This is a genomic window from Arthrobacter sp. NPDC058097 (assembly GCF_042884885.1).
GTDB lineage: Bacteria > Actinomycetota > Actinomycetes > Actinomycetales > Micrococcaceae > Arthrobacter.
Genome location: NZ_JBHVSZ010000014.1, coordinates 1 through 110,242 on the forward strand (window position 1 = coordinate 1; position 110,242 = coordinate 110,242).

Annotated in this window: 106 protein-coding genes, 2 tRNA genes and 4 pseudogenes; 61 read left to right on the forward strand and 51 right to left on the reverse strand. The window is 66.3% G+C overall.

What is annotated here, in order from left to right; genetic code table 11:
• The 8 genes and pseudogenes from ACFVTE_RS20535 to ACFVTE_RS20570 all read left to right on the forward strand — a co-directional run.
• A pseudogene (locus ACFVTE_RS20535) lies at nucleotides 1-482 on the forward strand (integrase); the annotation flags it as partial.
• 168 nt (nucleotides 483-650) lie between these two features.
• The gene (locus ACFVTE_RS20540) at nucleotides 651-3,137 is read left to right on the forward strand and encodes a PEP/pyruvate-binding domain-containing protein (RefSeq protein ID WP_387103700.1); all 2,487 of its coding nucleotides are present in this window, start codon (nucleotides 651-653) and stop codon (nucleotides 3,135-3,137) included.
• A 442-nt stretch (nucleotides 3,138-3,579) separates the two neighbouring features.
• Entirely contained in the window at nucleotides 3,580-3,717 is a 138-nt protein-coding gene (locus tag ACFVTE_RS20545; RefSeq protein WP_387103703.1) for a hypothetical protein, read from the forward strand.
• 226 nt (nucleotides 3,718-3,943) lie between these two features.
• Entirely contained in the window at nucleotides 3,944-5,017 is a 1,074-nt protein-coding gene (locus ACFVTE_RS20550) for a DNA polymerase IV (RefSeq protein WP_387103706.1), read from the forward strand.
• A gap of 87 nt (nucleotides 5,018-5,104) precedes the next feature.
• Complete coding sequence (locus tag ACFVTE_RS20555) at nucleotides 5,105-6,106, forward strand: Gfo/Idh/MocA family protein (RefSeq protein ID WP_387103709.1); 1,002 nt, start codon at nucleotides 5,105-5,107, stop codon at nucleotides 6,104-6,106.
• Between the two features lie 50 nt (nucleotides 6,107-6,156).
• A pseudogene (locus ACFVTE_RS20560) lies at nucleotides 6,157-6,290 on the forward strand (AraC family transcriptional regulator); the annotation flags it as partial.
• Nucleotides 6,291-6,396: 106 nt separating this feature from the next.
• Nucleotides 6,397-6,738, forward strand: coding sequence for a YciI family protein (locus ACFVTE_RS20565; protein WP_387103712.1), 342 nt, complete (start codon nucleotides 6,397-6,399; stop codon nucleotides 6,736-6,738).
• Nucleotides 6,739-6,800: 62 nt separating this feature from the next.
• The gene (locus ACFVTE_RS20570) at nucleotides 6,801-7,571 is read left to right on the forward strand and encodes an NAD(P)-binding domain-containing protein (protein ID WP_387103715.1); all 771 of its coding nucleotides are present in this window, start codon (nucleotides 6,801-6,803) and stop codon (nucleotides 7,569-7,571) included.
• 31 nt (nucleotides 7,572-7,602) lie between these two features.
• Here the strand turns inward: ACFVTE_RS20570 and ACFVTE_RS20575 are convergent, their stop codons facing one another.
• Complete coding sequence (locus tag ACFVTE_RS20575) at nucleotides 7,603-8,040, reverse strand: VOC family protein (RefSeq protein WP_387103717.1); 438 nt, start codon at nucleotides 8,038-8,040, stop codon at nucleotides 7,603-7,605.
• Nucleotides 8,041-8,193: 153 nt separating this feature from the next.
• Here ACFVTE_RS20575 and ACFVTE_RS20580 point away from each other — a divergent pair, with 153 nt between their 5' ends.
• The gene (locus ACFVTE_RS20580; protein WP_387103719.1) at nucleotides 8,194-8,829 is read left to right on the forward strand and encodes a hypothetical protein; all 636 of its coding nucleotides are present in this window, start codon (nucleotides 8,194-8,196) and stop codon (nucleotides 8,827-8,829) included.
• A 106-nt stretch (nucleotides 8,830-8,935) separates the two neighbouring features.
• Here the strand turns inward: ACFVTE_RS20580 and ACFVTE_RS20585 are convergent, their stop codons facing one another.
• A complete protein-coding gene (locus ACFVTE_RS20585) occupies nucleotides 8,936-9,457 on the reverse strand; it encodes a DM13 domain-containing protein (protein WP_387103722.1) in 522 nt (173 codons plus the stop codon).
• Between the two features lie 307 nt (nucleotides 9,458-9,764).
• Nucleotides 9,765-10,169: a VOC family protein gene (locus ACFVTE_RS20590; RefSeq protein WP_387103725.1), complete on the reverse strand. Its 405-nt coding sequence runs from the start codon at nucleotides 10,167-10,169 to the stop codon at nucleotides 9,765-9,767.
• 419 nt (nucleotides 10,170-10,588) lie between these two features.
• Here ACFVTE_RS20590 and ACFVTE_RS20595 point away from each other — a divergent pair, with 419 nt between their 5' ends.
• Nucleotides 10,589-10,870: a hypothetical protein gene (locus ACFVTE_RS20595; protein ID WP_387103727.1), complete on the forward strand. Its 282-nt coding sequence runs from the start codon at nucleotides 10,589-10,591 to the stop codon at nucleotides 10,868-10,870.
• Between the two features lie 117 nt (nucleotides 10,871-10,987).
• On the opposite strand, the gene ACFVTE_RS20600 is transcribed toward ACFVTE_RS20595, so the two are convergent.
• Nucleotides 10,988-11,461 (reverse strand): hypothetical protein, encoded by a 474-nt coding sequence (locus ACFVTE_RS20600; protein ID WP_387103729.1) that lies wholly within the window; start codon nucleotides 11,459-11,461, stop codon nucleotides 10,988-10,990.
• Between the two features lie 792 nt (nucleotides 11,462-12,253).
• A complete protein-coding gene (locus ACFVTE_RS20605) occupies nucleotides 12,254-12,604 on the reverse strand; it encodes a hypothetical protein (RefSeq protein WP_387103732.1) in 351 nt (116 codons plus the stop codon).
• Nucleotides 12,605-12,786: 182 nt separating this feature from the next.
• Between ACFVTE_RS20605 and ACFVTE_RS20610 the strand changes: the two genes are divergently transcribed.
• Together ACFVTE_RS20610 and ACFVTE_RS20615 are read left to right on the forward strand one after the other, a co-directional pair.
• Entirely contained in the window at nucleotides 12,787-13,356 is a 570-nt protein-coding gene (locus ACFVTE_RS20610) for a hypothetical protein (RefSeq protein ID WP_387103734.1), read from the forward strand.
• A 346-nt stretch (nucleotides 13,357-13,702) separates the two neighbouring features.
• Nucleotides 13,703-14,257, forward strand: coding sequence for a hypothetical protein (locus tag ACFVTE_RS20615; protein ID WP_387103737.1), 555 nt, complete (start codon nucleotides 13,703-13,705; stop codon nucleotides 14,255-14,257).
• Between the two features lie 135 nt (nucleotides 14,258-14,392).
• Here the strand turns inward: ACFVTE_RS20615 and ACFVTE_RS20620 are convergent, their stop codons facing one another.
• The 3 genes from ACFVTE_RS20620 to ACFVTE_RS20630 form a co-directional block, all read right to left on the reverse strand.
• On the reverse strand, nucleotides 14,393-14,941 hold the full coding sequence (locus ACFVTE_RS20620; protein ID WP_387103739.1) for a hypothetical protein: 549 nt from the start codon (nucleotides 14,939-14,941) through the stop codon (nucleotides 14,393-14,395).
• 1,027 nt (nucleotides 14,942-15,968) lie between these two features.
• On the reverse strand, nucleotides 15,969-16,352 hold the full coding sequence (locus ACFVTE_RS20625; RefSeq protein ID WP_387103742.1) for a cupredoxin domain-containing protein: 384 nt from the start codon (nucleotides 16,350-16,352) through the stop codon (nucleotides 15,969-15,971).
• Between the two features lie 954 nt (nucleotides 16,353-17,306).
• Entirely contained in the window at nucleotides 17,307-18,377 is a 1,071-nt protein-coding gene (locus tag ACFVTE_RS20630; RefSeq protein WP_387103745.1) for an FUSC family protein, read from the reverse strand.
• 108 nt (nucleotides 18,378-18,485) lie between these two features.
• On the opposite strand from ACFVTE_RS20630, the gene ACFVTE_RS20635 reads away from it, so the two are divergent.
• Nucleotides 18,486-19,061: a MarR family winged helix-turn-helix transcriptional regulator gene (locus ACFVTE_RS20635; RefSeq protein ID WP_387103748.1), complete on the forward strand. Its 576-nt coding sequence runs from the start codon at nucleotides 18,486-18,488 to the stop codon at nucleotides 19,059-19,061.
• Between the two features lie 504 nt (nucleotides 19,062-19,565).
• On the opposite strand, the gene ACFVTE_RS20640 is transcribed toward ACFVTE_RS20635, so the two are convergent.
• Nucleotides 19,566-20,777, reverse strand: a complete 1,212-nt coding sequence (locus ACFVTE_RS20640; protein ID WP_387103933.1) for a multidrug effflux MFS transporter — start codon at nucleotides 20,775-20,777, stop codon at nucleotides 19,566-19,568.
• A 117-nt stretch (nucleotides 20,778-20,894) separates the two neighbouring features.
• Nucleotides 20,895-21,122: a hypothetical protein gene (locus ACFVTE_RS20645; protein ID WP_387103750.1), complete on the reverse strand. Its 228-nt coding sequence runs from the start codon at nucleotides 21,120-21,122 to the stop codon at nucleotides 20,895-20,897.
• Here ACFVTE_RS20645 and ACFVTE_RS20650 point away from each other — a divergent pair.
• Nucleotides 21,122-21,289, forward strand: a complete 168-nt coding sequence (locus ACFVTE_RS20650; protein WP_387103753.1) for a hypothetical protein — start codon at nucleotides 21,122-21,124, stop codon at nucleotides 21,287-21,289. The genes ACFVTE_RS20645 and ACFVTE_RS20650 overlap by 1 nt on opposite strands.
• A 51-nt stretch (nucleotides 21,290-21,340) precedes the next feature.
• Nucleotides 21,341-21,865, forward strand: a pseudogene (locus ACFVTE_RS20655) (substrate-binding domain-containing protein); the annotation flags it as partial.
• A gap of 54 nt (nucleotides 21,866-21,919) precedes the next feature.
• On the opposite strand, the gene ACFVTE_RS20660 reads toward ACFVTE_RS20655, so the two are convergent.
• The 4 genes from ACFVTE_RS20660 to ACFVTE_RS20675 are packed head-to-tail and all read right to left on the reverse strand — an operon-like array spanning nucleotide 21,920 to nucleotide 25,051.
• Nucleotides 21,920-22,984 (reverse strand): spore photoproduct lyase family protein, encoded by a 1,065-nt coding sequence (locus ACFVTE_RS20660; RefSeq protein ID WP_387103756.1) that lies wholly within the window; start codon nucleotides 22,982-22,984, stop codon nucleotides 21,920-21,922.
• A 35-nt stretch (nucleotides 22,985-23,019) separates the two neighbouring features.
• Nucleotides 23,020-23,643, reverse strand: a complete 624-nt coding sequence (locus tag ACFVTE_RS20665; RefSeq protein WP_387103758.1) for an energy-coupling factor transporter transmembrane component T family protein — start codon at nucleotides 23,641-23,643, stop codon at nucleotides 23,020-23,022.
• A complete protein-coding gene (locus tag ACFVTE_RS20670; RefSeq protein WP_387103761.1) occupies nucleotides 23,640-24,365 on the reverse strand; it encodes an energy-coupling factor ABC transporter ATP-binding protein in 726 nt (241 codons plus the stop codon). Before ACFVTE_RS20670 ends, ACFVTE_RS20665 begins: the two co-directional genes overlap by 4 nt.
• Complete coding sequence (locus ACFVTE_RS20675; protein ID WP_387103764.1) at nucleotides 24,362-25,051, reverse strand: biotin transporter BioY; 690 nt, start codon at nucleotides 25,049-25,051, stop codon at nucleotides 24,362-24,364. Before ACFVTE_RS20675 ends, ACFVTE_RS20670 begins: the two co-directional genes overlap by 4 nt.
• Nucleotides 25,052-25,366: 315 nt before the next feature.
• Here ACFVTE_RS20675 and ACFVTE_RS20680 point away from each other — a divergent pair, with 315 nt between their 5' ends.
• Nucleotides 25,367-26,965, forward strand: a complete 1,599-nt coding sequence (locus ACFVTE_RS20680) for an ABC-F family ATP-binding cassette domain-containing protein (RefSeq protein ID WP_387103767.1) — start codon at nucleotides 25,367-25,369, stop codon at nucleotides 26,963-26,965.
• Here the strand turns inward: ACFVTE_RS20680 and ACFVTE_RS20685 are convergent.
• Entirely contained in the window at nucleotides 26,952-27,839 is an 888-nt protein-coding gene (locus tag ACFVTE_RS20685) for a pentapeptide repeat-containing protein (protein WP_387103769.1), read from the reverse strand. The genes ACFVTE_RS20680 and ACFVTE_RS20685 overlap by 14 nt on opposite strands.
• Between ACFVTE_RS20685 and ACFVTE_RS20690 the strand changes: the two genes are divergently transcribed.
• Nucleotides 27,823-28,107 (forward strand): hypothetical protein, encoded by a 285-nt coding sequence (locus tag ACFVTE_RS20690; protein WP_387103771.1) that lies wholly within the window; start codon nucleotides 27,823-27,825, stop codon nucleotides 28,105-28,107. The genes ACFVTE_RS20685 and ACFVTE_RS20690 overlap by 17 nt on opposite strands.
• A 101-nt stretch (nucleotides 28,108-28,208) precedes the next feature.
• Here ACFVTE_RS20690 and ACFVTE_RS20695 read toward each other — a convergent pair whose 3' ends face one another.
• Genes ACFVTE_RS20695 through ACFVTE_RS20710 form a run of 4 tightly spaced genes read right to left on the reverse strand, consistent with a single transcriptional unit; the run spans nucleotide 28,209 to nucleotide 30,290 of the window.
• Nucleotides 28,209-28,676 (reverse strand): YbaK/EbsC family protein, encoded by a 468-nt coding sequence (locus ACFVTE_RS20695; RefSeq protein ID WP_387103773.1) that lies wholly within the window; start codon nucleotides 28,674-28,676, stop codon nucleotides 28,209-28,211.
• A gap of 16 nt (nucleotides 28,677-28,692) precedes the next feature.
• Nucleotides 28,693-29,565 carry an SURF1 family protein gene (locus ACFVTE_RS20700; RefSeq protein ID WP_387103775.1) on the reverse strand — a complete coding sequence of 291 codons (873 nt, stop codon included), beginning with the start codon at nucleotides 29,563-29,565 and terminating at the stop codon, nucleotides 28,693-28,695.
• On the reverse strand, nucleotides 29,566-29,826 hold the full coding sequence (locus ACFVTE_RS20705) for a hypothetical protein (protein ID WP_387103778.1): 261 nt from the start codon (nucleotides 29,824-29,826) through the stop codon (nucleotides 29,566-29,568). It abuts the gene before it with no gap.
• The gene (locus ACFVTE_RS20710) at nucleotides 29,823-30,290 is read right to left on the reverse strand and encodes a DUF3099 domain-containing protein (RefSeq protein ID WP_387103780.1); all 468 of its coding nucleotides are present in this window, start codon (nucleotides 30,288-30,290) and stop codon (nucleotides 29,823-29,825) included. The genes ACFVTE_RS20705 and ACFVTE_RS20710 overlap by 4 nt, the downstream gene beginning before the upstream one ends.
• 118 nt (nucleotides 30,291-30,408) lie before the next feature.
• Between ACFVTE_RS20710 and fabG the strand changes: the two genes are divergently transcribed.
• From fabG to ACFVTE_RS20725, 3 genes are all read left to right on the forward strand, one after another.
• A complete protein-coding gene (gene fabG, locus ACFVTE_RS20715; protein ID WP_387103783.1) occupies nucleotides 30,409-31,134 on the forward strand; it encodes a 3-oxoacyl-ACP reductase FabG in 726 nt (241 codons plus the stop codon).
• A 177-nt stretch (nucleotides 31,135-31,311) separates the two neighbouring features.
• Nucleotides 31,312-32,061 carry an SDR family oxidoreductase gene (locus ACFVTE_RS20720; RefSeq protein WP_387103786.1) on the forward strand — a complete coding sequence of 250 codons (750 nt, stop codon included), beginning with the start codon at nucleotides 31,312-31,314 and terminating at the stop codon, nucleotides 32,059-32,061.
• Nucleotides 32,062-32,171: 110 nt separating this feature from the next.
• Entirely contained in the window at nucleotides 32,172-33,032 is an 861-nt protein-coding gene (locus tag ACFVTE_RS20725; protein WP_387103789.1) for a VOC family protein, read from the forward strand.
• A 37-nt stretch (nucleotides 33,033-33,069) separates the two neighbouring features.
• Here ACFVTE_RS20725 and serB read toward each other — a convergent pair whose 3' ends face one another.
• Nucleotides 33,070-33,975, reverse strand: a complete 906-nt coding sequence (serB, locus tag ACFVTE_RS20730) for a phosphoserine phosphatase SerB (RefSeq protein WP_387103791.1) — start codon at nucleotides 33,973-33,975, stop codon at nucleotides 33,070-33,072.
• 131 nt (nucleotides 33,976-34,106) lie between these two features.
• Here serB and ACFVTE_RS20735 point away from each other — a divergent pair, with 131 nt between their 5' ends.
• A complete protein-coding gene (locus ACFVTE_RS20735; protein WP_387103794.1) occupies nucleotides 34,107-34,895 on the forward strand; it encodes a phosphatase PAP2 family protein in 789 nt (262 codons plus the stop codon).
• On the opposite strand, the gene ACFVTE_RS20740 is transcribed toward ACFVTE_RS20735, so the two are convergent.
• Entirely contained in the window at nucleotides 34,872-36,134 is a 1,263-nt protein-coding gene (locus ACFVTE_RS20740; protein ID WP_387103797.1) for an MFS transporter, read from the reverse strand. The genes ACFVTE_RS20735 and ACFVTE_RS20740 overlap by 24 nt on opposite strands.
• Nucleotides 36,135-36,204: 70 nt before the next feature.
• On the opposite strand from ACFVTE_RS20740, the gene ACFVTE_RS20745 reads away from it, so the two are divergent.
• Complete coding sequence (locus ACFVTE_RS20745) at nucleotides 36,205-36,735, forward strand: CGNR zinc finger domain-containing protein (RefSeq protein WP_387103800.1); 531 nt, start codon at nucleotides 36,205-36,207, stop codon at nucleotides 36,733-36,735.
• A gap of 33 nt (nucleotides 36,736-36,768) precedes the next feature.
• Here the strand turns inward: ACFVTE_RS20745 and ACFVTE_RS20750 are convergent, their stop codons facing one another.
• Both ACFVTE_RS20750 and ACFVTE_RS20755 read right to left on the reverse strand, forming a co-directional pair.
• Nucleotides 36,769-37,830 (reverse strand): cation diffusion facilitator family transporter, encoded by a 1,062-nt coding sequence (locus ACFVTE_RS20750; RefSeq protein WP_387103802.1) that lies wholly within the window; start codon nucleotides 37,828-37,830, stop codon nucleotides 36,769-36,771.
• A complete protein-coding gene (locus tag ACFVTE_RS20755; protein ID WP_387103805.1) occupies nucleotides 37,827-38,189 on the reverse strand; it encodes an ArsR/SmtB family transcription factor in 363 nt (120 codons plus the stop codon). Before ACFVTE_RS20755 ends, ACFVTE_RS20750 begins: the two co-directional genes overlap by 4 nt.
• Before the next feature lie 91 nt (nucleotides 38,190-38,280).
• Here ACFVTE_RS20755 and ACFVTE_RS20760 point away from each other — a divergent pair, with 91 nt between their 5' ends.
• The 5 genes from ACFVTE_RS20760 to ACFVTE_RS20780 all read left to right on the forward strand — a co-directional run bounded on the left by ACFVTE_RS20760 (nucleotide 38,281) and on the right by ACFVTE_RS20780 (nucleotide 42,319).
• On the forward strand, nucleotides 38,281-39,066 hold the full coding sequence (locus ACFVTE_RS20760; protein WP_387103808.1) for an ABC transporter ATP-binding protein: 786 nt from the start codon (nucleotides 38,281-38,283) through the stop codon (nucleotides 39,064-39,066).
• An 18-nt stretch (nucleotides 39,067-39,084) separates the two neighbouring features.
• Nucleotides 39,085-39,870 (forward strand): sulfite exporter TauE/SafE family protein, encoded by a 786-nt coding sequence (locus tag ACFVTE_RS20765; RefSeq protein WP_387103811.1) that lies wholly within the window; start codon nucleotides 39,085-39,087, stop codon nucleotides 39,868-39,870.
• A 34-nt stretch (nucleotides 39,871-39,904) separates the two neighbouring features.
• Complete coding sequence (locus ACFVTE_RS20770) at nucleotides 39,905-40,714, forward strand: TrmH family RNA methyltransferase (protein ID WP_387103813.1); 810 nt, start codon at nucleotides 39,905-39,907, stop codon at nucleotides 40,712-40,714.
• 170 nt (nucleotides 40,715-40,884) lie between these two features.
• On the forward strand, nucleotides 40,885-41,142 hold the full coding sequence (locus ACFVTE_RS20775) for a type B 50S ribosomal protein L31 (RefSeq protein ID WP_003802336.1): 258 nt from the start codon (nucleotides 40,885-40,887) through the stop codon (nucleotides 41,140-41,142).
• A gap of 82 nt (nucleotides 41,143-41,224) precedes the next feature.
• Nucleotides 41,225-42,319: a biotin/lipoate A/B protein ligase family protein gene (locus ACFVTE_RS20780; RefSeq protein ID WP_387103817.1), complete on the forward strand. Its 1,095-nt coding sequence runs from the start codon at nucleotides 41,225-41,227 to the stop codon at nucleotides 42,317-42,319.
• Nucleotides 42,320-42,419: 100 nt separating this feature from the next.
• Here the strand turns inward: ACFVTE_RS20780 and ACFVTE_RS20785 are convergent, their stop codons facing one another.
• The 3 genes and pseudogenes from ACFVTE_RS20785 to ACFVTE_RS20795 form a co-directional block, all read right to left on the reverse strand.
• On the reverse strand, nucleotides 42,420-42,698 hold the full coding sequence (locus ACFVTE_RS20785; RefSeq protein WP_387103819.1) for a hypothetical protein: 279 nt from the start codon (nucleotides 42,696-42,698) through the stop codon (nucleotides 42,420-42,422).
• Between the two features lie 44 nt (nucleotides 42,699-42,742).
• A tRNA-Pro gene (locus tag ACFVTE_RS20790) sits at nucleotides 42,743-42,840 on the reverse strand.
• 869 nt (nucleotides 42,841-43,709) lie between these two features.
• Nucleotides 43,710-44,729: pseudogene (locus ACFVTE_RS20795) on the reverse strand (M1 family metallopeptidase); the annotation flags it as partial.
• Between ACFVTE_RS20795 and ACFVTE_RS20800 the strand changes: the two are divergent.
• Nucleotides 44,728-44,949: a hypothetical protein gene (locus tag ACFVTE_RS20800; protein ID WP_387103821.1), complete on the forward strand. Its 222-nt coding sequence runs from the start codon at nucleotides 44,728-44,730 to the stop codon at nucleotides 44,947-44,949. The pseudogene ACFVTE_RS20795 and the gene ACFVTE_RS20800 sit on opposite strands and share 2 nt — an antisense overlap.
• 167 nt (nucleotides 44,950-45,116) lie before the next feature.
• On the opposite strand, the gene ACFVTE_RS20805 is transcribed toward ACFVTE_RS20800, so the two are convergent.
• Complete coding sequence (locus ACFVTE_RS20805) at nucleotides 45,117-46,139, reverse strand: YeiH family protein (RefSeq protein ID WP_387103823.1); 1,023 nt, start codon at nucleotides 46,137-46,139, stop codon at nucleotides 45,117-45,119.
• A gap of 157 nt (nucleotides 46,140-46,296) precedes the next feature.
• On the opposite strand from ACFVTE_RS20805, the gene ACFVTE_RS20810 reads away from it, so the two are divergent.
• The 3 genes from ACFVTE_RS20810 to ACFVTE_RS20820 are packed head-to-tail and all read left to right on the forward strand — an operon-like array spanning nucleotide 46,297 to nucleotide 49,659.
• Entirely contained in the window at nucleotides 46,297-47,892 is a 1,596-nt protein-coding gene (locus ACFVTE_RS20810; RefSeq protein ID WP_387103936.1) for a circularly permuted type 2 ATP-grasp protein, read from the forward strand.
• Complete coding sequence (locus ACFVTE_RS20815; RefSeq protein ID WP_377951025.1) at nucleotides 47,885-48,811, forward strand: alpha-E domain-containing protein; 927 nt, start codon at nucleotides 47,885-47,887, stop codon at nucleotides 48,809-48,811. Before ACFVTE_RS20810 ends, ACFVTE_RS20815 begins: the two co-directional genes overlap by 8 nt.
• Nucleotides 48,808-49,659, forward strand: a complete 852-nt coding sequence (locus ACFVTE_RS20820; protein ID WP_387103825.1) for a transglutaminase N-terminal domain-containing protein — start codon at nucleotides 48,808-48,810, stop codon at nucleotides 49,657-49,659. Before ACFVTE_RS20815 ends, ACFVTE_RS20820 begins: the two co-directional genes overlap by 4 nt.
• Before the next feature lie 11 nt (nucleotides 49,660-49,670).
• On the opposite strand, the gene ACFVTE_RS20825 is transcribed toward ACFVTE_RS20820, so the two are convergent.
• From ACFVTE_RS20825 to glgC, 3 genes are all read right to left on the reverse strand, one after another.
• Nucleotides 49,671-50,153: a pyridoxamine 5'-phosphate oxidase family protein gene (locus tag ACFVTE_RS20825; RefSeq protein ID WP_387103828.1), complete on the reverse strand. Its 483-nt coding sequence runs from the start codon at nucleotides 50,151-50,153 to the stop codon at nucleotides 49,671-49,673.
• 45 nt (nucleotides 50,154-50,198) lie between these two features.
• Entirely contained in the window at nucleotides 50,199-51,650 is a 1,452-nt protein-coding gene (locus ACFVTE_RS20830) for an SDR family NAD(P)-dependent oxidoreductase (protein WP_387103831.1), read from the reverse strand.
• 63 nt (nucleotides 51,651-51,713) lie between these two features.
• Nucleotides 51,714-53,129, reverse strand: coding sequence for a glucose-1-phosphate adenylyltransferase (gene glgC, locus ACFVTE_RS20835; RefSeq protein ID WP_387103834.1), 1,416 nt, complete (start codon nucleotides 53,127-53,129; stop codon nucleotides 51,714-51,716).
• A gap of 99 nt (nucleotides 53,130-53,228) precedes the next feature.
• Between glgC and glgA the strand changes: the two genes are divergently transcribed.
• A complete protein-coding gene (gene glgA / locus ACFVTE_RS20840; protein ID WP_387103836.1) occupies nucleotides 53,229-54,425 on the forward strand; it encodes a glycogen synthase in 1,197 nt (398 codons plus the stop codon).
• A 78-nt stretch (nucleotides 54,426-54,503) separates the two neighbouring features.
• On the opposite strand, the gene ACFVTE_RS20845 is transcribed toward glgA, so the two are convergent.
• Nucleotides 54,504-56,639 carry an acyl-CoA dehydrogenase gene (locus ACFVTE_RS20845; protein WP_387103838.1) on the reverse strand — a complete coding sequence of 712 codons (2,136 nt, stop codon included), beginning with the start codon at nucleotides 56,637-56,639 and terminating at the stop codon, nucleotides 54,504-54,506.
• Between the two features lie 34 nt (nucleotides 56,640-56,673).
• A complete protein-coding gene (locus ACFVTE_RS20850; protein ID WP_387103840.1) occupies nucleotides 56,674-57,360 on the reverse strand; it encodes a TetR family transcriptional regulator in 687 nt (228 codons plus the stop codon).
• Nucleotides 57,361-57,421: 61 nt separating this feature from the next.
• Between ACFVTE_RS20850 and ACFVTE_RS20855 the strand changes: the two genes are divergently transcribed.
• The 3 genes from ACFVTE_RS20855 to ACFVTE_RS20865 are packed head-to-tail and all read left to right on the forward strand — an operon-like array spanning nucleotide 57,422 to nucleotide 61,009.
• The gene (locus ACFVTE_RS20855; RefSeq protein WP_387103843.1) at nucleotides 57,422-58,774 is read left to right on the forward strand and encodes an acetyl-CoA C-acetyltransferase; all 1,353 of its coding nucleotides are present in this window, start codon (nucleotides 57,422-57,424) and stop codon (nucleotides 58,772-58,774) included.
• Entirely contained in the window at nucleotides 58,767-60,101 is a 1,335-nt protein-coding gene (locus tag ACFVTE_RS20860) for a 3-oxoacyl-ACP reductase (protein WP_387103845.1), read from the forward strand. Before ACFVTE_RS20855 ends, ACFVTE_RS20860 begins: the two co-directional genes overlap by 8 nt.
• Nucleotides 60,098-61,009 (forward strand): MaoC family dehydratase, encoded by a 912-nt coding sequence (locus ACFVTE_RS20865; protein ID WP_387103848.1) that lies wholly within the window; start codon nucleotides 60,098-60,100, stop codon nucleotides 61,007-61,009. The genes ACFVTE_RS20860 and ACFVTE_RS20865 overlap by 4 nt, the downstream gene beginning before the upstream one ends.
• Before the next feature lie 56 nt (nucleotides 61,010-61,065).
• Here ACFVTE_RS20865 and ACFVTE_RS20870 read toward each other — a convergent pair whose 3' ends face one another.
• The 4 genes from ACFVTE_RS20870 to ACFVTE_RS20885 all read right to left on the reverse strand — a co-directional run bounded on the left by ACFVTE_RS20870 (nucleotide 61,066) and on the right by ACFVTE_RS20885 (nucleotide 64,356).
• On the reverse strand, nucleotides 61,066-62,121 hold the full coding sequence (locus ACFVTE_RS20870) for an aromatic acid exporter family protein (RefSeq protein WP_387103851.1): 1,056 nt from the start codon (nucleotides 62,119-62,121) through the stop codon (nucleotides 61,066-61,068).
• 65 nt (nucleotides 62,122-62,186) lie between these two features.
• On the reverse strand, nucleotides 62,187-63,272 hold the full coding sequence (locus tag ACFVTE_RS20875; RefSeq protein ID WP_387103937.1) for a glutathione S-transferase family protein: 1,086 nt from the start codon (nucleotides 63,270-63,272) through the stop codon (nucleotides 62,187-62,189).
• A 102-nt stretch (nucleotides 63,273-63,374) separates the two neighbouring features.
• Nucleotides 63,375-64,139 carry a M50 family metallopeptidase gene (locus tag ACFVTE_RS20880; protein ID WP_387103854.1) on the reverse strand — a complete coding sequence of 255 codons (765 nt, stop codon included), beginning with the start codon at nucleotides 64,137-64,139 and terminating at the stop codon, nucleotides 63,375-63,377.
• Between the two features lie 58 nt (nucleotides 64,140-64,197).
• Nucleotides 64,198-64,356, reverse strand: coding sequence for a hypothetical protein (locus ACFVTE_RS20885; protein ID WP_387103856.1), 159 nt, complete (start codon nucleotides 64,354-64,356; stop codon nucleotides 64,198-64,200).
• 175 nt (nucleotides 64,357-64,531) lie between these two features.
• Between ACFVTE_RS20885 and ACFVTE_RS20890 the strand changes: the two genes are divergently transcribed.
• Complete coding sequence (locus ACFVTE_RS20890; protein ID WP_387103858.1) at nucleotides 64,532-64,996, forward strand: GatB/YqeY domain-containing protein; 465 nt, start codon at nucleotides 64,532-64,534, stop codon at nucleotides 64,994-64,996.
• 113 nt (nucleotides 64,997-65,109) lie between these two features.
• Complete coding sequence (locus ACFVTE_RS20895) at nucleotides 65,110-65,307, forward strand: hypothetical protein (protein ID WP_306923678.1); 198 nt, start codon at nucleotides 65,110-65,112, stop codon at nucleotides 65,305-65,307.
• Nucleotides 65,308-65,405: 98 nt separating this feature from the next.
• On the opposite strand, the gene ACFVTE_RS20900 is transcribed toward ACFVTE_RS20895, so the two are convergent.
• The 4 genes from ACFVTE_RS20900 to ACFVTE_RS20915 form a co-directional block, all read right to left on the reverse strand.
• Nucleotides 65,406-66,566 (reverse strand): glycerate kinase, encoded by a 1,161-nt coding sequence (locus ACFVTE_RS20900; protein WP_387103861.1) that lies wholly within the window; start codon nucleotides 66,564-66,566, stop codon nucleotides 65,406-65,408.
• A gap of 1 nt (nucleotide 66,567) precedes the next feature.
• Nucleotides 66,568-68,028, reverse strand: coding sequence for a C4-dicarboxylate transporter DctA (gene dctA, locus ACFVTE_RS20905; RefSeq protein WP_387103863.1), 1,461 nt, complete (start codon nucleotides 68,026-68,028; stop codon nucleotides 66,568-66,570).
• Between the two features lie 94 nt (nucleotides 68,029-68,122).
• On the reverse strand, nucleotides 68,123-69,220 hold the full coding sequence (locus ACFVTE_RS20910; RefSeq protein WP_387103866.1) for a tartrate dehydrogenase: 1,098 nt from the start codon (nucleotides 69,218-69,220) through the stop codon (nucleotides 68,123-68,125).
• Nucleotides 69,221-69,335: 115 nt separating this feature from the next.
• Nucleotides 69,336-70,244 carry a LysR family transcriptional regulator gene (locus tag ACFVTE_RS20915; RefSeq protein WP_387103868.1) on the reverse strand — a complete coding sequence of 303 codons (909 nt, stop codon included), beginning with the start codon at nucleotides 70,242-70,244 and terminating at the stop codon, nucleotides 69,336-69,338.
• A gap of 134 nt (nucleotides 70,245-70,378) precedes the next feature.
• Between ACFVTE_RS20915 and ACFVTE_RS20920 the strand changes: the two genes are divergently transcribed.
• Nucleotides 70,379-70,834, forward strand: coding sequence for a cyclase (locus ACFVTE_RS20920; RefSeq protein ID WP_387103870.1), 456 nt, complete (start codon nucleotides 70,379-70,381; stop codon nucleotides 70,832-70,834).
• Nucleotides 70,835-70,909: 75 nt separating this feature from the next.
• On the opposite strand, the gene ACFVTE_RS20925 is transcribed toward ACFVTE_RS20920, so the two are convergent.
• The 8 genes from ACFVTE_RS20925 to ACFVTE_RS20960 all read right to left on the reverse strand — a co-directional run bounded on the left by ACFVTE_RS20925 (nucleotide 70,910) and on the right by ACFVTE_RS20960 (nucleotide 81,626).
• A complete protein-coding gene (locus ACFVTE_RS20925; protein ID WP_387103872.1) occupies nucleotides 70,910-74,044 on the reverse strand; it encodes an efflux RND transporter permease subunit in 3,135 nt (1,044 codons plus the stop codon).
• A gap of 1 nt (nucleotide 74,045) precedes the next feature.
• A complete protein-coding gene (locus ACFVTE_RS20930) occupies nucleotides 74,046-74,501 on the reverse strand; it encodes a hypothetical protein (RefSeq protein WP_387103875.1) in 456 nt (151 codons plus the stop codon).
• A gap of 15 nt (nucleotides 74,502-74,516) precedes the next feature.
• Nucleotides 74,517-77,672 (reverse strand): efflux RND transporter permease subunit, encoded by a 3,156-nt coding sequence (locus tag ACFVTE_RS20935; protein WP_387103877.1) that lies wholly within the window; start codon nucleotides 77,670-77,672, stop codon nucleotides 74,517-74,519.
• 316 nt (nucleotides 77,673-77,988) lie between these two features.
• On the reverse strand, nucleotides 77,989-79,107 hold the full coding sequence (locus tag ACFVTE_RS20940; RefSeq protein ID WP_387103880.1) for an aminotransferase class V-fold PLP-dependent enzyme: 1,119 nt from the start codon (nucleotides 79,105-79,107) through the stop codon (nucleotides 77,989-77,991).
• A 31-nt stretch (nucleotides 79,108-79,138) separates the two neighbouring features.
• Nucleotides 79,139-80,809 carry a sodium:solute symporter gene (locus tag ACFVTE_RS20945; RefSeq protein WP_387103883.1) on the reverse strand — a complete coding sequence of 557 codons (1,671 nt, stop codon included), beginning with the start codon at nucleotides 80,807-80,809 and terminating at the stop codon, nucleotides 79,139-79,141.
• Complete coding sequence (locus ACFVTE_RS20950; RefSeq protein WP_387103887.1) at nucleotides 80,806-81,192, reverse strand: DUF3311 domain-containing protein; 387 nt, start codon at nucleotides 81,190-81,192, stop codon at nucleotides 80,806-80,808. Before ACFVTE_RS20950 ends, ACFVTE_RS20945 begins: the two co-directional genes overlap by 4 nt.
• 55 nt (nucleotides 81,193-81,247) lie before the next feature.
• The gene (locus tag ACFVTE_RS20955; RefSeq protein WP_387103890.1) at nucleotides 81,248-81,376 is read right to left on the reverse strand and encodes a hypothetical protein; all 129 of its coding nucleotides are present in this window, start codon (nucleotides 81,374-81,376) and stop codon (nucleotides 81,248-81,250) included.
• Nucleotides 81,377-81,543: 167 nt separating this feature from the next.
• Nucleotides 81,544-81,626: transfer RNA gene (locus ACFVTE_RS20960), tRNA-Leu, on the reverse strand.
• 193 nt (nucleotides 81,627-81,819) lie between these two features.
• Between ACFVTE_RS20960 and ACFVTE_RS20965 the strand changes: the two genes are divergently transcribed.
• Nucleotides 81,820-83,124 carry a M20/M25/M40 family metallo-hydrolase gene (locus tag ACFVTE_RS20965; protein ID WP_387103892.1) on the forward strand — a complete coding sequence of 435 codons (1,305 nt, stop codon included), beginning with the start codon at nucleotides 81,820-81,822 and terminating at the stop codon, nucleotides 83,122-83,124.
• 8 nt (nucleotides 83,125-83,132) lie between these two features.
• A complete protein-coding gene (locus tag ACFVTE_RS20970; RefSeq protein WP_387103893.1) occupies nucleotides 83,133-84,293 on the forward strand; it encodes an acyl-CoA dehydrogenase family protein in 1,161 nt (386 codons plus the stop codon).
• 61 nt (nucleotides 84,294-84,354) lie between these two features.
• On the opposite strand, the gene ACFVTE_RS20975 is transcribed toward ACFVTE_RS20970, so the two are convergent.
• A complete protein-coding gene (locus tag ACFVTE_RS20975; protein ID WP_387103896.1) occupies nucleotides 84,355-84,588 on the reverse strand; it encodes a DUF5703 family protein in 234 nt (77 codons plus the stop codon).
• Nucleotides 84,589-84,627: 39 nt separating this feature from the next.
• Here ACFVTE_RS20975 and ACFVTE_RS20980 point away from each other — a divergent pair, with 39 nt between their 5' ends.
• Nucleotides 84,628-84,891, forward strand: coding sequence for a hypothetical protein (locus ACFVTE_RS20980; protein WP_387103899.1), 264 nt, complete (start codon nucleotides 84,628-84,630; stop codon nucleotides 84,889-84,891).
• A gap of 21 nt (nucleotides 84,892-84,912) precedes the next feature.
• Here the strand turns inward: ACFVTE_RS20980 and ACFVTE_RS20985 are convergent, their stop codons facing one another.
• On the reverse strand, nucleotides 84,913-85,851 hold the full coding sequence (locus ACFVTE_RS20985) for an aldo/keto reductase (RefSeq protein WP_387103901.1): 939 nt from the start codon (nucleotides 85,849-85,851) through the stop codon (nucleotides 84,913-84,915).
• Nucleotides 85,852-85,901: 50 nt separating this feature from the next.
• On the opposite strand from ACFVTE_RS20985, the gene ACFVTE_RS20990 reads away from it, so the two are divergent.
• Entirely contained in the window at nucleotides 85,902-86,735 is an 834-nt protein-coding gene (locus tag ACFVTE_RS20990) for an undecaprenyl-diphosphate phosphatase (RefSeq protein WP_387103903.1), read from the forward strand.
• Nucleotides 86,736-86,750: 15 nt separating this feature from the next.
• Nucleotides 86,751-88,043, forward strand: a complete 1,293-nt coding sequence (gene mshC, locus ACFVTE_RS20995) for a cysteine--1-D-myo-inosityl 2-amino-2-deoxy-alpha-D-glucopyranoside ligase (RefSeq protein WP_387103906.1) — start codon at nucleotides 86,751-86,753, stop codon at nucleotides 88,041-88,043.
• An 82-nt stretch (nucleotides 88,044-88,125) separates the two neighbouring features.
• Here the strand turns inward: mshC and ACFVTE_RS21000 are convergent, their stop codons facing one another.
• Entirely contained in the window at nucleotides 88,126-89,031 is a 906-nt protein-coding gene (locus ACFVTE_RS21000; protein ID WP_387103908.1) for a PAC2 family protein, read from the reverse strand.
• A 199-nt stretch (nucleotides 89,032-89,230) separates the two neighbouring features.
• On the opposite strand from ACFVTE_RS21000, the gene ACFVTE_RS21005 reads away from it, so the two are divergent.
• The 18 genes from ACFVTE_RS21005 (at nucleotide 89,231) to ACFVTE_RS21090 (ending at nucleotide 110,164) form a co-directional block, all read left to right on the forward strand.
• A complete protein-coding gene (locus ACFVTE_RS21005) occupies nucleotides 89,231-89,959 on the forward strand; it encodes an HAD family hydrolase (RefSeq protein WP_387103911.1) in 729 nt (242 codons plus the stop codon).
• Between the two features lie 51 nt (nucleotides 89,960-90,010).
• Nucleotides 90,011-91,156 carry a site-2 protease family protein gene (locus ACFVTE_RS21010; RefSeq protein WP_387103939.1) on the forward strand — a complete coding sequence of 382 codons (1,146 nt, stop codon included), beginning with the start codon at nucleotides 90,011-90,013 and terminating at the stop codon, nucleotides 91,154-91,156.
• Nucleotides 91,157-91,286: 130 nt separating this feature from the next.
• Nucleotides 91,287-92,354 carry a tRNA (adenine-N1)-methyltransferase gene (locus ACFVTE_RS21015; RefSeq protein ID WP_387103913.1) on the forward strand — a complete coding sequence of 356 codons (1,068 nt, stop codon included), beginning with the start codon at nucleotides 91,287-91,289 and terminating at the stop codon, nucleotides 92,352-92,354.
• Nucleotides 92,355-92,435: 81 nt separating this feature from the next.
• On the forward strand, nucleotides 92,436-94,181 hold the full coding sequence (gene arc / locus ACFVTE_RS21020; protein ID WP_387103914.1) for a proteasome ATPase: 1,746 nt from the start codon (nucleotides 92,436-92,438) through the stop codon (nucleotides 94,179-94,181).
• 50 nt (nucleotides 94,182-94,231) lie between these two features.
• Complete coding sequence (gene dop, locus ACFVTE_RS21025) at nucleotides 94,232-95,851, forward strand: depupylase/deamidase Dop (protein ID WP_387103940.1); 1,620 nt, start codon at nucleotides 94,232-94,234, stop codon at nucleotides 95,849-95,851.
• 84 nt (nucleotides 95,852-95,935) lie between these two features.
• Nucleotides 95,936-96,136, forward strand: a complete 201-nt coding sequence (locus ACFVTE_RS21030) for a ubiquitin-like protein Pup (protein WP_331568735.1) — start codon at nucleotides 95,936-95,938, stop codon at nucleotides 96,134-96,136.
• Between the two features lie 84 nt (nucleotides 96,137-96,220).
• Entirely contained in the window at nucleotides 96,221-97,042 is an 822-nt protein-coding gene (gene prcB, locus ACFVTE_RS21035) for a proteasome subunit beta (protein WP_387103916.1), read from the forward strand.
• A gap of 1 nt (nucleotide 97,043) precedes the next feature.
• On the forward strand, nucleotides 97,044-97,751 hold the full coding sequence (gene prcA, locus ACFVTE_RS21040) for a proteasome subunit alpha (protein WP_387103917.1): 708 nt from the start codon (nucleotides 97,044-97,046) through the stop codon (nucleotides 97,749-97,751).
• Between the two features lies 1 nt (nucleotide 97,752).
• Nucleotides 97,753-99,117, forward strand: coding sequence for a Pup--protein ligase (pafA, locus tag ACFVTE_RS21045; RefSeq protein ID WP_331568729.1), 1,365 nt, complete (start codon nucleotides 97,753-97,755; stop codon nucleotides 99,115-99,117).
• Between the two features lie 113 nt (nucleotides 99,118-99,230).
• Complete coding sequence (locus tag ACFVTE_RS21050) at nucleotides 99,231-100,160, forward strand: FKBP-type peptidyl-prolyl cis-trans isomerase (RefSeq protein ID WP_387103919.1); 930 nt, start codon at nucleotides 99,231-99,233, stop codon at nucleotides 100,158-100,160.
• A 58-nt stretch (nucleotides 100,161-100,218) separates the two neighbouring features.
• Entirely contained in the window at nucleotides 100,219-100,614 is a 396-nt protein-coding gene (locus tag ACFVTE_RS21055) for an FKBP-type peptidyl-prolyl cis-trans isomerase (protein WP_387103922.1), read from the forward strand.
• Between the two features lie 185 nt (nucleotides 100,615-100,799).
• The gene (locus ACFVTE_RS21060; protein ID WP_387103924.1) at nucleotides 100,800-102,827 is read left to right on the forward strand and encodes a helix-turn-helix transcriptional regulator; all 2,028 of its coding nucleotides are present in this window, start codon (nucleotides 100,800-100,802) and stop codon (nucleotides 102,825-102,827) included.
• Between the two features lie 75 nt (nucleotides 102,828-102,902).
• Complete coding sequence (locus tag ACFVTE_RS21065; RefSeq protein ID WP_387103925.1) at nucleotides 102,903-103,286, forward strand: hypothetical protein; 384 nt, start codon at nucleotides 102,903-102,905, stop codon at nucleotides 103,284-103,286.
• A gap of 35 nt (nucleotides 103,287-103,321) precedes the next feature.
• Nucleotides 103,322-103,591, forward strand: coding sequence for a Sec-independent protein translocase subunit TatA (gene tatA, locus ACFVTE_RS21070; protein WP_387103927.1), 270 nt, complete (start codon nucleotides 103,322-103,324; stop codon nucleotides 103,589-103,591).
• Nucleotides 103,592-103,639: 48 nt separating this feature from the next.
• Entirely contained in the window at nucleotides 103,640-104,434 is a 795-nt protein-coding gene (gene tatC, locus ACFVTE_RS21075; RefSeq protein WP_387103941.1) for a twin-arginine translocase subunit TatC, read from the forward strand.
• Between the two features lie 24 nt (nucleotides 104,435-104,458).
• On the forward strand, nucleotides 104,459-107,353 hold the full coding sequence (locus ACFVTE_RS21080; protein WP_387103928.1) for a DEAD/DEAH box helicase: 2,895 nt from the start codon (nucleotides 104,459-104,461) through the stop codon (nucleotides 107,351-107,353).
• Between the two features lie 63 nt (nucleotides 107,354-107,416).
• Nucleotides 107,417-109,078, forward strand: coding sequence for an amidohydrolase (locus ACFVTE_RS21085; RefSeq protein ID WP_387103930.1), 1,662 nt, complete (start codon nucleotides 107,417-107,419; stop codon nucleotides 109,076-109,078).
• Nucleotides 109,079-109,426: 348 nt separating this feature from the next.
• Nucleotides 109,427-110,164: a polyprenol monophosphomannose synthase gene (locus ACFVTE_RS21090; RefSeq protein WP_354259846.1), complete on the forward strand. Its 738-nt coding sequence runs from the start codon at nucleotides 109,427-109,429 to the stop codon at nucleotides 110,162-110,164.
• Nucleotides 110,165-110,242: the final 78 nt, after the last annotated feature.

Genomic DNA, 110,242 nt, shown 5'->3' on the forward strand with positions numbered 1-110,242 from the left:
AGCAGGAAAAACTGACCTTCACCCGGTCCCGGTCCGGGAACAAGAACGACGGCGCGCACGTCGAGCAGAAGAACTGGCACGTCGTCCGTCAGACCATTGGCTACCACCGCTACGACACACCCGGCGAGCTGGAACTGCTGAACCGGATCTGGGCGCTCCAGCGGCTTCTGACCAACCACTTCGCACCCCAGCAAAAACTCCTCACAAAAACCCGGACCGGAGCGAAGATCACCAAAACCTACGACGCGCCCGCCACCCCATACCAGCGCGCCCTGGCCGACACCGGCACCGTCACCAAAGCCACGAAAGCCCGCCTGATACGCGAAAACCGGCCTCTGAACCCGGCCGCCATCCAACGCCAAATCCAGGCCCTCTGCACAGAACTCCTGACCCTCACCGCCACCAAACAAGGCCCCAAGAAGCAGCCCGCCATCCGGGCAAAATCAAATGAGTCCACGAATCAACCCAGGCGGGCATCTTGACATGATTCCTCGGGGAGGTACCCGTAACGTCGCGCAACTCCGCGTCAAAGGGCATTCCTGATGCTCAAACACTATGCGGGGAACTGGCCGTGGAGTACCTTTTACACGCCCGGACGGCCATGCGGCGTCCGGCAGCAACGACGCTGCCCCCGCCACAAGGAGTCTCGGATGACACAGAAGATGACCGGCCCCCTTGGAGATTTCGGCAGCGCGGACCTTGCGGCAGCCGGCGGGAAGGGCACAGCACTGGGCGAACTGCTGCGGCACGGGTTTCCCGTGCCTCCCGGATTCGTCGTCACCACGGACGCCTACCGCTCGCTCCTCACCGTGACGGGAATCGGGGCGGCCCTGGACGGCATGGATCAGAACATGCCCGACGGCGGCGCCCTCCGTGCACTGTTCACCCACTTTGTCATGCCGGCAGCTTTGCGGGCGGAAATCGGTGCCGCATATGCGGCCCTGGGTGGGGGAGCCGTGGCGGTCCGTTCCAGCGCCACGGCAGAAGACCTGCCCGGGGCGGCGTTTGCCGGCCAGCAGGACACGTTCCTGAATGTCGTCGGTGAGGAGGCGGTGGCCGAGTCGGTCGTGGACTGCTGGGCGTCACTCTGGACCGACCGGGCCATTGCCTACCGGCAGCGGCGGGGGATCGACCCCCGGGAGGTGACTATCGCCGTCGTCGTCCAAAAGATGGTGCCGGCCGACTTTGCCGGCGTCCTGTTCACGGCGAACCCGGTTACGGGTGAGCGCGGCGAGATGGTTGTGGACGCCAGTCCGGGCCTGGGGGAGGCGGTGGTCTCGGGGAGGGTGACGCCCGAACACTACGTGCTGGACCGCGCGGGCAGGACCCGCAGCTTCGGTCCCGGCGGCGGTGAGGTGGTGATCAGCCCGGACGCAGGCGGCGGCACCATGGAGCAAGCCGGCAGCCGCAGCCCGGATCCCGCCCTGAGTGAAGCCAATCTGCGGGAGCTGGCTGACCTGGGCCGCAGGGCGCAGGAGCACTTCGGCCGGCCGCAGGACGTGGAGTGGGCGCTGGCCGGCGGCCGGATCCATATCCTGCAGTCACGGCCCATGACCGCCCTGCCGCCGCAGCCACTGCGGCTCAACGCGGTGCAGCGGCGGATAGGGCCCTTCTTCGTCGAGATGTTCCAGGAGCGGCCCTACCCGCTGGATGTGTCCGGCTGGATGGAGCAGGGGATCCTTGCGATGCTGCACCGGATGGCCGGAAGCGTCGGAGTCCGCTTCCCCGGGGTCGGGGAGCTGCTGCCCGAGGAGGACGGCGTGGTGCTGCAGCTGGTGCCGCCGGTCCCGCGGCTGACGCTCCGCACTCTGGCTGCACCGCTGACCCTGGCCCGCCGCGCGAGGCAGTTCGACATGGCCGGATGGAAGAACGATCCCCGGTTCGTTGCGTTCCTGGAGCAGGTGGACCGGCTGAACCGGCGGGAGCTGGAAGGACTCCGCTGGTCAGAGGTTGTGGGCGTGGCGCGGGAGTCGTTCGCCACGATGCGGGGTGTCACCGAACTGCGCAGTTCCTACATGCCAGGGATATTCCTGCCCATGCTTCGGCTGCGCCTCATGCTCCTGCTGCTGGGGCGCCTGAAGCTGGCGCCCGCCTTGGTCGCGGGTGCGGAAACCATGACAAGCCGGGCGAACCGGGCCCTGGACCAGCTGGCCGCGATGGTGCGGGCGGATCCCGGGCTGGCGGGCGCCTTCGCATCAAACGACGGCCCGGCCCTGCTGCAGCTGGTGGAAAAGGACCCCGCGTACGCCGCCTTCCGCGAGGCGTTCACCGGATTCCTGCGCGAATACGGGAACCGCGAAACTGTGAGCGTGGTGCTGAGCAGTTCGCCCACCTGGTCCGACGCCCCCGAGGTTGTGCTGGGGCTGGTGAAGGCGCTCCTGGGCCAGCGGCCCGCAGCCGCTGACCAGACCGGCGCGGCACTGGCGGCGCTGAAGCGCCACCCGCTCCTGCGGTTCGGATCCGTCCGGCGGCAGGTGTTGGCCGCCGTCGACGACGCCCGGGCCGGCATGGCGTTCCGCGAGGACAGCCATTTCTACGCCACCAAGGTCATCCCGCCCATGCGCCGCGCATACCGGGAGCTCGGCAGGCGCCTCGCTGCCGCCGGCGTGATCGACACCGTCGGGGATGTCCATCACCTGCGGTTCGAGGAATTAGAGGCAATAACGGACGACGGCGGCGCGCTGCCGGCTTCCGTCCGGCAGCTTTACCGGCCGCTCGTGCAGGCCAGGGCGGCCAAACGCCGTGAGCTCGAGGGGATTCCGCTGCTGGACACGGCGCTGCTGTTCAGGAACCGCCGCAGTGCGGAAGGCGTGCTGGTCTCCGGTTCGCCGGCCAGCCGCGGCCGTGCCGAGGGGCCGGTGCGGATCATCCGGGGACCGCACGAGTTCGGCCGGCTGTCCAGCGGCGACGTCCTGGTCTGTCCGTACACGAATCCTTCCTGGACGCCGCTGTTCCAGCGGGCGGCCGCCGTCGTCGTCGATATGGGCGGCCTTGGCTCCCATGCGGCGATTGTGGCGAGGGAGTACGGAATCCCCGCCGTCATGGGGACCGGCACAGGCACCGGCATCCTGGCCGAGGGGCAGCGCGTCGTTGTGGACGGCAGCGCGGGGACTGTCGTTTCTGCCGCGACCGATTAGGTGCAGACCTGCGCTGTCATACTTTCGCTATGACGGTGACCGGGTGGCTATCTCCGGACGAGTTCTGGGATGAATAGGGCGCATGGAGGAACTCGTTCGGGAGTCCTTCGGCGAATTGGCCTGCTACGGACTCGACAGGTGGTCCGGGCCCATCGCCATAGGGGAGTGGGATCTCGGCAGCCGCCCGTCCGCGGCTGTGAGTCTTGGAACGGGGCGGGGAAGCGTCCGTCCCGGTCGACGGCGCGGCAGAGCTCTTCGAAACATGGCGCGAAGCCGGCCGCTGGTGGGGCGCTGGCCAGGATGGCACAGATCCGCGCGGCCCGGGGTGGGCTGTAATTGCCTGCAGCTGGTGACAAGTCCTTCGCCTATCTTGCCCGAAACTTTCGCCGATCTTGTCCGAACGGGGTGAGCATAAAAAGCGAGGCTGAAGGGGGTGAACATCATGGCTGACGACAAAGAAGTTCTGGACTGGGTCTCTCCCCGCAAGCAGCGGGAAATCGACAACCAGGCCGCCTTCCTGCGCTTCCTTTTGGAGCGTGAAGAAACGATCGCTCAAGGGGGCGAGAAATTGTATGGGTGATTGCCTGCCCCATGGAATCGCGCGCTGTGGAGGTAAATCCGCCAGCGGGTGATGACGATCTTGGCCTAGTGAATGCGGAGCCTGTGGGTTTAATGGCGTTGATTTTCCCACGCTGCTCGCGCGCCGGGGAGCGATACTTTGTTCATGGCAAGGGGCACAATTGCCAGGGGCTTGTTAATCGGCGGCCTCGTCGTTATGCCAGGGACCTATAGGGCAGACTGGTGGCGTGAGCGGAATCCCGTGGGTACTGCACGTCGATCTCGACCAGTTCATCGCAGCGGTCGAGGTGCTTCGGCGGCCGGAGCTTGCTGGCAAGCCGATCATTGTCGGCGGCCGGGGCGACCCCACGGAACGGGCTGTGGTGTCCACTGCATCCTATGAAGCCCGGGCGTTCGGGGTCGGTTCCGGAATGCCCTTGCGCATCGCGGCCCGCAAAGTGCCGGACGCCGTGATCCTGCCAGTCGACCACGAGGCTTACCTCGCGGCTTCCGAAACTGTGATGGCTACCCTGCGGGCGCAGCCCGGCGCCACCGTACAGGTGCTGGGCTGGGATGAAGCCTTTGTTGGCACTGAGACAGAGAATCCGGAGGCCTACGCCCGGCAGGTTCAGGCCGCTGTCCTGGAGCGAACCCAGCTGCATTGCAGCGTGGGCATCGGCGACACCCTGGTCCGGGCCAAGGTGGCCACTGGGTTCGGTAAGCCGGCCGGTGTCTTTCGGCTCACTTCTACGAACTGGCTCGACGTCATGGGCAGCCGGCCCACCAAGGAACTGTGGGGCGTCGGAACCAAAGTGTCCGGCCGCTTGGCCAAACTCGGCATCAGCACGGTCGCCGAGCTTGCAGCGGCCGACCCCCAGGACCTGGTCCCGGAGTTCGGCCCAAAGATGGGCCCGTGGTACGCGTCGCTCGGGCGCGGGGACGGCGCCAACGTTGTGGACGACACCCCGTGGGTTGCCCGCGGGCATAGCCGGGAGACCACCTTCCAGCGCGACCTGACCGAGCCTGCCCAGGTAGACGACGCGGTAAGGGAGCTGACAGCGCGCGTTCTGGAGGACGTGGTGGCCGAAGGACGGCCCGTGATCGGGCTGACCCTCAAGGTCCGGTACGCGCCGTTCTTCACCACCACCCACGCGAAGAAGATCGCCGAGACATTCGACCGGAGCGAAATCCTCGCGCGGGTCCTGGACCTCGTAACCACAATCGAAGCTGGCCGTCCCATCCGGCTCCTGGGCCTGCGGGCCGAAATGGCCATGCCCGACGATGCCCGGAAGGGTCATACGCCAACGCGCGGCGGTTGGTGACGCCGTCGTTTGGGGGAGTCCGAATAACTGATGCTGGTGGACAGCACCCTTGTGCGTCGGGTTAGGTTTTGGAAAAAGGAGATTTCAATGAGCGAGAAATTGCGTTGGGGCGTTCTGGGCAGCGCCCGCATCGTCCGCAAGACAATTCCGGCGTTGCAGCAAACCAAAAACGGCGCGGTCATAGGAATCGCTTCCCGCACCGAGGAAAAGGCCAGGGAATACGCGGATAAACACGGCATCCCCCAGGCGTTTGGCTCTTATGAGGCGCTGCTGGCGTCCCCGGACATTGACGCCGTCTACATTCCGTTGCCGAACGCCCTGCATCTCGAGTGGATTCTGAAATCCCTGGACGCAGGCAAGCACGTCCTCTGTGAAAAACCTCTGGCGATGAGCGTCGCCGAGTGCGAGAAGATTGCGCGCAGGGCCGGCGAAACCGGCCTCAAGGTCCTTGAAGGCTTCATGTACCGTTTCCACCCGCGGTTCGAGAAGCTGCAGGAGCTGCTTGCCGCGAATGCGGTGGGGAAACTGACCTTCATCCATGTCGCCCACTCCTTCGACGCCGGCGGGGACGACAACATCCGCTGGTACACCGGGCTGGGCGGCGGAGCACTGTTCGACACCGGCGGCTACTGCGTCAACGCCAGCCGGATGGTCACGGCACAGGAGCCGGCGCATGTCGCGGCCTATGGCAACTACCGCGATGCCAACGACGGCGGTCAAATCGACACCAGCATCGCGGGCATGCTGCGCTTTCCCGGTGGCGCCACCGCGCTTTTCGATACCGGGGTGAACCTCGAGCGCCGCAACTTTCTGGAAGTCACGGGCACCGAGGGCCGGCTCTACCTGGACAACCCTTTTGGGCTCCTGGAGGAGGACTCGGTCCTGGAGGAGCACCACTTCGGGCAGGACACGATCTATCACAAGGTCAGGGGCGACAACCACTTCGTACGGATGGGCGAACACTTTGCGGACAGCGTCCTCAACGGAACGCCGCTGCGCTACGACCTCACGGACGCGGCGAACAACACGAAGGTGCTGCAGGATCTCGACAGCGAGGCGCGGAAACAGGAGCGACTGCCGGGGGAGTGAAACGCGGTGCGGTACGAACCGGAAAAGTCGGGTGCGGGCCGAGGCTGATCACGGGTCCGTACCCGGCGGCGCTGCAGTCCACGTGGGCAGCGACCGCGGCCCCTCGATCGTGGCCATACTCGACCGCGCCAGCGACTTCAGCACGGCGACATGTGAGCTGTGGCTGCCGGTCGAGCGCGCCTAGGGCGTTCCTGAAAAAAAGCCGAAGTCGACTCCGGACCTTTGCGCGGCACGATGGCATCGGCGAGGATAAATGCGATCCCACGTGCTTCAAAGAAGGAGTCGACGCGATGACCAAGTATCTAATCTCGTTTCCGAGTGCCGCCATGGTCCTCCGGGACGGAGATCTGCAGGCCGTTACGGAGGCGTCGCACGCTGTGGTTCAGGAGGCGAAGGACGCCGGTGTCTGGGTGTTCGGCGGCGGCATCGACGAGAGCATACCGCCCGTGATGGTCGACGGCGATGGGACAGTCAGCGAGGGCACCTACCCGCAGACCGCGCACCTCGAAGGCGGGTACTCGGTGCTGGAGCTTCCCTCGTACGATGCAGCTCTGGAGTGGGCCGCGAAGATCGCGGCCGCCTGCCGTTGCGCACAGGAGGTGCGCGCTTTCGCATACGATCCCGCCAGCTAGGGTGGGGCGGGGGCCAAATGTGGACTGTGCAGTCGCCGTCGGTTCTGGGGTAGGGTCTTCCGGTGACCACGTACGGCGTCGTTGGAGTTGGCTCGATCGCAACAGCGATCGTCAATGGGCTTTGCGACGGGGCGGCCGAGCCGCCAGGGGTCGTCCTATCCCCGAGAAATGCCGAACGTGCGGCTGATCTCGCGGCCCGGTTCCCGTCGGTGCGGGTGGCCACGAACAACCAGCAGGTAGTGGACGACAGCGACGTAGTGGTCGTCTGCCTGCTGCCCAATCACGCGGCAGAGGTGCTTGCTGGGCTGCAGTTCCGTGCCGACCATGCCGTAGTCAGTGCGATAGCCGGCTTCCCTGTCGGGCAGCTGGCCGGACTCGTTGCGCCCGCGACGGACATCGCACGAAGCATCCCGCTCCCCGCAGTGGCGACCCGCGGAAGCGTAACACCGGTTTATCCCGCAACGCCGGCCGCCACGGGACTCTTCGACCCGCTCGGCGGGAGCATGGAGATCGTCAACGAGCTTGGATTTGAATCGGTGTCCGCAGCATCCGCCACGGTCGCGGCGTACTTCCGCTACCTCGGAACGATCACAGCCTGGCTGTCAGATCGAGGCATCCCCGCGGCCGCCGCACATCGCTACGTCGCCGACACTTTCGCCGCGCTGTCGGTCGAGCTCGACTCTCCTGGAACGAACTTCGCAACCCTGGCCCAGGCGCACAGCACACCCGGCGGCCTCAACGAGCAGTTCGCGCACCATCTTGAAGCCGCAGGAACGTACGACTCTGTGCAGGCTGGCCTCGACGCGGTGCTTGCAAGGATCACTCAGAAGTAACCATCACAAGTCGGAGGAGCCGAGCCGGCGCCTAGTCCTTCTTCAGTTCCTCCGCAAACATCACGATGATCCCGCTGGGACCGCGGACGTACGTGAGCTTGTAGATGTCCTTATAGGTCGCCACGCCGCGAAGCGGATGGCAGCCGTGCTTTGCTGCTGTCTCCAAGGCTTTATCGATGTCCTCGACTGAGAACGCGACGCGGTGCATGCCAATCTCGTTGGGAAGAGTGGGCTGCGTCTCGATCGCTTCGGGGTTGATGTACTCGAAGAGCTCGAGACGACCTTGCCCGTCTGGCGTCTGCAGCATGGCAATGTTGGCGTGATTGCCGTCAAGGCCGACGGCAGTGTCTGTCCATTCGCCACTAACGGTGTCTCGGCCGACAACAGTGAGACCCAGGTCGGTGAAGAAGGCGATGGTTGCTTCGAGATCGCGAACCGCGATGCCGACGTTCTCAAGTCTGATGGTCATGGCTTGCACGCTACCGAGGTGAGCGGTCCAGGTCCAGCAACGGCAGGTGCTCGGTTACGAGCAGCCCGGGGTTTCAGGACGCCGCGCTACTTCCTTGACACCGCTTTGTTGCCAGCGAATAGTTCGCTTAAGGATTCGAGGGGATGGCGACAGGTGAGGAATGTTCTCAAGCCTTTGTTGGTGGGCATTCTTGGATTGCTCTTTTGCCTGTCGGGCTGCGCAGGTCTAGACGGATTTGGAGGCTTTGGGGGCGGATCTCCCCAGGAAACGTTGGAAACGTTGGAGACGAACAAGCCTGTCCGCATCTACACCGAACCTGTCTACACGGGGCAGGCCAGTGGCCAGCTGAATGCAATAGGTAACAAGATCAACGACTACGTTGCCGCCCATCCGGACACTTTCTCCGGGGCTTACTTCTCCTCGGATTCCACCAAGATTTTCGTCGGCGTTGCGGAGCCTGGCGACGAGGCTGCCTCAGTTTTCGAGCGACTGGCAGACAGGCTTGATCCTGGGCGGCAACGGGTTATCACGGCCGACGCTCAGTGGTCTTGGTCCGAGCTCGACGCGGTGAAGAACGTTTTGGTGGAGAAGTATCTCAAAGAGTCCAAAGGAGGTGTTGATTCCGTCGGGATAGACACATCCAGGGATACCGTGGTCATCTCCGTGCTGATCGAACGCGGGGACCCCCGGCTGGAAGACAATCCGACTGTTGCGGAAATCGCTAAGCGCTATGGGGACGTGGTCATGTTCAGACAGTCACTGGGCCCGGTTTCGTTAAACGCAAAGTAGGCGCGCTTCTTTCGTTATTCGGTGATTGCAGGAGTACATAGGATCCGGGGTGAGCAGGAACATCGCGAACGCCAGGAACGAAAAACCAGGCCGAGGTAGATTCCGGTCACCCCGCCGACTCGGGAGACACTTCGGTAAGGTTGGCCGCCCCATAGGCGACTCGGTCCGGAAAGTTATAGATGACAACGCTTCTGGCTGGCGATGGCAGTGTGGTCCACATCTTCGTGCCCAACTCGTACTTCTGATCGCCCTCAGCCAGCTTCAGGTTTGCCACCACCACCAAGTGGTCGGAGGCGAGCCCGGTCTCCCCTTCCGCATTTGGGCTCAACTTTCCGGGGCTGAAGACCACAGAGAGATCCCCGGCTGTCTCCGTTGAAAAATCCTTCAATTCCAGTGTCGCTGACGACGCCGTTACACGGATTGTGGCGGTGCCATTAGTCGGGAAGGCCTGTGATTGGAATGTGCCTTCGAGGATCACCGGAACGATGGCAGGGGAAGCTGTTGCGGCGGCAGGAGCCGGCACAGAACTGGTTTGTCCGCTTTCCGCGGGTACATCCGAGTAGGTGCAACCGGCGAGAGATACAATAACTGCGCCAGCGGCCAGCGCCAGTCGAAATGTTTTCAACATGTCCCCCAAGACTTGCTCTCCCGGAACCCTACCTCATGGTGGATTGCGGCTTCGAACCGACCCGGTCAAAGCCAAAGGCATTTAGTCGCGTCTTGTAAACCGATAGCTTTTCGAGACACTGGGTGTGTGACCATGCCCGTCGGATGCCCGGCTTCGCAGCGAAAGAGCCGCTAGTCCACCTGCCCTGCGGCCTCGAGAATGATGCAGCCGTCGTTGCTACCGGGGCAGATCTTCTCCACATGATCCAGTCCTGTTGACCATCTGTTGGGGAACCTCGAGCGGAGCGTTCCTAAGCCGGACGCCGTTCCTACGCGGTGGCAACCAGTTCTAGTTCGAAGCCATCCGAGTTTACGAGATAAGCGGCGTAGTGATCGGGCCCGCCAGCATGCGGGTACTTGTCCTTGAACAAAGGGCTCCAGCCGTGATGCGCGCTCTTTTCAGTCAGAGCGTCTAGACATTCTCGGCTCCCGGCCTTGAACGCCAGATGATTCAGGCCGGGCGCAGTGCGCTGATGTACTCGGCTGCTTAAATCCGGTGATTCTTCAACGACGATGTAGGTGGGACCCAGCCGCCAACTGATTCCGCTGCCCCAATTCTGATAATTCTCGTATCCCAGGCGGGACAGGATCCAGCCCCATTCATCCTGGGCTCGTTTTAGGTTCGGTGCCCACAGTTCGATATGGTGCAGGGCGCCTTTGGAGTCATCGTTCACGTTGTGGGTCTTTCATGCGTCCAGCTGCGGTAAGCCACCTCCCTTAGGGTCTAGGTCCATCGTTCCCATAAGTGAACCCCAACCGGGCCAGTTTGCTAGGTCTACTCCAAAGGGAAATCGGGAAGTGGGATCGCTGAGTCGGAGCCCTGCGACCCGTTATGTCGCCAGCGTCTGATCAGCACCACTCCCGAGACTCTTTGGAAAGGGACCATTCCCGCATACTGTTACTCATGGCGGACAACTCGGCCGAGAGCAGCAACAAATACGACTGGCAGTCTTGGCCACCCGATTCGCTTGACGGAATGCCACCTAAACGTCGGCGGCTTGTAGCGTGGGGGCTATTGTGGTTCCTCGTTTTGGGCTCAGTTGTAGGCGGCACACTAGGTGCACTTGGACTTTCTGAGCCGTGGCGTTCCCTAGTGAGCGCCATTGTTCTGGTTGCAGTGTTCGTGCCGCTCATTCGGGGCGCTGTTCAAGAAGACCGGAGCTTACGGCGCGAAGGTATAGAACTGCCATCCATTCCTGTCAGCCGAAAATCGCTGATCACCAACAGCGCATTGGCCATCGTGCTTTGGATCGTTTATGCCTTCTGGATCTGGATGTCGAAGGTGCCAGTATTTCCTCTTCTCCCGGTTGCTTGCACAGCCTGGGTGGCATTTGAATTCAGCCTCTGGAGACGGCGCACCGAGACGGACGAGTAACGGCGACCGGAATGGTTCCGATGGACTATGCCAATCCAAGCTAGTCGCCTGGGCGCAACGGTCCTGCCCGCAGAAAGCGCCAGTGGAACGAATGCACCAACTGGCCACTTGGCCGCGTCAGTTTCCAGACGTCGTCGCTCGGCGGTCGAGACGGCTGGTCAAGATGACCCGGCCACGGTCTAGGATCTCGCTGATAACACGCTGCTCGTGGTCATCGAAATACGGGATATAGTGCTCACCCGCGGGAGTGATGCTGGGGAGGTTATTGCCGTAGAAGAGCTTGTCGTAGCACTTGTCGGCCTCTGGTCCGCGGTCATCAATAGATGCATTCACGCTGCGTGCAATGTCGCCGAGGAGGTTCCACGCATTCAACAGCTGCGCGCAGATGTCGTCCGATGCCGGCAATTGAAGAAGGTCTTCTATCCCGTCAAGGTTCTGAGGTTCTTCATTGCCTGCTTCCAGCGTGAGGTTGTGTTGGCGGGCCAGCTCCAAAAAGTCCTCTTGAGCCCGGGCCCACACGATCTGGCCCTTAGAGACGAGAACACCGTCCGTATCGCCTTCATCGCCAGCATCGTCGTCCGTTTGCCACACGAGGCCAATCCTCTGACCTTGAAATTGGATCCAGTGCGGGTACGACCTCCTCATCCGGGGAATACTATCTGTTGAATCTCCTCTGACGATCTTGAATGGCTGCCGCGGGATCATACTTTTCCTATGAGTCCAAGATTTGCTCGTTGCGCAATCATTGTTGCTCTCCTGGCTGCGCTTTCAGCGTGTACCTCCTCCCCGCCACCTTCCGGCGAGCTGCCGCCAGACCCCAAAGGGCAGCCGTCCGCAACGGCCGTACCTGGCGAGCTCGTTGGCCGCGGATTCGTGCGTCAGGAGGGAAACGAACTGCCCATATTCTGTATGGGTGGCATCGCCACCTCCGATCCACCCTTATGCAGTGGGCCGCCACTCCGCGGCTGGGACTGGTCAAAAGCGGACGGCGAAGAGACAGTGGGCAACGTGACCTACGGAGACTTCGTGGTCCACGGGACCTGGGACGGTACCAGCTTCACTGTCACAAGACCCCCACAAAAAATCGCGTCAAATGAATCCTGGGGGGACCCGGATCCTCGACAGAATCCAAGCAACCCTGGCACCGCGAGCAAAGCCCGTCTGCAACAAATCCAACGCGAGATATGGGAGACGGAGCGACCCGCGGCAGATACACAGGTCGAAAACGGCTACGTCTTCAGGTACGTTCCCTACGACGACGGATCGCTGCAGAGGGCCATGGATAAGCGCTACGGTCCAGGGATTGTCGTGGTCCGATCCCGGCTGAGGCCAAGCACGCAAGCAACCGAATCGCAATCTGAGACGGGACGATGCTCAGCCGCTCTAGGATAAGGGCCTGCCGAAGAGCTTCTTGAGGCCTTGGCGGAGCATTCCCCGCAAGGAGTTATCTTCCGATAAATGCTCACGCAGTCCAAACACGATTTCTTCGAGCCTTTCCTCTTCAGCGCTCCTGGCAAGCCATACGATTCCAAGTTCTGTAATGACCTCGCCAGCTGCTTGATCGGACTGTGGGTAGAAATCCAACTCTCCCTCACCGGGGTTGGAACTCGCCACGAATGCCCAGATTCCCGGGGCGTCCGGATAAACCAGAATGAGACGATTGGTCCAGTCACCGTGCGAGATGACGCCGACGCGGCCGTTGTCGCCCCAGAACTCGGCGTTGGGAAGGACCACAGCTAGTACCGGTTCCTCTTTCGGATGGACGTGGATTTTGTCGATTCTACTGAGAGTACTAGCAACGTCCTGTCTCACACGCGGTTTCCCGAGAGGAACCCTTCATGGGACCGTCTTTGGGGAATTTCCCTGTTTGGCGCGGTTTTGTTCTTTCTGCCGGTGTTTTCTGATGAGGATGGATTATGAAGTTAGACACAGTCCTTGAGCGGTCTGATAGTTCCAGTCTGCTGGGCGAGATCGTGGCTTTGAGAACGCATACTTCCATGCGGGCGAAAGGTGTCAGTCAGTGCCGCGGGAGCCATTATCAGTTTGTTGCGGAACTGGATGCGAAGGCAGAGGAATGGCACATGGTTACCGACCAGGGGCAGAGGTGGTCGGCGGTTGACGGCATGCTCTCGGTGGAACCTGAGCCTCCGCATGAAGTTGATTTCCCTAGCGGCATGCCGACCGAGGTCCAAATGCTTCACCCTGAAGCGTTTCTGATGTGGGGTCGTGGCGGCGGCGAGAGCTTCTACCCGATGCTCATCCAAGAGATTGGCCGGCGGTCATTACTGATTACCTTCGAGCATGTAGAAGACCCGGCACTCCGCGCCACCGCCGTGATTAATGGCACCACAGGCATCATCGAGAAGATGGCCATGCTAGGTGACGTCACCATTCTGACGGAAGTGGAGTTCGGTGTGCAGCTTGATTCTGGACGCCAGCCCGAGTTCCTGCCAATTACGACGGATTGGATTCAACCCAATTACTGATTGACAGTGTGTCAGCTGGCTCGTCAGAGGCAGAACGGGGTCAGGCCGGGGGAAGCGACCAATCGTGATGTTATTGCCCGGGTTGGCCTGCAAGCGTTGTCGTTGATGGAACCCCTCGCGGCCCAAGTCATTAGGTCTGGCCCATGTTTCCGTCCGGAACCTTCCGCAGGCCTGTTTGGCAGCGGCAGGGGGTTGTGCTGGCCGGCGGGAGGTTAGATTGTGGCTGATGCCGCTAACCAAGCGGCCCATGCTTAAAGGCTTCTGAAGGCATTTCGAATTGCACCGCAAATACCAATGGGCGTGGGTGTCTGGAGACAGCAGCAGTGATTCGGGCTTAAAGTGTGGCATGGCTGAACGGAGATCGAGGATCAAGCGTTTCGTCTCGCTCGGCCTCGGCAGTGTCATTACCGCAGCTGTGGCTTCAATTTTCCTGATGGTGCTTAGTGGGCCCCAGCCCGACTCGTTTCCCCTATTCTTTGTCACCTTCCTGGCCATTTGGGTGATTTGGCAGTTGGCCATCCTGATAGTCAACCGGCTCAGGTTCAAGTTATGGCGGCGGCGCGGGTGGACGGAAGTCTGGGTTCGTTCGTCCGAGGCGTTGCCTGGCGGTCTGGCCAATAGCTGGGTGCGGGGATTGATCTCAGTCCGCGAACCGCTTGTGGACTTCGTGACAGATGAGTCCCGGGAGGGAGCCTGGATCAAGCCTGCAACCTTCCTAGTCAACGGCCGAATGTCTCCAGACCGTAGACAATTGGAGGTGCGGGATTACGTGGCGGTCAACTTCGGTCCGGGGCTCCGAGTGGTCTCCCTCCAAACAACTCACGGACCCATTGACGTGGCCGGATACCCAGAGGCGTTAGACCAGTTCGAGGCAGAATTGTTCGGGTCCGTAAACCGCTAATCAGACTTTGGCGCAGCGTCGTTTTTACGAGGTTGGACTACGGCAAATTGTGCCCTCCGCTAGCCGAACCATGAGCGGGACTCTCCCTCCTTGAGGGCGATGGTTCCGTTGACAGTTGAGCTGGCCCTACGGATTTCAGGATCCACGGTGGAACATTCGGCGTAGAAACCTGACCGGTGGCGGTACGAGCGCCTGCCTTTTGTAGTGCTGCCTCAGACCGTGCAGAAGTCGCTCGTATTCCGAACGGTCAAAAGCAAAGGACCGCTCCGGGAATGGCTGGGGCTCGTCATCGTCGGCGTCGCCCTGCCAGCCGAATTTCTGCCACGTAACTGTCTGCGGCGACAGGGCCAATTCCATACTGAGCGCCCCGCACCATAAGTCTCCGCAGATTGGGCAGAGCAGAAGCGAAACACGCCCATCGTCATAGTCTCCCGGCAAGATTCCAAGCAGTCGGTCCAAGTAGTCCACCACTGCCTTTGGCCGCCAATCATCACGCAGAGCTGTGGTTTCCTGCAGCGGCTGCTGCTCCCAGTCCTCAGGGACATTTAGCAGATCCCGCATTGGCCGATCGTCGACGTGGAAGTCAAGAAATGCCACCGGGCGATCACGCTGCTGATCACCATTGGACTCAACCCAGCTGGAGGTCGAGGGCGCAACGGTGAGCCGGGATACTGCGTTTTCCATGCATCCAGTATCAAGCCCTGGCGTCACCGGCCGCTGAGAAGTGCCCCTGACTCGCCGTAAATCGAACCTTGAACGGGCTACATGGTCAACGGAACTGAGGCACGTCCGGAACGCTAATCCCGCGAGCCATCGCGGAACGTTGACATGGGAAGAGGACCAGCCGATAGTCAAAGAACGCTAAGCGCATGGCCATAGCGGAGGTCATAAATGCTCGTGGCAGGAGGACTTCGGATGAGAATCCTACTGCCTCCTGCGGGCTTGATCATTGGCGTTATTGTTGTCTCCACGCTAGGTGCTGGATGCACCCCAAACGCTAGCGTGCCCACCTCCGGTTCTGGCCAGTCGGCGAGCCCAACTGCCCAGCCACCTTCCACTATCCCAGCCCCGCAAGGCAAGGTCGTACCGCGCTTTATCACTCATGATCGCTTTCACGGCACGCCTACCTCAGCCCTCAAGGCTGCCTTTACACAGGTTGACGAGTTTGTTAGATCCCGCCCCGAACGTTTCGGAGGCGCCTACTTCAATTTCAACTATTTAGCCATCCACGTGTGAACTGTCGGCGGGCATGGCAAGATCCCGAATTTGTACGACTAAGAGAAACGCTGGACCCCGGCGGTGACTTCATCGCCAACGTGGGAACCGGGAAGCCTCTGACGTATCTCACTACGTTGCGGAATCGGTTGGCCACGAAGTTCCATCCAGGTCCACAGAGCAAGATAGCAGCAGTCAGGACGGACCCAATCTACAACGCTGTTAGAGTCCAGATCAGGTACTCGGAGGGGGACGTTTCCCTGCATCGCATGCTGCTAGCCCTCGAAATCGCAACAATAGCTCCCGAAATCGTCATTGAAAGCGTAGGGGGACAATTCACCACCAACTAGAACAACCCAGCCCGACACAGCCGGTTGAGGAACCTCCCGCGTTGACCCCGGGCTGCTGGACACCACGCGCCAGTACGCCGCCCTGGATTGGCGGAACGACGTCGTGGCCGTCCTGTTCGCCCCGGAGTGCCCTCTCGTCGTAGCGCTTACTTCACTGTCAGCGACCCCTTCATCCCCGGGTGATAGGTGCAGTGGAAGGGGTAGTTGCCAGGCTTTGCCGGGGCCGCGAACGTGGCTGTCCCGCCATTGCCCGCGACGTCCGCATCGAACGTTCCGCCGTGGTCGGCCGTCACGGTATGCCTTGCGGAATCCAGATTGGTCACCGTGACCACGGCACCCGGGGACACCGTAGCCGGTGCCCCATAGTCGAAGTCCTTGATAGCCATGCTGTTGGGCGCGGGGGTGGTCAGGACCGGCGGGCTTACCGTTCCTTCCGGCTTACGAGGGGATTCACCACCGCCGGCGCAGGCGCCCGTGCCGAGCAGGACCGTCACCAATAGGAGCGATCCGCGTACCTTGCCAGTTTTCATGGCGTGCCGTCCTCGCTGGGAAGGGGAGCTGGAAGATAAGTTCCTTCTCTCCATTCTCCGCCCGCGGCGGCGAAATGGTTCCGGCCGCTCCTGGTCCGCAACGCCCGGTGCTTGGAACAGCATCCAGCGGCGCCGTGACCCTCACGACAAGTGACGTCGGGCCGCCGTCGGGCCGCCTTGCCGGGCGGAAACCCCGCCCGGCAAGACCCCGGCCACCACCATGCAAGGGCCGGAAACCTCACAGAAGTCGGGCGGTGCGCCGCCCAGGGCGAACCACAACAGCCACTCACCAGTGGCGAAACGCCGATCAACGCACCCACCACACCACCACCAGGTGCCGCGCTACTAGGAACAACGACGACCAATACGCAGCTGCAGGCACCACCGACAACATTCAGCTAGGCTGAATCCGTAGATTTCCTTTGCAGAGGAGAACGCAGAAGGGCCGGCTCGTTTGAGCCGGCCCTTCTCGTGTCCCCGGCAGGGAAACCAGGCCACGCCGGAGGGTCGTTAGGTCCTCCAGGCTCTAACTGCCTGCACGAGGCGCCGCGCCAAGTGGACGACGGCGGCGGCCACGCTCACCACCACCAAAATCCACGTGCCATCTATGCTTAGCGCGGGGCCGCTAGTACACATGCTCGTATAGCCGGACTCGATGGCGTAGTCAACGCAGTCGCCCCGTTAATACCCCAGAAGGGTCACGTTCACGGTGATCACGAGGAGGAGCGCGACTGCCCAAGGCCACCATCGCGGTGATTGGTATCGCGGCGCCATCTCCATGCAGTCACCATATCGACGGAACCCCTGGTGTCTGCCCCTTGAAGGTTGGCTAACTGGGTGTGTCCCTATGCGGGTTGTGAGTGCACTCATCTGCCGATGATCGGGCCTCTACTGAACCCGCTACACGACAAAGAGCCCCGCGGCTGAGGCAGGTTCGCCTCCACGTGGCGGGCTTTACACGTGGTCGAGCAGATGATCGCGCGGTGGGGTCCGGCTCTCAGGAGTGCGCCTTTCGCGGATGATGACAGTGGCGGCTAGTGCGATGGTGAGACCAATGACGGTCTCGAGGGCGCGCTGAGCCAGGAGGGTGCCGATCGAGGCTGGCAGCATGAGATCGCCGAGCAGAAGGGCCATCGGGGTGAAGAAGACCAGGCCGAGGCTGTAGTTGCGCCCGGTCGTCAGCTCGGTGCACGCCTGGAGCACGGCGATCACGATGATCGCGGCATAGCTGCTGGGGTGGGCGGCCAGGACGAGGGCTGCGGCGCCGAGGCCGGCGGCAGTGCCGATCACCCGCTGGGCAGCGCGCGTGAGGCGGGCGTGCAGGTCGGGTGCCGACATGGGCACGGATGCCGTGACGAAGGTCCAGTAGGGGTGGCCGATGCCGCTGGTCGCGACGGCGAGGCCGGCGGCGGCGATACCGAGCAGATAGCGGGCGGCGTGGCGGCCCACCGGGCCGGACGGGCGTAGGCCGCGCCACGACAGCCGATACCGCACCGGGTCGCCGCCGCCGCGGGCGGTGCGACCCGGGAGGGCGAGCAGCAGCGCGAAGACGGCCGCACCAGCCGCAGCGAGGGCGGCTGCGGGCACCGTGCTCAGCGCGATCGGGACCGTGGCCGAGGCTGTGAGGGCGAAGACCGGGTTGAGAGCCCCGGCCGGATGCCATCGGCCCAGCTCGGCTAGCACTACCGCGACGCCAGCCCAGGCGGCCGCGACCGGGACGAGCAGCCAGAGCCGGAACGGGACGGTCGCCACTAGGGCACCGACGACGACCCCGACCACCAGCACCACGCCCGCCTGCCCCTGCATGGCTAGGCGTACCCGAGCCGGCTCGTGTCGGCCGTACAGGGCGGTGAAGGCACCGATCGCCGCATACAGCAGCAGGTCGCCGCGACCGGACGCCAAGCAAGCCACCAGCGGCACAAAGATCGCCAGGCTTGCCCGGAGGGCGGTCCAATGGGCACCGGCATGCGGGCCCAGGTCGAAGACTGCCGCCCACCAGGACCGCGCGAGGGTGGCCTGCGTCATTTTAACCTTCCGAGGTGGTACATGACTGAAGTACTTCAAGGTTACTACACTTATGAACTACTATTGTGGTTGACCGAGGCGACGGCCACGGGGGCGCGGAGGAGCCGGATGGATCAGGACGCAGACGGTCTACCCGATCATGGCGACGTCGTGGACCGGATGCAGCGTGAGTGGGCCCGGCTGCGCCCGGACCTGAGCTTCACCAGCCTCGGGGTGATCCACCGCGTCCTGCGCGCTTCCCGCCTCATCCTCGAAGCCAGCGACGCCTTCCTCGCCGACTACGGGCTCACCCGCGGCGAGCTGGACGTGCTCTCCGCGCTGCGCCGTACGGACGAACCTCTGAGCCCAACGACGCTGGCCCAGACGCTGCTTGTCCCGCGCTCCGCGATCACCATGCGGCTGAACGCCCTCCAGGGTCGGGAACTGCTGAGCCGGACAGCCAACCCGGCCGACGGCCGCTCGTCCCTGCTCGTCCTCACCGACACTGGCGCCGCGCTCGTGGACGAGGTGATTCCCGCCCAGCTCGCCCTCGAAGATGCCCTACTCGCGGAAGCCCCGGCCTGGGCGATCGAGGGCTTGGTCGATCCTCTGCGGGCACTCACCTCCGCATGGGAGCAGGGACGCGGCCACCAAGCCGGGTCCAGCAAGGACCGGCGGAACGGCGCGCTCGAGCGCTCCGGATGAGCCGCAGCAGCGCGCGCTTCCGGTGAGGGATCAGCCGAAGCGCTACTGGGTCCCGCGTGGTAGAACACCAACGGCGCCCTGCTCCAACCTGAGGACGAGGAACTACCGCGCGATGTGTCCTGTCGGACAACGAACTTCTTCCATGCATAAAACTGCTCCTCGAAAGTCAGAACTGATTTATCAGTCCAGCAGTTCATTCGGGGCAGCGGCGTTGAACTCCCGGTTCAGCAGGTCAGGCGCGACGGCGCCTTGCTCGCCTTGATTCGGAGTTGTAGCGCTTCCTCCGCCGGACCCTGCAGGCCAGCCGAGTGCGCGCATAAGCTTCAGCAGAGTCTTTTTCGCGAGCTTCCAGCCCTGCTTGAGCAGTTCCGTGTGGACGCGTCGGTGCCCGGCTCTAATTCAGCCCTTTGGCTGCGCTATCGCTCGGTGGCAACGGCCGGTAGACGGGCGAAATAGGCCGGACAACGCCCGCCCCCAACCCCAGTTAACCCAACCGGGCCAGCCTCATCCCGCCGTCGTCCGTGCCCGTATCAGCCCAAGGCACGCCACGGCCGCCGCGACTGAAACCACCGTGACGATGCCGAACGGGAGCGCATTGTCCGCTCCGCCAATCCCCACCAGCGGTGCTGCGATGCCACCGAAGGCGAACCGCGCCAGGCCGAGCAGCGACGACGCGGTGCCGGCGATGTCCGGATAGCCCTTCAGCGCCAGCGAGGTCGCGGATGGGCTCGCCGTCGCCACGCCACCGACCATCGTGAAGAGGGATAGGATCACCGCAATCAGCGGCAGGTGCTGGAGCGCGGTGATGAGCAGGCCAACAGAGCCTGCGGTGGCCATGGCCAGTCCGATCGCCAGCATGGCCTTCTCCGACCAACGTTCGGCCAGCCGGCCGCCGAGGAAACCGAAGATCATGAAGCCCAGGGAATTCAGGCCGAAGGCAAACGAGTAGCCCTGCGGCGAAAGCCCGTAAATTCCCTGCAGGACGAACGTGGCGCCGCTGAGGTAGGCGAAGATCGCCGAGTACGTAAAGCCCGTGATCAGGACGGCGCCGACGAACACGCGGTCCGCCAGCAGTCGCCGGAAATCCTGCAGCGTATGGCCAAACCCGCCGGTTGCCCGCCGCCGAGCCGGGAGAGTCTCCTTGAAGATCACCAGGCAGGCCACCAGAATTGCGACGCCGACGCCGGCAAGGAACAGGAAAACGCCGCGCCAGTCGGTAACAGAGGCCAGTTGGCCGCCGATGACCGGACCCACGATTGCGGCAAGTCCGCCCAGCACCGTCAGGCGGCCGTAGTACCGGAGGAGCTTGGCGCCCTCGTAGACGTCCCGCCCGGCAGCCTGCGCAATCACGATGCCCACGGCGCCGGCCAGGCCCTGGACGAACCGGGCGGCGATCAGGGCCTCGACCGTCGGGCTGACGGCACAGAGAACGGACGTGACCGTGTACGCGGCGACGCCAATCAGCAGAGGGAGCCGGCGGCCGAAGCGGTCAGACAGCGGGCCCGCAATCACCTGGCCGATGGCCAGCCCGAGCAGGCAGGCCGTTATGGTCAGCTGCGCCGTCGACGTGGAGCTTCGCAGCTCCGCCGTCAGGGCCGGCAGCACGGGCAGGTACAGGTCCATGGAAATCGGACCGAAGATGGTCAGCAGGCCAAGGACAATGGCCAGCGGCCGTCCGACTGCCTGTTCGCGCGTGGTCACCGGAGCGTCGGTCACAGTCACGCTGCCTCCGTTCAAGGGTGATGGGCTGCCGCCAGTTCGACGGCGGGTGGTGGGGGTGCGTTTCCACCTAACCAGCGTTTACAACGCTGTGGGAGACCCTGCTGGTACCCCTTACCGCAGGGTCTCCCACAACACCGCCAAGACCTCCCTGGCGGCAGGGACCGACTCGACGTCCAGCGCCTGCCGGTGCGCCTCGTCCACCACGTCGCTGATCAGCACGCGCTGGCCGGTCTGAGAGGACTTCACCGCCGCCTCGACCATGGCCAGGCTCAGGACGTTGGCATGGATCTCGCCCGGGGGAACCTCACCCGTTCGCAGGCTCCGGACGAACTCCGCCAATGCCCCGGCGATCTCCTCCGGGTCCCCGCCGCGGCGTCGCCCTCCGTAACCACAGAATCCGGCACTACCGCCGGAACTCCCTCGGCCGTGCGCTGGCCAGCAAACGCACCCGGATTATTGCCCTGCTGTACCCGGCGCTGCAGCGGCGGCTCAGCGAGACCGCGTGAAGTTCTTCACCAGCGCCACGCAGGCGGCGAAGGGCCGTCTCCTACCTCGAAGGACTGGGCCACCGCCGGCTCTGCTTCGTTGACAGTGGCGGGGCCGAGCATGCCCTGAGCGGCTACGGCCCCGTCGTGCGCAGCCGGGCGGCCTTCGCGGCGGAGGTGGACCGCCGCGGGCTGAAGTCGGTGCACATCTCATGCGAGGAATCACCGATCTCCGGTCAGGGGGCTGCTGAAAGGCTGCTCAAAACCGCCCCGGACACGACGGCCGTGATCCTCATGAACGACAACGCATCCTTCGGCTTCATCAACGGCCTGGACAAGCAGGGCATTGACGTTCCCGGCGACATGTCCGTCCTGCTGATCGGCTCGACGCCGGACGTCGCCGCCACCACGGATCCGCGGCTGACTGTCCTCACGCTGCCCAGCACCGAGCTGGGACGCATGGGTGTGGAGACGCTGGTCGATCAGCTCGAGGAACGGCGCGGTCCCATGCGCCAGGCCGTGGTGATCTGCCGTTTCGAGGAAGGGGAGTCGACGGGACCGGTCGGGAGGAAGCGGCCGACGGCGGCCGCAGGCTGAGCCGGGCGCTTTCGGTGCGTTCACCTGAATCCACACCTGCACGAACCGTGAATCTCAGAACGCGTAGCGGATGCGGCAGTACGGCGCGATGTTGTCAACGAGCGCAGTCAGCCGCTGCACGTAGCGTGCCTTGGGTCTTGAACGGTAACGGACGTTAGTGAAGCCGTTGGACGAAACCTTCGTTTCCTGGAGGTCGGGCCGCCACAGCACAGTCTCAGCCTGCGGATGCCATCCCAGGTTGACCTCGTGAAGCCGCTCGTTATGGGTCAGGAAGATGATTTCCGCTGCAAGCTGAGCCTTGGCGGCGTCGGTGAGCGTGGCATCGAGTTGGCGCAACAGCTGGTCCCAATCACTGAGCCAGGTGTCCGTGATGATGACGGGGGAGAAGTTCACGTGCACTTCGTAGCCGGCCTCCACGAAATCGTTAATGGCAGCCATACGCTCGACCACCGGCGAGGTCCGAACGTCAATCGATTTCGCCAAGTCCGCGGGCATGAGGGAAAAACGAATCCTGGTGTGGCCGCCGTGGTCCCAGCGGAGCATTGCAGGGTTCACGAACTTGGTGGCAAAGGACAGCTTGGCGGTGGGCAAGTCGCGGAAAAGCAGGACGAGATCCTCCACGTTGTCACTGATCAGCGCGTCGACAGAGCAGTCGCTGTTTTCACCGATGTCGTAGACCCAGAGTTCGGGGTCGCACTGGTTGGGCTCCAGCTTCATGCCTTGGCGTGTGACGTGCCGTGCCAGCGCCCCGGAAATCTGGTCGATGTTCGCGAACACGGTAACCGGGTTGCTGTAGCCCTTGTGACGGGGCACATAGCAGTATGCGCAGGCCATTGCGCAGCCATTCGCGGTAGAGGGGGCGATGAAATCCGCGGACCGGCCGTTCGGCTTGACGGTCAGCGATTTCTTGACGCCGAGGACCAGCGCTTCGGTCTTGATCCGGGACCAGCGCGGCACGTTCGTTTCATCACCGTGCAACTCCGGGATGTTCCAGTGGTTATCGACAAGTACGACGTCGGCGTCCGGCCAGCGTTCGATGATCTCCTTGCCCCTGGAAAGCTTCAGCGCCTCAGGTTGCGCATAGATGCGCCGGATCTGCAGCAACCGGTTGAATTCCATGGATCCATTCTCACAGGTCGCCAGAAGCTGTTGGCTTAGTCCTCCGGCTCGCCCAGGCCGCGGGCGGCCAGCGCCTCGCCGGTGTGGCGGGCATAGGCAACGGTGGTGATGAACACCGGCAGGACCAGCGCCCGCGGATTGCGTTCCAGTCCCCGGGCGCGCGCTGAGTCCCGGACGTCGGCGAAGGCTCCGGCGATAAAGGGAATGCTCCGCAGCATGATGGCGATGGTCAGGGCAAAGCGCTCGGGGTCGGCGCCGAAGCGCCGGAACGGGCGGGCGAGGGAAACCACGCCGTCGAGCAGCCGGTGCAGCGGTGTGGTGGCCGTCAGAACTGACGCCGCGACGACGCACAGCAGGATGTTCAGGACGATCCGCGCGGCAACGGGTCCGCCGAGTTGCCACCACTGGAACGCACCGATGACCAGCAGGATTGGCAGCAGCGGCCGCACCGCGCGGAAAAGGCGCACGGTCCCGGCGCCGCTGAGCAGGAACAGCGCGCACATTACGGCGAGGGCTCCGGCGGCCAGCCGCCAGTCGACGATCAGGAACGAGGCCATTCCGCAGGCCAGGACCAGCAGGAACTTCAGCCACAGCGGCATGCGGTGGATCAGGGACGTGCCGGGCACGTAGTTGGCGAGCAGGAAGCCGTGGCCCCTCACCGGAAGCCGCCGCCTAACAGGCTCCGGGCGGAAAGCGAGCGGTAATGCTCGACGGCGGCGGCAGCACCGCCGTCGAACGCTATCCGTCCGGCTTCGACCACCAGGACCCGGTCCATGTCCAGGGCCAGCTCCAGGTCATGGGTGGACATGACGATCTGCTGGCTCAGGCCGGCCAGCGTGCGGCGCAGCAGTTCGCGGTTCCGGAGGTCCAGGAGCGTGGAGGGCTCGTCCAGCACCAGGACGCCGGGTTCCACCGCCAGCACGGACGCCAGGGCGAGGAGCTGCCGTTCGCCGCCGGAGAGTTCGTAGATGCTCTGGTCAGCCAAAGGGAGGAGACCGAAACGGCTCAGGGCGGCGGTGGCCTGCTCCCGGCGCTCCCTGCCGTTCCGCACCGAACGCCGGAGCGAGAGTTCCACGTCCTCACGGCCGGTGGGCATGACCAGCTGGGAGAGCGGATCGGTGAAGACAAAGCCCACCTGCTGGCGGACGGCGCGCACGTTGCGGACGGTGTCGGCGCCGTTGACCGTCACGGCCCCTGCGGTGGGAGCCACCAAGCCGTTAAGGAGGCGGAGCAGGGTGGACTTGCCGGAACCGTTGGCGCCGATCACACCGATCCGTTGCTCGGTGAGCTCCAGCGAGATGTCCTGCAGCAGAACTTTGGGGTCAGGGCGGCCGTCCACGGCCACGCTGACCCCTGCGTTCCTGAGGGAGATGGTGCTCACTGCTGGGTGGTTGCTTTCGGCTCCGTGGCGTCCGGCGTCGCGGCCTGCAGCGGGGCGGGCTGCTGCGGGAGCTTCCGGACGCGGCCGACCAGCAGGTCGGGGAACGCCTTGTGCAGGGCGATGGCCACCGCAACGGCGAGGACGTTCTTGATGGTGTCACCCGGGTAGAAGGGGAGATCGGCGAGGAATGCCTTGGAGAAGTCCAGCTTGGCGTTGACCATCATTCCGGCGATGCCCAGTCCGTGGATCAGCACAATGCTGGTGGCCATTGCTGCGGCGAACAGAAGCACGGCACGGAACTTCACGGTACGGCGGATAACGACGGCGGCCAGCCAGCCCACCGCTGCGGCGGCGAGGGGGAACGCGATGATGTAGCCGGCTGACGGTCCGGCCAGGATGCCCAGGCCGCTGCGTCCGCCGCTGAAGATGGGAAGCCCGGCGAGCCCAAGCAGGGTGTGCAGCCCGACGGCGGCGAACGCGCGGCCGGGGCCGAGGGCGAGGCCGGTCAGCATGACGGCGAGTGTCTGGAGCGTGATGGGGACGCCGAGGCCACCCACGGGAATGGCAGCGACCAGGGCTGACGCCGCCACGAGCGCGGCGAAGACGGCGATGAGTCCGAGGTCGGTGGCGTTCCAGCGGTTGCGCTTTGCCGGCTGCAGGGCGCCGGCGGAATGGGTCTGGGTCATGGGGTGGTCCTGTCGGAGGGGTACAAACAATTATCGGCTGCTCTCGACGTTACTGGCCCGCGAACGGCCTCATTTTGTTGCTGTTCTACAACAGGGACTGCCTGTGGTCTGGTGCTGGGCACAAATACTCCGTTCTGCCAGTTTTGGGAAGGCGCTCCTCCGGCCGGGAAAGACGTGTTCTAACCGGGTTGCACCGGCCGGTAGACTTGAACGGGCCGTTCTCCGGCCGGCATCCCCGGCGTTCACCACTTTGCGCCGTGCGGCATGCAACCCGCCGTGCTGCGGCATTCCCTGTTGTGAAAGGCCTTACCTGCTGTGATTACCGTTCAGGAACTTGAACTCCGTGCCGGCGCCCGCCTGCTCATGGACCAGGTGAGCTTCCGCATCGACAAGGGTGACAAGATCGGCCTCGTGGGCCGCAACGGTGCCGGCAAAACCACGCTGACCCGCGTGCTGGCCGGCGAAGGCCTGCCAGCAGCCGGCAAGGTCACCCGCAGCGGCGAGATCGGCTACCTGCCCCAGGACCCGCGCACGCCGGACATGGAGCAGCTCGCACGGGACCGCATTCTTTCCGCCCGCGGACTGGACGTCGTCGTCGGCAAGCTGAAGAAGGCGCAGGCGGACATGGCGAGCGAGGACCCGGAGGTCCAGCGCAAGGCCATGGGCCGGTACGACCGGCTCGAGGCCGAATTCCTGTCCGGCGGCGGATACGCGGCGGAGGCCGAGGCAGCCGCCATCTCCTCCAACTTGGCGCTGCCGGAACGGATCCTCAACCAGCCGCTCAAGACCCTGTCCGGCGGCCAGCGCCGCCGTGTGGAACTGGCGCGCATCCTCTACTCCGGCGCGGAAACCATGCTGCTGGATGAGCCCACCAACCACCTGGACGCGGACTCCATTTCCTGGCTCCGGGACTTCCTCAAGAACCACCAGGGCGGCCTGATCGTGATCAGCCACGACGTGGAACTGCTGGAGGCCACCGTCAACAAGGTCTACCACCTGGACGCCAACCGTGCGCAGATCGACTTCTACAACATGGGCTGGAAGCGCTACCTGCAGCAGCGCGAAACCGATGAGCGGGCCCGCAAGCGCGAACGCGCCAACGCCGAGAAGAAGGCCCAGGTCCTGATGGACCAGGCCAACAAGATGCGCGCCAAGGCCACCAAGGCCGTGGCCGCGCAGAACATGGCCAAGCGCGCCGAGCGGCTGCTCAGCGGGCTGGAAGCCGTCCGCGAGCAGGACCGGGTGGCAGCACTGCGGTTCCCGGACCCGTCGCCCTGCGGCCGGACCCCGCTGACCGCAGAAGGCCTGAGCAAGTCCTACGGTTCGCTCGAGATCTTTACCGACGTGGACCTCGCCATCGACCGCGGCTCCAAGGTGGTCATCCTCGGCCTCAACGGTGCCGGCAAGACCACCCTGCTGCGGATGCTCGCCGGCGTGGACCGCCCCGACACCGGCGACATCGTTCCCGGGCACGGGCTCAAAGTGGGCTACTATGCCCAGGAGCACGAAACCCTGGACCACGACCGCACCGTCCTCGAGAACATGCGCTCCTCCGCGCCTGACATGAAGGACGCCGAGGTCCGCGGCATCCTGGGCTCGTTCCTGTTTTCCGGCGACGACGTCGACAAGCCCGCCGGAGTGCTCTCCGGCGGTGAGAAGACCCGTCTGGCGCTGGCCACCATCGTGGCCTCCAGCGCGAACGTCCTCTTGCTGGACGAGCCCACCAACAACCTCGACCCCGCCAGCCGCGCCGAGATCCTGGGCGCACTGCGCAACTACACCGGCGCCGTCGTCCTGGTCAGCCACGACGAAGGCGCCGTGGAGGCCCTCAACCCCGAGCGCGTGGTGCTGCTGCCCGACGGCGTTGAGGACCTCTGGAACGAGGACTACCTGGACCTCATCACGCTGGCCTAGTCGTGCCACGGTTCTGACCGGCGTCCCAGTGCCCGGGGACCTCAAGGCCCCCGGGCAGCCTGGTGCCGAAGCTGCCACGCGCGCTGTTGAGCTGTGGCTGCGTCAGGTACAAGGCACCCGTAAGATCGGCGCCCTCCAGCCGCGCATCCCTGAGATCTGCGCCCAGGAGGTCCACGGCCGTGAGGTCGGTGCCGCGCAGGTCTGCCGCGATGAGGCATGCGCCCCGAAGGTCGGCGCCGCAGAGTCGTAGCGGCCGGAGGTCACTGCCCGCCAGGTCCGCCCCCGGCTGCAGCCTTTGATCCAGCTGGTCTACGGCCGCAAAGTAGGCGCCCCGGACTTCCTCGCTGACGTCCATCAGCACCTGGCGCACCCGGTGGTGCAGTGTTCCCACGTCGAGGGCGAGCACTTCATGCACTGTCCCCTCTGCGAGCTTGCCGATGGCGAGCCTAAGCTCCAGCACATCGTTGCCGGTCTCGGCGTCGAAGGCGCGGTCCTGTGCCTCGGCCAGATACCAGAGCATCTCATGAAGCTGTCGCATGACTTTGAAGGCGGCGAACATTGCGGACCTGCTGTCCGGCTGATCGCGCCAGCTGACGCCATCAAACAGCCCTTGCGACACAGCCTGGCCCGCGCCGAAGCAGTCGAAAACGGTGCACCCGCGGAAGCCGCGCGGGCGCAGCCGGTCGTGGATGCCGCAGGAGAAGTCAGCGCCGAGATTGGGGCACGGTGTACCCGCCGGCTTGTCGATGGCAAAGTCGGCGGATCGGGAAAAGCCGAAGGCGGTGCAGCACAGCGCGAAGCAGTTGCTGCAGTTGGGGCGAAGTCCGTCCCGGCCGGGAATGGCAGTGGAACGACGAATGGATGAGGTGCTCAAGTGGTCTCCCAAGAATGATGCGGATGTGTGCGTCGCACGGGGAACTCGCCATCGAGTTCCCTCGGCGGACACACCGAATCACCGCTCCGTGAAGGAACGGGAGAGCGCTGCCGGGGGAGGGCAGCTGCTGCGGGCTAGAGAGAAGAATGAAAAATCACTGGCCCCAGAATACCCGCATGTCGCAATGATCTTCGACGTCTTTTCCAGCCTCGACGGCTTCGGCTCGAACCGCGGCAACTGGGTGCCGCCGACTTTGACGTCGAGCTGATCGAGAGCCGGACGCTCGACGGCCACACCCAACAGCTCAACTACCGGCCCACCCTGCACGTCTGAACCCGGCGAAGCCGTAAGTCACCGCAGGGAAAGCAATCAGCGCACCCGAAGCGCGTGCGCGTCCGTGATGCGCTGCAGCTCGCCGTAGCTGATCGAGAACATGGAGTGGTGGTCGCCGGCTCCGGCCCAAAGCGTTGGGTGTTCCTCGAGGGAGGCGTCCAGCAGGGTGCAGATCTTTGCGGGATGCCCCACCGGCGCCACCCCGCCCACTTCCTGGCCGGTGTGGTGCAGGACGAACTCCGGTGCCGCGCGGCGGATCCGTCCGGTGCCCAGCTGCGAGGCCACCAGCCGGACATCCACCTTCGCGGCGCCGCTGGCGAGGATCAGCAGGGGAGTGCCGTCCACTTCAAACACCAGGCTGTTGGTGATGGCCGCAACGTCGCAGCCGAGCGCGTCAGCCGCGGCAGCCGCCGTCGGAACCGCGCCAGGCAGGACCGTGACGGTGTCGCGGGCTCCCGCCGCGGTGAGGGCGCGGCGCACGTTGGCCACCGGGTCGGCAGGCATGTCGGTGCTCCTGTCCTCAGTAGCCCTGGGCATCCAGGATCGCGTCTTCCTCTTCCTCCGCCGTCAGACGCTTGCGCTTCCGGGGAGCCGGCGGACGACGGCGGGCTCCCGCGGCGCTGTGGGCTGGCTCGCCGTCCCACGCCTCCGCGTCCTCGGCATCCATCGCGGCGTTGCGCGCCTGCTGCCGGGCAGCGTAGCCGAAGCCCACGAACATAAGGACGCCGAAGGCGAACCACTGCAGCGAGTAGGACAGGTGCGTCCCCTCGTCCGCCGAGGGCATGGGGAACGGCTGCGGCATGTCCGCCACCGGCGGCGTCTCGGAGGCGAGCTGACCGTAGGCTCCGGTCAGCAGCGGGTAGCCGAGTTCACCGGCGTAGGTGGGCAGGTCAATGGAGGCCAGCTGGCCTTCCGGCGCGCCGCGCTGCAGCGTGGGTTCGCTGTGCTTGAGCCGCACGACAGCCGTGATCTGCCCGGACGGCGGGGCCGGAATGGCGTCCGGCCGGCCGGGGGTCTTGTTGCCGATCGGCAGCCAGCCCCGGTCAATCACGACCGTCTCGCCGGACGCGAGCTTGAATGGCACCACCACTTCATAGCCAGGCTGCCCGTTGAGGGGACGGTTGCGCACAATCCGCTGTCCGTCGACGTCATATGTGCCCTGGAGCCTGACCTGGGTCCATTCCTTGGCCGGGTCCAGCTGGTTGAACTCCTCACGGGCCTCGGCAAACGCGATGGGGGTGGCGGAGTAGTTGGACGTGACGCGCTGGATTTCCGCGAGCGTCTCCGCCCTGCGGTCCATCTGCCAGCGGCCCAGGAACACGCAGCCGGTGGCGAAGATTGCGGCCAGCAGGAGGTAGCCCAGCCACTTGCTGGAAAACAGGAACTTGTACATTCAGCTGTTCCCGCCTGTTTTGGCCGCCTCAAGCGGCACGGTTTCCTTCCAGAGCCCGCGCGTCTGCAGGTAGTCCTCCAGCCACGCCTTGTGCTCACCGCACGCCAGCCACACCTTGCGTCGGTCGGGCGTGTGGATCTTGGGGTTGTTCCAGAGCAGCTGCCAGGACGCATCGGCCCGGCAGGCTTTGCGGGAGCACGTGGCCGCGGATGCTGGCCCGGCAAGCTCGCCGCTGCCGTCACCCAGGTTGAAAATGTTCATGAAGCTTTCTGTCCCCGGCCGTCGTCGTCTACTTCGTCATCAGCAATGAGTTCGCCCTGGAGCACCGTCGGTTCGTCCGCCGTGCCGGGGCTTTCCGCAGTCCCGGATTCCTCCGCCGCTCCCAGCTCAGCGTACGGCGTGTAATCGAGCAGCGCGTCGCTGTGGATCTCCGCCTTGTCCGAACCGTTGGCGATCACCACGGCGATCCACGGCAGGAAGACCGCACCCGCCACCGCAACCAGCTTGAACCAACCGTCCACCACGAAGATCAGAATCAGGCACACCATGCGGATACCCATGGCGAGGGCGTACTTGACCATGCGCTCCCGCATGTCTTCGGAATGCGCTGCGGCGGCGTCCGTGATGCTGATTACTTCCGGATGGCCGGCGGCTTCGTCACGCTTCCCGGGCGTCTGCTGTCCGGGTTGGGGTTCGGGTATCACGACTGTCTCATCACGCTCCAATGGCTACCCCAATTCTCTCACCATCCGAAGTTGGCTCCCAATCGGGCGATAAGATCGGAGGCAGTCAAAATTCCAGTCACCACAGCGGAGCCATGCTCCGCAGAAATCCGGAGCACACATGTCTGAAGCAGCAACCACGGCCCGCAGCGTCCTCATCACCGGCGGAAACCGCGGCATCGGCCTGGCCATCGCGGAGGCATTCCTCGCCAACGGCGACAAGGTGGCCGTGACCTACCGCAGCGAATCGAAGCTGCCGGAGGGTGTCCTGGGGGTCAAAGCCGACGTGACCGACGAGGCCTCCATCGACGCTGCATTCGCCGAGGTTGAGGCCGCCCACGGCCCGGTCGAGGTGCTGGTGGCCAACGCTGGGATCACCAAGGACACGCTGCTGCTGCGCATGAGCGAGAACGACTTCACGTCCGTCATCGACACCAACCTGACCGGAGCGTTCCGCGTCATCAAGCGCGCCTCGAAGGGCATGATCCGCCTGCGCCGGGGCCGCGTGGTCCTCATCTCCTCCGTTTCGGGCCTGTATGGCGCGCCGGGCCAGATCAACTACTCCGCTTCCAAAGCCGGACTGGTCGGCATCGCCCGGTCCCTGACCCGCGAGCTCGGATCACGCGGGATCACGGCGAACGTGGTGGCTCCCGGATTCATCAACACGGACATGACGGCAGAGCTGCCGGAGGCAACCCAGAAGGATTACCTGTCCGGCATCCCCGCCGGCCGCTTCGCCGAAGCCTCCGAGGTGGCCAATGTGGTGCGCTGGATCGCCAGCGACGAGGCTGCCTACATTTCCGGCGCCGTCATTCCGGTCGACGGCGGCCTCGGCATGGGGCACTAGGCTTCTCTCGCGCCCGGCGGGCGCCCGCCCAACTTTTACCAACGGGGATACCGCCAGGTTCTTTGTCGCGTTTCTACAAAGGAAACCGGCGCCCGCGCTGGCATGATGGACTTCAAGCCATCAATAATTAGACGTTTTGAACAAATTCAGCAGGATTTTTTAAAAAAGGGAGCCCACATGGGACAGCTCGACAACAAGACTGCCATCGTCACCGGTTCTTCGCGCGGCATCGGCGCCGAAGTTGCCAAGATCCTCGCGGGCGAGGGCGCCGCCGTCGTCGTTAACTACCGCCAGAAGGCACCGCGCGCCAACAAGGTGGTGGCCGGGATCGAGGCCGACGGCGGCCGTGCCGTCGCCGTCGGGGCGGACCTGACCACCCTCGAAGGCGTGCAGGCGCTGGCCAGCGCCGCCATGGAAAACTTCGGCTCGCTGGACGTGCTGGTTCTCAACGCCTCGGGCGGCATGGAAACCGGCATGGAGGAGGGCTACGCCCTCAAGCTCAACCGCGACGCCCAGGTCAACATGCTCAACGCCGCGGTGCCGCTCATGAAGGAAGGCTCCCGCGTAGTCTTCGTGACCAGCCACCAGGCCCACTTCATCAACTCGGTGGCCACCATGCCCGAGTACGAGCCCGTGGCCCGCAGCAAGCGAGCCGGCGAGGACGCCCTGCGCGAGCTGCTGCCCAACCTGGCGGACAAGGGCATCTCCCTGGTGGTCGTATCCGGCGACATGATCGAGGGCACCGTGACCGCCACCCTGCTGGACCGTTCAAACCCGGGCGCCATCGAGGCCCGCCGCGCCGAAGCCGGCAAGCTGTACTCCGTGGAGGAGTTCGCCGCAGTGGTTGCCAGCATGGCCACCGCCGACGTCGAGTCCGGCCACACGGAATACGCCGGCGGCGCGGACTACTTCGGCAAGAACGTCTAGCCCTCCGGCATCTGCTTCCGAGGGTTCCCGACCCGGTTTCTCCCCGGAGGCCCGGCGCAGCGGCGCCGGGCCTCTGGCGTCCCTGGGTCTTCGCGCCTAGGGTCGTAGCCATGGCACAGGATGCGGGAGTACAGAAGCGCACCTACCCGGCCGGCGTGCCGTGTTGGGTGGACAGCCAGCAGCCCGACGTGGAGGCGGCCCTGGGGTTCTACGGGGGACTGCTCGGGTGGGAGTTCGACGGCGGGACTGCGCCTCCTGCGGACAGTGGCAGTTACGTGATCGCCCGGCTGGGCGGCCAGGAGACGGGTGCCATCACCGGTTTGGCCTCCGGTCCCCACGGAGTCCCCGCCTGGAACACGTACATCGCGGTTGACGATGCAGAGGCGGCGGTGCGTCACCTGCTGTCGGCCGGGGCTACCCTGAAGTCAGCTCCTGCCGATGCCGGCGTGGGCGGCGTGCGGGCATCGCTGGCCGATCCCGAAGGCGCCGAGTTCCGCATCTGGCAGCCGGGGGAGAGGCCGGGCGCCCAGGCGGTCAACCTGCCCGGCGGCTGGACCTTCAGCGACCTCCATACGGCGGACACGGATGCCGCGGCGGACTTCTACGGCAGGGCCTTCGGCTGGGAGTTCGACCGTCTCGACTTCGGCATCATGATCCGCCGCCCCGGCTACGGCGACCACCTTGAAGCCACAGTCGACCCCGATATCCGGGCCCGGCAGTCAGGGGACCTGGTACCGGGCGGCTTCGCGGACGCCATTGGCTGGCTCGTACAGGTCGCCCCGGACGAGCGGCCGCACTGGCATGTGACCTTCACCGTCGCTGACCGGAACCGGGCGGTGCAGGAGGCCGAGCGCCTGGGCGGTCACATCCTGGGGCAGGATGACACCATGTGGACCCGGACCGCCCTGGTCCGTGATCCCGGCGGTGCGGTGTTCACGGCAAGCCAGTTCACGCCGCCGTCGGGCTTCTAGCTCAAGCTGTTGAGCTCCGTCGGCTTGCAGTGAGCGCCTAGACGCCGGCGATGTGCCGCACCGCGTCGAGGTACGGCATGTTGATGGCGGCGTCAGCCACGGCGCGGACGGCGGGCTTGGCGTTGAAGGCCACACCGATGCCCGCGGCGCCGAGCATATCCAGGTCGTTGGCGCCGTCGCCCACCGCGATGGTGTGCTCCAGTGCGATGCCCTCGGCGGCCGACCATTCGCGGAGGTATTTTTCCTTGGCGGCGCGGTCGATCACGGCGCCGAGCACCTTGCCGGTCAGGGCACCGTCCACGATGTCCAGCTCATTGGCGATCCAGTAGTCCATGCCGAGCTCCTCGGCGATGGGGCGGAGGATTTGGTTGAAGCCGCCGGACACCACGGCCACGGTGTGGCCGGCGGCCTTGAACGCGGCCACCAGTTCGGCAGCGCCCTCGCTCAGCTTCACTTCCGCACGGACCGAGTCGACGACGGCAGCCGGCAGCCCTGCGAGAACGGCCACCCGGGCGTGCAGGCTCTGCGCGAAGTCGAGTTCACCGCGCATGGCAGCTTCCGTGACGGCCGCGACTTCGTCGCGCTTACCGGCGTACGCGGCGAGGAGTTCGATGACCTCCTGCTGGATCAGGGTGGAGTCCACGTCCATGATGAGCAGCTTGCGCTCTGCGTTCCGCAGTTCGGCCGGAACGATGGCGGTGTCCACGCCGGTCTGCCCGGCGTTCTCCTTCGCGGCGGCAACCGCGTGCCGCAAACCGGCGAGATCCGCGGCGGAGCCGGAGGGTACGGAAAAGTCCAGGGTGCAGACTTCGAAGCGGCCGTCGCCGGCGCTGGAGGCTTCTCCGAAGGTGGCACCGGACTCCGCCAGCAGGGACCGCAGGTTTTCCGGTTCCGAGGGGGAGAGTTTCAGGCCATAGCTGACCGCAGTCACGTTCGAAGTCATGGCTGCAATCTTATCCAGCGCGGCGCCGCCGCCCGAATCGGTTTCGCGGAATCCGCTTCGCAGCAGCAGTCTTCAGCCGGCTCCCAGCAAACGTCCTGCCAACCCGGAGGCCCGCAGGGCAGAATGGCCCGATGCTCTCTGCACTCATCGCCCGCCTGCGTCCGGCGCCCTTGCTGAGGCCGTCGCAGCAGGCTCTTTTCTGCTGGGCCGGGGCGCTCCTGGTGGCCGGTGACGCTGTTTTCTGGCTCATGTTCGCTGCCGTCCAGTCAGACTCGGGGCTCGCCGGGCTGGACGGCCCGGTGCACAGCCTGATGGTGGACTCCCGGAATCCTGCGGCCACCATGCTGCTGGCGGCGCTGACCACCCTGACGTCACCGGAAACGCTGAGCGTCGTCGGGGGGGCATTTGCCCTGGCGTGGGCGCTGCGAAAGAGGGAGCTGTGGCGCCCGGCCGTGCTGATGGGTGCCATGGCCCTGGCAGTTGTGCTGACAACCCTCATCAAGCAACTCGTCAGCCGGTCGCGCCCGCCCACGTCTGACTTTCTGCTCGGCCCGGACGACGCCCTCTCGTTTCCCTCGGGCCACACCGTCGGCATCGGTGTTTTCACGGTTGTGCTCGCTTATCTCGTCCTGTCACGGTCCGGGACGCGCACGACGGCGGTACTTGGGTTCTCCGCGGCCTTTGCAGTCACGGCGCTGGTTGGCTTAAGCCGGCTGTATTTGGGCTATCACTGGCTCACCGACGTCGTCGCTTCCTTCGGAGTGGCGCTGGTGGTTGCGGCGGTGGCGGTGTTCACCGACGCGGCCCGCCACGGCACTGCCCGGCACGGCACGGCGAAGAGTCGCTCCGGAGTGCGCAAGGGCCGGGCCCCAAGCAGTTTGCGGGTCTCTGACCCGTCAGCCCCGGACGCGCAGGCGTAGCAGTGCCACGGCTGCGGCCGCGACCACTGCCGCTGCCAAAGCACTGACGCCGGAGTAGCCCGTCAGGCCCATGACGGGACCGGCGGCCGCGCTTCCCAGTGCTCCGGCCAGGGACATAGTGGCGTCCGAGAACCCCTGCACCGGGACACGTTCAGCGGGTGTGAGCGAAGCCACGAGCAGGGTGGACCCGGCAACGGTGGTTGCCGACCAGCCCAGCCCGAGAAGGATCAGGCCGAACGTTACGGAGCCCATGTTCTGGGACGCCAGTCCGGTCAGTGCCACGGCTGCGACCAATGTGAGCAGGCCTGCCAGCGCAGTATTTCGCGGGCCGAAGCGGTCGGTGAGGATCCCCATCAGCGGTGACAGGGCGTACATGCCCGCGATGTGCAGGGAGATGGTCAGGCCGATCAGTGCGATGGTGTCAGGGTTCCCGGCATCGTGTCCGGCGTGGTGCTGCATGTGCAGCGGTGTCATGGACATCACGGCGACCATTACCGCGTGGGCCGCAATGACCGCGACCGCGGCTCCGCGGGCAGTGGGATGCTGCTTAACGATCCGCCAGCCTTCCTGCCAGGTGCCGGAGAGCTTGGAAGCAGGCGTATGCGCCACCCCGTCAAGGGCTCGACGGGTCAGGAGCGGATCCGGGTGCAGGGACAGCGCCACGATGGCAGCGCCCACCACCATCCCCAACGCCGAGATCAGGAACGGGCCGGCCGCAGGCGGAATGTCCAGCCAGCCGGCCAGAACGGCTCCGGGGGAGACCATATTGGGCCCCGCGACGGCGCCGATGGTGATCGCCCACACCACAAGGGACAAGTCGCGTCCCCGGTGGGCGGGATCGGCAAGGTCCGTGGCGGCGAAGCGCGCCTGCAGGTTGACCGCCGAAGCCAGCCCGACGAGGAAGGACCCGGCCAGCAGGACAACAAACAGTTGGGCGGTCACTGCCGTGACCATCAGGAAGGTGCCGGCGATCGCCGCGGCCAAGCCGGTGGTGAGGGCGACGCGTCGTCCCCGCTGCAGGGCCAGCCGGGAGAGCGGAATCGCCGTGACCGCGGTCCCGAGGGTGAGGGCGGTGTTGACCGACCCCGCCCACGCTTCGGAGCCTGAAAGGTCAACAGCCAGGATGGAGCCCAGGGCGAGGGTGGAGCCATTGCCCAGGCCGGAGAAGATCTGTGCGACGGACAGGGTCCGCACGATCCGGCGCTGGGTGGAACGGGTTGCTTCGGCGGTGCTGGTCAAGTTGTGTGGTCCCCTCGGGCAGGTGCTCGTCGTGGAAAACTCCACACACCAACTGTGATGTCATGGGTTTATGCAGTTCAACCATGACAACATGCACGGCGTGCGGCTGGCGGAATCCCTCGTCAACATGCTCGCCGACGGCATGTGGGGCAGTGACTCTCTCGAGGATCTCCTGGCAAGCCACCTGTTCCGCTCGCCCCGGGTTACCGCCACGAACCAGGACGAGCTGCGGGCGTGGGCTATCCGGCTACAGACGGTCTTCGCTGCCGAAGACCAGGAGGCCCGCTGCTCAGCCGTCAATGCCCTGCTGGCCCAAGGAGTGCGGCGCGTCTTCCTGACCACCCATGACGACATGCTCCCGCACCTTCACTTTGCCGATGCGAGCGAAACCCTGGTGGAGCGGGTGCGCGCTGTCACCGCCGGCGGCCTGGCAATCTTCATGACCGAGGCCGCCGGCGAGCGGCTGGGCGTGTGCGCTTGGCGGGACTGCAGCCGCGTGTTCGCCGACACCAGCCGTGGCGGTAACCGTGCGTACTGCTCGGCCCGGTGCGGCAACGCCGACGCCGTCCGGCGCTACCGCGGCCGCGCGCGGTCAGGCTGACGCGGTCAAGCTGACGCGGTCAGGCTGACGCAGTCAGGCTGACGCAGGCACCGGCGTGAGAGTCATTTCGTCGAGTTTGGGCAGGGCGTGGCGGAGCCGGTGCCGGGCCTCGTGCATGGTTTGCTCTGCCAGACGGAGGCTCGTACCGTCGTCGACGGCGACGGTCGCCGCACCCTGCAGGCGGTGCCCGACCCACCGCAGCTGCACGCGCCTCACGTCAACAACTCCGGGCGTGCTCTCGAGGGTGCTGCGGGCGCGGTCCACCAGCTCCGGCTCGATTCCGTCCATCAGTCGGCGCCCGATGCTGCGGACAGTTCCCCACAGCAGGATGATGATGGCCGCCGAAATCAGCAGGCCAACGATGGGGTCCGCCAGCGGGAAGCCGAGCATCACGCCGCCGGCGCCAAGCACCACAGCCAGGGACGTGAAGCCGTCCATCCGGGCATGGACTCCATCGGCCACCAGCGCAGCCGAGCCGATCCGGCGTCCGATCCTGATGCGGTAGATCGCCACCGCCTCGTTTCCGGCGAAGCCGATCAGCCCGGCGCCCATAACCCAGACCAGGTTCTGGAGCGCCTGCGGGTGGATGAGCCGGTCCACCGACTGCCAGGCCGCCAGTATTGCCGAAAGGGCAACGACGGCGACGATGAACAGCCCTGCCAGATCCTCGGCCCTGCCGAAGCCGTAGGTGTAGCGGCGGGTAGCAGCGCGGCGGCCCAGGATGAACGCGATCCACAACGGAACTGCGGTCAGCGCGTCCGAGAAGTTGTGGATGGTGTCAGCCAGCAGCGCGACCGAACCGCTCACCAGGACTACAAGGAACTGCAGGACCGTGGTCCCGAGGAGCATGAACAGGCTGATCTTCAATGCCCGGATGCCCTGGGTGCTGGCCTCGAGAGCGTCGTCGACCGAATCGGCGGCGTCGTGCGTGTGCGGGACGAACAGCTCGAAAAGCCAGCCCTTCAGCCCCTTGTGATGCGCGTGCCCGTGGTCATGGCCGTGGTCATGGCCATCGTGATGATGCCCCTCGTGCTCGTGCTCGTGTCCGTGGTCATGGTCCTGGTGCCCCTCGGTGGTCTGTGTCCGCTCCGTCACGATGCCGCTCCCTTCACGCGGTGGTGGGCCGGCTGCCCGCCAAGAGCATGCTCGGCCTGGAAGATTGCATCCGCGACGAGCTGGCGTGCGTGCTCGTTTTCGAGCCGGTAGAGAACCTTTGTCCCGTCCTGGCGCGTGGACACCATGCGCGCCAGCCGCATTTTGGCCAGGTGCTGGGACACCGCCGCCGGCGACTTGCCGACCACTTCGGCCAGGGCTCCCACGGCCATCTCACCCTCGCGGAGGGCCAGGATGATCCGCACCCTGGTGGCGTCCGCCAGCATGGCGAAAATCTCAACCGCGAGCTCGACGTACTGGCTGTCGACGTCAAGTCTGCAAGGATGCTTATCTGCGTTCATACGCATATATTGTCATAAACGGAGACGGTCAGCCGACGGCCGGCGTTACCGGTTATCAGTCGCACCCGGTTTTGTCCTAGTGTCTACTTCTATGAGTGATGTTCTTGAAATGGCCGCCGTCAGCGTTGTGCGCGGAGCCAAAACGCTCCTGAGCAAGGTGGACTGGCAGGTCAGGGAAGGCGAGCGGTGGGTCATCCTCGGACCCAACGGCGCCGGCAAGACCACTCTGCTGCAGATCGCCGCTGCCCGGCTTCACCCCACCAGCGGCATCGCCGGCATCCTGGACGAAAGCCTCGGAAAGGTGGACGTCTTCGAACTGCGTCCGCGGATCGGCCTCTCCTCGGCCGCCCTGGCCACCCAGATCCCCGAATATGAGAACGTGCTCAACGTCGTGGTCACCGCAGCGTACGGCGTGACCGGCCGCTGGCGCGAAGGCTACGAGAAGGACGACGAACGCCGCGCTTTCGCCCTCCTGAACGACTGGGGCATGGGGCCGCTCCTGAACCGCAAGTTCTCCACGCTTTCCGAGGGTGAGCGCAAGCGCGTGCAGATCGCCCGGGCCCTCATGACCGACCCCGAACTGCTGCTGCTGGACGAGCCCGCAGCCGGCCTGGACCTGGGCGGCCGCGAGGACCTGGTGCACCGTCTCAGCCAGCTGGCCATGGACGAAGACGCCCCCGCGATCGTGTTGGTCACCCACCACCTTGAGGAAGTACCCCCGGGCTTCACCCACGCCATGCTCATGCGCGAGGGCGAAGTGGTGGCTGCCGGGCCGGTCGGCGAGGTCCTCACCTCGGGCAACCTCAGCGAGACTTTTGGCCTGCCCCTTGACGTCTCGGTGAACGCCGGCCGTTATACGGCAACCGCCCGCCGCTAGCGGGGCCACCGGCACAACGTGGAGTTTTTAAGCGGCATCCTTGTGTTCTTCGCTGGCCTCTGGGCCGGCACCATCAACAGCGTCGTCGGGTCCGGAACCCTTGTCACCTTCCCGGTGCTGATCGCCCTGGGCATCGCACCGGTGACGGCATCAATGAGCAATGCCATGGGCCTCGTCGCCGGCGGCGCAGCAGGGGCGTGGGGTTACCGCCGCGAGCTCAAGGGCCGCGGGCGGCAACTCCTGCGGCTGCTCCCGGCGTCCCTGCTGGGCGGCATCAGCGGAGCCTGGCTCCTGCTCCACCTGCCGGAGAAGGTCTTCCACTACGCGGCGCCGGTCCTCATTGTCCTGGCACTTCTGATGGTGGTGTTCCAGCCCAGGCTCCAGAAGTGGGTGCGGAACCGTGAGGAAAACCCCGAGCACGCACTGCGGGACAAGCATCACGGCGTTTTGCTGGTGGTGCTGGTCTTCCTCGCCGGTGTCTATGGCGGCTACTTCGTCGCGGCGCAGGGGATTCTGCTGGTGGGCATCCTCGGCGTGTTCATGACGGGGACCATCCAGAACGCCAACGCCATGAAGAACGTCCTGGTGCTGGGCGTGAACCTGATCGCAGCCGCTTCCTACCTGCTGTTTGCCTTCGACCGGATCAACTGGGCAGTGGTGGCCATCATCGCCGTCAGCTCCCTCATCGGCGGCCTCGTCGGCGCTAAGGTGGGCCGCAGGCTGTCGCCGCCCGTACTCCGCGGTGTGATCTTCGCCCTCGGACTCGTGGCGCTCGGCTTTCTGGTCGCGAACCTGCTCAAGTGATCGAAATGCAAGTGCTTAGCGAAACGACTGCCCGGTGACATTCCACTATCTCGAGTCAGCCGCCGATCCGCGCGTCGCCGACTACACCCAGCTGACGGACGTGCACCTGCGGAAGCTCCGCGAACCCGCCGAGGGAATGTACATCGCCGAATCCTCCCGAGTCCTGCGGCGCGCCCTCGCAGCCGGGCACCGGCCGCGGTCCTTCTTCCTCGCCGAAAAGTGGATTGCGGATCTCAAAGACATCTTCGAGGAGTACCCCGACGTTCCGGCTTACATCGGCAGCGCCGGCCTCCTGGAGGAAATCACCGGGTTCCACCTCCACCGCGGAGCCATGGCGGCCATGCACCGCCCGGCGCCGGTCCCGCTGCCGGAACTGCTGGCCGGAGCCCGGCGCGTGGCGGTACTCGAGGACATTGTGGACCACACCAACGTGGGCGCCATCTTCCGGTCGGCGGCGGCGCTCGACGTCGACGCCGTCCTGGTGTCGCCCCGCTGCGGCGATCCGCTTTACCGCCGCAGCGTGCGGGTCAGCATGGGAACCGTCTTCCAGGTCCCTTGGGCCAGGCTGGACAGCTGGCCGCACGACCTGACCCTCCTCAAGGAGCAGGGCTTCACGGTGGCGGCCATGGAACTCACCGACGACGCCGTGGACCTGGACGAACTGGCAGCAGGAAACCCGGAGCGGCTCGCGCTGGTGCTGGGCACGGAAGGTGCCGGCATGAGCCCTGAGACGCTTGCCGCCGTCGACCTCGCCGTGAAGATCCCGATGCGGGCGGGTGTGGACTCTCTCAACGTCGCGGCGGCGTCCGCCGTCGCCTTCTGGGAGCTGCGGCCACGGGCCTGAACCCGCCGGAACGTCGGGTTCGTAAGTTCCTCCGCGATCCGCTATGATGGATAGCTGGTTCCCCTGTGTTTGTCGCTGGCCTTGCGGCTGGCCAAAAAGCGCGGATGGAAGCCATCCCATTCATACCTGGCAACTGGCAAAATCCAGCTGCGTGAACAAAAGGTCCCATTATGAAGTCTGATATCCACCCGAAGTACGAAGCTGTTGTTTTCAACGACCTGGCCTCCGGCACGAAGTTCCTGACCCGCTCCACCGTGTCTTCCTCGAAGACCATCGAGTGGGAAGACGGCAACACCTACCCGGTCATCGACGTCGAAATCTCCTCCGAGTCCCACCCGTTCTACACGGGCAAGCAGCGCATCATGGACTCCGCTGGCCGCGTCGAGCGCTTCAACGCTCGCTTCAAGGGCTTCGGCGGCAAGAAGTAATTCACTTCTCCCCAAGGTTCTTTGGAAAGCCCGCACCGGCAACGGTGCGGGCTTTTCGCGTTTGTGGGGCAGGATGGAAGGCATGACTGCCACGCCAGGTTCTGCGATAGAAGAGACAGCCCCGCGGCTGCACGGCGAGTACAAAGTCCCGGGCGGCAAGCTCGTGGTGGTGGATCTCGACGTCGAGGACGGCGCCCTCACGGACGTTTCGCTCAGCGGCGACTTCTTCCTCGAACCGGACGAGGCCCTACTGGCCATCAACGGCGCCCTGAAGGGGCTGCCGGAAAGTTCGACGGCGGCCGACATCGCCGCCGCTGTGGAGGCATCCCTCCCGGAGGACACGGTGCTGTTCGGGTTCACCGCCGACGCCGTGGCCATCGCCGTCCGCCGGGCGCTGGCCAAGGCCACCGCGTGGACGGACCACCACTGGAACGTCATCGCGCCGAGCGTCCTGCCCACGCACCTGAATGTGGCACTGGACGAGGTGCTCACCGAGGAAGTCGGCGCCGGCCGCCGCAACCCCACCATCCGCTTCTGGGACTGGGAGGAACCGTCCGTGGTGATCGGCAGCTTCCAGTCCTACCGCAACGAGGTGCATCCCGACGGCGTGTCCCGGCACGGCATCACCGTGGTCCGCCGCATCAGCGGCGGGGGAGCGATGTTCATGGAGGCGGGCAACTGCATCACGTACTCGCTCTACCTCCCGGAGACCCTCGTGGACGGCATCAGCTTCGCCGACTCCTACGCCTTCCTGGACGCGTGGGTCATGGCCGCCCTGAAGAAGCTCGGCATCGACGCCTTCTATGTCCCGCTCAACGACATCGCCACCGGCCAGGGCAAGATCGGCGGTGCGGCGCAGAAGCGGCTGGCCAACGGCGGCATGCTCCACCACGTCACCATGAGCTACGACATCGACGCCGACAAGATGGTGGACGTGCTCCGGATCGGCAAGGAAAAGCTCTCGGACAAGGGAACCACCAGCGCCAAGAAACGCGTGGACCCGCTGCGCCGCCAGACCGGCCTGGCCCGCGCCGAAATCGTGGCGGCCATGATGGAGGTCTTCTCCGAGCGCTACGGGGCCACGCCGTCGGAGATCACGGACGAGGAGCTGGCGACAGCACGTGAACGCGTCGCGTCAAAGTTCGGCACGGACGCGTGGCTCCACCGGGTGCCCTAAAGCCATCGAGTGCCCCCACCGGCCCCCTAGCATCTCAAGTTCGGCCAGGGAACCCTGCCGGCGTGGGCCCAGCTGCCCTTTTGGGCCGTCATAAGGGCCTCTACGGAGCAGTCGACGGGGTTTTCGCCGACACTGCCTGCGCGGCCAGCGACCGGTGCAGCTGGCTCCGCTGTTCGATGATGATCCGGCGCAGGGCATGCGGGGCGGCCGGGTGCTCCGCGAGCCAGCGGTCGGTGCGGGCCAGCACGGGGTGGTCCTCCGGGTTCCCGGCGGGGCCCAGGTCCTGCACGCCGGGGTACAGTCCGCGGACGATCCGGCTGGCGATTTCGATGCTCCGCTCCGCCCACTCCGTTTCCAGGCACTCGAAGTACGGCTCCACGAACGGGTCCAGGAGTTCTTGCGGGGCGGTGTTGAACCCTGCGATGGTGGCGCTGAGAAGCTGGTTGGAGAGCTCCTTCCGGCGTACTGCGGCATCCCAGGCCGCCGCTTTTACCGCCGCCTCAGGCCGGGCGGCCAGCGCCGTGGCATGCCCCGCCCGGCCGGACGCCGTGGTGTCCCTGGCCAGCTCGGCGTCGAGCTCCTGCTCCGTGGCCAGGCCGCGGGCCGCCAGCGCGTGCCACAGACTCCAGCGAAGCTCCGCGTCCACGGACAGCCCGGGCACCCGCTCACTGCCGTCCAGCAGGCCGCGGAGCAGCGCCGCCTGGCTGTCCTCGGTCCGGCTGACCGTGGCAAGCGTCCTGGCCCAGGCGAGCTGCTGATCGGAAGCAGGATCCGCGGCGTACAGCTCGCGTGCCGCGCCTTCGGCAAAGGACTTCCGCAGGGCCTCGCGCTCGGTGGCCGGAACGTACTGTTCAATGGCCAGCGTGGCGTTGCCCAGGATGTTCAGCAGGACGCCAATTCCGGTCTCGGCTGCGGCGAAGCGGAGCACGGCGTCCACATACTGCGAAGCCGGAGTGATGCCGTCGCGGGCCGAATTCCACAGCGCGGACCAGGTCAGGGCGCGGGCCATGGGGTCGCTGATCCGGTCCAGGGAGGAACGGACGGTGGCCTCGGAGACGGGGTCGAGCCGGACCTTGGCGTAGGTCAGGTCCTCGTCATTGACAAGCAGCAGGGCTGGCCGGGCCTTCCCGAACAGGGCGTCAATTCCCTGGGCCCTGCCGGCCAGGTCAGTCTCCACGGAATCTGTGCGGACCAGTTTGCCGGCGGCGTCGAAGTTGTACAGCCCGATGCGCAGCCGGTGCGGCCGCGGCTCCTGCTGGCCGGTGACGGGATCGGTGGCGTCCTGCAGCAGGGTGACCCGCTCGAGCATGGCCGGGCCGTCGGCCGCCCCGGCGGACTCCAGTTCGGCGCTCAGCGTCGAAATGCCGGACGTCTGGAGCCACTGCCTGGCCCAGATGGTGAGGTCGCGTCCCGAGGCGCCGGCCAGGGCGCCGAGGAGGTCGGCCAGCGTGGTGTTGCCGTATTCGTGGTCCCTGAAGTACTGCCGGGAGCCGGCAATGAAGGCGTCAAAGCCGACGTAGGCCACGAGCTGCTTCAGGACGGAGGCGCCCTTGGCGTACGTGATGCCGTCGAAGTTCTGCTTGGCGGCCTCGAGGTCCGGGATGTCGGCGACGATCGGGTGCGTTGTGGGCAGCTGGTCCTGGACGTAGGCCCAGGCCTTGCGGTTGTTCGCGAAATTAACCCAGGCGGTGTCCCAGTCCGTGGCGCGGTCCACGCCGAGGGTGCCCATGTAGTCCGCGAAGGACTCCTTCAGCCACAGGTCGTCCCACCACCGCATGGTCACGAGGTCGCCGAACCACATGTGCGCCATCTCGTGCAGCAGGGTGTTCGCGCGGCCCTGGTACTGGGAATCGGTGGCCCGCGAGGTGAAAACGTAGTTTTCCGTGAACGTCACCAGCCCGGGATTCTCCATCGCCCCCAGGTTGTATTCGGGCACGAAGGCCTGATCGTACTTGCCCCACGGATAGGGGTAGTCGAACAGGCGGTTGAAGAAGTCCAGTCCCTGCTTGGTGAGCCTGAACAGCTCGGCGGCGTCGAACGAGGGCGCCATGGAGGCCCGGCAGTAAAGTGCCAGCGGCACGTCAAGGCGAGTGCCGCCGTCATCCGTCCTGCTCCAGTGGTCCTCGGCCTTGTAGTAGGGGCCGGCCAGCACCGTGGTGATGTAGGTGGACATGGGCAGCGTGGGAGCAAAGTCCCAGCGGGCGGCCGCGGCGTCCTCCGCCAGGGGCAGGCGCGCCGCCTCGGCGCCGTTGGAGGCCACCTCCCAGCCGGCCGGGGCGGTGACGGAGAAGGTGAAGCGGGCCTTGAGGTCGGGCTGTTCGAAGTTCGCGAAGACCCGGCGGGCGTCGGCGGGCTCGTACTGGGTGTAGAGGTAGCACTGGCCGTCGGCCGGGTCAAAGAACCGGTGCATGCCCTCGCCCGAACTGCTGTACAGGGCGGTTCCGGTGACGGTCACCCTGTTCTCGGTTTGCAGGTTGTCCAGCCGGATCCGTGCCCCGCCCACCACGTCTGCCACCGGCAGTTCCACGCCGTTGAGGACCACGCTGTGCACCTCACCGGCCATGAAGTCCAGGAAGGTGGATGCGCCCGGCTGCGCTGCCGAGAAGGCGATGGTGCTGCGGCTGGTGTAGCCGGCCGTGTCCGGATCCGGTGCGCGGCGGACGTCGAGCGAGACGTCGTAGCTGTGCGTGGTGATCAGGGCGGACCGCTCTGCCGCTTCGCTGCGCTGGAGATTCTGGTTCGGCACCCAGCTATTGAACCATGCGCCGTTGAACCACGCGGCTGGTGAACCGTCCGGCTACTGCACCATGAGGAGCGCGGCGGCCAGGCCAAGGACCGCGATCAGCAGCCACGCCGCGAGGGCGGCCAGCACGGCGCGGGCCCCGGTGTGCAGCAGCGTCCGGATGCGCACCGCCGAACCCAGGCCAAAGAGGGCCGCCCCCAACAGCACGTCCTGCAGGCCGGCCGCCGCCTCCAGCCACCCGGCGGCGAGCCACCCGCTGGACCGCAGTGCCACCATGGCCACGAATCCAAGGACGAACAGCGGGATTATTGGCGGCCTGCCTTCGGCCGGCGTGCCTGCGCTGCCTGCCTCCCGGCGGTGCCGGATCCGCTGTTCCGCCCCGACAAGGGCCACCATGGGTGCCAGCAGAATCACCCGGGTGAGTTTGACGACGACGGCGAGGGCCAGTGCTGCCGGACCTGCGGTTTGCGCTGTGGCCACCACCTGCCCGACATCGTGGACCGAGGCGCCGGTCCACGCACCGAACGCCTCGGTGCTTAGGTGCAGCGGATGGACCAGCAGCGGGAGCACGCCGATGGCCAGCGTCCCGCACAACGTCACGAGCGCCACGGGCAGGACCGTGTCCCGGTGGCTGATCCGCCGCACAGCCGCCATCGCGCCGATCGCTGAAGCGCCGCAGATGGAAAACCCGGTGGCAATCAGCAGCGCGGTGTCGGCCGGAAGACGGAACAGCCGGGAAATCCCGTAGGTGCCGGCGAAGCTGGCCACCACCACCGCCGCGATAAGCAGGAGGGCAAGCCAGCCCAGGCCCAGCACGTCGGAGAGGCTCACCTTCAGCCCGAGGAGCACGATGCCGCCGCGCATCAGGTGCTTGCCGGCGAAGTCCAGCCCCGGCCGGGCCCGGCCCGCCGTCCAGACCGCCGTGCCGGGCAGGTTGGCTGCCAGCAGGCCCAGGACCACGGCCAGGGTCATGGCCGGCAGGGCGGGCACGGCGGCATGGATTGCGAACGCGAAGGCCAGTGCGACGACGGCGGTCAGCAGGCCGGGCAGAATCCGGGTAAGGTTCTGATGCGTCATCCCGCGCAACTGCGACGGCAGCGGCGGCGGGAGTCGGAAGTCTGGCACCTCCCAACCTTGCCGGACCTCGACGCCAAAGACCAACCGGAAGTCCCGCCAACACGCCAGGGCGGGACGGGAAATGAATTCGCAACAAAAAGGTGGTTGGCTAATGACCATGTCTGACCTATTCCAGGATTACTCCGAGGCTGCCGGCCGCACCGGCGCCTACGACGAGATGTTTGCCCCCGGGCAGAAGGCACGCCAGTCGTATGGCCAGGTTGCGGGTGCCCTGCGGGAGCTGTCCCTGGCGGACGTCAGCGCGCGGGCCGACTCGATGGCGAGGACCTTCCTGGACCGCGGTGTGACGTTTGACTTCGCGGGGGAGGAGCGCCCGTTTCCGCTGGACATCGTGCCGCGCGTCATCCCCGCCAGCGAATGGGACGTGCTGGAACGCGGCGTGGCCCAGCGGGTGCGCGCCCTCGAGGCGTTCCTGAACGACGTCTACGACAAGATGACAGTGGTGTCCGACGGCGTGATCCCGCGCCAGCTGATCACCACCAGCGCGCACTTCCACCGCGCCGTGCACGGCTTCGAACCTGCCGGCGGGGTGCGCGTGCACATCTCCGGCATCGACGTGGTGCGTGACGCCGCCGGAACGTTCCGCGTCCTGGAGGACAACGTCCGCGTGCCGTCCGGCGTGAGCTACGTGCTGGAGAACCGTCGCGCCATGGCAAAGGGCCTTCCGGAGGCGTTCGGCCAGCAGCTCATCCGCCCGGTGGAGGAGTACCCGCGCCGGCTGCTGTCCGCGCTCCGCAAGACGGCGCCGTCGGGCGTGGATGACCCCACCGTGGTGGTGCTGACCCCCGGCGTCTTCAACAGCGCCTACTTCGAGCACACCCTGCTGGCCGGCCTGATGGGCGTGGAACTCGTGGAGGGCCGCGACCTCATCTGCCGCGGCAACCGCGTGTACATGCGCACCACCGCCGGTGAACAGCGCGTTGACGTCATCTACAAGCGCATCGATGACGACTTCCTCGACCCCCTCCAGTTCCGCTCCGACTCTATGCTCGGCTGCCCCGGACTGGTCAACGCCGCCCGTGCCGGCGGCGTCACCATCGCCAACGCCGTGGGAAACGGCGTAGCGGACGACAAGCTCGTCTACAGCTACGTCCCGGACCTGATCCGCTACTACCTCGGCGAGGAACCGGTGATCGCCAACGTGGACACCTTCCGCCTCGAGGAGAAGGAAGCCCGCGAGCATGTCCTGGACCGTTTGGACGAGCTCGTGGTCAAGCCCGTGGACGGCTCCGGCGGCAAGGGCCTGGTGATCGGACCGGACGCGTCCAGCGACGAACTTGAGGCCCTCCGCAAGCGCATCATCGCCGATCCCCGCGGCTGGATTGCGCAGCCGGTGCTGCAGCTGTCCACCGTGCCCACGCTCAGCGGCGACAAGTTCGGCCCCCGTCACGTCGACCTCCGGCCGTTCGCGGTCAACGACGGCGACGACGTCTGGGTGCTGCCCGGCGGGCTCACCCGCGTGGCCCTGAAGGAAGGGTCACTGATCGTGAATTCCAGCCAGGGCGGCGGATCAAAGGACACGTGGGTACTGGCCGGTTCGCCGCAGGTGCCGGTGGAACGGCTGCCGCGGCAGTCCGTCACCGTCCGTGAGCGGGTCTCCGTGTGGCCGGTCGAGAGCAACTGGCGCGACCGGCAGTCGGAACAGCAGCAGCAGCAGATTTCTGACGCGCAGGAGGTACCCGCGAATGCTTAGCCGAATTGCCGAATCCCTGTTCTGGATCGGCCGTTACGTTGAACGTGCCGACGGCACGGCCCGCATCCTCGACGTCCACCTGGAGCGCCTGAACCACCTTCCCACCGAGGAACGGCGCAGCGTTGCCCGCGAACTGCTCGGCGTCATGGGGGCGCGCCCGCAGAGCGAGGACTTCGGGCTGGAGGAGCTCCTCCACGCCCTCGCCTACGACAAGCACAGCGCCACCTCCATCGCAGGCTCCCTCGGCGCCGCCCGGGAGAACGCCCGGCGTGCCCGCGAAACGGTGTCGTCCGGACTCTGGGAGAGCCTCAACACCACCTACTACGGGCTGAACCAGCACCGCAAGGACGTGGTGGGGACCTACCGCTTCTGCCACTGGGTCCTCGAGCGCACCGCCATGGTCAGCGGCCTGGCCGACACCACAGTCAGCCACGACGACAGCTGGCTCTTCCTGGCGCTGGGCCGTTCGCTGGAGCGGGCCGACATGACCGCCCGGATGCTTTCCACCCGTGACGTGCTCTCCGCGGGCATGTCCTGGGTGAACATGCTCCGCTGCGCCGGCGCCTACGAGTCCTTCCTTCGGACCCGCCGGGCCGCGTTCGGCGACCAGCACGCGGCAGAGTTCCTGCTGCTGGACCGGCTGTTTCCGCGTTCCATCGTCTACGCCCTGCGTGATGCCGACGACTGCCTGGCCAAGCTGGATCCCTCGGCCCAGCGCGTCGGCTTCATCAACGACGCCCGCCGGATCGTCGGCCAGGCCCGCACGTTCCTGGAGTTCCACCGCACGGACGACCTCATGTCCGAACTGCCGGAGCACATGGAACGCGTGCAGAAGGCCGTTGCCCAGGCGTCCGACGCCATTTCCCGTAAGTACTTCAATCAGGCGGATGAACTGGCCTGGGTGGGAGAAGTTTCATGACCCGGCTGAGCATCGTCCACCGGACCGGCTACAAGTACAAGCGGCGCGTCACGCTGTCCTACAACGAGGCCCGCATGACCCCGCTGACGGACCCGCAGCAGGTGGTGCTGGAGTCCTCCATGAAGGTCACGCCGTCGCAGGCCGCTGTCAGCAGCTACCGCGACTACTGGGGCACCCGTGTCACCGCATTCGACATGCAGATGCCGCACGAGCACCTCGAAGTCCTGGCCACTACCACGGTGGAGGTCCACCGCGCGGTGCGTGTTCCGTCGGAGACCGACATCGTGGGCTGGGACGACCTCGCTTCGCCCGAGACGCTGAACCAGTTCAGCGACTGGGTGCCGCAGTCCCAGCTGACCGGTCCGGGGGAGGAAGTGCTGAGCATCATCCCCGGCGTGGTCGCGGGCAAGAACCCGCATGAGGCAGCCATGGCCATCTTCGCGTGGATGCGCGGCGAGATGACCTACATGAAGGGCACCACGGGCGTCACCACCAATGCCGAGGAGGCCTGGACCCAGCGCCAGGGCGTGTGCCAGGACCTGGCCCACCTCGCCATCGGCGCCCTGCGCAGCTGCGGCATCCCGGCCCGCTACGTCTCCGGCTACCTGCACCCGCGGTCGACGGCGGACATCGGCGAGACGGTGGCCGGACAGTCCCACGCGTGGCTGGAATGGTGGGACGGCGAATGGCGCAGCTGGGACCCCACCAACCACAAGCCCGCTGGCGACTTCCACGTCACCGTGGCCCGTGGCCGCGACTACCGGGACGTGCCTCCGCTGAAGGGCATCCTTTCCGGCGGCGGCGGCTCGAACCTGAGCGTGAGCGTGGAGATCACCCGACTGGCCTAGGGCTGCAGGCCTTATTCGGGCGAGGCCTTCACTGCGCCGCTGAGCTGGGTCCACCAGGTGAGCGGCGCGGCGACCTTGAACCGCCTGCCGGTGATCGAGTCCGGCGTGATGCGGATGAAGTGGTCCTTTTGCCCTGCCTGCCACGGGAACAGGTAGAGCGAGGCTGAATCGAGGATCTCCTCGGTGCCTTTGAGGGCGGCGGCCTTGCCCTTGACCACCACACTCCAAGCCATTCCCGAATCGGCATCAACGCCGTCGGCTTCCAGCGCCACGGGCGGTTCCCCCGTGGCGCCACCCAGCTTGGTGCCCTCTCCCGTCCGAAACACCAGGGTTCCATGGTCCACGGTGTAATTGAGCGGGAAAATGTCCGGATGCTCGTCCACCCACACAGCGAGGCGGCCAACCGAAACCTGCCGGAGCAAGCTCCAGCACTGGCCGGAGTCCAGATGTTCGACGGAATGCTCGGAAGCGTCGGTAGGCTGCACGTTCGTCATGGACCAGAGCCTACGCCGCAGCCACCCGGCCTGCCAGAGTGCTGTTTACCAGGGGCTGGCCTTGTAGTCCTTCAGGAACACTCCGTACTGGTCTTCGCCTTTTTCTCCCATGACAATGGGGTCGTAGACGCGGGCCGCGCCGTCCACCAGGTCCAGGGGCGCGTGGAAGCCCTCCTCCATCAGCCGGACCTTGGTGAAGTGCGGGCGTTCATCGGTGATCCAGCCGGTATCGACGGCCGTCATGAGGATCCCGTCGGTCTCCAGCATCTCCTGCGCGCTGGTCCGGGTCATCATGTTCAGGGCCGCCTTGGCCATGTTGGTGTGCGGGTGTCCGGGCCCCTTGTAGGCCCGGGAGAACTGGCCCTCCATGGCGGAGACGTTGACGATGTACTTGCGCCGGGCGGTGGACCGCTTCATGGCGTCCCGCAGCCGGCTGACCAGCAGGAACGGCGCGGTGACGTTGCAGAGCTGGACCTCGAGCATCTCCAGCGGGTCCACCTCGTCCACCACCTGCGTCCAGCTGTTGATGGTGGCGAGGTCCGGCACCAGGCCGCCGGCGTCGATGGCCGTTCCAGCGGCGATCCGCTCCAGGGACGCCGAACCGGTGGACAGGGCAAGCGACGTGACGGCGTCGCCGGCCAGGACCGGGTGTTCGGTGACGCTGCTGGCAATCGCGAGCGGGTGCTTGTCGTGCGCGTGGCCGAAGGTGACCAGTTCCGGGCCCCCATTCGCTGCCTCCAGGGCTGCGGGGAGCGGCTCGTCCTCGGCGTCGACCAGCGGCTTGTAGGCGTTGCCGGAGCGGCGCACCGTCTGGGCGGCGTTGTTGATGATGATGTCCAGCGGCCCGGCGGCATTGAGGTCATCGGTCAGGGCCATGACCTGCGACGGGTCGCGGAGGTCGATGCCCACGATCTTCAGCCGGTGCAGCCAGTCCCCGCTGTCCTCCATGGCGGCGAAGCGTCGCGCGGCATCTTTGGGGAAGCGCGTGGTGATGGTGGTGTGCGCGCCGTCTCGCAGCAGGCGCAGGGCGATGTACATGCCGATCTTGGCGCGGCCGCCGGTGAGCAGGGCGCGCCGGCCGGTGAGGTCGGTGCGGGCATCGCGCTTGGTATGGCTGAACGCCGCGCACTCGGGGCACAGCTGGTGGTAGAAGGCATCCACCTGGGTGTAGTGCTGCTTGCAGATGTAGCAGGGCCGGGACCTGATGAGGTTCCCGGCGATCTTCCCGGTGGCGGAGGGGGCGAGCTTGTTGCCGCGCGTCTCGTCGTCAATCCGGTCGGGCGCGGCGGTGGCTGTCTGGGCCAGCACGGCGCGGTCCGCTTCCGCGATCATGTCGCGCTTGGTGACGCGGCGGTGCCGCTTGACGGCCTTGAACATCTTGCCCGTGGCGCGCCGCACCGAGACGTAGTCGGGGTGCTCCTCGTCGTAGACGTGGATGGTGTTCAAAACCTTGAGGCAGGCCTGAATCTCTTCAGGCGTCAGATCGGCGGAGCTCATTGATCTGATTTTACAGCCTGTGGAGGGTCAGACCTGCCTCAAGGAAATCGCTTGAACAGGGGATTAGGAACGGACAGCCTGCTGCGGCGGGGAATCGACGCCGACGGACGCGGAGTGGACCTTGCCCACGTGCTCGGCAGAGCTGCGGATCTCGGGCCAGTTCTCGGTGGCGGCCTTTACGGCGTCCGGAACCAGGTGCAGGTTCGCCGCGGACAGCGCGCGCTCGGCTTCGTCCGGTTCCGGCACGGTCTGGTGCTTGGAGAGCACCGTGATGCCCGAGTCCGTCACCTTGAAGCCGCGGGCGCGGTCGAGCTCCGGGTCCAGGCCGATGGCCGCTCCTGCGGGGACCTTGACGTTCTTGTCGATGATGGCCCGGCGCACCACTGCGCCCTTGCCGATCGTCACGTTGTCCATAAGCACCGAGTCGATGACGCGGCTGGCAGAGCCCACGTAGACGTCGTTGGACAGCACAGAACCTTCCACGATGCCGCCGGAGATGACCACGCCGCTGGCCACGATTGAGTCAAGGGCCGTTCCCACGGTGTTGTTGTCGCCGCGGACGAACTTGGCGGGCGGGGAAATGCTCTGGCGGGTGTAGATGGGCCACTCGGAGTTGTACAGGTTGAACACCGGCAGCGGCGAGATCAGGTCCATGTGGGCGTCGTAGAAGGAGTCAATGGTACCGACGTCACGCCAATATGTCCGGTCGCGTTCGGTGGAGCCGGGGATGTCGTTGAGGGTGAAGTCGTAAACGCCGGCCTGACCCTGGTTGACGAAATAGGGAATGATGTCCCCGCCCATGTCGTGCTTGGTGTCCAGCCGTTCGGCGTCGACGTGGAGGGCATCCACCAGGGCGTCGGCGTCGAAGACGTAGTTGCCCATGGACGCGAGGAACTGGGTGGGATCTGCGGCCAGCCCGGGGGTAGAGGCGGGCTTCTCCACGAATGCCGCGATCTTCTGGGAGTCCTCCGGGTCCACCTCGATGACGCCGAACTGGTTGGCCATGTTCAGCGGCTGGCGGACTGCCGCCACGGTAGCCTTGGCACCGCTCTTGACATGCTGTTCGACCATCTGGGAGAAGTCCATGCGGTACACGTGGTCCGCGCCCACCACGACGACGATGTCCGGGTTGGCATCGTGGATCAGGTTCAGGGACTGGTAGATGGCGTTGGCGCTGCCCAGGAACCAGCTCTTGCCCACGCGCTGCTGGGCCGGAACGGAGGCAACATAGTTGCCGAGCTGCGTGGACATCCGCCACGTCTCAGAAATGTGGCGGTCAAGGCTGTGGGACTTGTATTGCGTCAGCACCACGATCTGCAGGTACCGGGAGTTGACGAGGTTGGACAGCGCGAAATCGATGAGCCGGTAGCTGCCGGCAAAGGGCACGGCAGGTTTGGCCCTGTCTGCCGTCAGCGGCATCAGTCGGTTTCCCTCGCCCCCTGCGAGGACAATGGCGAGGACTTTCTTTGTTGACGGCATGATCGCTCCTGTACGCCTTCGTATCTCCCCAAAAAATCCGGTTTGTCCGGACTTTCTTCACACTAGAACAGTTCAACCGTAACGACTACCTTGGGTAACGTGCGAATAGACATTGTGACTAAAGAATTCCCGCCGGAAATCTATGGCGGCGCGGGCGTCCACGTTGCCGAGCTGAGCCGGGTGCTGGCCAAGCATGTCGACCTGCAGGTGCGTGCCTTTGGTGCGCCCCGCGATGCCGACTACCATGGCGCGGCCGTGACCTCCTACTCGGTGCCTGAGGACCTGGGGGCAGCGAACGCCGCCGTGCAGACCCTGGGCGTGGACCTGCGCATCGTCCCTGACGTTGCCGGCGCGGATCTGGTGCATTCGCACACGTGGTACGCCAACATGGCCGGCCACCTGGCGTCCCTGCTGCACGGCATCCCGCACGTCCTCAGCGCCCACAGCCTGGAACCGCTGCGGCCGTGGAAGGCAGAGCAGCTGGGCGGCGGCTATGCCCTCTCCTCATGGGTGGAGAAGACCGCGTACGAGGCTGCGGCCGCGATCATCGCCGTGTCCGAGGGCATGCGCCAGGACATCCTGCGCAGCTACCCGGAGGTCGACCCGGCCAAGGTCAAGGTGGTGCACAACGGCATCGACGTCAGCCTGTGGAACCGCGACGAGAACGACGACGTCATCCGCACCCTGGGCATCGACCCCTCCCGCCCCAGCGTGGTGTTCGTTGGCCGCAACACCCGGCAGAAGGGTGTCCCGTACCTGCTGCGGGCGGCCGCCAAGCTCCCGGCGGACGTGCAGCTGGTCCTTTGCCTCGGCGCAGCGGATACCCCGGAGCTGGCAGCCGAGACCGCGCAGCTGATCGAGGAGCTGCAGAGCCAGCGCAGCGGCGTGGTGCTGATCGAGCGCATGCTGCCCCGCAACGAGCTCATCCAGGTCCTGAGCCACGCCACCGCCTTCGCCTGCCCCTCCATCTACGAGCCGCTCGGCATCGTGAACCTCGAGGCGATGGCCTGCGGCGCAGCCGTGGTGGCCAGCGCAACCGGCGGCATCCCCGAGGTGGTCAACCACGGCGAGACCGGCCTGCTGGTGGAGCTTGAACAGGTGACCGACGGAACCGGCACGCCGCTGGACCCGGAGAAGTTCGTCAGCGAGTTCGCCGCGGCCCTGACCGAAGTAGTGTCGGACCCCGAGCGTGCCCGCGCCATGGGCCAGGCCGGCCGCAAGCGCGCCGAGGAACACTTCTCCTGGGAGTCGATCACCCAGACCACACTCGACGTCTACCGTTCCGTCCTCAGCTAGCGCCAGCTGACAGAAAACCACTAAACGCCCGACGGCGGTGCCCCCTTTCGGAGGCACCGCCGTCGGGCGCTGTGCTGTTCAGCGGTTGCTGGGGGCGGCGACCGCAGGGCCCCCTGGCCGAGCGTGCGAGGTTAGGGAGCGGTTGGGGAGTGACTTCTCCGGCACCGGCGCTGTGCCGCTGGCGCGCTGCACCCGGTAGTAATCGCGTGCCTCGTCCTGGCGGACCTTTTCGGCACCGGTGGCGATGGCGGCGCGGAGGTGGGCCGGGCCGTAGCCGAAGGCGTCCACGAGGTCCAGCGCATGCGGGCGCAGCTTGACCAGGAGCCGGTTGATGTAGCCTCCCACTGTCCGTGCCCGCTGCATCGAGAGCCGTCCGTTCATCAGGTACCACGAGAGGTTGTTCTCGATCAGGGACAGCCCGAACAAGTCCCGAAGCCAGGTCAGCACGGCCTTGGTGCCCGGGTCGGTGACCTTGCCCAGCGCCTCGGTGAAGGCCTCCCACTGCAGGAGTTCGGCGTGCGCCCGGGCGGCGTCGATGAGCTCGTCCTGGTGCTGGTTGAACAGGGCGGACGCTTCGCGCTGCGGCAGCCGGCCGGCGCCCCTGAGGGCGGAGGCGGCTTCGGCAACCATCGTCTGAACGCGGTCGGTGAGCAGTGCGCGCTGGCTTTCCTCGTCGCGAAGGGCAATCGCGGCCTTCTGGACTGAGCCGCTGTCGGCCATGAACTGCGCCACCTGGCGCAGGCCGGTGCGGTGGACGGCGGTCCCCGCGGCCTGGTTGACCACATACCGTGCCAGCACACCGAACGTCGCGCTGCGGAATTCCTTGGCGTAATCGGCCAGCAGCCGCTTGGCCACCAGCTGCAGCAGCACGGTGTTGTCACCTTCGAAGGTGACATAGACATCGAGGTCGGCGCGCAGCGAGGCGAAGCGGTTTTCGATCAGGAACCCTGCACCGCCGCAGGCCTCGCGGCATTCCTGCAGGGTATCCAGTGCATGCCAGGTGCTCAGCGGTTTCAGCGCCGCAGCCAGGGTTTCCAGGTCCTGGCGGTCCTCGTCGGTATCGTGCGCGCCGGAGAAGACGTCGTCCAGCTTTTCCAGCAGCTGCTCGTGGGCAAAGCCCGCGGCGTATGTGGTGGCCAGCCGGGTGAAGAGCCGGCGCTGGTGCCGCTGGTAGTCCAGCAGCACCTCTTCCTCGACGGGGGACGAGGCGTTGAACTGCCGCCGTTCGGTGGCGTAGGTGATGGCCGTCTTCAGTGCAATCTTGGACGCTGCGACGGCGGCGCCGTCCAGGCTCACACGGCCCTGCACCAGCGTGCCCAGCATGGTGAAGAAGCGGCGTCCGGGGCTGGCGATGGGCGAGGTGTAAGTACCGTCGGCATCGACGTTGCCGTAGCGGTTGAGCAGGTTGGTGCGGGGGATGCGGACGTGGTCGAAGTGCAGCCGGCCGTTGTCGATGCCGTTGAGGCCGCCCTTCACGCCGTCGTCCTCGCCGCCTATCCCCGGCAGGAACGCCTTGGTGTCAGGGTCGCGCAGGTCCACGTAGAACGCATGCACTCCGTGGCTGACCCCGCGTGTCACCAGCTGGGCGAACACCACGGCGCCGAGGCCGTCGATGGCGGCATTGCCGATATAGTCCTTCCACGCGGCGCGGAACGGGGTGTGGATTACGAACTCCTGCGTGTCCGGGTCATAGGTTGCCGTGGTGGCGATGCTGGCGACGTCCGAGCCGTGTCCGGTTTCGGTCATGGCGAAGCAGCCCGGGATGTCGAGGTTCATGATGCCCGGCAGCCACTTCTCGTGGTGTTCTTCCGTGCCGAGGTGCATCACGGCAGAGCCGAACAGGCCCCACTGCACACCGGCCTTGATCTGCAGGGACGGGTCTGCGGTGACCAGTTCCTCGAAGCCGGCGATGTTGCCGCCGTGGTCGTCCGACCCGCCGAATCTGGCAGGGAAGGCGCGGTGGACGGCGCCGCTGTCCACCAGGTGCTTCAGCTGCCCGAAGGTGCGCGCCCGGTGTTCCGTGTGCGTCAGCCCCTCCGTTTTGTGGAGCTCACCGCGCGCCGCCAGGTCACGCGCCTGCCGGCGGACGCCGGCCCACTTTCCCAGGAGCAGCTCACCCAGGGCCGCGACGTCGACGGCGGGCGACGGACCCGCCGTCCCGGTTGCAGCTGCGTGGGTGGTTGTGCCCGCAGGGCGGTCAGCTACTTCAGTCATGTCGCTTCCTTCGTTGGTATTGACAGGTTCCGTGCTATTGAATGTCCGTGAGTTCCGGCGCGATGCCGACGCACAGCCAGTCGGTGATCTGGCGTGCCATGCTTTCCTGGTCCGGCTTGGCGGGGGAGTCCGGGCTGGCCAGCCACTGTTCGCCGGCGTTGCGGACCAGACCGATGGCGGCGTTGGGCCAGTAGCCGATGATGGATTCCCTGCCCTCGCCGAGATGGGACCGCATCGGCGTGGCGATCATGTCCGCGATGGCGTCGAAAAAATGGCCCAGGGCGCCGGCCGTCGTGATCGAGGTGGGGCCGCCGTCGGATTCCCCGGCGGAGTACCGGGTCACAAACGTGTAGACGTTGGGGCTGGTTTCAGCCATCTGCAGGTAGGCCGAGACCATGGCGAACAGACCCTCGCGCGGCGTCTGCGCGCTTTGTACCGCCTCCTTGATGCGCTGCTGCATCTGTCCCAGCACCACTTCCCCCACGGCCTGCTGCAGTCCGGCCTTGTCCCCGAAGTACCGGTAGAACACAGACTTCGACGTGCCGGCCGCGGCGGCGATGTCCTCCATCGAAGCATCGCTGCCGAGCGCGTGCACGGCCCGCCGGGCCGCCTTGATGAGTTCGCGCCTGCGTTCCTCCCGGTGCCCCTGCCAGCGGGAGGCGCGGCCATCCACCGCTTCCGAGGGGGTGCCGGCGCGAGGAGACGGAGGGGACTGGTTCACGATACCCAGCGTATCAGGTACGCTGGGTATCGATAACCAGCCGGATCAAAGGAGATAGCACATGCCCGTGGATCGTCAGCCCCAAGCCGTGCGGAAAGCCGTGGTGGTGGGCGGCAACAGGATCCCGTTCGCCCGGACAGGCGGCGCGTACACCAAGTCGTCCAACCAGGACATGCTCACGGCAGCACTCGACGGCCTGATCGCCCGCTTCGGCCTGCAGGAGGAGCGAATCGGCGAAGTGGCCGCGGGCGCCGTCCTCAAGCACTCCCGGGACTTCAACCTGACGCGCGAGGCGGTCCTGGGATCGGCGCTGTCGCCGGAAACTCCTGCCTACGACCTGCAGCAGGCCTGTGCCACCGGCCTGGAAACAGTGCTGGGCCTGGCCAACAAGATCAGGCTCGGCCAGCTGGACTCCGCCATCGCGGGTGGTGTGGACTCCGCCTCGGATGCGCCCATTGCCGTCAGCGAGGGCCTTCGCGAGGTGCTGCTGGACCTCAGCCGTGCCAGGACGCTCCCGCAGCGGCTTCAGATCCTCGCCCGTCTGCGCCCCAAGGACCTCGCCCCGGACGCGCCGAACACCGGAGAGCCCAGGACCGGCCTGTCGATGGGTGAGCACCAGGCCCTGACCACGGCGCAGTGGAACATCTCCCGCGAAGCACAGGACGAGCTCGCCCTCAACAGCCACCGGAACCTCGCCGCCGCCTATGATGCCGGGTTCTTCGACGATCTCCTCACGCCGTACCGCGGGCTCACCCGCGACTCCAACCTCAGGGCCGATACCAGCGCCGAAAAGCTGGCGTCGCTCAAGCCCGTGTTCGGCAGGAGCCTTGGCTCGGAAGCCACCATGACGGCAGGGAACTCCACGCCGCTCACGGACGGCGCCTCAACGGTGCTGCTCGCTTCGGAGGAGTGGGCGGACGGGCATGACCTGCCCAAGCTCGCCACCGTCCTCGATGGCGAGGCGGCCGCCGTCGATTTCGTCCACGGCAAGGACGGGCTCCTGATGGCACCGGTGTTCGCCGTCCCGCGCCTGCTGGCGCGCAACGGCCTCACCCTGGACGACATCGACTTCTTCGAGATCCACGAAGCCTTCGCCGGGACGGTGCTGAGCACGCTCGCCGCCTGGGAGGACGAAAAGTTCGGCCGCGAGCGCCTCGGGCTGGACGGTGCCTTCGGAAAGGTCGACCGGTCCAGGCTCAACGTCAACGGATCATCGCTTGCAGCCGGGCACCCGTTCGCCGCCACGGGCGGACGCATCGTGGCCACGCTTGCCAAGATGCTGCATGAGAAGGGCAATGCCGGAGGACGCCCCGCCCTGGGACTCGTGTCCGTCTGCGCCGCGGGCGGGCAGGGCGTCGTCGCGCTGCTGGAGGCGTACACGGAAGGCGACACCCCGGGGGATATCCATGACTGACACCTACGCACGGCTGGTGAACCGCGGCCTGGGACGGGATCTGGCCCGGAAGCTCGGCCTTCCGCAGCCGGCCGAACTGCGGCGCCACCGGCCGGGCCGGCCCCTGATCGACGGGCCGGTCCTGGTTGGCGGCTCCGGCCCCGGTGCTGACGGGATCGCCACGGCGCTGCTTTCGTGGGGACTCGATGTCCGCCGCCACGCCGTGGCCAAGGAAAGGCTCGGCGGCATCGTGCTGGTGCTCGACGCCGTCGAAACCCCCGGCGACCTGGAGGACCCGGTCCTGGCGGCGGCTGCGTCACTGCGCGACCTTGCCCCCGGCGGACGGGTGGTGACCGTATCACGCGTGCCCGGCGGCAGGCCGGCTACGGCCGCCGCCCGGCAGGGCGTGGACGGGCTGCTGCGGTCCCTGGCCAAGGAGCTGCGGGCCGGAGCCACCGGAAACGGCATCCTCCTTGCCGAGGACGTCAGTCCCACAGCCCCTTCTGCCCTGGGCGCGCTGCGCTTCTTCCTTTCCGGCCGGTCAGCGTTCGTGGACGGCCAGTTCATCCGCGTCACGTCCGCGGAAGGCAGCCTGCCCGACGACGCCGACTCACCGCTCGCGGGAAAGGTCGCTGTGGTGACCGGCGCGGCCCGCGGCATTGGCACGGCCATCGCCCGGACGCTGCACCGTGACGGCGCCACGGTAGTGACCGTGGACGTTCCCGCGGCCGGGGACCACCTGGCGGAGGTTGCCAACGGGATCCGCGGCACCGCACTGCAGCTGGACATCACGCGCGACGACGCCGGGCAGCGAATCATCGACCACGCAGTGCACCGCCACGGACGGCTCGACATCGTGGTCCACAACGCCGGCATTACCCGGGACAAACTGCTGGTCAACATGGACCCGTCCCGGTGGGGCTCAGTGATTGAAGTGAACATTGCTGCCCAGCTCCGCATCAATGAGGCGCTCCTTGCCTCGGAGCACTTCCGTTCAGCGCCGCGCATCGTGTCGGTGGCCTCCACGAGCGGAATTGCCGGGAACCGCGGGCAGACCAACTATGCGGCATCCAAGGGCGGGGTCATGGGCATGGTCCGGGCCACCGCACCGCTGCTGGCCCAGTACGGCGGTTCGATCAATGCCGTGGCACCCGGATTCATCGAGACGGAGATGACGGCAAGGATCCCGTTCGCCACCAGGGAGATTGCCCGGCGGCTGAATTCGCTGCAACAGGGCGGCCGGCCGGAGGACGTTGCCGAGGCCATTTCCTTCTTCGCGGGCGACTCCGCCGGGGGCGTTTCCGGAGAGGTGCTGAGGGTTTGCGGTCAGAACCTGGTGGGGGCATGACCGGCACCCAGGCCCTCATCCTGGGGGAGATGCCGTCCCTCTCCAAGCTGTACGTGAACGCGGCGGCCACGGCCGCCCGCCGCAGGATCCTTGGCTCCCATGCTGACGGCGTGCTGCCCGCCGTGAGCCACGAAGTCCGGGGCGTCCGGGCCGACGTCGAAAACCTCACGGCATACCAGCACCTGCTGGGGGAGACCGCAAGCGACGTGTTGCCGGCGGGGTTCATCCATGCACTGGCGTTCCCTGTGGCCATGAGCGTCATGAACCGCGACGATTTTCCCTTGCCCCTGCTGGGGATGATCCATCTGCGCAACGTGATTGAGTACCGCAGGCCGGTCAGGTTCACGGAACCGCTGGACATTGTGGCCAGGGCGGAGACGCTCCGGGCGCACCGCGCCGGAACCCAGGTGGATATTGCGGTGGAGGTGCGCGCCGCCGGTGACAGCGCCGCATGCTGGTGCGGCGTGTCCACCTATCTCGCCAAGGGCGTGTTTCTGCCCGGCATCGACAAGGCCTCGGCGGCAGCGGCGGCGCAGGGCTTTTCCGCACCGGATCCCACCGGGCTTTGGGAGCTTGGCGTGGACACCGGCCGCGCGTACGCTGCCGTGTCCGGGGACTTCAACCCGATCCACCTGAGTGTCCTTTCCGCCAAGGCCCTGGGCCTGCGCCGGTCAATCGCCCACGGCATGTACCTCGCGTCGCGGGCGCTGGCGGACGTGGGCGCGGCCAAAGGCGACGCCTTCCGCTGGGACGTGGGGTTCGAGGCTCCGGTTTTTCTGCCCGCTCGGGTGGCGCTGGACATTTCGACGGCGGAGTCCGGCGACGGCGGCTGGCTCCGGTCCGACTACGTGGCCTGGAGCCAGCGGTCCGGCCGCAAGCACTTCAGTGGATCGGTGGCTGCCCTGTAGCCGTCTGCTGCTGTACCGCGGGCTGTGCTGCAGCTCTGCAAGGATGCCGGGCCGGGCTACTTGCCGTTCGGGTTGGCCACCCGGAGGATGCGGTGCAGGCTGAGCAGGATTGACCCTGCAGCGCTCGGCGCGCCGGCCCCGTTACCTTCCGCGGCGGTGCGGTCCTCGAGGGAGGCGACCGCCGCATGGGCCGCCTCGAACAGCTCGGCCTGCCGCTCGGCGTCGTCCTCCTCCGCCGAACGGAGCACCTCACCCACGGCAGAAAGAGCCTCGGCGAGCGGCTCGCTGTACGGTAGGGGGATGGTGAAGGGCATATCCTCACTCCAAATGACGTCGGCCAGCACCTGGGTCATGTCCTGGATGTGGAAGGTGATCTGCTCCAGGTCGCGGACGCTGCGGTAGTCCTTGTCCACGTCGCGGGGGTGGAAGCGGCGCCGCGGGTTGGCCTCCCTGCTGGCGTCGGCCTTTTCCACTGCGGCACGGACCGAGCGGGCTGACCGGGCCAGGTCCTCGGACCGGCGAGACCAGTCCTCGTGTTCGGGCGGCCATTTTTCATGCATGGCGGCACCCATGTCCTGCAGCTGGCGGGCAAGCGTTAGCCGCAGCTCCGCAAGGCTGAGGGCGGCAGCGTTGAAGTGCAGGGGCGGGAACACCAGGAGGTTGACGGCGATGCCGACGGCGACTCCGACGCCCATCTGCACCAGATAGCCGAACGAAAAATCATCCGGGTTCTGTCCGCCGACCAGCAGCACCAGCAGGGCCGCCGTCGGAATCCAGTCGCGGCCCGCGCCCAGGCGCGGCAGCCCCGCCAGCAGGACACCGAGTGCCACGACAGCACCCACAGATACCGGCGTGGCACCCAGACTGAACAGCACAAAGGCCAGGGCTATGCCTGCGCCCAAACCCACTAGGGTCTGGAGGCCCTGGCGCATGGATCCTGAAACGTTCTCGTACATGGCAACCAGGGCGCCAAGCGGGGCGTAGTAGGCGTAGTGTGCGGCGGCAGCGGGCATCAGGGGAGCGATCCAGAAGGCGATGCCCGCTGCGAGTCCCGCCTTGGCCGCCAACTGCAGGCGCGGCGCGGCGAGCGCGCGCGCGACGCTGGCGGCCACGGAGCGCCAGGTCCTCCGCGGCCAAGGATCGCGTGCCATCATTTTTTCAGCCATGGCGGAGTGGGCTAAGCGGCCCCATGTCCGGCCGCCACTTCCTCGCCCGCCTTGACCGGTCCCGGCGGAGTGCCCTCTCCGAAGGGGCTCCCGCCCAGCGACTCCCTGCCGTGTGGCGTCAGCCAGCCGGACAGCTCGGGGCCGGCCGGGACGATCTGAGTGGGATTAATGTCCTCGTGCACGATGTAGTAGTGCTGTTTGATCTGCACGAAGTCGATGGTGTCCCCGAAGCCGGGCGTCTGGAACAGGTCCCGGGCATATCCCCACAGCGCCGGCATTTCGCTGAGCTTATTCCGGTTGCACTTGAAGTGGCCGTGGTAGACGGCATCGAAACGTGCGAGCGTGGTGAAGAGCCGGACGTCCGCCTCGGTGATGGAGTCGCCCACCAGGTATCTCTGGGCGGTCAGCCGCTCCTCGAGCCAGTCCATGGCGTCCCACAGCCGCCTGTACGCAGCATCGTAGGCCTCCTGTGATCCGGCGAAGCCGCACCGGTAGACACCGTTGTTGACCTCCGTGAAGACGCGCTTGTTGACGCTGTCGATTTCCTCGCGCAGGTGCTCCGGGTACAGCTGCGGAGCGCCGGGGCGGTGGAAGGCGGTCCATTCCGTGGAGAAGTCCAGCGTGATCTGGGGGTAGTTGTTGGTCACCACCGCGCCGCTGGCGACGTCCACGAGGGCAGGAACCGTGATGCCGCGGGGGTAGTCCGGGAAACGGCGGAAGTAGGCTTCCTGCAGGCGCTCGATGCCCAGCACGGGGTCCTTGCCGTCCGGGTCCAGGTCGAAGGTCCAGGATCGGGCATCGTGGGTGGGGCCGGGCTGGCCGAGGCTGATGGCGTCCTCGAGACCCAGGAGACGGCGGACGATGACGGTGCGGTTGGCCCACGGGCAAGCCCGCGCGGCGATCAGCCGGTAGCGTCCCGGCTCCGCCCGCCAGCCTGGCTCACCGTTCGGCCCGGGGGTGCCGTTCCGGGTGATGCGGTCCTCGATGTAATTGGTGTCCCGGTTGAACTCGCCGCCCGTGACATAGGCGCCCTTTGTACTAAGTTGATCGGTGCTGTCCTGACCCTTGCTTTGTTGATCCGCGACTTGTTGTTCCATGCTGCGGGGCTCCGCGGCATGCAGTTCCCTGCTGCGCGGTTCCCCTGCATGGCGTCCCCTGTGTGCTTCGACTGTGCTGGTCTTCTCACTCATGGCACCAGACTATGTTGCCGCCCCAAAGACCCGCGACATCGGCAGCCAGGCAATCACCCAGCAGCCCGCCACCACCAGGGAGAACAGCGCGATCCAGACGCCGGACGGCACGGCGGTGGCGCGGTACAGGACGTAGGCGTCGGAGGACCGCAGCTGGTCGCGGCGCCGCACGTGGACATTGGTCAGCTTGAACAGGTCCCGGACGGCGGCAACCAGGAGGGCGAGGCCCAGGATGATGGCCACGTGGCCGGTGAACGCGGCGGGCACATTGATGATCATGGCTGCCACCGCCACCACGGCGCCCAGGAGGATGAGTACGCCGGCGGCGTTCCGGATGAAGATCAGCGAGGCCAGCAGGACCAGCAGCCCGGCAGACATGGCGGCCGGGCCCCAGCCGCTGAATCCGGCCCACACGAGCGCGGCACCGGTCACGCCGGGAACGGGATAGCCCCAGAAGCCTGACCACACGGCGGCGGCGCGTCCCCGGGTATAGGACGTGGTGGTGCCGCCGTGGTTGAGCTGCAGGCGGATGCCGCCCAGCCGCTGTCCGCTGGTCAGGGCGGCAAAGGCGTGCCCCAGTTCGTGGGTCACTGTGGCGAGCAGGCCGAAGTAGCGCCACGTGGCTCGGGGGACGGAGAGGACCGCCGCAATGAGCACCACGGCCAGGAGCTCGGTGACGGTGACTGCGGGGACAGCGGTCTGGGTGAATCCGGCAACCACCCGGTCCCACCATTGTTCGGGCAGGGACGGGCCGGGGACTTGCACATAAACCATAGGAATCTAGGCTACAGGGGCTTGCCTTGCTTCAGGAGTGTGGCCTTTCGGGCCCGGTTCACAGGCCGGGCAGCGTGGGGGGATCCTCCGTCAGGGACGACGCGTCGTCGGGAACCACCAGATCCAGCATGCTCACCACGGGGGCTTCGCCCATCGCGACAAGGAGCTCATTGATTGACATCTGCCCCGCAAGTTCACCGGGTTGTTCCTCTTCCATACATAGAACATATGTGCGAAAGCGGCCGGCAGCGGAGAAGGACACGCGGCAAAAAGCTGATCCGGGGCACCGTGGGGCCCGGACAGTGCGGGTACCAACACTTTGCTGGGTTCTGGCAGTGCAGTCCGGCCGGGTCCACGATTGAGGTACACACTGATCCCGAGAGAAGGACATCATGACCACGCTGAAGGAACGTCTCCACGGGGACGTCGTTGCACATCTGAAGGAGCACAACAAGGTAGCCCTGGGCACCGTGCGCAGCGTCCTGGGCGAGATCGAGACCCGGGAGAAGTCCGGCAAGACGCCGGTGGAGCTGGACGACGAGCAGGTGACCGCCCTGCTGCAGAAGGAGGCTGCGAAACGGCGGGACACCGCCCGCATCTACACCGAGGCCGGGGAACCGGAACGGGCAGCAGCGGAAGTCGCCGAAGCCGAGGTGATTGAGGCTTACCTCCCGAAGGCGCTCTCCGCCGCCGAGGTGGAAAGCATCGTGGACGAGGTGATCGAGGGTCTGCGGGCGGACGGCACAGAGCTTTCGGTGCGGCACATGGGCGCTGTCATGAAGCCGGTGGCAGCCCGGGTGGCCGGCCGATTCGACGGAAAGGCCGTGAGCGACATCGTCCGCCAGCGGCTCGCGTGAGCAGCTCAATTTCCTGCCGGTCGCCACTGTCCCTCAATCGACACCATCCTTCAATCGACACTGTCCGGCGATGGGAGGACGATTAAGGTACACCAACTGTTAGGAGGTCGGTGATGTGCTATTCATCGTGTGAGGGATGGCGGAATTACAGGAAGGAAGCGGCGAAGGAGGCCGAGGGACGTCCGGAAGCAAGGCCGGCCGAGACCCCTGAACCCCAGGTGCAGGCAGAGGAAAGCAGGATGTGGGCCTACCTCGCCCGGCTGGAGGAAACCGCTGACCGTGAGCCTGACCGCATCCGCGAGAACGCGTAGGCACAGCAAAGAAAGGCCCCGCCGGTGCGGGGCCTTTCTTTTCGGCTCCTGTTCCTTCTGCCTTCTGCCCTTTTGAGCCCTGCTCGTACCGCAGCCTGCTACAGGAGGCCTGCCGCTATGTCCTGACCGATCCGGCGCAGCAGGGCGGTAGACAGCCCGGGATCCCTGGCAGAGTTGCGGTCCGTGTACTCCGCCAGCGTGTAGACCCGGCTCAATGACATCTCGGCCCAGCGCTCCTTCTGGAGAAGGGACCTGCCTGCCACCGCGATGATCGGCCGGCCGCCCGAACGCCGGGCGACGGCGGCAGGGAGTTTGCCGGCCAGGGTCTGTTCGTCGATGCTGCCCTCGCCGGTGATAACGACGTCGCAGCTGTCCTTGCGGGTGTTGAAGTCCAGCAGGTCCAGGAAGTAGTCCGCACCTGACACCTGCACCGCCCCCAGGAGCAGGCAGGCGAAGCCGAGTCCGCCCGCGCTGCCGGCTCCGGCGTGTTCCGCCAGCCTCCCGGCGTCGGGGTTGCCGGCCTCCGACAGCGTGCCCACCAAGTGATTCAGCCCGTTCTCGAGGACCGCGATTTCCCCCCGCCCCGCACCCTTCTGCGGCCCGAAGACGGCGGGGGCCCCCTGGGGGCCAAGCAGCGGATTGTGCACATCGCTGGCCATGACGAGCTCGACGCCGGCCAACCCCGGAATGGTGGTCCGCTCGATGGACCGGATCCGGCCCAGGGCTTCGCCGGTGCCGTTGAGCTCATGTCCGGCAGCGTCACGGAAGCGGTAGCCCAGCGCGGACAGCATGCCCATGCCGCCGTCCGTGCTGGCACTGCCGCCCAATGCGAGGACCACCCGGGCGGGCTTGAGGCCAAGGGCGAACAGGACCGCTTCGCCGAAGCCGCGGCTGGAGGCATTCAGCGGGTCCAGCTCGCCGGCCGGCAGGAGTGCGAGGCCACAGGTGTTGGCCACCTCGACCACCGCTGTGGCGCCGTCGAACGCGATGTCCGCCCGGACGGGCCGGCCGGCGGGACCGGCCACGGTGACGCTGTGGCGGGTAAAACCGGACGTGACGGCGGCCTCCACACTGCCGTCCCCGCCGTCGGCCAGCGGAAGCAGTTCGCAGTGCACCGCGCCGGCCCTGCCGGCCACGTCAGCCGCCGAGCGGAGCCCTGCGGCCAGGGCGGCGGCCACCTCAGCCGCGGTAAGGCTGCCTTTGAACTTGTCGGGTGCGATCAGGGCCCGCACAGGAGCCGGAACGGTGGCGTTGTGCATGTCAGACGGATTCCGAATAGGCGGGGCTGCGGTCATGGGCGGTGTCCGGCGTGCGGTGTTTCGCATCTTCGGGCCGGGCTGCGTGGTGGCCGTACTCGGTCGGGTCCTCGTCGATGTGGGTGACGCCGTCGGCATGGACGGGATCCTCGGCGGGCATGGGCTCAACAGTTTCCCCGGCGAAGACCCGGCGTGCGCGGTCGGCGTCCAGGGTGCGGTCCCACCAGGCGATGAAGAGCGTGGCAACGGCGTTGCCGGTGAAATTCACCAGGGCACGGCACTCGGACATGAACTTGTCGATCCCGAAGATGAGCATGATGCCGGCGGCGGGGATGGTGCCGAGCGTGGTCAGCGTGGCCGTCAGGGCAATGAAGCCGCCGCCTGCCACGCCGGCCGCACCCTTGGAGGTCAGCAGCATCACGGCGAGCAGGCCCAGCTGCTGGCCGATGGTGAGGTTCGTGTTGGTGGCCTGGGCGATGTAGAGCGCGGCCAGGGAGAGGTAGATCGCAGCACCGTCGAGGTTGAAGCTGTACCCGGTGGGGACAACGAGGCCCACGGTTTCCTTCTTCACGCCGGCATGCTCAAGCTTGCTGATCAGTCCGGGCAGCGCCGGCTCCGCGGTGGAGGTGCCCAGGATGAGCATGTATTCCTCCTTGAGGTGGCGGATCATCGTGAAGATGTTCAGCTTCAGGAAAGCCATGATCGAGCCGAGCACGATCACCACGAAGAGGATCGAGGTGGCGTAGAAGAGGGCAATGAGGCCGCCCATGCTGGTGAGGGACGAGACACCGAACTTGCCCACGGCATAAGCCATCGCTCCGAAGGCGCCGATGGGGGCGGCCTTCATGATGAAGCCCAGGATCTTGAACATGACCGCGGTGAGGCGCTGCACACCGTCGAGGACAGGCGCGCCCACCTTGCCCATGGCGTTCAGGGCGATGCCGAAGACGACGGCGATGAATATGATCTGCAGGATGTCGCCCTCAACGAAGGGCGCCGCGATGCTGTTGGGAATGATGTGCGTGAGGAACTGCCACCACTCCTGGTGCTGGCCGGCGTCGATGAGCTTTGCCGCGGATTCGGAGGTCTTGATGGTGCTGGCGTCGGCGTTGACACCGTCTCCGAGGCGGAAGATGTTGATGGCCACCAGGCCGAAGGCCATGGCGCAGATCGTGCCGATCTGGAAGTAGGTGAGTGCCTTCAGGCCGGTCATCCCCACCTTTTTCAGGTCGGCGACGCTGGCGATGCCGCCCACGATGGTCAGGAACACGATCGGGCCGATGAGCATCTTCATCGCGTTGACGAAGGTGGTGCCGATGGGTTCCATGGCGATGCCGGCGGCCGGGGCCAGCCAGCCGAGCAAAATGCCGAACACAATGGCTGTCAGCACCCAGAAGTACAGCTGCCTGTACCAGGGTGTCTTGCGGGCCGGCGTTGCCTGGCCGGCGGTGGTGGTGTGGTCCATGATTCCTACCTCGTTGTGGAATATCTTTGGAGAAAGTTAGGGAGCGAACGACAGCGGCCGACTGGCCGCCGTCGTACGTTGTACGAGAGCAGCGCTAGACGGCCGCAAACGAGTGGGTCAGCGCCGCGATGATTGCTTCGGTGACGTCGTCCGTGGTGGATACGCCGCCGACGTCGCGGGTCAGGTGCCCGGAGCCGGTGGTCTGTTCGATGGCTGCTTCAACGCGGCGCGCCTCCTCGTGCAGGCCGAAGTGGTCAAGCATCAGGGCTGCGCTGGCGATCGCGCCGATGGGGTTGCTGATGCCCTGGCCGGCGATGTCGGGCGCTGAGCCGTGGACGGGTTCGAACATGCTGGGGAAGCGGCGCTCGGGGTTCAGGTTGGCGCTCGCGGCCAGGCCGAGGCTGCCCGCCAGGGCCGAGCCGAGGTCGGACAGGATGTCGGCGTTCAGGTTGGACGCGACGACGACGGACAGGTCCTCGGGCTTGAGGATGAACTTGGCGCTCATGGCGTCCACCAGGACGCTTTCGGTCTGCACGTCGGGGTAGTCCAGGGCCACGCGCTTGAAGGTTTCGTCCCAAAGGACCATGCCGTACTGCTGTGCGTTGGACTTGGTCACCGAGGAGACCTTCTTCACGGTGCGGGTCCGGGCGAGGTCGAAGGCGAACCGCATGATGCGTTCGCAGCCCTTTTCGGTGAACAGTGCAGTCTGCAGGGCGACCTCGTTGCCCGGGCCGCGGCCGCTGAGGTTGCGTCCGCCCAGGCCCGCGTATTCGCCTTCGCTGTTCTCGCGGACAACCACCCAGTCGAGCTCGGTGTTGTCGGCCTTGCGGAGCGGGGACTGGATGCCGGGGAGGAACTTGACCGGCCGGATGTTGGCCCACTGGTCGAAGTTCTGGGTGATGTTCAGGCGCAGGCCCCACAGGCTGATGTGGTCCGGGACATTTTCCCAGCCGACGGCGCCGAAGTAGATGGCGTCGAAGTCCTTGAGGGTGTCCAGGCCCTTGGGGTCCATCATCTGGCCGGTCTTTTCGAAGTAACCGCAGCCCCACGGGAATTCGGTCCATTCGAAGGCGAATTTGCCGTCGGAGTTCGCGGCCAGCGCGTCCAGGACGCGGCGGCCGGCCGAAACGACTTCCTTGCCGACGCCGTCTGCGGGGATTGAAGCGATGCTGAATGTCTGGGTGGCGCTCATTGCGTTCCTCCTCGTTGAGTGTGTTGGCAGGGTCACACTGCCTTCCTCTTCAAGTAGAGGCCACGCCGGTTGAATGCGTCCAAGACCAAGATTCGATTCGGCAGATAGGTCCAGCCTATGAGTCGGTGCCTGCATGCCCGTAGGCCACGTGCCGTTCGGCGACCTCGAGGAAGGCTCGGGCGGCAGGTGTCAGGCCGTCCTTCCGGCTCAGGATTGCCACGTCCAGGTGGGAGACGGGTTCGATCTGCAGAGTGCGAAGGCCGGCCTTGTGAGCGGTGGGCGCCCAGGACGACGGCATGACGGCGTGCCCGACGCCGGCCAGTACCAGGGGCAGGATCGAGGTCCGGTGTGCGACCTCGATGACGATTTCGGCCTTGACGCCGTGGGCCAGTGCGTCGTCCACGAGCCAGCGCATCAGTGATCCGCGCTGGCTGGCGATCAGCCGGTGCCCGTCCAGGTCCTCCCGCTGGATGGTGCTTCCAGCCGGGAATGAGTCCGCCTGCGGGTTGACGATAAGGATCAGCGGCTGGCGCTCCAGGTCCAGGACGTTGACTCCCGGGACACGGATGGGGCTGGAGGAGCCGGCCAGGCCGATCTCGGTGCTGCCGCTGCGGACAGATTCGATGACCTCCTCCGGCGTGAAGGCGGCGCTGACGTTGAGGCGGACCTCCGGGTGCAGTCCGGTGAACGCCGCGGTCATGGACGTCAGAGGCTCGATGCCCGGGGAGGGCATGGTAATGATGTCCAGGCGGCCGCTGCGCAGGCCGCGCAGTGCCTGCACGGCGGACCGGGCGGCGTCCAGGTCGCGCATCACCAGCCGGGCGGGGCCTACGAGTTCCTTTCCGGCCTCGCTGAGGACTGCCCGGCGCCCGATCCGGTGGAACAGCGGCACACCCAGTTCCTTCTCCAGGCTGGCAATGGTCTGTGACAGGGACGGCTGGGCGATGAGCAGGTGCTCGGCCGCGCGGTTGAAGCCGTCGTGGTCAACTACCGCAAGGAAATACTTCAGCTTCCGGGTGTCCAAGCTGGCTCCTTTTCCGGTCCGCTTTGCTGGTTGCGCCGGACCTGGCCCCCGCAGCCCGTCCTGGGGTGGAAGCTGCCTTCCGGAGCCCTGATAGCTTACGCCTATCAGCGGCCGCGGGCTGGCATACTCTGAACATGGCCGTCACCTTCGAAAGCACCACGCGGACAACCCTCGGCATGACCGAGCTGTTTGACCTCTCCCGAAGCATCGACGCGCACAAGGACTCGATGGCCCGGTCCCGGGAGGAAGCCGTTGGAGGCGTCACGTCCGGGCTGATCTCGCTGGGGCAGGAGGTGACCTGGCGGGCCTGGCACTTCGGGCTGCCGATCCGCATGACGAGCCGGATTACGGAAATGCAGGCACCCCACTACTTCGTCGATGAACAGGTCCGGGGCCCGTTCCTTCGCTTTCGCCACGTCCACGAATTCAGGGCAGACCCGTCCGGAACCGTCATGGTGGACCGGATCGACTTCGCGGCGCCGTTCGGACCCCTGGGGCGCCTGGCGGAGAAACTCTTCCTGGCACGCTATCTCCGCCAGCTCATCGAGATTCGCAACCTGCACCTGACCGCGGGATCACGGGCTGAGTGATGCTCCCGGCGGTCAGGCGCAGGAGTCCGTGTACTGGACTGTTCCTGCTGAACCCTGCTTATTGAACTGCGAGGCTTATTGAACTGCGAGCGCCGGTTCTGCCGCCTTCCGGGATTTCCTCGACTGGGCGAACCGCAGATACAGCGACGGCACTATGAACAGGTTGAGCAGCGTGGAGGTCAGGAGTCCGCCAAGAATGACCACGGCCATCGGGTATTCAATCTCATGGCCGGGAACATCCCCCATGATGACCAGCGGCACCAGGGCAAGCCCGGTAGCCAGGGTAGTCATCAGGATTGGTGACAGCCGTTCACCGGCACCCCGCAGCACGAGCGAGCCGCTGAACGGAACCCCCTCAATCCTTTCCAGGTGCTGGCAGTGGCTGATGAGCAGGATGCCGTTCCGTGCTGCGATGCCCATGACCGTCAGGAACCCAACGAGCGAGCCAAGCGACAGGACCCCGCCGGTGAAGTATGCGGCCAGGACCCCTCCCACGAGAGCGATGGGCAGTGTCAGGAGGGCCAGGATGGCCAGGCGCCAGCTGCGGAACGATGCCTGCAGGAGCACGAGAATCAGGATCAGCGCTGCAACAGCGAATATCGTGAGTCTCTCTGTGGCAGCCTGCCGCTCCGTGTATTCGCCCAGGAGCTGGACGCTGTAGCCGGCAGGCAGATCCAGCGACTCCAGGCGTTCCTGCAGCTCCGTCACAACGCGGCCGAGGTCCGCCCCGGCGTCGATGAAGGATCCCACCTCTACCCTGCGTGAACCGTTCGTGCGGTCGATGAGGTTCGGGGTGGGCTGGACGCTGACGTTGGCCACGTCCGCTAGGCGCACGCGTTTCCCGCTTGGCGTATCGATGGGCAGCTCCTGGATGGTGGTGACGCTTGCCCGCGTCTCGGGGGTGCTCCAGACCTGGACGTCGTAGGCCCGGCCGTCGCGGAAGACGTCGCCCACCTCTTCACCGGCCACCAGCGTCGCGGCAGCGCGCCGCACGTCCCCTGGCTTGAGGCCGTACTTCTCCGCCGCGGCAAGGTTAACCTTGACCGTGATCTGCGGGACGTCAACTTCCAGGGAAATGTGGGGATCATCGGTCCCCTTCACGTCGCTGAGGACTTGCTTGACCCGCTGGGCCTGCTCGCGCAGTACGTTGAGGTCGTCGCCGTAAACCCGGACCAGGATGGGTTCGCTGGCACCCGTCAGGACCTCTTCAATCCTTTCCTTCAGATACGTCTGCACGTCGCGGTGCAGGCCGGGGTAGCCGTCCACGACTTCCTGGACGGCGGCAACTGTCTGCTCGTAGTTCGCGTGGCGGTCGATGCTGATCCAGTGTTCACCGGCATTCACACCAACGATTTCGTCCGCCTGGAAGGCCTGGCCGATGTGCGTTCCGCAGTTAAGGACGCCGGGCACCTTGAGGAACGCCGCGCAGCCGCGCTGGGCGATGCGGTACTCCTCCGCTGCCGACGTGCCGGGTTCCGATACCCAGTGCATCAGGAAGTCGCGTTCCTTGAACGTGGGGAACAGCGACTGCCCGAGCAGCGGGGCGATCGCCAGGCCGACCAGCGCAAGAGCCCCGAAGCCGGCATAGCCATAGCGCGGCCGGTTCATGATGCGGGACAGGACCGCGTGGTACCCGCGTTTGAGCACCCGGACCAGCGGCGGGTCGAGTTGTTCCAGCTTTGCCCTGGCCAGCAGGATCAGGGCAAGGGCAGGCGTCACGGTAAGCGCCACGAGCATCGAGGCAAGGACCGCCAGTGTGTAGGAGACGGCAAGGGGTCTGAAGAACACTCCCGTGAGCCCGTCCAGGAAAAAGATGGGCAAGGCGGCAACCACGATGATCAACGTGGCGTAAACGATCGGGCTGCGCATTTCCAGGGAGGCTTTCAACACCACGGACGCCGTCGACTCGCCACCGCCGCGGCTGCGGTGCTGCCGCAGGCGGCGCATGATGTTTTCGACGTCGATGATCGCGTCGTCGACAACCACCCCCACCGCAATGACCAGCCCGGCCAGAATCATCGTGTTGACCGAACCGCCGGTGAGGTACAGCACCATGATGGCGGTGAGGAGGGAGAGTGGAATGGCGATCAGGCTGATCAGTGCGGTCCGCCACTGGAACAGGAACGCACTCAGGATCATGACCACCAGCAGGCAGCCCAGCAGGAGTGCGAGGCTGAGGTTGGAGATGGCCTCCTCGATGAAGCTCGCCGGCCGGAAGATGGTGGTGTCGAACGTGATGCCGCTCAGGCCCGGCTGGAGTTCATGCAGGGCCTCCTCAACGCCCTTGGTCACGTCGAGCGTGTTGCCCCAGGGGAGCTTCTCGACAATAAGCATCAGTCCGTGGCCGTTGTTGATGACCGCGTCACCGATCAGCGGCTGATGGTCCTCGACCACCCGCGCCACATCGCCCAGGTGCAGGGCTGTGCCGTGGTCTTCGCGGATGGTCACCCGGGCCAGGTCCGCGGGGCTCGTGATGGGCTGGACGTGACGGATGCTCATCCGCTGGTTCGGGCTCCCCACGAAGCCGCCGGTGCCGATGAACTTCCCGGGGGAGTACTGCAGCAGCCCGGCGTCCACCGCCCCGGCCGTTACCTCCATGACCTGGTTGAGCGAGACGTTCTTGGCTTTGAGCCGCTCAGGCTGGACCTGCACCTGCAGCATCTGGAGCCGTTCACCCCAGATGGCGACATTGGCCACGCCCGGTACCCGCAGCAGCCGGGCCCGGATAGTCCAGTAGGACAGCATGGACATCTCGATCATGGACCGCTTGGACGACGTCATCCCGATTTTCATGACGCGGCTGGTCGAAGACAGCGGCTGCAGCATCACCGGGGGCGCGGCCCACGTCGGCAGGGCCGCCGTCACGGCGGCCATCCGCTCCGAAACCTGCTGCCGTGCGTTGAGCAGGTCTGTGCCCTGCTTGAAGATCAGGATGATCGAGGACAGCTGTGGCACGGATTTTGACCTCAGCTCATCCAGGCCGGGCATGCCGGAAAGGGATGCCTCGATCGGCACGGAGACAAGTTCCTCCACCTCCTGGGCGGTCAGTCCCAGGCACGCGGTCTGGATTTCGACCTGCGGGGGCGCGAACTCCGGGAAAACATCCAGGGATGCCTTACTGAGCTGGACGGATCCCAGCAGCATCACCACGCAGGCGAGGGCAACAACAATCGTCCTGAACCTGAGGCTGATTCCTACTAGCCACCGCATGTCAACTCGCTACGTCCAGTTCAGCGCCGAACAGCTCTTCCGCCCCCAGGGTGACCACAGTTGTGCCGGGGGCCGGACCGTCGCTGAGGGTGGCCAGGTCGCCGTCAATACGCTCCACGGCGATGGACTGGCGGACGTAAACCCGCGGACCGGCAATCGTATAGACCCAGGTTTTCCCTTCGCTGTCGTAGAGGATCGCCAGGTAGGGGACGGTAAGTTTTCCACTCTTGGGATCCCGTTTCGTCGTCGAGGTCTGGATGCCGATGTTCCCGGCGGCGTGTTCGTTGAGTGTGATCCGCTTCAGGTCGGTCCCGGGCACCTCCTCAAGACTCGCGGCCGCATCGCCGGCGGCCGGAGTCTCTGTCGGGTGCTGGCTGCAGGCCGGCAGTGCCGGCGTGAGGAGACCCAGGACGATAAGAACCATCAGGCCGCGCACCCGCGGCGAGGTCGTTGTCATGATGCATTCCGGCTTTCAGGCGCCCGACCGGGCTTCAGCGACTTCTGCTTGCGTCGTTGCCGTCCGCGTCCCTGCCCGGCTGCGTTCGAAGCGAAGCAGGATGGCGGGAAGCACGAACAGTACGAAGAGGGTGGTCGTCAGCAGGCCGCCCCAGATGATGATGGCGATCGGCTGGATGACCTCAGTGCCTGTCACACCGCCCAGGAGAACGAGCGGGAGAAGGGCGACGGCGGTGGTCACCACCGTTGCGAGGGTCGGCTTGAGCCTGTCGCGCGCGGCGCGGACCACGAGGGCGGGCCCCGCGGCTTCGCTGTCGCTGGCCCGGAGGGCCCTGACCTCGCCGGCGAGCAGCAAGGAGCCGCGGACTGCGATGCCCAGGACGGCAGAGAACGCGACAAACGCCGCCAGGTAGTTGGCTCCGCCGTCGGCCAGGGCGGCAATGACGGCGCCTGACAGGGACGCGATCAGGCCGAGGAAGACGGCGGCTGCCAGCCGCCAACCGCCCAGCGCTGTCTGCAGCAGCACCAGGATGCCGAAGGCAGCGACGCCTGCAAGCAGCCACAGCCACTGGAAGGCGGATTGCTGCTGCGCGAACCGGGTGAGGATCTCCGCGTGGTACGCCACCGGGAACTGGATCTGCTGCAGGCCCCTTTCGATATCCTGCTGCACATCAGCCAGCCCGCGGCCCTGGATGTCTGCCATTACGTCCACGCGGCGGGAGGTGTCGTCATGCAGAATGACAGCATCGTTTGGAACGATGCTGACCTCGGCAACGTCGCCAAGACGGACGTGCCCGCCCTGCGGGGTGTCAATCAGCAGCTCACGGACGCTCGTGAGGCTGTTCCGGGTTGCGGGCGTTCCCTTGACCACCACGGAGAAGACCTTCTGCTGCTCGTACACGTTGCCCACTTCGATGCCCTGCAGCAGCGCAGCGGCTGCGCGACGGACATCGCCCGGGATGACGCCGGCCTTTTGGGCTTTCGCCAGGTCCACCTTGACCTGGACGGTGGGCTGCTCGACGGGGGCATCGACGCGGGGATTCACCACACCGGCCGTGTGCGCGAGAACCTGCCGAACTTCTTCGGCCTTGGCCCGCAGGGTCGCCATGTCCACGCCGTAGACCCTGACGCCGAAGCCGGAGTCAGCAGCGGCCCGGATCTGGTCGATTTTCTGTTGCGGGTAGGTGGAGACCGTTGCGCTCAACCCCGGGTACCCGGCAACGACCCTTTGTACGTCCTCAAGGGTGCTGGAGTACGAGGCATCCTTTGCCACGCCCACCCACAGCTCCCCGGAGCTGATGTCGCCCACCTGGTCGGACGTTACGGCCCGGCCAACCTCGGCGGCCACATTGGAGACGCCCTGCACGGCGCGCAGCTCGCGGGCGGCGGCATCGGTGATCCGCACCATCTCCTGGTCGGAGGTGCCCGGGGCGGCACTCCACTGGACCACCAGCGTGTTGTCTGCCAGCACCGGCACCACCGGGTGGTTGGGGACCAGCTGCGGCGCCAGGGCCAGCGTTGCCAGCGCCATGACCGCCGCGGCGGCGAGGACCAGCGCGGGCCTGCCGGGCCGGCGGGACAGCGTCCGCCCATAACGGAGGCGGAGGCGCTGCATGACCTGGCGCTCGCGGCCCGGGCCCGCGGATGCCGGCGGCAGGAAGAACGCAAGGGCCGCCGTCACGGTGAGCCCCACGACCATGGCGACCGCCAGGGCGAGCAGGTAGGCGAGTACGAGGGGCGCGAACATGGCGCCGTTCTCGCCGGGCACGAAAAGCAAGGGGAGCACGCTCAGCGCCATGATCAGCAGCGCGTAGAACAGCGACGTGCGGACCGGCCGTAGCGCACCCGCGAGCAGGGCGGCCCTCGAATCCCCAGAGTCCGTTCCTGTGGATGCCCGGTATGCCCTGGCGGCACAGTTCAGGTCTTCCGCCACATCCCCGATGATGACGCTCAGGGCGAGGATCATGCCGGCGAAGACCATGGTGTTCAGCCCGGTCCCGCGCAGGGTCAGCAGCAGGGCCGCCGCAATGAGGGAGAGCGGAATGCTGATCAGGCTGATGAGTGCGCTGCGCCAGGACCGGAAGATCAATCCAAACGCCACAGCCACCAGCAGCAGCGACACGAGCAGCGCGACACCCAGGCCGCCCATTTCCTGTTCGACAAACGACTCCTGCCGGTACACGCTGGTGTCGACGGTAACCCCCGGCAGCCCGGGCTGGAGTCCGCGCAGGGTCTCGTCAAGCCCACGCGTCACATCCGCGGTGTTGGTTTCCGGGAACTTCTCAATCACCAGCAGCAGCTCGGCGTCCTGGCCGGGCTGCGCATCACCGATCAACGGCTGATGATCCGTCTGGACCTGGGCGACGTCGCCAAGGAGCAGTTTGCTGGAGGTGCCCTGGAGGCTGACTTTGCCGAGGTCCTCGGGAGTGGTGATGGGCAGGACGTGCTGGACTCCCAGCCGCTGGTGCCCCGTCTCCAGGAAGCCGCCCGTGCCCGGCGTCGAAGCCTCAAGGTAGCTCAGCGGCGACACCCACACGGAGTTGCCGGTTGTCCTGATGACCTGGTCCAGGGTGACGCCCTTGGCCTCCAGCTGCTTGGGGTCCACGAGCACCTGCAGCTGCTGGTCGCGCTGGCCCCAGATGGAAATGTTCGCGACGCCGGGAACGGCCAAGAGGGCGGGCTTCATGGTCCACCGCGCCAGCACGGACATGTCAATGGGCGACATGTCCTTCGACGTGAGCCTGACCATCATCACCCGGCTGGTGGAGGACAGCGGCTGCATGAGCACAGGTGCGGCAGACACGTTGGGAAGCGCCCTCGCCTGCGTCAGACGCTCGGCGACGAGCTGGCGTGCCCGGAACATGTCCGTCCCCGGCTGGAAGACCAGCTGGATGGAGGACAGGCCGGGAAGCGACTTCGAACGGATCGCCTCCACCCATGCGACGCCGTTCAGCAGGTCGGCCTCCATGGGGGACGTGACGAGCTGTTCGACTTCGGCAGCGGAGAGACCCAGGGCCTCGGTCTGTATCTCGACCTGCGGCGGTGCGAACTCGGGGAAGGCGTCAACCGGCATGCTGGGCAGCGCGGTGAAGCCGTACCCGAGGACGCCCGCAGCAACTACCAGGACAAGGATCCTGAACTGCAGGACCCAGCCCAAAACCGCCCCCATCATGGCCGATGCACCGCCAGCCTGCGCGCGGTAGGCTCCGCGTTGCACGAAAGGCCGGGGGGCCGGCCGGGCCGACGGCGATGTCGGTGTTGGCCGGGCAGTTCAGCGGGTTTGGGCGTTTCAGAAAGTACTGCATGCCGGTTCACGTTCAGATCTACGCTGAGGTGAACGGGGTATAACGTTTCATCAGCAAAATAAGTGCTCACGGCGCGGCTCCATTGCGTTTGCCATAGCGCCCCCCAAACGTCTAGCAGAATGATGGTCCCAGGCAGGGGACACGTCAATGCCTTGGGCAACCTTCTTCCGCGGGAGTCCTCCCTCAGCGGCCCGCAATGAGCCCTGCGACCCGGACCAGCTCCTCCTCGAGATTGTAGAAATGGACCGCCAGCCGGATCGTGCCGGCCCGGACGGACACAACCACGTTCGCGTGGCGCAGCCGGGCCATGACGGCGTCCGGATCGTCCACCGGAACGGCGATGATGGTGGACCCGTGCGGTTCGGGGAAGGAGCGGAAGCTGACGCCCTCCGCCTCCAGCGCGCTCCGCAGATGGAGGGCAAGCCGCGCGTTGCGTTCGAGGACCGAGCCGAGACCGAACCGGTGCAGGACAGCAAGCGCCGCCTGGTCGGCCAGGGCGGGAAACCAGGCCAGCGAAGCGTCCAGTTTCGACGCCGTCGGTGACAGGTCCATGTCCGGACCAAGGAAGCTTTCCAGCGGCAGCCGGGCAGCCTTCCAGCCCGGCACAACGGGGTGAACACGGTCGATCAGCCCGGGGCGGACGTAGAGGTAGCCCATGCCCCGCGAGCCGAGCAGAAACTTGTGGCTTGCAGCAGCGAGGAAGTCGACGCCGTCGCGCACCACGTCCAGGGGAACGGCACCGGCGGCCTGGCACGCGTCGACGAAAAACCAGGCGCCCGAGCCGGCCGCTATTCGGCTGATGGAGGCGAGATCCGCCCGGAATCCGGTGACGGGGTGCACGGCGCTGACGGCAATCAGCCGGGTTCCGCCGTCGGCCGCCCGGCTGAGCGCTTCGGCCGGCACCACATCCCCTTGCGCGGCGACAGCCCGCACGTCGTAACCGCGCTCCCGAAGCAGGAGCCACGGGTAGTAGTTCGACGCGAATTCGTTCCCGGATACCACGACGTTCTCCCCGCTTCCGGCGGGCGGCAGATTGGCGGCCACAATCCCCGCCGCCGTGCTGACGGCGGGGACGATGGCAATGTCTGCGGCTGCGGCACCGACGATCGCCGCGAACATGCCGCGGGCGTCCTCCCCGGCCTGCTCTGCTTCCATCCAGTCGAACCGCCCTGCTGACCAGCGCTCGAGGGCCAGTTGGTAGGCCTCCCTGGCGGGCGCGCAGCCGACACACATGGTGGCAGTGTTCAGGTAGATGGTGTCCTGGAGCCCGGGGAAAAGCCCGCGGATGTCGCCGATGTTCATTGCGTGTACCTTCAAAGTCACTACTGTTCAGCTACGCCACAGGTGACGGCCCTCCCGGTTCCACGAAGCGCTGTGTCCGCTCAATCTCGGCAACCTTCGGGTCGGTTTCATCGGCGCCGTAGTCAGACCGCCGCGTCTTGTCCTCCCCCTGGGGCACCTTCAGCGCGCGCAGCACCAGCGTGAGTACGACGGCGACCAGCAGGTTAAGCACGAACGCGGACACGGCGATATACACGGTGAAGCCGGTCCCGGGGACGGGAGCAATGGAGCCGCCGAAGTGTGCGTGCGTGACGGGATTGATGACGTTGTACGCCGAGGCGGTGCCGAAGGCGATGCCCACGGCCCAGCCGGCCAGCAGCGCCCAGCGGTCAAACCACCGCGTGTAGAGGCCTGCCACGACGGCCGGGAAGGTCTGCAGAATCCAGATTCCGCCGAGCAGCTGCATGTTGATGGCCGCGGACTGGTCCATGGCGATGACGAAAATCAGCGCGCCCACCTTCACCACGAGCGAGACAATCTTGGAGACCTTGGCCTCGGTCTTGGGGTCGACTTCGGGCCGGAGGAAGTCCCGGTAGACGTTGCGGGTAAACATGTTCGCTGCCGCAATGGACATGATCGCTGCCGGCACCAGCGCCCCGATGGCGATGGCAGCAAGGGCCACCCCTGCGAACCAGGCGGGGAAGTGGTCCAGGAACAGCTGCGGCACCACAAGCTGGGGGTTGACCGACCCGTTCAGGTCGATGGGCTTGGTGCCTGCCTTAATGGCCACGAAGCCCAGCAGTGCGAGGAAGCCGAGCATCAGGGAGTACAGCGGCAAAATCGCGGCGTTGCGCCGGATCGTGTTGCGGCCCTTGGACGCGAGCACGCCGGTGATGGAGTGCGGGTACATGAACAGAGCCATGGCCGATCCGAGCGCAAGCGTCCAGTAGGCCGAGTAGTTCGCGCTCGACGGAATGAACACCCCGCTGGGCTTCCCCGTCGCTTCGTTCACGGTGTCCAGCTTCGTCTTCGCCGCCCCGAAGATCGCGTCCCACCCGCCGAACTTGATCGGCAGGTAGATGACCGCCACGATCACCGCCAGATAGATGAGCAGGTCCTTGACGACGGCGATCATCGCCGGCGCCCGCAACCCCGAAGTGTAGGTGTAGGCGGCCAGCACGACGAACGCCAGGATGAGCGGCAGGTCTGTGAGCAGCACGTTCTCGGACCTGCCCAGGCCAAGTACGGTGAGGACCGCCTTGATGCCCACGAGCTGAAGGGCGATGTACGGCATGGTGGCCACAATGCCCGTGACGGCGATGGCGAGGGACAGCCACCGGCTCCCGTAGCGTCCGCCCACGAAGTCCGCCGAGGTGACGTAGCCGTGCCGGTGGGACACCGACCACAGCCGGCTCATGATGATGAAGATGATCGGATAGAGAACGATTGTGTACGGGACCGCGAAGAAGCGCTGACGGCACCCGTGGCCCACATGGCGGCCGGAACAGCAACGAACGTGTAGGCGGTGTAGAGGTCGCCGCCCAGCAGGAACCACGTGATCCATGTCCCGAAGCCGCGTCCGCCAACATTCGTCGAGGCTGTGCAGTCCCTCGCTCTCTGCCGTCCGGCGCCACCGGGCGGCCAGGAAGCCCATGACGGCAACGACGACAAAGAGCAGCACCACGATGATGAGGGCGATCCAGTTGATCTCGCGCCCGTTCATGGCCGCTCATCCCCATCCAGTGAGTGGCCGTCCGCGGCATCGCCGTCGGGGTCGGCAGCACCCGCGCGGGCTGCTGCCCGCCGTCGTCGGTCCTCCGTGTTCACCAGCCAGTACGCCACGCCGCTCAAGGCGGCGGACATGGGAACCCAGAGCAGCTGGTACCAGTAGAAGAACGGCATGCCGCCCAGCGTCGGCGCATAAAAGGAGTAGGTCTGCGGCATGAGCGGGAGCAGGATGGCCGCGGAAAGCAGTACGCCGGCGATGACATACCGCCCGCGCCGGGCCCGGCCACGGGTTGCCGTGTTGCGGGTAGGCAGCCCGGCGTCCGGGGGAGCCCCGTGGACGGGACGCTGCTTCGGGTCAGGACGATCTTGATGGGACACCCGGCGACCTCCTTGTCAGCCCGTCTCCCGGACTCCGGGCGGCCCGGACATCGGGTCACCGGAGAGCGGTGAGGCGGAGGTTACAAATGTTGCCCTCCAGTTCCTTTGTACGCCCGTCAGCGGCGCCCGGGAAGAGCGTGGACATGGCGTAACAGTCGGTAACGCGCCGGTCTTTCTTGGTCATCTCCAGTGTGTTTTCCCGGCGGTTTTTCCCGGAGCCAACGCCGATGCCCTGCCCGGGGAGGCTCTGCCGGGCCCAGGTGCGGGTTTAGGCGTGGGGCACATTGCCGCCGTTCAGCGAGAAACGAAAAAACCCCGGGAATCCATTGGATTCCCGGGGTTTTCCCTCTGTGCGCGGAGGGGGACTTGAACCCCCACCCCCTTTCGAGGACTAGCACCTCAAGCTAGCGCGTCTGCCATTCCGCCACCCGCGCAGGTGGATTTCGGAGGTCTCACTCCGCCTTTCAGCGGTTCGCTTCTCTCCGAAGCAGCGAGAAAAACTCTAACACGAACTTTCCGGAAAGATGGAATCGAGTCGACTGGGTAGGCTGAACCCGGGTGTTCCGGCAGGCGAAAACCGCCATAACCCGCAAGAATTCGCGTTTCCCCCGCAATAAGGAGTGATCAATGACACAGATCCGGCCAGAGGATGAAGTCGTCACCATCTGCCAGGAGCTCATCCGCATCGATTCATCCAACTACGGGGATGGCTCGGGTCCCGGCGAACGCGCGGCGGCCGAATACACCGCAGGCCTGATCAGCGAGGTGGGGCTGGACGCGGAAATCTTCGAATCGGAGCCAGGCCGGGCCAGCGTGGTCACCCGCATGGCGGGCGAGGACCCCTCCGCCAGCGCCCTCGTGGTCCACGGCCACCTGGACGTGGTGCCCGCCCTCCGTGAACAGTGGTCCGTGGACCCGTTTAGCGGCGAACTCAAGGACGGACTGATCTGGGGCCGCGGCGCGGTGGACATGAAGGACATGGATGCCATGATCCTGTCCGTGCTGCGCAACTTCGCCCGCACGGGGCGCAAACCCAAGCGCGACATCGTCTTCGCGTTCTTTGCCGACGAGGAGGCCGGCGGCGTGCACGGCGCCCAGTACGCGGTGAAGCACCGGCCCGAGCTGTTCGAGGGTGCCACCGAGGCCATTTCGGAAGTGGGCGGCTTTTCGACGACCATCGGCGGCCAGCGCGCCTACCTGCTGCAGACGGCGGAAAAGGGCATCTCCTGGCTGCGGCTCGTGGCGCACGGCCGCGCGGGCCACGGCTCGCAGATCAACACCGACAATGCCATCACCCGCCTCGCCGGCGCCGTGACCCGCATCGGTGAGTACCAGTGGCCCATCGAGCTGACCGCCACCACGCGCCAGTTCCTGGACGGCGTGACGGAACTGACCGGCGTCGAATTCGATCCCGACAACCCGGAGCTGCTGCTGAAGGAACTGGGCACGGTGGCCCGCTTCGTGGGTGCCACCCTGCAGAACACGTCCAACCCGACGCTGCTGGGCGGCGGCTACAAGCACAACGTCATCCCCGAGTCCGCCGAGGCCCTCGTGGACTGCCGGACCCTCCCGGGCCAGCAGGACCAGGTCCTGGAGATCGTCAAGGAGCTGGCGGGCAGCGGCGTCGACGTCAGCTACGTGCACAACGATGTTTCCCTGGAGGTGCCGTTCGCCGGCAACCTGGTCGACTCGATGATCGACGCGCTGCACTCCGAAGACCCGGGCGCGAAGGTTCTCCCGTACACCCTGTCCGGCGGCACCGACAACAAGTCACTCTCCAAGCTCGGCATCACCGGCTACGGCTTCGCGCCCCTGCAGCTGCCGGACGACCTCGACTTCACGGGCATGTTCCACGGAGTCGACGAACGGGTCCCGGCGGAATCCCTGAAGTTCGGCGCCCGCGTCCTGAACACGCTGCTGACCAACTACTGAGGGTCGCGGTGGAACCGGAACAGCTGCTGCCTGACAGCCTGCTCGAACGGATCCGCGGCCGGGCTGCGGAGTACGACCAGCAGAACCGCTTTTTCACGGAAGATCTTGAGGAACTCGCCGCCGCCGGGTACCTCAAGCTTTTCGTGCCGGCGTCCGACGGCGGGGCGGGCCTTGGCCTGGAGGCTGCGGTCCGCTGCCAGCAGCGGCTGGCGACGGCGGCTCCCGCCACCGCGCTGGCCGTCAACATGCACCTGGTCTGGACAGGGGTGGCGCGGGTCCTCGGCGAACGGGGCGATTCGTCCCTGGGCTTCGTGCTGCAGGAGGCCGCGGCGGGGGAGATCTTCGCGTTCGGCAACTCGGAGGCCGGCAACGACTCGGTTCTGTTCGATTCACTGACGGAGGCAAGGCCACTGCCGGACGGCGGGTACTCGTTCACGGGCACCAAGATCTTCACGAGCCTCTCACCTGCCTGGACGCGCCTCGGCATCTTCGGCAAGGACCTTGCCGCACGCGACGGTGAAGGTGAACTGGTACACGGGTTCATCGGCCGGGACACGGCGGGCTACCGGATCCTTGAGGACTGGAACACGCTGGGCATGCGCGCCAGCCAGTCCAACACCACCATCCTGGACGGTGCAGTTGTGCCGCCCGGCCGCATCTTCCGAAAGCTTCCGGTGGGTCCCAACGCGGATCCGCTGATCTTCGCGATCTTCGCGTGCTTCGAGACGCTGCTGGCCGGTGTCTATGCGGGCATCGGCGAGCGGGCCCTCGTGCTTGCCGTGGAGGCCGCCCGGCGCCGGACTTCATTCAAGAGCGGCGGCCGGAGCCTTGCGCAGGACCCCGATATCCGGTGGAAGGTGGCCGAGGCAGCCCTCGCCATGGATGCGCTTTACCCGCAGCTATCGGTGGTGGCCGGCGACGTGGACCGTTTGGCGGACCACGGCAGCCAGTGGTTTCCCAGGCTCGTGGGCGTCAAGGTCCGGGCAACGGAAACGGCGCGCACGGTGGTGGACCTGGCCATCCGGGTCGCCGGCGGCTCCAGCTACTTCCGCGGTTCCGAACTGGAGCGCCTGTACCGGGACGTCCTGGCCGGCATGTTCCATCCTTCCGACGACGAGTCGGCCCACAACACGGTGGCCAATGCCTGGCTGGGCCCGCTCGAAGACTAACCGCAGGCAGCATGAAGCGGGCGCGCACCATCGCGGTGCGCGCCCGGAGGGCCGGAGCGGCCTAGACGGTGCGCTGCACCTGCGTGACCCGGCGGCGAAGCCAGAAGCGCCTGCCGCCGCCCAGGTACAGCCTGCTGCGCTCGAGTTCCCACTTGCCGTACTCGGAATGTTCCACGAGCCGGCGCCGGGCTTCGGGCAGGGAATCCTCAGGACCGACGGTCAATACGAGGTACTCGTATTGCCGTGCATAGTCCCGTTCCCGCAGGACCGAGCTGGTCAGAAAATGTTCCTTCATTGCTCTCCATTTTCGTCCTTTTCCCGCTAACGTGAAGGCATGAGCATCGATCCGCGTGTCGCGCTTCAGTCCTTGACTGCCGCTTTGGAAGAACACCTTGCAGCCGCCTCGGCCCGCCGCGGGGATGGTGACCCCTCAGTGGAGGCGGCATTCTTTGCAGTTGCCGATGCCTTCGAAGTCTATGAGGACGCCCTCTATGAGGCCTACAACGAAGTGACGCCGCTCCAGGTTTTCGATGACGAGGAAGACGAAGAGGAAGAGGGCGAAGTCGACGACGAGGATCTCGAAATCGTCGAGGAGTAGTCCTAGCGTCGAGGAGTAGCCCTAGACCAGGCTGCTGGAGACATCCTCGAGCGCACGTGCAATTTCCGCCGGCAGCGGCGTGAGCTGGGCGTCCAGGATTTCCTTGAGCTGGACCGGTGTGCGCGCACCCACGATGGCGGTGGCCACTCCGTGCTGCGACAGCAGCCAGCTGAGCGCCACATCCAGCGATGAACGGCCCAGTCCGCGCGCCGCCATGGCAACAGCCTCGACCACCTGCGACGAGGGCTGCTCAAGGTACGGTTCCACGTAATTGGCCAGCCGCGTGCCGGCGGCCCTGGAGTCGGCGGGCACATGACCGCGGTACTTGCCGGTGAGGACGCCGCGGCCCAGCGGTGCCCACGCCATCAGCCCCAGGCCGGCATCCTCGATGGCCGGCACCAGCTCCGTCTCGGGCCTGCGGCGAAGCAGTGAGTACTCGGACTGGTTGGCCACGAGCGGGAATCCAGCGATGGCGGCGGCCTTGGCGGTCTGCCAGCCGTTGTAGTTGGCGATTCCCGCGTAGCGGGCCCGTCCGCTGCGGACGGCGAAGTCGAGGGCGGACAGCGTCTCCTCGAGCGGGACGTTGGGGTCCCACGCCTGGGCGAGCCAGAGGTCCACGTAGTCGGTGCCGAGCCGCGCCAGGCTGGCATCCAGCCCGGACAGCATGGCATTCCGTGATGCGTCCACGCGCTGCCGCCCGTCCGACGGCGACACCCCGGCTTTGGTGGAGATGACCACTTCCGTACGGGAGACGACGTCGCCCAGCATCGACCCGAGCATGGCCTCGGCCTGGCCGTCCGCATAGGAGGCCGCGGTGTCCACGAGCGTTCCGCCGGCATCCACGAAAGTGCGCAGCAGCTCCGAGGCATCCTGTTCGTCCGTTTCACGGGACCAGGACATGGTGCCCAGGGAGAGGGAGGAGGCGCGGAGCCCGCTGTTGCCGATGTAACGCTGCTGCATAGCAGCTAGCTTACGGGGAAACCACCTGCATCATGGCGTAGGGTCTTAGCGTGAACTGGATTGAAGCGGCCCTGCTGGGTCTTGTGCAGGGACTGACCGAATTCCTACCGATTTCATCGAGCGCCCACCTCCGGATTGTGGGCTCCTTCCTGCCGAATGCGGCGGACCCCGGGGCGGCCTTCACCGCCATCACGCAGCTCGGCACGGAGACCGCCGTCATTGTCTACTTCTGGCGGGACATCGTCCGGATCGTGAAGGCCTGGTTCGGCTCCCTGACCGGACGGGTATCGCGCCAGGACCCGGACGCCCGGATGGGCTGGCTGGTAATTCTGGGCAGCCTGCCCATCATCGTCCTGGGCCTGCTGTTCCAGGACCAGATCGAATCAGTCCTGCGGAGCCTGTGGATCGTTGCCACCATGCTGATCGTCTTCGGCCTGATCCTCGCCGTGGCCGACGCCGTCGGCAAACAGGACCGGGACCTCTCCAGGCTCACCTATAAGCACGGCATCCTCTACGGCTTTGCCCAGGCCATGGCCCTGATTCCGGGCGTTTCCCGCTCCGGCGGCACCATCACGGCCGGACTCCTCATGGGCTACACGCGTGAAGCCGCCGCCCGCTACTCCTTCCTCCTTGCCATCCCCGCGGTTTTCGGCAGCGGCCTGTACCAGCTCTTCAAAGTGGTGGCCAAGGACGGCGTGAGCGGCCCGTTCGGCCTGGGGGAGACAGCCCTGGCGACCGTGATTGCGTTCGCAATCGGCTACGTCATCATCGGCTGGTTCCTCAAGTTCATCTCAACCCGCAGCTACCGGTTGTTTGTTTGGTACCGCATCTTCCTGGGCCTCGCCCTGTACCTGCTGCTCGGTTTCAATGTCATCAGCGCCTAGCACTAGGCTTGGTCTGTGAAGTCCTGGATCTCCCGCCCCGTGCCTGTCCTGCCGGGGGAAATGCCCGCGCTCCGCTTGTTTGACACAACCGCAGGCCGCGCCGTAACCCTGAACGCCGATGGCGAAAAGTCGATGTATGTCTGCGGAATCACCCCGTATGACGCGACCCACATGGGTCACGCTGCCAGCTACATAGCCTTTGACCTTTTGAACCGCGCCTGGCGCGACGGCGGGCAGAAGGTTGCGTACGCCCAGAACATCACGGACGTCGATGACCCGCTGCTGGAACGTGCCGAGGCTACCGGCGTCGACTGGCGTGAACTGGCCGAAAGCCAGATCGAACTTTTCCGCACTGACATGGAAGCCCTCAACGTCATTGCCCCCGACCATTACGTGGGTGCCGTCGAAGCCATGCCGCTGATCGTCCCGGCGGTTGAACGGCTCCTGCACCAGGGACTGGCCTACCGCGTCAACGGCACCCCGGGCGAGCCCGACGGCGACGTCTACTACGACGTCGAAGCTGCCAGCAAGCACGCCGTCGGCGTGGACGCCTGGACCCTCGGCGCGGTCTCCGGACTGCCGGAAGCCGAGATGCTGGAACTGTTTGCCGAACGGGGCGGCGACCCCGGCCGGGCAGGCAAGCGCCAGGCACTCGACCCGCTGCTGTGGCGTGTGGCCCGCAACGGCGAACCCAGCTGGCCCGGCGGCGAGCTGGGGGAGGGCCGGCCCGGCTGGCACATCGAGTGCACCGTTATTGCCCAGAAGTACCTCCCCGCTCCCTTCACCGTGCAGGGCGGCGGCTCGGACCTGGTCTTCCCGCACCACGAAATGGGCGCCGGACACGCCTACTCACTGTCCGGAGTCCCCCTGGCGGAACACTTCGCGCACGCCGGCATGGTGGGCCTGGACGGCGAAAAGATGTCCAAGTCCAAGGGCAACCTGGTCCTGGTCTCCAAGCTGCGCGCCGCCGGCGAGGACCCCGCGGCCATCCGGCTGGCCATCCTGGCGCACCACTACCGCTCCGACTGGTCCTGGACGGAGGAAGGCTTCGGGCAGGCCAAGGCACGCCTCGAACGGTGGCGTTCGGCGCTGGCCGCCGCGCCGGCCGGAACCGCTACGCCACTGATCAGGCAGATGCGCGAGGCCCTGGCCAACGACCTGGACGCCCCGTCAGCCCTTGCCGCCGTCGACCGCTTTGCCGACGCTGCCCTTGACAACGCCGCCCTTGATGACACGGACAGCGCGTCGGAAGCAGACCAGGCTTTGGTGCGCGACGCCGTCAACGCGCTTCTCGGCGTCGAACTCTAACGCCCGTTTCGACGGTTCCCTGCCCGCACGACGTTCCGCAACGTCTGACGGGCAGGGAACCGTCGAAACGGCGGAGCTTGTCCTAGGGCTTGTCCTTGCCCCGCCGCTTCAGGTAGCGCTCAAACTCGCGTGCGATGGATTCGCCGCTGGCCTCGGGCAGGTCGGCGGTGTCCTTCGCCTCCTCCAGCTGCCGCACATACGCGGCGATTTCGGGGTCTTCGGTGGCCAGTTCGTTGACGCCGCGCTCCCACGCCTCGGCCTCTTCGGCCAGCTCGTGGGTGTCCAACGGAACCTGGAGCAGCTCCTCAATCCGGTGCAGCAGCGCCAGCTGTGCCTTGGGTGAGGGTGCCTGGGCCACATAGTGTGGCACCGCGGCCCAGAGCGAGACTGTGGGAATGCCTGCGAGCAGGGATACCTCGGACAGTACGCCCACGATCCCCACTGGCCCTTCATACTGCGACGCTTCGAGGTTAAGCCGTTCCCGCAGCGCGCCATCATCGGTGGAGGTGCTGACCGGGATGGGGCGGCTGTGCGGCACGTCCGCCAGCAGCGCTCCCACCAGGACCACGTAGTCGACGTGGAGTGCCTCGGCATGGACGAGCAGTTCCGCGGTATAGGCGCGCCACTTGTAGGACGGTTCGGTGCCCTGGATGAAAATCACGTCAACGTTGGTGCCGGGGGCGCTGGCCTTGTAGATCCGCGTGGACGGCCACTTGATCTTGCGTTCGCCGGAGGCAGTGCGGCGGACGGTGGGCCGGGTGAACTGGAAGTCGTAGTACTCGTCGGCGTCGATGGACGCGACCTTCTTCCCGCCCCAAAGCTTGTTGAGGTAACGGAGCGCATCACTGGCGGCTTCCCCCGCGTCATTCCAGCCCTCGAACGCAGCCAGCATCACAGTAATGCGCTGACCTTCGGGAACAGGCTGCAGCAGCTGCTCCGTCTCAGGCGCGGTGCCCGGTTCGTTGGTGTCTCCCTCGAAGCTATTCATCCCTTCACCCTACGTCCACAAGCGATGCTGTTGCATAGAACGAACCGCCGCAGATCCGGACAAAGCCCATCTCCGCGGGTCGTCCTCCCGGTCATCCCTGCTGGTCACCCCTGCGGGTAAGGGGCGCGGATATTCGCCGACGGCGTACGCCCGGGGCCCAGGGCAGGGCGCCGCCGGGCAGCCCGGTACAGTGGAAAGCATGGAATCTGCCGCCACTCAGCCCTTGCTCAAAGCCGTTTTATGGGACATGGACGGCACCATCGTTGACACAGAACCGTATTGGATCGAGGCCGAACACAACCTTGTCGAGGCCTACGGGGGGACGTGGTCGCATGAACAGGCCATGCAGCTCGTGGGGCAATCGCTGGTCCACTCGGCCGGCATCCTCCAGCGCGCCGGCGTGCGCCTGGAGATCCGCGAGATCATCGATACCCTCACCGCGCAGGTGATCAGCCGCGTCCGGGAGAACGTGCCGTGGCGTCCCGGGGCCCGGGAGCTGCTGGATGAACTTTTCAGCGCCGGCGTGCGTTGTGCCCTTGTGACCATGTCAGAGGCACCGCTGGCCCGCGAGATTGTGGCGAGCCTTCCCCGACCCTACTTCGAATTCCTCGTTACCGGCGACACCGTAACCGAGGGCAAACCGCACCCGGAGGCGTACCTCAAGGCTGTGGACCTCCTGAAGCGGCAGGACCCCGAGCTCACCGTAGACCACTGCGTGGCGCTGGAGGACTCTGAACCGGGTGTTGCCGCTGCCGTGGGATCGGGAGCCGTGACCGTGGCTATTCCGCACCTGGTGCCACTGCCGGAGGACGCCCGGAGGACCACGTGGGACACCCTCGCGGACCGCTCGGTGGCCGAACTCGAGGAGCTGGTAAGGCTCCGCCTCGGCTCGTGCGAACCGGCGGCAGCCTTCGAGAACGTCAACTAAGGAGCCCGGAACGTGTCTGATCCCGCGGGATCCGGTCAGCAGCCCCGAAACGTGCAGACCCCAAACGTGCAGACCCCCAACGGCCGCCGGGAGGGAATCCCGCTCGGCAGGATCGCCGGCATTCCCATCATCCTGGCCTACTCCTGGTTCATAATCGCCGGCTTCACGGTGATTGTGTACGGACCGGTGCTGCAGCATGGCAACCCGTCACTGGGCATCGGGGCGTACTACGTGGCGTTCGCCTACGCGCTGCTGCTCCTGCTGTCGGTGCTCGTCCATGAGCTCGCGCATGCGCTGACCGCCAAGATCTACGGCTGGCCCAGTGAGAAGATCGTGCTCAACCTCTGGGGCGGACACACCCAGTTTGAAAGCTTCACTGCAACGCCCGGACGGTCAGTGCTGGTAGCCATGGCCGGGCCTGCCGCCAACTTTGTGCTCGCCGGGGCGGCGTGGCTGGTGATCTCCGCGGGCGGACTGTCCGGCGTGGCGGACACCCTCCTGAACATCTTCTTCTGGGCGAACCTCGTGATCGGTATATTCAACGTCCTGCCCGGGCTGCCGCTGGACGGCGGCCGCCTGGTGGAATCCGCGGTCTGGAAGGTCACCGGCAGCCACGCCAAGGGCACAGTTGCCGCGGGTTGGGGCGGCCGGATCATCGTCATTGCCCTGGGCCTGTGGTTCCTTGTCCGGCCGCTGCTCAGCGGAGACGTCCCGGACACCAGCATGCTGCTCATCACGATCCTGGTCGGCGGTTTCCTGTGGATGGGCGCCTCAGCGTCGATCCAGCAGGGCCGACTGCGCAGCAGGCTCCATCTGGTAAGCGCCGCCGCACTGGCCGAGCCCGCCGTCGGCCTTCCCGAAACCGGTAGCGTCAGCGACGTCCTGAACGTGTCTGCAGGCGGGCGGACCGCCGTCGTGCTTTGCGCTCCCGACGGCAGGCCCAACAGCGTTGTGGACCCCGCGGCCCTGGCCGCTGTGCCCGCCGCCGTGGCCGGCACCACCCCTGCCGGGGCGGTGGCCTACCCGCTCGGCGCCGGCGCCTACGTGCCGGAATGGTCCAAGGGCCAGGAGCTGCTCCAGTACCTGGCGCAGCTCGAAGGACACGACTACGCAGTGGTCGACCACAACGGCCTGGTGACCGGATTGCTGCGGCAGTCCACCGTGGTGACGGCCATAACAGGCAAGGCCCCCCGCTAAAACACGCGCCGGCACGGCCGGAACCGGTAGAGTTACGTGCCGGTCGTGAAATCGGCAGCGGGTGCACGGCGCCCTGCCCGACCGCCACGGTGCACGCCAACACAGCTTTCACAGGAGCGAGGACACAGTCATGAGCAGCGAATCTGCCGCCAACGGAACCAGCACGGGCCTATCCTCCGGCACTGCAGCCGGGACGGCGGACCAGCCGGTGGGCGCTGCCCGGCGGCGCGGCCCCTTCCGGGAAGGCGAACGGGTCCAGCTGACGGACGAGCGCGGGCGCATGAACACCATCAGCCTCGAGTCCGGCGGAGCCTTCCACACGCACCGCGGCTTCCTCAACCACGATGACATCATCGGCAAGGTGGACGGCTCGGTGGTGGTCAACAACGTCGGCCAGCAGTACCAGACGCTCCGCCCGCTGCTGTCCGACTTCGTCCTGTCGATGCCCCGCGGCGCCGCCGTGGTCTACCCCAAGGACGCCGGCCAGATCATCACCATGGCCGACATCTTCCCCGGTGCCCGCGTGGTGGAGGCAGGCGTTGGCTCAGGCGCACTGTCCATCTCACTGCTGCGTGCGGTGGGGGACCAGGGGTATCTGCACTCCTTCGAACGCCGCGAGGAATTCGCCGCCATCGCCCGCGGCAACGTGGAGACCATCTTCGGCGGCCCGCACCCGGCGTGGCAGATCTCCCTCGGGGACTTCCAGGAGGAAGTGGTCCGCACCGAAGAGCCAGGCTCCATCGACCGCGTGGTGCTGGACATGCTGGCACCCTGGGAGTGCCTCGACGCCGTGGCCACCGTCCTGGCCCCGGGCGGCGTGTGGATCAACTACGTCGCTACCGTCACCCAGCTCTCCCGCACGGCGGAGGCGATCCGTGCCGACGGCCGCTTCACCGAACCGGACGCGTGGGAATCCATGGTCCGCGGCTGGCACCTCGAAGGTCTGGCAGTGCGCCCCGATCACCGCATGGTGGCCCACACCGGCTTCCTCCTGGTCACGCGGCGGCTCGCCGACGGCGTCACCGGCATCTCCGTCAAGCGCCGCCCCTCCAAGACAGAGTTCAACGAAGAGGACGTCAACGCCTGGACCCCCGGCGCCGTGGGGGAGCGCCTCGTCTCCGACAAGAAGCTCCGCCGGGCCGCGCGGGACGCAATCGCCGGCACCAACGTGAAGGACGATCCGGAGATCACAAACTAGTCCGTATTTCGGATGTCGTCGGCTCTACCAGCCAACTTGGGGCTATCGTCTTAAGAGAAGCGCAGGAAGGGGCTGATGATCATGGAGACTCCAAACAACGACTCCGTGCCAACGCCGGCTGAACAGGCTGGCGCCAACGAACTGTCTGTCGCGGACCGGCAGGTCAATATCCTTCGGGACAAACTGAGGCATATCGACCGCCAACTGGCAGCTGCAACGCAGAACAACACCAAGCTCGTGGCGATGCTGGAAACTGCCAAGGCCGAAATACTCCGGCTGAAGAATGCCCTGGACCAGGAGGGGCAGCCGCCGTACAGCTTCGGCACCATCCTCCAGCTGAATCCGCGGCGTCAGGCCGCCGGCAGCGGCCAGGCAGCCACCGAGGAATCGGTGGACATCTTCAACGCCGGGCGCAAAATGCGGGTTGGCGTCAGCCCCCTGGTCAATCTGAACCAGCTGGCCGTCGGCCAGGAGGTCCTCCTCAACGAGGCGCTCCTGGTGGTGGCCGGCCTGGGGTACGAGCGCGCGGGTGAACTCGTCACGCTCAAGGAACTGCTCGGTCCGGACCGTGCCCTGGTGCTGGGCCGTGCCGACGAGGAACGCGTCATCCGGCTCGCCGGCCCGCTGCTGAGCGAGAAGCTGCGCGTGGGCGACGCCCTGTCCATCGATTCCCGCACCGGGTACGCCCTCGAGAAGGTCCCGCGCTCCGAGGTCGAGAACCTAGTCCTGGAGGAAGTCCCGGACATCACCTACGAGGACATCGGCGGCCTCGGCCCGCAGATCGAGCAGATCCGGGACGCCGTCGAGCTGCCGTTCCTGCACCCGGACCTGTACCGCGAGCACGGGCTCAAGGCGCCCAAGGGCATCCTGCTCTATGGCCCTCCGGGCTGCGGCAAGACCCTCATCGCCAAGGCGGTGGCAAACTCGCTGGCCGCCCGCGCCGCGGAACGCTCGGGCAACATCGACCTGAAGAGCTACTTCCTCAACATCAAGGGCCCCGAGCTCCTGGACAAGTACGTCGGCGAAACCGAACGCCACATCCGGCTGATCTTCTCCCGGGCCCGCGAAAAGGCCTCGGACGGCAGCCCCGTGGTGGTCTTCTTCGACGAGATGGATTCGCTCTTCCGCACCCGCGGCACGGGCATCTCCTCCGACGTGGAAACCACGATTGTGCCGCAGCTGCTGAGCGAGATCGACGGCGTCGAGCGGCTGGACAATGTGATTGTCATCGGTGCCTCCAACCGCGAGGACATGATCGACCCCGCCATCCTGCGCCCGGGCCGCCTTGACGTGAAGGTCAAGATCCAGCGCCCCGACGCCGAGGCCGCGGCGGACATCTTCAGGAAGTACATCACCCCGGACCTGCCGTTCCACGAGGATGATCTGGTGGAGCACGACGGCGATGTGCTGGCCACTGTCGATGCCATGGTCCAGCGGACCGTGGAGTCGATGTACTCGACAGAGAAGTCCAACGAGTTCCTGGAGGTCACCTACGCCAACGGCGACACCGAGATGCTCTACTTCAAGGACTTCAACTCCGGTGCCGTGGTCCAGAACGTCGTGGACCGTGCCAAGAAGTACGCCATCAAGGACCTCCTGACCACACAACAGAAGGGCCTGCGCATCGACCACCTGCTGCGCGCCGTCGTCGATGAGTTCCGCGAGCACGAGGACATGCCCAACACCACCAACCCGGACGACTGGGCACGCATCTCCGGCAAGAAGGGTGAGCGCATCACGTACATCCGCACCATCGTCCAGGGCAAGGCCGGCCAGGAACCCGGCAAATCCATCGAGACCATGCCCAACACGGGCCAGTACCTGTGACGGCCGGCTCCGAATCAGCGCTGGGAGGTGGCCTGCCGGCCGGCGGCGCCATGCGGGTCATGGGGTCGGAAACCGAATACGGAATCCACGCGCCGGCAGCACCGGGCGCCAATGCCACCATGATGTCCGCCCGGGTGGTCCAGGCCTACGCCCAGGTCACCCGGCTCCGGGCCGCCGGCGGCGCCGAGACCCGCTGGGACTACACGGACGAGGAGCCGCTGCACGACGCCCGCGGCTGGACGCTCGAACGCGGCCAGGCCCACCCCAGCCAGCTGACGGACCAGCCGCCGGTGCTCGATGCCGAGGCGGTGGCCCTTGCCTACGGCCGGGAGGAGCTTGAGCTCGACGGCGAGGACGAATCGGGCTCGCTGCTGATGAACATGGTGCTCGGCAACGGGGCACGCCTCTACGTGGACCACGCCCACCCCGAGTACTCGAGCCCGGAGGTCACCAACCCTGCGGCGGCAGTGGCCTGGGACGCGGCCGGTGACCTTGTGGGCCTGGCTGCGGTCCGCCGGCTGGCCAGCGACACGGAACTGCCCGCCGTCAACCTCTACAAGAACAACACGGACAACAAGTCCGTGTCCTACGGGTCGCACGAGAACTACCTCATGCCGCGGTCCGTGCCGTTCGGCGACATTGTCCGCGGGCTGACCCCGTTCTTCGTCTCGCGGCAGGTCATCTGCGGCTCGGGGCGGGTGGGCCTCAGCCAGGACAGTTCCCGGCCCGGCTACCAGATCAGCCAGCGGGCCGACTTCTTCGAGGCGGAAGTGGGGCTCGAGACCACCATCCGGCGCCCCATCATCAACACCCGCGACGAGCCGCACGCAACGGCGGACAAGTACCGCCGGCTGCACGTCATCATTGGCGACGCCAACCTGAGCCAGGTGTCGAACTATCTGAAGTTCGGAACCACCGCCATGGTCCTGAGCCTGATCGAGGCGGGCCTCGCACCGCGGATCGAGGTCCACGAACCGGTTGCCGCCCTGCAGGCCATCAGCCACGACACCACGCTGACCACCAAGGTCAGGCTGCTGGACGGCCGCCGCGTGACTGCCCTGGACCTGCAGTGGATGTACCACGAGGCAGCCGCCAAGCTGGCGCAGGACACCGGGGTGGGGGACGCCGTTTACGGCGACGGCCACACCCACGCCGTGCTGGAGCGGTGGGCCACCACCCTGACCCAGCTGGACAGCGACCGCGGTGCCGCTGCCACCTCGGTCGAATGGCTGGCCAAGCTGTCCATCCTGGAGGGCTACCGCCAGCGCGACGGGCTCCAGTGGGATGACGCCCGGCTGGGCCTGGTGGATCTGCAGTGGGCCGACCTCCGGCCCGAAAAGGGTCTGTACTACCGCCTGCTCTCGCGCAACCGGATGCAGCGGATAGTGGACGACGCCGACATCGCCGCCGCGGTGACCGCACCGCCGTCGGACACCCGGGCCTACTTCCGCGGACGCTGCGTCAGCAGCTTCAGCAAGGACGTCGTGGGGGCCAGCTGGGATTCGGTGATCTTCGACGTACCGGGCTACGGAAGGCTGCAGCGCGTCCCCACCCGGGAGCCGCTGCGCGGCACGAAGGCGCTGACCGGAGGGCTGTTTGACAGGCATCGCGAGGCGGGACCTTTCCTTGCCGAACTCCTCGGATCGGCACCGGCTCCGCCACCGGCATAATGCACCCCGCAAAGGCCCTTTGCGTGGCAATATGGGCATACAAGATGTCCTCCCGGAACGGGGGACTGGATAAAGGAGAAGGACATGGCAGGCCAGGAGCAACAGCAGCCACAGCCACGCGACACCGAGGTCGAGGAAGAGGTCCCCGTACCGCCGGCGCCCGCAGATGGCCAGGCTTCCGCCTCGACGCAGGGTGTTGACGATCTCCTCGACGAGATCGACGGCGTCCTGGAGTCCAACGCGGAGGAATTCGTCCGGGCATTCGTGCAAAAGGGCGGCCAGTAGACCGGCAGCCACACCACCCGCACCGGGCACGGAGGCAAGAGGTACCGGACAGCCGCTGAATTATCACGTTGAAGGAGTGCACCAGTGCAGGAGACAACAGCCAACAAGGTAGCCGCCCACGCGACATCGTCGTTCACTGAGCATCTCCAACGCGACCGTCCGGAACTGCTTCCCCAATACGCCCCGTTCGCGACGGGCATGTCCGCCGGCCAGCCGCCCGCCGTGCCCCACGCCACCACCATCGTGGCCATGACCTACGCCGGCGGCATCGTCATGGCTGGCGACCGCCGCGCGACCATGGGCAACATCATCGCCAGCCGGCACATCGAAAAGGTCTTTCCCGCCGACCAGTATTCGGTCCTCGGAATCGCGGGCACGGCAGGCATTGCGATTGACCTGACCCGCCTGTTCCAGGTGGAGCTCGAGCACTACGAGAAGATCGAGGGCACCCTGCTGAGCCTGGACGGCAAGGCGAACCGGCTCGGGGCCATGATCCGCGGCAACCTGCCGATGGCGCTGCAGGGCCTCGCCGTGGTTCCGCTGTTCGCAGGCTTTGACACGGCCGCCGGGGTGGGCCGGCTCTTCTCCTATGACGTGACGGGCGGCCGCTATGAGGAACAGGAGCACCATGCCGTGGGCTCCGGGTCAATGTTCGCCCGCGGCGCACTGAAGAAGCTTTGGCGGCCCAACCTGCCCGAGGAGGAAGCCATCGCCGTGGCCGTCGAATCCCTCTACGACGCAGCCGACGACGACTCCGCCACCGGCGGTCCCGACCCCGTGCGGCAGCTTTGGCCAGTGGTCTATGCCGTCAACCGGGCAGGAGCCCGGCGGGTGTCCGAGCGGGAACTCGCAGCCATGGCCGGAAACATCATCGAGTCCAGGGCAGCTGCCCGGAGGGAGGCCTGATATGACACAGCAGTTCTATGTCTCTCCCGAGCAGCTGATGAAGGACCGTGCGGACTTCGCACGGAAAGGCATCGCCCGCGGCCGGTCAGTGATCGTGATCAGCTGCGAGGACGGAATCGCGCTGGTGGCGGAGAACCCGTCACCGTCGCTGCACAAGATCGGCGAGATCTACGACAAGATCGCCTTCGCCGCCGTCGGAAAGTACAACGAGTTTGAGAGCCTCCGCCAGGCCGGCGTGCGTTACGCCGACGTCCGCGGCTATTCCTACGACCGCGAGGACGTCACCGCCAGGGGACTGGCGAGTGTCTATGCCCAGAGCCTGGGTGCCGTCTTCACCGCGGAACAGAAGCCTTTCGAGGTGGAACTCGCTGTAGCGGAGGTGGGTGCCAGCCAGGACCTCGACCACCTGTACCGCCTGACCTTTGACGGCTCGATCGCGGACGAGCACAACTTCATTGTGATGGGCGGCCAGGCCGACAAGGTGTCCGGTTCGATCGAGGGCGGCTGGCAGCGCGACCTGTCGTTCGCGGCGGCGATCCGACTCGCCGTCAAGGGACTGGTGACAGACAACGAGGCACCTGACCTGCCGGCCAAGGCCTTGGAAGTGGCGGTGCTGGACCGCAGTTCGGAAAGCAACAGGGGGACGCGGAGGGCTTTCCGCAGATTGTCCGACCAGGACGTTGTGGAACTGCTGGCTGAGGAGAGCTGACATGGACAAGAGGATCTTCGGTATTGAAACCGAATTCGGGATTTCCTATTCGAGCCCGGACTCCCGGCCCCTGGCCCCGGAGGAAGTGGCCCGCTACCTGTTCCGCAAGGTGGTCAGCTGGGGCCGGTCCTCCAACGTGTTCCTCACCAACGGGTCCCGCCTGTACCTCGACGTGGGCTCCCACCCTGAGTACGCCACCGCGGAATGCGACGACCTCGCCCAGCTGATCGCCCACGACCGCGCCGGGGAGCTCATCCTGGACGACCTCGTGGACGAGGCCCAGTCCAGGCTCGCGGCCGAGGGCTTCAACGGAACTGTCTACCTGTTCAAGAACAACACCGACTCCGCCGGAAACTCCTACGGCAGCCACGAGAACTACCTCATTCCACGCCGCGGCGAGTTCACCCGGCTGGCCGAGATCCTCATCCCGTTCCTCGTCACGCGCCAGCTCATCGCCGGTGCGGGCAAGATCCTGAAAACGCCGCACGGGGCCACCTACGCGTTCTCGCAGCGGGCGGACCACATCTGGGAGGGCGTGTCCTCGGCAACCACGCGTTCCCGGCCGATCATCAACACCCGCGATGAGCCGCATGCCGACGCCGAGTTCTACCGCCGGCTGCACGTGATCGTCGGCGACTCCAACATGTCCGAGACCACGGCGCTGCTCAAGGTGGGCACCGTCGACCTGATCCTGCGGATGATTGAAGCCGGCGTGATCATGCGGGACATGCGGATGGAGAACCCCATCCGCAGCATCCGGGAGATCTCCCACGACCTGAGCGGCCGCGCGCTGGTCCGGCTCGCCAACGGCCGCCAGCTCACTGCGCTGGAGATCCAGCAGGAGTACCTGACCAAGGTCACCGCGTTCGTCGAGGAAAACGGGGCCCACAACCCGCACGTCCCGCTGATTCTGGACCTGTGGGGGCGGACGCTGCGTGCCATCGAGAGCGGCGATTCCAGCACTATCGACACCGAAATCGACTGGGCCATCAAGAAGAAGCTGATGGACAGCTACCGCAGGCGCCACGGCCTGGGCCTGGACGCCCCCCGGATCGCGCAGCTGGACCTCACCTACCACGACATCTCCCGCTCCCGCGGCCTGTACTACCTGCTCCAGTCCCGCGGGGCCGTCCGCCGGGTCACCGAGGAGACGGCCATCAAGGACGCCGTGGACGCCCCGCCGCAGACCACCCGGGCCAAGCTGCGCGGCGACTTCGTCCGCAAAGCGCAGGAACTGGGCCGTGACTACACGGTGGACTGGGTCCATCTGAAGCTCAACGACCGTGCCCATCAGACCATTCTGTGCAAGGACCCGTTCCGCAACGTGGACGAGCGGGTTGATGCCCTTCTGGACTCTATGGGCTGATACCCAGCTTTCCGCGTTACTCTGGAAGAGGCCGTTCTGCGGCCCTGACTGCCTTGCCGTGTGCAGCACCGCCGCCGGCAGGGCATCCATCTTGCCCCGACGAAAGTTCTTACGTGCGCCGACTACTAGCAATCCTTCTTCCCGCGCTGCTTCTCCTGACCGCCTGTGGCGGCCAGGAGCCGGCAGCCCCGGAACCGACCAGCCAGTCCGCGGGTGAGACCGCCAAACTCGACTCGCTCAAGCTGACGGACAAGGGGGACAAGAAAGCCCCGGGCGTCGAGTTCACCAAGCCCCTCAACGTCACCGAACCCACTGTCAAGGTTGTCACCGAGGGCGGCGGCGACCGGGTGAAGGCCAACCAGGTCGCCGAGATTTCGGTCCTGGCACTCAACGCCAAGGACGGCTCCACGCTGGACGACAGCTTTCCCCGCGATCCCGAGCCGCTTGAACTGAACGACGAACTCAAGACCAGCAGCGCAATCGTTTATAACGCGTTCGTCGGCGCCAAGGTAGGCTCCCAGCTCGCCCTCGCCATCCCGGGCAAGGCAGCAGCCCAAGGCACTGCCGCGCAGCCGACCCAGCTCCTGATCATCAAGGTCATCTCGGCCAAGGAGGCCCCGAAGGCCCTGGAGAAGCCCGAGGGCGAAACTGTCACGCCGCCCGCCGGCCTGCCGACCGTCACCGAGAAGGACGGCGTCCCCGAGATCTCGGTCAAGGGCGTCGCAGCCCCGAAGAAGCTCATCGCCCAGGACCTGATCAAGGGCAAGGGCGCCGCCGTCAAGGCCACGGACACCCTCACCGTCAACTACGTGGGCGTGGCCCTGGCCAGCGGCAAGAAGTTCGATTCCAGCTTTGACCGTAAGCAGACGGCAGAGTTCCCGCTGAACCAGGTCATCAAGGGCTGGACCCAGGGCCTGACCGGCAAGACGGTCGGCTCGCGCGTCCTGCTCGTCGTCCCCAAGGACCTCGCCTACGGCGATAAGGGCCAGGGCGACGCCAAGGGAGACCTCGTGTTCGTCGTCGACATCCTCGGCGCCAAGTAACGCCAAAGCGTAAAGTAACAACGCGAATAACCAAGTTCCACCAGCAGAAGGAGCAACCATGTCATTTGGCCAGCGCAAGCTTGACCGCGAAAAGCCGGAAATCGACTTCCCCGAAGGCCCGGTGCCCACGGATCTCGTCATTACGGACATCATTGAGGGCGACGGACCCGAGGCCAAGGCCGGCGACACCGTCTCCACGCACTACGTCGGCGTGGCCTGGTCCACCGGCGAAGAGTTCGACGCGTCCTGGGGCCGCGGCGCCCCGCTGGACTTCCGCGTCGGCGTCGGCCAGGTCATCCAGGGCTGGGACCAGGGTCTGCTCGGCATGAAGGTGGGCGGACGCCGCCGCCTGGAGATCCCCTCCGAGCTGGCCTACGGCTCCCGCGGTGCCGGCGGAGCCATCGGCCCGAACGAGGCCCTCATCTTCGTCGTGGACCTGGTGGGCGTCCGCTAATCCCACCGGCCCCCCGCCCTCGCAAGCTCGGGATGGGGCCCTCCGCCGGCGTGGGCCCACCCACCCACCCGCCGCGTAACTGCGGAAGGCGTAACTGCGGAAGCGCGGTAACAATCGGAAGGATTTTCCCGATTGTTGCCGCGCTTTCGCGTTTTTGCCGGAACGGCTTTAGTAACGTAACGAGGGTGTCCGCCCAACGTACTGAACGCCTGCTGAATCTCCTGATCGCCCTGCTGAACTCGCGGTACGGCCTGCGGCGCAGTGAGCTGCGGGAGAAAATCTATGCCGGCGGCGCGGCCAGCGACGCCGCGTTTGGCCGCATGTTCGAACGCGACAAGAACGACCTTCGCGACTTCGGCTTCGACGTCGAGACAGTGACGGACCTGGGTTGGAGTTCCGACGATCCCGGCACCACCCGGTACCGGATCGGCAAGGAATCCAACCGCCTGCCGGATGTGGAGCTGACCCCGGACGAATGGACTGTCCTGCTGCTGGCCTCGCAGCTTTGGGAGCAGGCTGCCCTGGGCACGGCGGCGGGCAACGCCCTCCGCAAGCTGCAGGCGGCGGGCGGCCTGGCCGACGTCGAACTTCCGGCCGGCGTGCAGCCCCGCATCAAGCCTGCCGGCCAGGCGTTCGAGGACCTCGTGGCCGCCATGCATGCCCAGCACGCCGTCCGCTTCCACTACCTCGCCGGCAGCACGGGCCGGGAGGAGGAACGCGTCGTTGAACCGTGGGGCCTTGGCAGCCGCTTCGGCCAGTGGTATCTCGTCGGGTTCGACCGCGGCCGCGGCGCCAAGCGCTTCTTCCGGCTGTCGCGCTTCACGTCGTCCGTCACCGTTCTGGACAGGGAGGCCTTCACGCCGCCCGCCGGCTTCAACGTGCGCGCCGAGCTGAACAGCCTTCCGGAGCTTCCGGTCAGCGCCGCCGTCGTGGACGTCCGCGCCGGCAAGCTGCTGGGGCTGCGCAAGCGCGCGGCCGAACCGGCCCCGGAGGCGGACGTGGATGCGGGGGCAGATGCGGAACCGGGCGACGACAAGGGCCGGGAGGCCGACGCCGGATGGGACCGGCTGACCGTACCCTACCGTGACGCTGAGGTGCTTGGCGAGGAACTGGCCTCGTACGGGCCGAACGTGCGGGTGGTGAGCCCCGCGGAGCTGTCCCTTGCCGTGCAGCGGCGCCTGGCAAACGCCGCCGCCTTCATCGACGCCCCGGCACCGTCGTATTCATTCAGCCATGCAGGATCCGGGAAGCGGACGCGCAAGCGCACCTCGGAGGACCAGCTTAAGCGCATGCTGCAGCTGGTGCCGTTCCTGGTCCGCAACCAGGGCCTGCCCATCGAGGAGGTCGCCGACCGGTTCGGCGTGACCCGCGAAGAGCTGGAGGGCGATCTGCTGATCCTGATCTGCTCCGGCCTGCCCCAGGGATACCCGGACGAGCTTCTGGACATCCAGTGGGAGGAAGGCCACGTTTTCATCAGCCAGTCCATGGAGCTGAACCGGCCCGTCCGGTTCACCGTGGACGAGGCGTGCGCCCTGCTCACGGGCCTCGAGACCCTGAACGGACTCCCGGAGCTGGCTGAGGGAAGCGCCCTCGACTCGGTGACGCTCAAGCTGATGGCGGCTGCGGGGGAGGAAGGGCTCCGGGCGGCTGCCCTGTCCGGGCCGGAGGTGGGACCGGGCAACTCGGCCAACCTCGAAGTCATCCGCGACGCGATTGAATCCGGATCCCAGCTACACCTCGTCTACCTTTCCCCGCAGAAGGACACCTTTTCGGAGCGGGACGTGGATCCGCTCCGGCTCTACTCGCTGGACAACACCTGGTATTTCGAGGCCTACTGCCATTCTGCCGCCGGCCTGCGGAATTTCCGGCTGGACCGGATCGAGGACCTCACCCCCACCGGCAGGCCGGTCTCGTCCGGAATGACGCCCGACGGCGGGTTCCCGGCAAAACTGTTCACCCCGAACGACGACGACACACTGGTCACCGTCCAGCTCACCGCCCGCGGTGCCGGGCTCGCGGACGACTACTATGCCGAGCGGACTGCACCGCTGCCCGACGGCGGCCTGGTGGCGGAAATCCGGTTCGGCAACACGGCATGGCTGCCGATGTTTGTGGCCCAGCACGGCGGGACGGCACGGATCCTGGAACCTGAGGCCCTTGCCCGCGCTTCGGGGGACTGGATCGCGGCGGCCCTGGCCCTGTACAACAGCTAGCCAATACAACAGCTAGCCAATACAACAGCTAACCCAGTACAACCGCTACCTGATACGCCAGCTAGACTACTCAGCATGCCTTGGTGGTCCTGGATCCTTATTTGGGTGGCACTTGTGTCCCTGTCCCTGCTGTTCTTCGTCGTCATGGGTGTCCGCCTGTTCCGCCAGTTCATGGCGACAGTCAAGGAGCTCGGCGAAGCGGGGGACAAGCTCACCAGCCTGCCGGTTTCCGCGGCAGCAGCCGGCGGTGCCGCCCCCGTCGGGGTTGCACCGGCAACCGGGGGTGCACACTCAATCGCCGTTGCACCGGGAACCGCCCCTTTTGCCTCGCCACACCAGATGCGCCATGATTACCACGCATCCAAAGAGGCCCGCAGGGAGACCCGGCGCCAGCGCCGGGTCCGCCGGAAGGCCGAACGGGGCCAGCCCCAGTCGCTGCGCGACATCGAATTCAGATAAACGTAGGATGTTACTAAACGAAAGGAACACCCACCATGAGGCTTGAAGGCTGGCATCTCATCATCATCATCGTCCTGGCTTTGGTGCTCTTCGCTGCACCGAAGCTGCCCGGCATGGCCCGGAGCCTCGGCCAGTCGATGCGTATTTTCAAGTCGGAAGTCCGCGAAATGAAGAAGGACGGAGCCCCGGAAGCCAAGGAGGGCTCAGATCCCGTTGAAGGCACCGTCGTCAACCACCCGCGTTCCGCCACGACGGAAAACCGTCCCGCAGACGGCAACGACGTTCCGCCCCCCAACCGCGCCTAAGATTACGTGGCACTAACCATGAGTCGTCGCTCCAATCCCGAGGGACGGATGGCTCTGCTGGACCATCTGCGCGAACTCAGGAACAGGCTGTTCAAGTCCGCCATAGCCGTTGTGCTCGCCACCGTGGCGGGTTTCATGGTCTATCAGCCCATGCTTGCTGCCCTGATCAAACCGATCCGGGACCTCAACGAAAGCCAGGGCCGCCAGGCGTCCCTCAATTTCGACGGCGTGGCGAGCTCCTTCGACCTCATGATCCAGGTGTCCGTGTTCCTGGGCGTCATTCTGGCCAGCCCGGTCTGGCTCTACCAGCTCTGGGCTTTCATCGTCCCCGGCCTGCACAAGAAGGAGCGCCGGCTGGCGCTGTCCTTCGTCGCGGCCGCGGTGCCGCTCTTCATTGGCGGGGTGACCATGGCGTGGCTTGTGCTGCCCAACGCCGTCCGGGTGCTGACCGACTTCACGCCCTCCGGCGGGTCCAACTTCATCAGCGCGCAGGTCTACCTGTCCTTCGTGCTGAGGCTGCTTCTCGCCTTCGGCATTGCCTTCCTGCTCCCGGTTGTCCTGGTGGGGCTGAACCTTGCCGGACTCCTGCGCGGGGAGCAGCTCCTGAAGAGCTGGCGCATCACTGTGTTCCTGGTCTGCCTGTTCGCAGCCATGGCAGCGCCCGGCGGCGACGCGATGAGCATGTTCTACCTTGCCGGGCCCATGCTCCTGCTCTTCTTCCTGGCCATCGGCCTGTGCGTCCTGAACGACCGCCGTCGTGCGCGCCGGTCAGAGAAGCGGGCCGCTGAGACCGAAGCCACAGCCGATATCGCGACCCCGAGCAGTGAGCTGAAGAATCTCTAGTCGCGCCACCGCTAGGCTTGAGGCATGTCCACCACCACTCCGTCGCCCTCCGAACGGTACCGCGCCAGCGCCGAACGGACCGCGGAAGCAAAAACCCACCTGGGTGCGTTCGCCCGCACACTGAACTTTGAACTGGACGACTTCCAGCGACAGGCGTGCAAGTCCCTCCAGGAAGGCCGCGGGGTCCTGGTGGCCGCGCCCACTGGGGCCGGCAAAACCATCGTGGGCGAGTTCGCCGTGTACCTGGCGCTCCAGCGCGGGCTGAAGGCGTTCTACACCACACCCATCAAGGCTCTCAGTAACCAGAAATTCACCGAGCTGACGGAGAAGTACGGCGAGGAGAACGTCGGGCTCCTGACCGGCGACACCAGCATCAACGGCGACGCGCCCGTGGTGGTCATGACCACCGAGGTCCTGCGCAACATGCTCTACGCCGACTCCGACACGCTGTTCGACCTGGGTTTTGTGGTGATGGACGAGGTCCACTACCTTGCCGACCGCTTCCGCGGTGCAGTGTGGGAGGAAGTCATCATCCACCTGCCCAGCGAGGTCCAGGTAGCGTCCCTCAGCGCGACAGTCTCCAATGCGGAGGAGTTCGGCGCCTGGCTGGACACCGTGCGCGGCGACACGGACGTCATCGTCTCCGAGCACCGTCCCGTGCCGCTCTGGCAGCACGTCATGGTGGGCCGGGACATCGTGGACCTGTTCGCGGGCGAAACCACCTTCGACGAAATTGCCCCGGCCGGCAATCCCGCCACCGCTGCTGCCGTGCCCTCGGCGCCGTCAGCCGACGACGCCGGCCAGCGGGGTTTCGAGGTCAACCCCGAGCTGCTGTCCCTTTCCAGAGCGGAAAGCCAGCTCAACTTCCAGGGCCGCTTCGGCCACGGCGGCCGGAGCCAGCGGCGGCAGCAGCGGCAGCGCTACGGCGACAGGCCCCAGCAGGAGACCCGCACCGCGGTGCGCCGGGCCAGCCGGCCGCAGGTCATCGCCAGCCTGGACCGACAGGACCTGCTGCCCGCCATCACCTTCATCTTTTCCCGGGCCGGCTGTGACGCCGCCGTCGCCCAGTGCGTGGCGTCCGGGCTGTGGCTCACCACGGAGCGGGAGCAGCGCATCATCGCCCAGCGCGTGGACGAGGCGGGCCAGGACATCCCGTCCGACGACCTCGAGGTGCTGGGCTTCTGGAACTGGCGCGATGGGCTCCTGCGCGGCATCGCGGCCCACCATGCCGGCATGCTTCCCACCTTCAAGGAAGTCGTGGAGAAGCTTTTTGCCGACGGTCTGGTGAAGGCGGTCTTTGCCACCGAGACGCTCGCCCTCGGGGTCAACATGCCCGCGCGGTCCGTCGTGCTGGAGAAGCTGGACAAGTTCAACGGCGAAGCCCACGTCGACATCACGGCGGGGGAGTACACCCAGCTCACCGGGCGGGCGGGCCGGCGCGGCATCGACGTCGAAGGCCACGCCGTGGTCCTGTGGCAGCCGGGCACGGACCCGGCCGCGGTGGCCGGCCTTGCCTCCCGCCGGACGTACCCGCTGAACTCGAGCTTCCAGCCCACGTACAACATGAGCATCAACCTGCTCGCGCAGTTCGGCCGGCCGAGGGCCCGGGAAATCCTGGAGTCTTCCTTCGCCCAGTTCCAGGCTGACCGGTCGGTGGTCGGACTGGCCCGGCAGGTCCGCAGCCGCGAGGAATCACTGGCCGGCTATGCCAAGTCGATGACGTGCCATCTGGGCGACTTCACCGAGTACGCCCGGCTGCGGCGGGAACTTTCCGACGCCGAGAATTTCAGTTCGCGGACCAAGTCCCGTGCCCGCAAATCTCTCAACGAGGACTCCCTGAGCCGGCTCCTGCCCGGCGACGTCGTGGATGTCCCGGCAGGCAGGGCCCCGGGCTTTGCCGTCGTGCTGAGTTCGGACCACAGCTCCCGCGAGCCCCGGCCCGCGGTCCTGACGCTGGAAAGCCAGCTGCGCCGGATCGGCGTCGACGACCTTGAGGGGCCCATTGCGCCGCTGACACGGATCAGGATCCCCAAGTCCTTCAACGCGAAGGTTCCCAAGTCGCGGCGGGACCTGGCCTCGTCCGTCCGGAACGCCCTGCGGGAGAACCGGCCGCCGGCGCGGGGAAGCAGCCGCAACAACGACTTCGGGCTGGGCTCCGCCTCGCAAAACCAGGAGAAGAAGATCGCCGACCTGCGGCGTGCCCTTCGCGCCCACCCCTGCCATGGCTGCAGTGAACGCGAGGATCACGCCCGGTGGTCCGAACGCTGGTGGAAGCTGCGCAAGGAAACCGACGGCCTGGTCCGCCAGATCCAGGGCCGCACCAACACCATCGCCAAGACCTTCGACCGGGTCTGCGATGTCCTCTCGACCTATGGCTACCTCGAGTCCACCGAGGACGGGCAGCACAGCATCAGCACCGACGGCCAGCGGCTGCGCCGGATCTACGGCGAGAAGGATCTCCTGATTTCACAGGCCCTGCGGCAGGGTGCATTCGATGACCTCGACGCGGTGGAGGTGGCGGCGTTCGCCAGCGTGCTGGTGTACCAGGCCAAGCGTGAAGACCGCGGCCTGCGGCCCCGCATGCCCAGCGTTTCGCTGGAGACCGCCGTGGATATCGTGGTCCGCGAGTGGTCGGCGCTGGAGGACGTGGAGGAGCAGAACAAGCTCCCGCTTACGGGCGAGCCTGAGCTCGGCCTCATCTGGCCCATGTACAAGTGGGCCCGGGGACGGCATCTGCAGGAGGTCCTCAGCGGCTCCGACCTGGCGGCCGGCGACTTTGTCCGGTGGGTGAAGCAGGTGATCGACCTGCTGGACCAGCTGGCCAAGATTCCCGGCCTGGACCCCCGGCTGGCCCGGCTCTGCGCCGAGGCCATCCGGCTGATCAGGCGGGGCGTCGTCGCCTACTCCACCGTGGGCTGACCGCCCGCAAGCCAGCCCCGGCACCCGTACCAACACTGTCTCGACACTCCAAGGAGCGCCTCCATGGCCGATGCCCCCGCCCGTGCCCAGGAAGGAACCGGACCGTCAAAGGTCACGCTGTACCGCAACGGTTCCGTCTACACCGCTGCTGATCCGTTCGCCACGGCCATGCTCGTGGACGGCGACACCATCGCATGGGTCGGCTCCGAGCAGGCTGCCACCTCGATCGCCGACAGCTCCATGGACATCATCGACCTCCGCGGTGCCCTCGTTGCCCCGGGGTTTGTCGATTCCCACGCCCACCTGACCGAGACCGGCATCGCCTTGGACTCACTGCAGCTCGGCGGTGTCCGGTCAGCCCGTGAGCTGCTGGACGCCGTCGCGGCCTCGGGCGGGAACGGCGCAGTACTGGGGCACGGCTGGGACGAGTCCCGCTGGGACGATCCCACGCTCCCGGACGCCGGAGAGCTGGAACGGGCTGCCGCCGGCCGCCCGGTGTATCTCTCCCGGGTCGATGTGCACTCGGCCCTGGTCTCGCCGTCGCTCGTGGCCAGTGCCGGGCTGGCGGAGCTGGACGGCTACGCACCGGGCGGCCACGTCAAGCGCCAGGCCCACAGTGCTGCCCGGCAGGCCACCCGCCGCCTGCCTTCCGGTGCGCTCCAGGAATACCAGCGGCGTGCGCTGGACGAGGCTGCGGCCAACGGGTATGTGGCGCTGGCCGAGATGGGTGCCCCGAAAATCAGCAGCATCGAAGACCTGCGGCTGGCCACCGGCTGGAATGACGCGGCAGGCTCCCGCCCCGCACCCGAGGTGCTGCCATACTGGGGACAGCTGACGACGACGGCGGCCGACGCCGAGGCGCTCCTCGCCGAGCTTGGGGTCCGGGTCCGCGGATTTGCCGGGGACCTGAACATCGACGGATCAATCGGCTCCCGCACGGCGTCGCTGCGGGAACCCTACGCGGACGCCCCGGGGGAAACCGGCACCACCTACCTTTCTGTAGCCGAGGCGGCAGCGCACCTGGCGGCGTGCTCCGTGCTGGGCATCCAGGGCGGATTCCACGTCATTGGCGACGCCGGCCTCGATGCGGCCCTGCAGGCCCTCGAGGAAGCTGCCGCCGAAGTGGGGGAGCAGCGGGTCCGGGCGGCCGGGCACCGCTTCGAGCACGTTGAAATGGCCGACGCCGACGCCATCGCCCGGCTGGCCAAATACTCCGTGACGGTCAGCGCGCAGCCCGCCTTCGACGCCGGGTGGGGCGGCCAGGGGCGGCTCTACGAGCAGCGGCTCGGGTCCCGCAGCCGGGGCATGAACCCCTTTGCCTCGTTCTATTCGGCCGGCGTACCCATCTGTTTCGGAAGCGACACCCCGGTGACGCCGCTCCGTCCGTGGTCCAGCGTACGGGCGTGCCTGGAGCACCACGACGTCGACCAGCGGATCTCTGCCCGCGCAGCGTTCCTCGGACACACCCGGGCAGGCTGGCGCGCTGCCCGTTACGAAAACCCGATGGCGGGCCAGCTGGTGCCGGGTGCACCGGCAACCTTCGCCGTCTGGGAAGTGGATGAGCTCATGGTGCAGGTGGCCGACAACAGGGTCCAGTCCTGGAGCACGGACCCCCGCGCCCGCACGCCGCTGCTGCCCGCGCTGGACACCGGCAACGATCCCCGGTGCCTGCAGACCGTGCGCAATGGGCTGGAGTTGTTCTCCGCAGAAGCCCTCCTGCGCTGACCTGCACCAGGCTTAATTCGGCGACACATACGGCACGCCCATGCCCGGATTGGCCGCGCAAACAAGCCTCTGACCTGCGGCGATACGTGAATGGGCAGGTCAGGGGGCTGTTGACAGCCCCCAGCCAGTCCGTAGCATTGAGCTTCCGGGGCGGGTCCAAAGCGCAGCAGAAAACAGTTCCTCCATCCGCTTATCGCGGCATCAGGAACTGGCCCGTGGCGCGTGGACCCGCCCGTGGCGGACGGAAGCGCCCCGCGGGGACCGTATAATGGGGAGTTGCGCTTTACGAGCCGGCGTTCCCGCCGGGCTCCCGCGTGCTGACCGCTCCCATCCAGGAAAGGCCTCCCTGTGCGTGTCCTCACCATCATCCCCACCTACAACGAGCTGGAGTCGCTTCCCAAGACTCTCGGACGCCTCCGCGCCGCAGTGCCGGCGTCTGACGTCCTCGTTGTGGACGACAACAGCCCGGACGGCACCGGACAGCTCGCGGACAGCATCGCGGCTGCAGACAACCAGGTCCACGTCCTGCACCGGAAGGGCAAGGAAGGCCTGGGCGCCGCCTACATTGCGGGCTTCCGGTGGGGCCTGGATGCCGGCTACGACGTCCTGGTGGAAATGGACGCCGACGGGTCGCACCAGCCCGAGCAGCTGCCCGCCCTTCTGGAGGCAGTTGACCAGGGCGCGGACCTGGCCATGGGGTCCCGCTGGGTGAAGGGCGGAAGCGTCGTGAACTGGCCGCTCTACCGCCAGGCCATTTCCCGGACCGGCAGCACGTACGCGCGCATCATGCTCGGCCTCAAGATCAAGGACGTGACCGGCGGTTACCGCGCGTTCCGGCGCACTACGCTGGAGAAGCTGAACCTGGACCAGGTCGATTCCGTGGGTTACGGCTTCCAAGTGGACCTCGCATGGCGCGTCGCGAAGATGGGGCTGAACATCGTGGAGCGGCCCATCACCTTTGTGGAGCGCGAACTCGGGGCGTCCAAGATGAGCGGCAACATCGTCGTTGAGGCCATGATCAACGTGACAAAGTGGGGCCTGACCGCCCGCTGGAAGAAGCTGACCGGCAAGAGCCCGCGAGGCTAGCGGCAACAGCCGGCCAGCCTGATCCACAAAGGCAGGCACAAAAAAGGGCCGGCCCCGCTGCATCGAAGGATGCAGCGG

What these genes read in the sequence shown, in the direction of transcription:
- ACFVTE_RS20815 (WP_377951025.1), top strand. Translation starts at nt 47,885, where the DNA reads ATGCTTAGCCGAATTGCCGAATCCCTGTTCTGGATCGGCCGTTACGTT.
- ACFVTE_RS20780 (WP_387103817.1), top strand. Translation starts at nt 41,225, where the DNA reads ATGACTGCCACGCCAGGTTCTGCGATAGAAGAGACAGCCCCGCGGCTG.
- ACFVTE_RS20615 (WP_387103737.1), top strand. Translation starts at nt 13,703, where the DNA reads ATGGCTGAACGGAGATCGAGGATCAAGCGTTTCGTCTCGCTCGGCCTC.
- ACFVTE_RS20965 (WP_387103892.1), top strand. Translation starts at nt 81,820, where the DNA reads ATGACACAGATCCGGCCAGAGGATGAAGTCGTCACCATCTGCCAGGAG.
- ACFVTE_RS20980 (WP_387103899.1), top strand. Translation starts at nt 84,628, where the DNA reads ATGAGCATCGATCCGCGTGTCGCGCTTCAGTCCTTGACTGCCGCTTTG.
- ACFVTE_RS20865 (WP_387103848.1), top strand. Translation starts at nt 60,098, where the DNA reads ATGACCGGCACCCAGGCCCTCATCCTGGGGGAGATGCCGTCCCTCTCC.
- ACFVTE_RS20955 (WP_387103890.1), bottom strand. Translation starts at nt 81,376, where the DNA reads ATGACCAAGAAAGACCGGCGCGTTACCGACTGTTACGCCATGTCCACG.
- ACFVTE_RS20935 (WP_387103877.1), bottom strand. Translation starts at nt 77,672, where the DNA reads ATGATGGGGGCGGTTTTGGGCTGGGTCCTGCAGTTCAGGATCCTTGTC.
- ACFVTE_RS20945 (WP_387103883.1), bottom strand. Translation starts at nt 80,809, where the DNA reads ATGAACGGGCGCGAGATCAACTGGATCGCCCTCATCATCGTGGTGCTG.
- ACFVTE_RS20630 (WP_387103745.1), bottom strand. Translation starts at nt 18,377, where the DNA reads ATGACGCAGGCCACCCTCGCGCGGTCCTGGTGGGCGGCAGTCTTCGAC.
- ACFVTE_RS20690 (WP_387103771.1), top strand. Translation starts at nt 27,823, where the DNA reads ATGGATGAGGTGCTCAAGTGGTCTCCCAAGAATGATGCGGATGTGTGC.
- ACFVTE_RS20800 (WP_387103821.1), top strand. Translation starts at nt 44,728, where the DNA reads ATGCCCTCGCCCGAACTGCTGTACAGGGCGGTTCCGGTGACGGTCACC.
- ACFVTE_RS20985 (WP_387103901.1), bottom strand. Translation starts at nt 85,851, where the DNA reads ATGCAGCAGCGTTACATCGGCAACAGCGGGCTCCGCGCCTCCTCCCTC.
- ACFVTE_RS21080 (WP_387103928.1), top strand. Translation starts at nt 104,459, where the DNA reads ATGTCCACCACCACTCCGTCGCCCTCCGAACGGTACCGCGCCAGCGCC.
- ACFVTE_RS20700 (WP_387103775.1), bottom strand. Translation starts at nt 29,565, where the DNA reads ATGTACAAGTTCCTGTTTTCCAGCAAGTGGCTGGGCTACCTCCTGCTG.
- prcA (WP_387103917.1), top strand. Translation starts at nt 97,044, where the DNA reads ATGACACAGCAGTTCTATGTCTCTCCCGAGCAGCTGATGAAGGACCGT.
- dctA (WP_387103863.1), bottom strand. Translation starts at nt 68,028, where the DNA reads ATGGACCACACCACCACCGCCGGCCAGGCAACGCCGGCCCGCAAGACA.
- ACFVTE_RS20930 (WP_387103875.1), bottom strand. Translation starts at nt 74,501, where the DNA reads ATGACAACGACCTCGCCGCGGGTGCGCGGCCTGATGGTTCTTATCGTC.
- ACFVTE_RS20810 (WP_387103936.1), top strand. Translation starts at nt 46,297, where the DNA reads ATGTCTGACCTATTCCAGGATTACTCCGAGGCTGCCGGCCGCACCGGC.
- ACFVTE_RS20650 (WP_387103753.1), top strand. Translation starts at nt 21,122, where the DNA reads ATGCCCCGGCGATCTCCTCCGGGTCCCCGCCGCGGCGTCGCCCTCCGT.
- ACFVTE_RS20760 (WP_387103808.1), top strand. Translation starts at nt 38,281, where the DNA reads ATGAGTGATGTTCTTGAAATGGCCGCCGTCAGCGTTGTGCGCGGAGCC.
- ACFVTE_RS20545 (WP_387103703.1), top strand. Translation starts at nt 3,580, where the DNA reads ATGGCTGACGACAAAGAAGTTCTGGACTGGGTCTCTCCCCGCAAGCAG.
- ACFVTE_RS20975 (WP_387103896.1), bottom strand. Translation starts at nt 84,588, where the DNA reads ATGAAGGAACATTTTCTGACCAGCTCGGTCCTGCGGGAACGGGACTAT.
- ACFVTE_RS20725 (WP_387103789.1), top strand. Translation starts at nt 32,172, where the DNA reads ATGGCACAGGATGCGGGAGTACAGAAGCGCACCTACCCGGCCGGCGTG.
- ACFVTE_RS20855 (WP_387103843.1), top strand. Translation starts at nt 57,422, where the DNA reads ATGCCCGTGGATCGTCAGCCCCAAGCCGTGCGGAAAGCCGTGGTGGTG.
- ACFVTE_RS20585 (WP_387103722.1), bottom strand. Translation starts at nt 9,457, where the DNA reads ATGTTGAAAACATTTCGACTGGCGCTGGCCGCTGGCGCAGTTATTGTA.
- ACFVTE_RS20900 (WP_387103861.1), bottom strand. Translation starts at nt 66,566, where the DNA reads ATGCACAACGCCACCGTTCCGGCTCCTGTGCGGGCCCTGATCGCACCC.
- ACFVTE_RS20875 (WP_387103937.1), bottom strand. Translation starts at nt 63,272, where the DNA reads ATGGAACAACAAGTCGCGGATCAACAAAGCAAGGGTCAGGACAGCACC.
- arc (WP_387103914.1), top strand. Translation starts at nt 92,436, where the DNA reads ATGGAGACTCCAAACAACGACTCCGTGCCAACGCCGGCTGAACAGGCT.
- ACFVTE_RS20735 (WP_387103794.1), top strand. Translation starts at nt 34,107, where the DNA reads ATGCTCTCTGCACTCATCGCCCGCCTGCGTCCGGCGCCCTTGCTGAGG.
- ACFVTE_RS20885 (WP_387103856.1), bottom strand. Translation starts at nt 64,356, where the DNA reads ATGGAAGAGGAACAACCCGGTGAACTTGCGGGGCAGATGTCAATCAAT.
- glgC (WP_387103834.1), bottom strand. Translation starts at nt 53,129, where the DNA reads ATGCCGTCAACAAAGAAAGTCCTCGCCATTGTCCTCGCAGGGGGCGAG.
- ACFVTE_RS20880 (WP_387103854.1), bottom strand. Translation starts at nt 64,139, where the DNA reads ATGGTTTATGTGCAAGTCCCCGGCCCGTCCCTGCCCGAACAATGGTGG.
- ACFVTE_RS21000 (WP_387103908.1), bottom strand. Translation starts at nt 89,031, where the DNA reads ATGAATAGCTTCGAGGGAGACACCAACGAACCGGGCACCGCGCCTGAG.
- ACFVTE_RS20940 (WP_387103880.1), bottom strand. Translation starts at nt 79,107, where the DNA reads ATGAACATCGGCGACATCCGCGGGCTTTTCCCCGGGCTCCAGGACACC.
- ACFVTE_RS20625 (WP_387103742.1), bottom strand. Translation starts at nt 16,352, where the DNA reads ATGAAAACTGGCAAGGTACGCGGATCGCTCCTATTGGTGACGGTCCTG.
- ACFVTE_RS20845 (WP_387103838.1), bottom strand. Translation starts at nt 56,639, where the DNA reads ATGACTGAAGTAGCTGACCGCCCTGCGGGCACAACCACCCACGCAGCT.
- ACFVTE_RS21005 (WP_387103911.1), top strand. Translation starts at nt 89,231, where the DNA reads ATGGAATCTGCCGCCACTCAGCCCTTGCTCAAAGCCGTTTTATGGGAC.
- ACFVTE_RS20720 (WP_387103786.1), top strand. Translation starts at nt 31,312, where the DNA reads ATGGGACAGCTCGACAACAAGACTGCCATCGTCACCGGTTCTTCGCGC.
- dop (WP_387103940.1), top strand. Translation starts at nt 94,232, where the DNA reads ATGCGGGTCATGGGGTCGGAAACCGAATACGGAATCCACGCGCCGGCA.
- ACFVTE_RS21055 (WP_387103922.1), top strand. Translation starts at nt 100,219, where the DNA reads ATGTCATTTGGCCAGCGCAAGCTTGACCGCGAAAAGCCGGAAATCGAC.
- ACFVTE_RS20695 (WP_387103773.1), bottom strand. Translation starts at nt 28,676, where the DNA reads ATGCCTGCCGACCCGGTGGCCAACGTGCGCCGCGCCCTCACCGCGGCG.
- ACFVTE_RS20705 (WP_387103778.1), bottom strand. Translation starts at nt 29,826, where the DNA reads ATGAACATTTTCAACCTGGGTGACGGCAGCGGCGAGCTTGCCGGGCCA.
- ACFVTE_RS20895 (WP_306923678.1), top strand. Translation starts at nt 65,110, where the DNA reads ATGTGCTATTCATCGTGTGAGGGATGGCGGAATTACAGGAAGGAAGCG.
- ACFVTE_RS20925 (WP_387103872.1), bottom strand. Translation starts at nt 74,044, where the DNA reads ATGCGGTGGCTAGTAGGAATCAGCCTCAGGTTCAGGACGATTGTTGTT.
- ACFVTE_RS20540 (WP_387103700.1), top strand. Translation starts at nt 651, where the DNA reads ATGACACAGAAGATGACCGGCCCCCTTGGAGATTTCGGCAGCGCGGAC.
- ACFVTE_RS20775 (WP_003802336.1), top strand. Translation starts at nt 40,885, where the DNA reads ATGAAGTCTGATATCCACCCGAAGTACGAAGCTGTTGTTTTCAACGAC.
- ACFVTE_RS20805 (WP_387103823.1), bottom strand. Translation starts at nt 46,139, where the DNA reads ATGACGCATCAGAACCTTACCCGGATTCTGCCCGGCCTGCTGACCGCC.
- ACFVTE_RS20825 (WP_387103828.1), bottom strand. Translation starts at nt 50,153, where the DNA reads ATGACGAACGTGCAGCCTACCGACGCTTCCGAGCATTCCGTCGAACAT.
- ACFVTE_RS20745 (WP_387103800.1), top strand. Translation starts at nt 36,205, where the DNA reads ATGCAGTTCAACCATGACAACATGCACGGCGTGCGGCTGGCGGAATCC.
- ACFVTE_RS21030 (WP_331568735.1), top strand. Translation starts at nt 95,936, where the DNA reads ATGGCAGGCCAGGAGCAACAGCAGCCACAGCCACGCGACACCGAGGTC.
- tatA (WP_387103927.1), top strand. Translation starts at nt 103,322, where the DNA reads ATGAGGCTTGAAGGCTGGCATCTCATCATCATCATCGTCCTGGCTTTG.
- ACFVTE_RS20635 (WP_387103748.1), top strand. Translation starts at nt 18,486, where the DNA reads ATGGATCAGGACGCAGACGGTCTACCCGATCATGGCGACGTCGTGGAC.
- ACFVTE_RS20820 (WP_387103825.1), top strand. Translation starts at nt 48,808, where the DNA reads ATGACCCGGCTGAGCATCGTCCACCGGACCGGCTACAAGTACAAGCGG.
- ACFVTE_RS20610 (WP_387103734.1), top strand. Translation starts at nt 12,787, where the DNA reads ATGAAGTTAGACACAGTCCTTGAGCGGTCTGATAGTTCCAGTCTGCTG.
- ACFVTE_RS20575 (WP_387103717.1), bottom strand. Translation starts at nt 8,040, where the DNA reads ATGACCATCAGACTTGAGAACGTCGGCATCGCGGTTCGCGATCTCGAA.
- ACFVTE_RS21015 (WP_387103913.1), top strand. Translation starts at nt 91,287, where the DNA reads ATGAGCAGCGAATCTGCCGCCAACGGAACCAGCACGGGCCTATCCTCC.
- ACFVTE_RS20860 (WP_387103845.1), top strand. Translation starts at nt 58,767, where the DNA reads ATGACTGACACCTACGCACGGCTGGTGAACCGCGGCCTGGGACGGGAT.
- ACFVTE_RS21065 (WP_387103925.1), top strand. Translation starts at nt 102,903, where the DNA reads ATGCCTTGGTGGTCCTGGATCCTTATTTGGGTGGCACTTGTGTCCCTG.
- ACFVTE_RS20910 (WP_387103866.1), bottom strand. Translation starts at nt 69,220, where the DNA reads ATGAGCGCCACCCAGACATTCAGCATCGCTTCAATCCCCGCAGACGGC.
- ACFVTE_RS20620 (WP_387103739.1), bottom strand. Translation starts at nt 14,941, where the DNA reads ATGGAAAACGCAGTATCCCGGCTCACCGTTGCGCCCTCGACCTCCAGC.
- ACFVTE_RS20830 (WP_387103831.1), bottom strand. Translation starts at nt 51,650, where the DNA reads ATGAGCTCCGCCGATCTGACGCCTGAAGAGATTCAGGCCTGCCTCAAG.
- ACFVTE_RS20755 (WP_387103805.1), bottom strand. Translation starts at nt 38,189, where the DNA reads ATGAACGCAGATAAGCATCCTTGCAGACTTGACGTCGACAGCCAGTAC.
- pafA (WP_331568729.1), top strand. Translation starts at nt 97,753, where the DNA reads ATGGACAAGAGGATCTTCGGTATTGAAACCGAATTCGGGATTTCCTAT.
- ACFVTE_RS20660 (WP_387103756.1), bottom strand. Translation starts at nt 22,984, where the DNA reads ATGGAATTCAACCGGTTGCTGCAGATCCGGCGCATCTATGCGCAACCT.
- ACFVTE_RS20675 (WP_387103764.1), bottom strand. Translation starts at nt 25,051, where the DNA reads ATGACCCAGACCCATTCCGCCGGCGCCCTGCAGCCGGCAAAGCGCAAC.
- fabG (WP_387103783.1), top strand. Translation starts at nt 30,409, where the DNA reads ATGTCTGAAGCAGCAACCACGGCCCGCAGCGTCCTCATCACCGGCGGA.
- serB (WP_387103791.1), bottom strand. Translation starts at nt 33,975, where the DNA reads ATGACTTCGAACGTGACTGCGGTCAGCTATGGCCTGAAACTCTCCCCC.
- ACFVTE_RS20555 (WP_387103709.1), top strand. Translation starts at nt 5,105, where the DNA reads ATGAGCGAGAAATTGCGTTGGGGCGTTCTGGGCAGCGCCCGCATCGTC.
- ACFVTE_RS20920 (WP_387103870.1), top strand. Translation starts at nt 70,379, where the DNA reads ATGGCCGTCACCTTCGAAAGCACCACGCGGACAACCCTCGGCATGACC.
- ACFVTE_RS20565 (WP_387103712.1), top strand. Translation starts at nt 6,397, where the DNA reads ATGACCAAGTATCTAATCTCGTTTCCGAGTGCCGCCATGGTCCTCCGG.
- ACFVTE_RS21085 (WP_387103930.1), top strand. Translation starts at nt 107,417, where the DNA reads ATGGCCGATGCCCCCGCCCGTGCCCAGGAAGGAACCGGACCGTCAAAG.
- tatC (WP_387103941.1), top strand. Translation starts at nt 103,640, where the DNA reads ATGGCTCTGCTGGACCATCTGCGCGAACTCAGGAACAGGCTGTTCAAG.
- ACFVTE_RS20890 (WP_387103858.1), top strand. Translation starts at nt 64,532, where the DNA reads ATGACCACGCTGAAGGAACGTCTCCACGGGGACGTCGTTGCACATCTG.